At 74.9% G+C, this 115,343-nt stretch carries 93 protein-coding genes (2 of these 93 cut by a window edge); 56 read left to right on the top strand and 37 right to left on the bottom strand.

The genetic code is table 11. From position 1 onward, the window contains the following. From ACFZBX_RS15370 to ACFZBX_RS15335, 8 genes are all read left to right on the top strand, one after another. On the top strand, positions 1-478 hold the 3' end of the coding sequence (locus tag ACFZBX_RS15370; protein ID WP_391534243.1) for a bifunctional 3,4-dihydroxy-2-butanone-4-phosphate synthase/GTP cyclohydrolase II. It extends 779 nt beyond the left edge of the window; 478 of the gene's 1,257 nt are visible here — the last part of the coding sequence; the start codon falls outside the window, past its left edge; its stop codon occupies positions 476-478. A gap of 87 nt (positions 479-565) precedes the next feature. Further along, on the top strand, positions 566-1,036 hold the full coding sequence (gene ribH, locus ACFZBX_RS15365; RefSeq protein ID WP_380758378.1) for a 6,7-dimethyl-8-ribityllumazine synthase: 471 nt from the start codon (positions 566-568) through the stop codon (positions 1,034-1,036). A gap of 106 nt (positions 1,037-1,142) precedes the next feature. Continuing rightward, positions 1,143-1,415, top strand: coding sequence for a phosphoribosyl-ATP diphosphatase (locus ACFZBX_RS15360; protein WP_030306151.1), 273 nt, complete (start codon positions 1,143-1,145; stop codon positions 1,413-1,415). Between the two features lie 56 nt (positions 1,416-1,471). Next, positions 1,472-2,320, top strand: coding sequence for an ATP phosphoribosyltransferase (gene hisG / locus ACFZBX_RS15355; RefSeq protein WP_391534242.1), 849 nt, complete (start codon positions 1,472-1,474; stop codon positions 2,318-2,320). A gap of 102 nt (positions 2,321-2,422) precedes the next feature. Beyond that, positions 2,423-2,857 carry a PH domain-containing protein gene (locus ACFZBX_RS15350; protein ID WP_391534241.1) on the top strand — a complete coding sequence of 145 codons (435 nt, stop codon included), beginning with the start codon at positions 2,423-2,425 and terminating at the stop codon, positions 2,855-2,857. 204 nt (positions 2,858-3,061) lie between these two features. After that, positions 3,062-4,408: a hemolysin family protein gene (locus ACFZBX_RS15345; protein ID WP_391534240.1), complete on the top strand. Its 1,347-nt coding sequence runs from the start codon at positions 3,062-3,064 to the stop codon at positions 4,406-4,408. Continuing rightward, positions 4,405-5,451 (top strand): hemolysin family protein, encoded by a 1,047-nt coding sequence (locus ACFZBX_RS15340; protein ID WP_391534239.1) that lies wholly within the window; start codon positions 4,405-4,407, stop codon positions 5,449-5,451. The genes ACFZBX_RS15345 and ACFZBX_RS15340 overlap by 4 nt, the downstream gene beginning before the upstream one ends. Positions 5,452-5,538: 87 nt before the next feature. Then, positions 5,539-6,522, top strand: a complete 984-nt coding sequence (locus ACFZBX_RS15335) for an NAD-dependent epimerase/dehydratase family protein (RefSeq protein WP_391534238.1) — start codon at positions 5,539-5,541, stop codon at positions 6,520-6,522. Between the two features lie 29 nt (positions 6,523-6,551). Here ACFZBX_RS15335 and ACFZBX_RS15330 read toward each other — a convergent pair whose 3' ends face one another. Further along, positions 6,552-8,657, bottom strand: a complete 2,106-nt coding sequence (locus ACFZBX_RS15330) for an AAA family ATPase (RefSeq protein WP_391534304.1) — start codon at positions 8,655-8,657, stop codon at positions 6,552-6,554. A gap of 369 nt (positions 8,658-9,026) precedes the next feature. After that, on the bottom strand, positions 9,027-9,674 hold the full coding sequence (locus ACFZBX_RS15325; RefSeq protein ID WP_391534237.1) for a uridine kinase: 648 nt from the start codon (positions 9,672-9,674) through the stop codon (positions 9,027-9,029). 242 nt (positions 9,675-9,916) lie between these two features. On the opposite strand from ACFZBX_RS15325, the gene ACFZBX_RS15320 reads away from it, so the two are divergent. Then, positions 9,917-11,080: an acyl-CoA dehydrogenase family protein gene (locus ACFZBX_RS15320; RefSeq protein WP_391534236.1), complete on the top strand. Its 1,164-nt coding sequence runs from the start codon at positions 9,917-9,919 to the stop codon at positions 11,078-11,080. Positions 11,081-11,224: 144 nt separating this feature from the next. Here ACFZBX_RS15320 and ACFZBX_RS15315 read toward each other — a convergent pair whose 3' ends face one another. Then, complete coding sequence (locus ACFZBX_RS15315; RefSeq protein ID WP_391534235.1) at positions 11,225-11,677, bottom strand: hypothetical protein; 453 nt, start codon at positions 11,675-11,677, stop codon at positions 11,225-11,227. Positions 11,678-11,952: 275 nt separating this feature from the next. On the opposite strand from ACFZBX_RS15315, the gene ACFZBX_RS15310 reads away from it, so the two are divergent. From ACFZBX_RS15310 to fxsA, 5 genes are all read left to right on the top strand, one after another. After that, positions 11,953-12,393 (top strand): Lrp/AsnC family transcriptional regulator, encoded by a 441-nt coding sequence (locus tag ACFZBX_RS15310; protein WP_344335302.1) that lies wholly within the window; start codon positions 11,953-11,955, stop codon positions 12,391-12,393. Between the two features lie 31 nt (positions 12,394-12,424). Further along, positions 12,425-14,047 carry an amidohydrolase gene (locus ACFZBX_RS15305; protein WP_391534234.1) on the top strand — a complete coding sequence of 541 codons (1,623 nt, stop codon included), beginning with the start codon at positions 12,425-12,427 and terminating at the stop codon, positions 14,045-14,047. Between the two features lie 49 nt (positions 14,048-14,096). Next, positions 14,097-14,555, top strand: coding sequence for an N-acetyltransferase (locus tag ACFZBX_RS15300; protein WP_391534233.1), 459 nt, complete (start codon positions 14,097-14,099; stop codon positions 14,553-14,555). A 127-nt stretch (positions 14,556-14,682) separates the two neighbouring features. After that, entirely contained in the window at positions 14,683-16,317 is a 1,635-nt protein-coding gene (gene lnt, locus ACFZBX_RS15295) for an apolipoprotein N-acyltransferase (RefSeq protein ID WP_391534232.1), read from the top strand. Between the two features lie 55 nt (positions 16,318-16,372). Continuing rightward, complete coding sequence (gene fxsA, locus ACFZBX_RS15290; protein ID WP_391534231.1) at positions 16,373-16,954, top strand: FxsA family membrane protein; 582 nt, start codon at positions 16,373-16,375, stop codon at positions 16,952-16,954. A 122-nt stretch (positions 16,955-17,076) separates the two neighbouring features. Here fxsA and ACFZBX_RS15285 read toward each other — a convergent pair whose 3' ends face one another. From ACFZBX_RS15285 to ACFZBX_RS15275, 3 genes are all read right to left on the bottom strand, one after another. Beyond that, positions 17,077-17,451 (bottom strand): RNA polymerase-binding protein RbpA, encoded by a 375-nt coding sequence (locus tag ACFZBX_RS15285; RefSeq protein WP_030306127.1) that lies wholly within the window; start codon positions 17,449-17,451, stop codon positions 17,077-17,079. A gap of 299 nt (positions 17,452-17,750) precedes the next feature. Beyond that, complete coding sequence (locus tag ACFZBX_RS15280; protein WP_391534230.1) at positions 17,751-19,382, bottom strand: hypothetical protein; 1,632 nt, start codon at positions 19,380-19,382, stop codon at positions 17,751-17,753. A 125-nt stretch (positions 19,383-19,507) separates the two neighbouring features. Next, complete coding sequence (locus ACFZBX_RS15275; protein WP_350541028.1) at positions 19,508-19,702, bottom strand: hypothetical protein; 195 nt, start codon at positions 19,700-19,702, stop codon at positions 19,508-19,510. A 248-nt stretch (positions 19,703-19,950) separates the two neighbouring features. Between ACFZBX_RS15275 and ACFZBX_RS15270 the strand changes: the two genes are divergently transcribed. From ACFZBX_RS15270 to ACFZBX_RS15260, 3 genes are all read left to right on the top strand, one after another. After that, on the top strand, positions 19,951-20,355 hold the full coding sequence (locus tag ACFZBX_RS15270) for an ankyrin repeat domain-containing protein (protein WP_391534229.1): 405 nt from the start codon (positions 19,951-19,953) through the stop codon (positions 20,353-20,355). A gap of 24 nt (positions 20,356-20,379) precedes the next feature. Next, positions 20,380-20,922 carry a GNAT family N-acetyltransferase gene (locus ACFZBX_RS15265; protein WP_391534228.1) on the top strand — a complete coding sequence of 181 codons (543 nt, stop codon included), beginning with the start codon at positions 20,380-20,382 and terminating at the stop codon, positions 20,920-20,922. Positions 20,923-21,001: 79 nt separating this feature from the next. After that, positions 21,002-22,072: a serine hydrolase domain-containing protein gene (locus ACFZBX_RS15260; protein WP_391534227.1), complete on the top strand. Its 1,071-nt coding sequence runs from the start codon at positions 21,002-21,004 to the stop codon at positions 22,070-22,072. Positions 22,073-22,087: 15 nt separating this feature from the next. On the opposite strand, the gene ACFZBX_RS15255 is transcribed toward ACFZBX_RS15260, so the two are convergent. From ACFZBX_RS15255 to ACFZBX_RS15245, 3 genes are all read right to left on the bottom strand, one after another. Beyond that, positions 22,088-22,741, bottom strand: a complete 654-nt coding sequence (locus tag ACFZBX_RS15255) for a vitamin K epoxide reductase family protein (RefSeq protein ID WP_391534226.1) — start codon at positions 22,739-22,741, stop codon at positions 22,088-22,090. 65 nt (positions 22,742-22,806) lie between these two features. After that, complete coding sequence (locus ACFZBX_RS15250) at positions 22,807-23,625, bottom strand: DsbA family protein (protein WP_391534225.1); 819 nt, start codon at positions 23,623-23,625, stop codon at positions 22,807-22,809. A gap of 163 nt (positions 23,626-23,788) precedes the next feature. Then, a complete protein-coding gene (locus ACFZBX_RS15245; RefSeq protein ID WP_391534224.1) occupies positions 23,789-24,466 on the bottom strand; it encodes a hypothetical protein in 678 nt (225 codons plus the stop codon). Between the two features lie 435 nt (positions 24,467-24,901). Between ACFZBX_RS15245 and ACFZBX_RS15240 the strand changes: the two genes are divergently transcribed. The 4 genes from ACFZBX_RS15240 (at position 24,902) to ACFZBX_RS15225 (ending at position 28,222) form a co-directional block, all read left to right on the top strand. Continuing rightward, entirely contained in the window at positions 24,902-25,324 is a 423-nt protein-coding gene (locus ACFZBX_RS15240) for a hypothetical protein (RefSeq protein ID WP_391534223.1), read from the top strand. Continuing rightward, positions 25,321-25,707 (top strand): hypothetical protein, encoded by a 387-nt coding sequence (locus ACFZBX_RS15235; protein WP_391534222.1) that lies wholly within the window; start codon positions 25,321-25,323, stop codon positions 25,705-25,707. Before ACFZBX_RS15240 ends, ACFZBX_RS15235 begins: the two co-directional genes overlap by 4 nt. A gap of 197 nt (positions 25,708-25,904) precedes the next feature. Next, positions 25,905-27,149, top strand: coding sequence for a cytochrome P450 (locus ACFZBX_RS15230; protein ID WP_391534303.1), 1,245 nt, complete (start codon positions 25,905-25,907; stop codon positions 27,147-27,149). A gap of 209 nt (positions 27,150-27,358) precedes the next feature. Next, on the top strand, positions 27,359-28,222 hold the full coding sequence (locus ACFZBX_RS15225; RefSeq protein WP_391534221.1) for a CHAD domain-containing protein: 864 nt from the start codon (positions 27,359-27,361) through the stop codon (positions 28,220-28,222). Positions 28,223-28,231: 9 nt separating this feature from the next. Here the strand turns inward: ACFZBX_RS15225 and ACFZBX_RS15220 are convergent, their stop codons facing one another. Further along, on the bottom strand, positions 28,232-29,044 hold the full coding sequence (locus tag ACFZBX_RS15220; RefSeq protein ID WP_391534220.1) for a uracil-DNA glycosylase: 813 nt from the start codon (positions 29,042-29,044) through the stop codon (positions 28,232-28,234). A 258-nt stretch (positions 29,045-29,302) separates the two neighbouring features. Between ACFZBX_RS15220 and ACFZBX_RS15215 the strand changes: the two genes are divergently transcribed. Together ACFZBX_RS15215 and ACFZBX_RS15210 are read left to right on the top strand one after the other, a co-directional pair. Then, on the top strand, positions 29,303-30,268 hold the full coding sequence (locus ACFZBX_RS15215; protein ID WP_391534219.1) for a slipin family protein: 966 nt from the start codon (positions 29,303-29,305) through the stop codon (positions 30,266-30,268). A 76-nt stretch (positions 30,269-30,344) separates the two neighbouring features. Continuing rightward, entirely contained in the window at positions 30,345-30,812 is a 468-nt protein-coding gene (locus ACFZBX_RS15210; RefSeq protein WP_391534218.1) for a CBS domain-containing protein, read from the top strand. A 25-nt stretch (positions 30,813-30,837) separates the two neighbouring features. Here the strand turns inward: ACFZBX_RS15210 and ACFZBX_RS15205 are convergent, their stop codons facing one another. Continuing rightward, positions 30,838-31,251, bottom strand: coding sequence for a PaaI family thioesterase (locus tag ACFZBX_RS15205; RefSeq protein WP_391534217.1), 414 nt, complete (start codon positions 31,249-31,251; stop codon positions 30,838-30,840). Between the two features lie 40 nt (positions 31,252-31,291). Then, entirely contained in the window at positions 31,292-34,264 is a 2,973-nt protein-coding gene (locus ACFZBX_RS15200) for an FAD-binding and (Fe-S)-binding domain-containing protein (RefSeq protein WP_391534216.1), read from the bottom strand. Between the two features lie 73 nt (positions 34,265-34,337). Here ACFZBX_RS15200 and ACFZBX_RS15195 point away from each other — a divergent pair, with 73 nt between their 5' ends. Further along, positions 34,338-34,964 (top strand): hypothetical protein, encoded by a 627-nt coding sequence (locus ACFZBX_RS15195; protein WP_391534215.1) that lies wholly within the window; start codon positions 34,338-34,340, stop codon positions 34,962-34,964. A gap of 169 nt (positions 34,965-35,133) precedes the next feature. After that, complete coding sequence (locus ACFZBX_RS15190; protein WP_391534214.1) at positions 35,134-36,375, top strand: threonine/serine exporter family protein; 1,242 nt, start codon at positions 35,134-35,136, stop codon at positions 36,373-36,375. Between the two features lie 7 nt (positions 36,376-36,382). On the opposite strand, the gene ACFZBX_RS15185 is transcribed toward ACFZBX_RS15190, so the two are convergent. Then, entirely contained in the window at positions 36,383-36,949 is a 567-nt protein-coding gene (locus ACFZBX_RS15185; protein ID WP_391534213.1) for a GNAT family N-acetyltransferase, read from the bottom strand. Between the two features lie 140 nt (positions 36,950-37,089). Between ACFZBX_RS15185 and ACFZBX_RS15180 the strand changes: the two genes are divergently transcribed. Beyond that, on the top strand, positions 37,090-37,482 hold the full coding sequence (locus ACFZBX_RS15180; protein WP_391534212.1) for a VOC family protein: 393 nt from the start codon (positions 37,090-37,092) through the stop codon (positions 37,480-37,482). A gap of 57 nt (positions 37,483-37,539) precedes the next feature. Here the strand turns inward: ACFZBX_RS15180 and ACFZBX_RS15175 are convergent, their stop codons facing one another. The 3 genes from ACFZBX_RS15175 to ACFZBX_RS15165 all read right to left on the bottom strand — a co-directional run bounded on the left by ACFZBX_RS15175 (position 37,540) and on the right by ACFZBX_RS15165 (position 41,339). After that, positions 37,540-38,232, bottom strand: a complete 693-nt coding sequence (locus ACFZBX_RS15175) for a lytic transglycosylase domain-containing protein (protein WP_391534211.1) — start codon at positions 38,230-38,232, stop codon at positions 37,540-37,542. Positions 38,233-38,830: 598 nt separating this feature from the next. After that, positions 38,831-39,724 carry an EI24 domain-containing protein gene (locus ACFZBX_RS15170; RefSeq protein ID WP_391534210.1) on the bottom strand — a complete coding sequence of 298 codons (894 nt, stop codon included), beginning with the start codon at positions 39,722-39,724 and terminating at the stop codon, positions 38,831-38,833. 166 nt (positions 39,725-39,890) lie between these two features. Next, positions 39,891-41,339, bottom strand: a complete 1,449-nt coding sequence (locus tag ACFZBX_RS15165; RefSeq protein WP_391534209.1) for an amino acid permease — start codon at positions 41,337-41,339, stop codon at positions 39,891-39,893. 267 nt (positions 41,340-41,606) lie between these two features. On the opposite strand from ACFZBX_RS15165, the gene ACFZBX_RS15160 reads away from it, so the two are divergent. Beyond that, positions 41,607-42,902, top strand: a complete 1,296-nt coding sequence (locus tag ACFZBX_RS15160; RefSeq protein ID WP_391534302.1) for a metallophosphoesterase — start codon at positions 41,607-41,609, stop codon at positions 42,900-42,902. Positions 42,903-42,939: 37 nt separating this feature from the next. Here ACFZBX_RS15160 and ACFZBX_RS15155 read toward each other — a convergent pair whose 3' ends face one another. Next, positions 42,940-43,155, bottom strand: coding sequence for a hypothetical protein (locus tag ACFZBX_RS15155; protein WP_391534208.1), 216 nt, complete (start codon positions 43,153-43,155; stop codon positions 42,940-42,942). 194 nt (positions 43,156-43,349) lie between these two features. Between ACFZBX_RS15155 and ACFZBX_RS15150 the strand changes: the two genes are divergently transcribed. Together ACFZBX_RS15150 and ACFZBX_RS15145 are read left to right on the top strand one after the other, a co-directional pair. Next, positions 43,350-44,330 carry a Ku protein gene (locus ACFZBX_RS15150; RefSeq protein WP_391534207.1) on the top strand — a complete coding sequence of 327 codons (981 nt, stop codon included), beginning with the start codon at positions 43,350-43,352 and terminating at the stop codon, positions 44,328-44,330. Between the two features lie 47 nt (positions 44,331-44,377). Then, on the top strand, positions 44,378-44,659 hold the full coding sequence (locus ACFZBX_RS15145) for a hypothetical protein (RefSeq protein WP_391534206.1): 282 nt from the start codon (positions 44,378-44,380) through the stop codon (positions 44,657-44,659). A 62-nt stretch (positions 44,660-44,721) separates the two neighbouring features. On the opposite strand, the gene ACFZBX_RS15140 is transcribed toward ACFZBX_RS15145, so the two are convergent. From ACFZBX_RS15140 to ACFZBX_RS15120, 5 genes are all read right to left on the bottom strand, one after another. Then, positions 44,722-46,425, bottom strand: a complete 1,704-nt coding sequence (locus ACFZBX_RS15140) for a DUF2079 domain-containing protein (RefSeq protein WP_391534205.1) — start codon at positions 46,423-46,425, stop codon at positions 44,722-44,724. Positions 46,426-46,474: 49 nt separating this feature from the next. Further along, positions 46,475-47,896 carry a DUF2079 domain-containing protein gene (locus ACFZBX_RS15135; protein WP_391534204.1) on the bottom strand — a complete coding sequence of 474 codons (1,422 nt, stop codon included), beginning with the start codon at positions 47,894-47,896 and terminating at the stop codon, positions 46,475-46,477. Between the two features lie 366 nt (positions 47,897-48,262). Continuing rightward, a complete protein-coding gene (locus ACFZBX_RS15130; protein ID WP_391534203.1) occupies positions 48,263-48,718 on the bottom strand; it encodes an RICIN domain-containing protein in 456 nt (151 codons plus the stop codon). A gap of 518 nt (positions 48,719-49,236) precedes the next feature. After that, positions 49,237-50,640 (bottom strand): NADP-dependent succinic semialdehyde dehydrogenase, encoded by a 1,404-nt coding sequence (locus ACFZBX_RS15125; protein WP_391534202.1) that lies wholly within the window; start codon positions 50,638-50,640, stop codon positions 49,237-49,239. A 123-nt stretch (positions 50,641-50,763) separates the two neighbouring features. Beyond that, positions 50,764-51,045, bottom strand: a complete 282-nt coding sequence (locus ACFZBX_RS15120; RefSeq protein WP_380755607.1) for a DUF6158 family protein — start codon at positions 51,043-51,045, stop codon at positions 50,764-50,766. Between the two features lie 152 nt (positions 51,046-51,197). Between ACFZBX_RS15120 and ACFZBX_RS15115 the strand changes: the two genes are divergently transcribed. The 3 genes from ACFZBX_RS15115 to ACFZBX_RS15105 are packed head-to-tail and all read left to right on the top strand — an operon-like array spanning position 51,198 to position 54,144. Beyond that, complete coding sequence (locus ACFZBX_RS15115; protein WP_391534201.1) at positions 51,198-51,812, top strand: ArsR/SmtB family transcription factor; 615 nt, start codon at positions 51,198-51,200, stop codon at positions 51,810-51,812. Beyond that, positions 51,809-53,089 carry an MFS transporter gene (locus tag ACFZBX_RS15110; protein ID WP_391534200.1) on the top strand — a complete coding sequence of 427 codons (1,281 nt, stop codon included), beginning with the start codon at positions 51,809-51,811 and terminating at the stop codon, positions 53,087-53,089. Before ACFZBX_RS15115 ends, ACFZBX_RS15110 begins: the two co-directional genes overlap by 4 nt. Before the next feature lie 44 nt (positions 53,090-53,133). Next, positions 53,134-54,144: an adenosine deaminase gene (locus tag ACFZBX_RS15105; RefSeq protein ID WP_391534199.1), complete on the top strand. Its 1,011-nt coding sequence runs from the start codon at positions 53,134-53,136 to the stop codon at positions 54,142-54,144. Here ACFZBX_RS15105 and ACFZBX_RS15100 read toward each other — a convergent pair. From ACFZBX_RS15100 to ACFZBX_RS15080, 5 genes are all read right to left on the bottom strand, one after another. After that, positions 54,108-54,686, bottom strand: a complete 579-nt coding sequence (locus ACFZBX_RS15100; RefSeq protein WP_391534198.1) for a dihydrofolate reductase family protein — start codon at positions 54,684-54,686, stop codon at positions 54,108-54,110. The genes ACFZBX_RS15105 and ACFZBX_RS15100 overlap by 37 nt on opposite strands. A gap of 68 nt (positions 54,687-54,754) precedes the next feature. After that, positions 54,755-55,369 carry a vitamin K epoxide reductase family protein gene (locus tag ACFZBX_RS15095; RefSeq protein WP_391534197.1) on the bottom strand — a complete coding sequence of 205 codons (615 nt, stop codon included), beginning with the start codon at positions 55,367-55,369 and terminating at the stop codon, positions 54,755-54,757. Continuing rightward, on the bottom strand, positions 55,366-56,190 hold the full coding sequence (locus tag ACFZBX_RS15090) for a DsbA family protein (protein WP_391534196.1): 825 nt from the start codon (positions 56,188-56,190) through the stop codon (positions 55,366-55,368). Before ACFZBX_RS15090 ends, ACFZBX_RS15095 begins: the two co-directional genes overlap by 4 nt. 83 nt (positions 56,191-56,273) lie before the next feature. After that, a complete protein-coding gene (locus tag ACFZBX_RS15085; protein ID WP_391534195.1) occupies positions 56,274-56,933 on the bottom strand; it encodes a hypothetical protein in 660 nt (219 codons plus the stop codon). Between the two features lie 87 nt (positions 56,934-57,020). Further along, entirely contained in the window at positions 57,021-57,518 is a 498-nt protein-coding gene (locus ACFZBX_RS15080) for an SRPBCC family protein (RefSeq protein ID WP_391534194.1), read from the bottom strand. 113 nt (positions 57,519-57,631) lie between these two features. Here ACFZBX_RS15080 and ACFZBX_RS15075 point away from each other — a divergent pair, with 113 nt between their 5' ends. Then, positions 57,632-58,501: an Fpg/Nei family DNA glycosylase gene (locus tag ACFZBX_RS15075; protein ID WP_391534193.1), complete on the top strand. Its 870-nt coding sequence runs from the start codon at positions 57,632-57,634 to the stop codon at positions 58,499-58,501. 134 nt (positions 58,502-58,635) lie between these two features. On the opposite strand, the gene ACFZBX_RS15070 is transcribed toward ACFZBX_RS15075, so the two are convergent. Then, positions 58,636-59,490 carry an SAM-dependent methyltransferase gene (locus ACFZBX_RS15070; protein WP_391534192.1) on the bottom strand — a complete coding sequence of 285 codons (855 nt, stop codon included), beginning with the start codon at positions 59,488-59,490 and terminating at the stop codon, positions 58,636-58,638. A 174-nt stretch (positions 59,491-59,664) separates the two neighbouring features. On the opposite strand from ACFZBX_RS15070, the gene ACFZBX_RS15065 reads away from it, so the two are divergent. The 6 genes from ACFZBX_RS15065 (at position 59,665) to ACFZBX_RS15040 (ending at position 66,793) form a co-directional block, all read left to right on the top strand. Then, positions 59,665-60,573, top strand: a complete 909-nt coding sequence (locus ACFZBX_RS15065; protein ID WP_391534191.1) for a polysaccharide deacetylase family protein — start codon at positions 59,665-59,667, stop codon at positions 60,571-60,573. A gap of 167 nt (positions 60,574-60,740) precedes the next feature. Further along, complete coding sequence (locus ACFZBX_RS15060; protein WP_391534190.1) at positions 60,741-61,067, top strand: hypothetical protein; 327 nt, start codon at positions 60,741-60,743, stop codon at positions 61,065-61,067. A gap of 153 nt (positions 61,068-61,220) precedes the next feature. After that, positions 61,221-62,906 (top strand): beta-N-acetylhexosaminidase, encoded by a 1,686-nt coding sequence (locus ACFZBX_RS15055; protein WP_391534189.1) that lies wholly within the window; start codon positions 61,221-61,223, stop codon positions 62,904-62,906. A 93-nt stretch (positions 62,907-62,999) separates the two neighbouring features. Further along, positions 63,000-64,076 carry a class I SAM-dependent methyltransferase gene (locus ACFZBX_RS15050; RefSeq protein WP_391534188.1) on the top strand — a complete coding sequence of 359 codons (1,077 nt, stop codon included), beginning with the start codon at positions 63,000-63,002 and terminating at the stop codon, positions 64,074-64,076. Between the two features lie 84 nt (positions 64,077-64,160). After that, positions 64,161-65,033, top strand: a complete 873-nt coding sequence (locus ACFZBX_RS15045; RefSeq protein WP_391534187.1) for a sulfurtransferase — start codon at positions 64,161-64,163, stop codon at positions 65,031-65,033. A gap of 197 nt (positions 65,034-65,230) precedes the next feature. Then, a complete protein-coding gene (locus tag ACFZBX_RS15040; RefSeq protein WP_391534186.1) occupies positions 65,231-66,793 on the top strand; it encodes a M1 family metallopeptidase in 1,563 nt (520 codons plus the stop codon). A 63-nt stretch (positions 66,794-66,856) separates the two neighbouring features. Here the strand turns inward: ACFZBX_RS15040 and ACFZBX_RS15035 are convergent, their stop codons facing one another. Both ACFZBX_RS15035 and ACFZBX_RS15030 read right to left on the bottom strand, forming a co-directional pair. Next, the gene (locus tag ACFZBX_RS15035; protein WP_391534185.1) at positions 66,857-68,275 is read right to left on the bottom strand and encodes a condensation domain-containing protein; all 1,419 of its coding nucleotides are present in this window, start codon (positions 68,273-68,275) and stop codon (positions 66,857-66,859) included. Positions 68,276-68,415: 140 nt separating this feature from the next. Beyond that, a complete protein-coding gene (locus ACFZBX_RS15030) occupies positions 68,416-69,858 on the bottom strand; it encodes a GH1 family beta-glucosidase (RefSeq protein ID WP_391534184.1) in 1,443 nt (480 codons plus the stop codon). Between the two features lie 175 nt (positions 69,859-70,033). Between ACFZBX_RS15030 and ACFZBX_RS15025 the strand changes: the two genes are divergently transcribed. After that, positions 70,034-72,028: a flavin monoamine oxidase family protein gene (locus ACFZBX_RS15025; protein WP_391534183.1), complete on the top strand. Its 1,995-nt coding sequence runs from the start codon at positions 70,034-70,036 to the stop codon at positions 72,026-72,028. A 112-nt stretch (positions 72,029-72,140) separates the two neighbouring features. On the opposite strand, the gene ACFZBX_RS15020 is transcribed toward ACFZBX_RS15025, so the two are convergent. Continuing rightward, positions 72,141-72,953 (bottom strand): class I SAM-dependent methyltransferase, encoded by an 813-nt coding sequence (locus ACFZBX_RS15020; RefSeq protein WP_391534182.1) that lies wholly within the window; start codon positions 72,951-72,953, stop codon positions 72,141-72,143. Positions 72,954-73,387: 434 nt separating this feature from the next. On the opposite strand from ACFZBX_RS15020, the gene ACFZBX_RS15015 reads away from it, so the two are divergent. From ACFZBX_RS15015 to ACFZBX_RS15000, 4 genes are all read left to right on the top strand, one after another. After that, positions 73,388-73,906, top strand: coding sequence for a DinB family protein (locus ACFZBX_RS15015; RefSeq protein WP_391534181.1), 519 nt, complete (start codon positions 73,388-73,390; stop codon positions 73,904-73,906). Positions 73,907-73,930: 24 nt separating this feature from the next. Beyond that, positions 73,931-74,581 (top strand): Type 1 glutamine amidotransferase-like domain-containing protein, encoded by a 651-nt coding sequence (locus tag ACFZBX_RS15010; protein WP_391534180.1) that lies wholly within the window; start codon positions 73,931-73,933, stop codon positions 74,579-74,581. A 37-nt stretch (positions 74,582-74,618) separates the two neighbouring features. Beyond that, positions 74,619-76,202: a hypothetical protein gene (locus ACFZBX_RS15005; protein WP_391534179.1), complete on the top strand. Its 1,584-nt coding sequence runs from the start codon at positions 74,619-74,621 to the stop codon at positions 76,200-76,202. Between the two features lie 528 nt (positions 76,203-76,730). Then, positions 76,731-79,379, top strand: coding sequence for a BTAD domain-containing putative transcriptional regulator (locus ACFZBX_RS15000; RefSeq protein WP_391534178.1), 2,649 nt, complete (start codon positions 76,731-76,733; stop codon positions 79,377-79,379). 940 nt (positions 79,380-80,319) lie between these two features. On the opposite strand, the gene ACFZBX_RS14995 is transcribed toward ACFZBX_RS15000, so the two are convergent. Then, the gene (locus ACFZBX_RS14995; RefSeq protein WP_391534177.1) at positions 80,320-81,273 is read right to left on the bottom strand and encodes a DMT family transporter; all 954 of its coding nucleotides are present in this window, start codon (positions 81,271-81,273) and stop codon (positions 80,320-80,322) included. 270 nt (positions 81,274-81,543) lie between these two features. On the opposite strand from ACFZBX_RS14995, the gene ACFZBX_RS14990 reads away from it, so the two are divergent. Then, positions 81,544-82,026, top strand: a complete 483-nt coding sequence (locus ACFZBX_RS14990) for a hypothetical protein (protein WP_391534176.1) — start codon at positions 81,544-81,546, stop codon at positions 82,024-82,026. On the opposite strand, the gene ACFZBX_RS14985 is transcribed toward ACFZBX_RS14990, so the two are convergent. After that, a complete protein-coding gene (locus ACFZBX_RS14985; RefSeq protein ID WP_391534175.1) occupies positions 82,015-85,038 on the bottom strand; it encodes a BTAD domain-containing putative transcriptional regulator in 3,024 nt (1,007 codons plus the stop codon). The two genes, ACFZBX_RS14990 and ACFZBX_RS14985, sit on opposite strands and share 12 nt — an antisense overlap. A gap of 662 nt (positions 85,039-85,700) precedes the next feature. Between ACFZBX_RS14985 and ACFZBX_RS14980 the strand changes: the two genes are divergently transcribed. After that, complete coding sequence (locus ACFZBX_RS14980) at positions 85,701-86,312, top strand: hypothetical protein (protein WP_391534174.1); 612 nt, start codon at positions 85,701-85,703, stop codon at positions 86,310-86,312. Positions 86,313-86,324: 12 nt separating this feature from the next. Here the strand turns inward: ACFZBX_RS14980 and ACFZBX_RS14975 are convergent, their stop codons facing one another. Beyond that, on the bottom strand, positions 86,325-86,450 hold the full coding sequence (locus ACFZBX_RS14975) for a hypothetical protein (protein WP_391534173.1): 126 nt from the start codon (positions 86,448-86,450) through the stop codon (positions 86,325-86,327). A gap of 280 nt (positions 86,451-86,730) precedes the next feature. After that, positions 86,731-86,907, bottom strand: a complete 177-nt coding sequence (locus ACFZBX_RS14970) for a GNAT family N-acetyltransferase (protein WP_391534172.1) — start codon at positions 86,905-86,907, stop codon at positions 86,731-86,733. Positions 86,908-86,974: 67 nt separating this feature from the next. Here ACFZBX_RS14970 and ACFZBX_RS14965 point away from each other — a divergent pair, with 67 nt between their 5' ends. Then, the gene (locus tag ACFZBX_RS14965) at positions 86,975-87,499 is read left to right on the top strand and encodes an AAA family ATPase (RefSeq protein ID WP_391534171.1); all 525 of its coding nucleotides are present in this window, start codon (positions 86,975-86,977) and stop codon (positions 87,497-87,499) included. Between the two features lie 30 nt (positions 87,500-87,529). Here the strand turns inward: ACFZBX_RS14965 and ACFZBX_RS14960 are convergent, their stop codons facing one another. Together ACFZBX_RS14960 and eccCa are read right to left on the bottom strand one after the other, a co-directional pair. Continuing rightward, positions 87,530-90,325, bottom strand: a complete 2,796-nt coding sequence (locus ACFZBX_RS14960; protein WP_391534170.1) for a hypothetical protein — start codon at positions 90,323-90,325, stop codon at positions 87,530-87,532. Between the two features lie 56 nt (positions 90,326-90,381). Continuing rightward, positions 90,382-94,452: a type VII secretion protein EccCa gene (gene eccCa / locus ACFZBX_RS14955; protein ID WP_391534301.1), complete on the bottom strand. Its 4,071-nt coding sequence runs from the start codon at positions 94,450-94,452 to the stop codon at positions 90,382-90,384. 256 nt (positions 94,453-94,708) lie between these two features. On the opposite strand from eccCa, the gene eccD reads away from it, so the two are divergent. From eccD to ACFZBX_RS14910, 9 genes are all read left to right on the top strand, one after another. Then, positions 94,709-96,094 (top strand): type VII secretion integral membrane protein EccD, encoded by a 1,386-nt coding sequence (gene eccD, locus ACFZBX_RS14950; protein WP_391534168.1) that lies wholly within the window; start codon positions 94,709-94,711, stop codon positions 96,092-96,094. A gap of 68 nt (positions 96,095-96,162) precedes the next feature. Continuing rightward, complete coding sequence (eccB, locus tag ACFZBX_RS14945) at positions 96,163-97,629, top strand: type VII secretion protein EccB (protein ID WP_391534166.1); 1,467 nt, start codon at positions 96,163-96,165, stop codon at positions 97,627-97,629. 130 nt (positions 97,630-97,759) lie between these two features. Beyond that, positions 97,760-98,113 (top strand): hypothetical protein, encoded by a 354-nt coding sequence (locus ACFZBX_RS14940; protein WP_391534164.1) that lies wholly within the window; start codon positions 97,760-97,762, stop codon positions 98,111-98,113. Positions 98,114-98,159: 46 nt separating this feature from the next. Then, positions 98,160-98,465 (top strand): hypothetical protein, encoded by a 306-nt coding sequence (locus ACFZBX_RS14935; RefSeq protein WP_391534162.1) that lies wholly within the window; start codon positions 98,160-98,162, stop codon positions 98,463-98,465. Between the two features lie 5 nt (positions 98,466-98,470). Beyond that, positions 98,471-98,884 (top strand): hypothetical protein, encoded by a 414-nt coding sequence (locus tag ACFZBX_RS14930; RefSeq protein WP_391534160.1) that lies wholly within the window; start codon positions 98,471-98,473, stop codon positions 98,882-98,884. Between the two features lie 96 nt (positions 98,885-98,980). Continuing rightward, positions 98,981-101,242, top strand: coding sequence for a hypothetical protein (locus tag ACFZBX_RS14925; protein WP_391534159.1), 2,262 nt, complete (start codon positions 98,981-98,983; stop codon positions 101,240-101,242). Positions 101,243-101,273: 31 nt separating this feature from the next. Then, a complete protein-coding gene (locus ACFZBX_RS14920) occupies positions 101,274-101,717 on the top strand; it encodes a YbaB/EbfC family nucleoid-associated protein (RefSeq protein WP_391534158.1) in 444 nt (147 codons plus the stop codon). Next, entirely contained in the window at positions 101,710-102,024 is a 315-nt protein-coding gene (locus ACFZBX_RS14915; protein ID WP_380297861.1) for a hypothetical protein, read from the top strand. The genes ACFZBX_RS14920 and ACFZBX_RS14915 overlap by 8 nt, the downstream gene beginning before the upstream one ends. A gap of 58 nt (positions 102,025-102,082) precedes the next feature. Further along, positions 102,083-115,343, top strand: the 5' portion of a protein-coding gene (locus ACFZBX_RS14910; RefSeq protein ID WP_391534156.1) for an EndoU domain-containing protein. Its footprint extends 9,326 nt past the window's final position; the window shows 13,261 of its 22,587 coding nt (coding positions 1-13,261); it begins with the start codon at positions 102,083-102,085; the stop codon falls past the right edge of the window.

The raw sequence follows: 115,343 nt of genomic DNA, 5'->3' as shown, positions 1-115,343 counted from the left end.
GGGCGAGGACGTCCTGGTCCGGGTCCACTCCGAGTGCCTGACCGGCGACGTGCTCGGCTCGCTGCGCTGCGACTGCGGCCCGCAGCTCCAGGCTTCGCTGCGCCGGGTCGCCGAGGCCGGCCGGGGCGTGGTGCTCTACCTGCGCGGCCACGAGGGCCGGGGCATCGGCCTGGCGCACAAGCTGCGCGCCTACGAGCTCCAGGAGCGCGGCCGCGACACCGTCGACGCCAACCTCGACCTCGGCCTGCCCGCCGACGCCCGCGACTACAGCATCGGCGCCCAGATGCTCTGCGACCTCGGCGTGCGCTCGCTGACCCTGCTGACCAACAACCCGCAGAAGCTCACCGCGCTCACCGAGCACGGGCTCAAGGTCAAGGGCCGCGCGCCGGTGGAGATCCCGCCCGGCGAGCACAACGCGCGCTACCTGCGCACCAAGCGCGACCGGATGGGCCACGACCTGCCCGGCCTCGGCGCCTGACCCGCGAATCCCGCCCTGACCCGCGAACCCCGACCCGACCCGCGAACCCCACCCCGTCCGTCCCGAACCACCGAAAGGCACCCGCACATGAGCGGCCACGGAGCCCCCGAGCTGACCATCGACAACGCCGCCGGCCTCAAGGTCGCCGTGATCGCCGCCCAGTGGCACGAGCAGGTGATGAACGGCCTCCTCGACGGCGCCCACCGCGCCCTCAAGGAGCTGGGCGTCGCCGAGCCGACCGTCCTGCGCGTCCCCGGCACCTTCGAGCTGCCGGTGGCCGCCAAGCGCCTGGCCGAGCGCGGCTACGACGCCGTGATCGCCCTCGGCGTGGTGATCCGCGGCGGCACCCCGCACTTCGACTACGTCTGCCAGGCCGCCACCGCCGGCCTCACCCAGGTCGCCGTGGACACCGGCGTCCCGGTCGGCTTCGGCGTGCTGACCTGCGACAACGAGCAGCAGGCGCTCGACCGGGCGGGCCTGCCGGGCTCCGCCGAGGACAAGGGCCACGAGGCGGTCACCGCGGCCGTCGCCACCGCCGCCGCCCTGCGCGCGCTCTGATCCGGCCGGCCGGACCGGCACCCGGACCGTGGACGTCCACCGGACTGTCCACGGTCCGGAACCGTTTACCGCCCGTCCGTCCGCACGCCGTAAGGTGAGTCCCATCATGGCTTCGAAGACATTCGAGGAGCTCTTCACCGAGCTCCAGCAGAAGGCCGCCACCGGCGACCCCTCGTCCTCCCGCACCGCGCAGCTCGTCCAGCAGGGCGTCCATGCGATCGGCAAGAAGGTCGTCGAGGAGGCCGCCGAGGTCTGGATGGCCGCCGAGTTCCAGTCCGACGAGCAGACCGCCGAGGAGATCTCCCAGCTCCTCTACCACCTTCAGGTGATGATGGTCGCCCGCGGACTGACGCTCGACGACGTCTACAAGTACCTCTAGGCCCAGGCCCGCAAACCCCCCTACACCCACACCGAACAGGTAAGGAACTGACCTCCATGCTGCGCATCGCCGTCCCCAACAAGGGTTCGCTCTCGGGTCCTGCGGCGGAGATGCTCCATGAGGCCGGCTACCGGCAGCGCAAGGACGCCAAGGAGCTGGTCCTGGTCGACCCGGGCAACCAGGTCGAGTTCTTCTTCCTGCGCCCGCGCGACATCGCCGTGTACGTCGGCTCCGGCCGCCTCGACGTCGGCATCACCGGCCGCGACCTGCTGCTGGACTCGCACTCCAACGCCGAGGAGGTGCTCGCGCTCGGCTTCGCCGGCTCGACCTTCCGCTTCGCCCGCCCGGTCGGCGTGGACGTCGACGACGTCAAGGGCCTGGAGGGCCTGCGGATCGCCACCTCCTACACCGGCCTGGTCGAGCAGCACCTCGCCGACCACGGGGTGAAGGCCACCGTCACCAAGCTGGACGGCGCGGTGGAGACCGCGGTGCAGCTGGGCGTCGCCGATGTGATCGCCGACGTGGTGGAGACCGGCACCAGCCTGCGCAACGCCGGTCTTGAGGTGTTCGGCGACCCGATCCTGATCTCCGACGCCGTGGTGATCCGTCCCAAGGGCGCCGGCGAGGACGCGGGCGTCGAGCAGTTCCTGCGCCGGCTGCAGGGCGTGCTGGTGGCCCGCCGCTACGTGCTGATGGACTACGACATCCGCGCCGAGAACGTCGCCGCCGCCGTCGCGCTGACCCCCGGCCTGGAGTCGCCCACCGTCTCCCCGCTGCACACCGCGGGCTGGGTGGCGGTCCGCTCCATGGTGCTCCGCAAGGAGGCCCAGCAGATCATGGACGACCTGTGGGGCATCGGCGCCCGGGCCATCCTGGTGACCAACATCCACGCCTGCCGCCTCTGAGCGACCCCGCGGGCATAAGCACCGGTTGAATGGGGCGGGGCCGCCGTCCGGCGTCCCCGCCCCTTCCCGCACCACCCGAACCAGCACACCCGGAGCCCCCTCGTGTCCACCCCCGCCGAGTTCCCCGTCACCTGGGCCCCGCGCCGCACCCGCGCCGTGCTGCTGCCGGTCTGCGCGCTGCTGGTGGTGCTGTTCGCCGTGATGGCGATCGCCCTCCCGGCGAACTGGCAGCTCAATGACCGGATCATGATGGCCACCAGCGGCGTGCTGTTCGCCGGCGTCGGCCTGATGCTGGCCCGGCCGCGGGTCAGCGCCGACGCCCAGGGCGTGACCGTGGTCAACTTCGTCCGCAGCCGCCGGCTGGCCTGGGCGGAGATCGTCGGCGTGAACTTCCGCCAGGGCGACCCGTGGGCCACCCTCGACCTCGCCGACGGCACGTCGCTGGCCGCCGTCGGCATCCAGTCCGGGGTCGGCAAGGCCCAGGCCATCGCCGACGCCCGCGCGCTGCGCGACCTGGTCGCCCACCACAGCGCCTGAACGGGCCCGACACGGTACCGGCCGCCGGGCGGGTCCGAACGCGGATCCTACGGTCGCACGGGTATGGTCTACGCTGGTAAAAGCGGGGCAAAGGTATTGCCCTGCCCGAAATCGACCTGAGGAGTGACACTCCCCGTCCATGGACGATCCGTCCGGTAGTACCTGCGCCGCCCATCTTCCGGCCACCGGAAGGCAGGCGGCACTGTGATCACGGCCTGGCTGCTGCTCTTCGCGGCCCTCCTGCTCATCCTCGCCAACGGCCTCTTCGTGGCCGCCGAGTTCGCCTTCGTGACCGTGGAGCGCGGCGCCGTCGAGCGCGCCGCCGAGGCCGGGGACGCCAAGTCCGGCCGGGTCTCCCGGGCCCTGCGACACCTCTCCTTCGAACTCTCCGGCGCCCAACTCGGCATCACCGTCACCTCGCTGGTGGTCGGCATGCTCGCCGAGCCGGCGCTGTCGACCCTGCTGAAGCCGGTGTTCACCGGCATCGGCCTGCCCGCCGGGGCCGCCCGCGGCGCCGCCGTGGTGATCGGCATGCTGCTCGCCACCGTCGTCCAGATGGTGATCGGCGAGCTCGTCCCGAAGAACTGGGCGATCTCCCACCCGCTCCAGGTGGCCCGCGCGGTCGCCGCCCCGCACATGGCGTTCTCCCGGGTCTGCCGGCCGCTGATCAGCGTGCTGAACGGCTCCGCGGACCGCACCGTGCGCGCCTTCGGCATCGAGCCGCAGGAGGAGCTGGGCCACGCCCGCACCCCCGCCGAGCTGGTCTCGCTCGCCCGGCACTCCGCCAAGGCGGGCGCGATAGACGAGGAGTCGGCCACCCTGTTCGTGCGGACCCTCGGCCTCGGCGACCTCACCGCCGAGTCGGTGATGACCCCGCGCGTCGACGTGTCCGCCCTCCAGCGCGACGCCAGCGCCGCCGACGTCCTCAACCTCACCCGGGCCACCGGCCTGTCCCGCTTCCCGGTCTACGCCGACAGCCTGGACGAGGTCACCGGCACCGTCACGCTCAAGGACGCGCTGGCCGTCCCGGCCGCGCGGCGCGCCGCCGTGCGGGTCGGCGACCTCGCCGTCCCGCCGCTGCTGGTGCCCGAGACGCTCCCCGCCGAGCGGCTGCTTGACCAGCTGCGCCGGCTCCAGCCGATGGCCATCGTGGTCGACGAGTACGGCGGCACCGCCGGCGTGGTCACCGTCGAGGACATCGTCGAGGAGATCGTCGGCGCGGTGCAGGACGAGCACGACCCCGCCGACACCCCCGAACTGCTGCTGCTGCCGCCGGTCGACGGGCAGCCCGTCTGGGCGGCCGACGGCCGCGCCCGGCTCGACCAGCTGGAGGCCATCGGCCTGCATGCCCCGGAGGGCCCCTACGAGACGCTGGCCGGCCTGGTCGCCGACCTGCTGGGCAAGCTCCCCGACCCCGGTGAGCAGGCCGAACTGCCCGGCTGGCGGTTCACCGTCGAGGCCGTGGACCGGCACCGGACCAGCCGGGTCCGGGTGGAACGGACCGCCGGGCACCACCACTTCCTGGGCGACGACGAGGACGGGACCCGATGACCGCGCTCCAACTGGCCGTCGCGCTCCTGCTGCTGCTCGGCAACGCCTTCTTCGTCGGCGCCGAGTTCGCCGTCGTCTCGGTCCGGCGCAGCCAGATCGAACCGCTCGCCGAGGCCGGCAACAAGCGCGCCCGCACCGTGCTGCACGCGCTGTCCAACGTCTCCGCGATGCTCGCCGCCGCCCAGCTCGGCATCACTGTCTGCTCGCTGGGCCTGGGCGCGCTCGCCGAGCCGACCATCGCCCACCTGCTGGAGGGCCCGTTCCACGCGATCGGCATCCCCGCCGGCCTCCAGCACCCGCTGGCGTACGGCATCGCGCTGGCCGTCGTGGTCTACCTGCACATGGTGATGGGCGAGATGGTGCCGAAGAACATGGCACTGGCCGGTCCCGAGAAGGCCGCGCTCTGGCTCGGCCCGCCGCTGGACCGCCTGGCCCGCTGGCTGGCCCCGGTGATCGCCTTCCTCAACACCTTCGCCAACGGCGTGCTCAAGCTGTTCAAGGTGGAGAGCAAGGACGAGGTGGAGTCGGTGTTCACCACCGAGCAGCTGATGTACCTGCTCGCCGACTCCGGGGACGCCGGCCTGCTGGAGAAGGACCGCCAGGAGCGCCTGGAGGACGCCCTGGAGCTGGGCCGCCGCCCGCTCACCGACGTCCTGCTCACCCCCGAGCAGCTGGTCACCGTGGACACCAAGGTGACCGCCGCCCAGATCGAGGAGCTGTCGCTGCGCACCGGCTTCTCGCGCTTCCCGGTCACCGACGGCGACCCGGCCGGCCACGGCTACCTCGGATACCTGCACCTCAAGGACATCCTGGACGTCGAGGACCCGACGGTGCCCGTCCCGGCCCGCCTGTGGCGGCCGATCACCGTGCTGCGCGGCACCCTGCCGCTGGACGACGCGCTGGGCGCGATGCGCCGGGCCGCCTGCCACCTCGCGGCGGTCCTCGACCAGGACGGGCGCACGCTCGGCGTGGTGATGCTGGAGGACGTGCTGGAGGAGCTGGTCGGCGAGGTGCACGACCCGGACCACCGCTCGGCGGCGTGAGTTCCTGAAGCGGCTTCGCTCTCGGCGATTCCGCTCTGAGCGTTCGCCCGTTCCCATGCCGGCCACCCGATGTGCAGGGTGGTCGGCATGAGACTTCTCCTGTTGGGTGGTACGGAGTTCGTGGGGCGGGCCGTCGCCGAGGCGGCGCTGGAGCGGGGATGGGAGGTGACGGTCTTCCACCGGGGGACGCGCGCCGCGCCGCCCGGGACGCGGGTCCTGCGCGGGGACCGCACGGCCGGGGACGGGCTCGCCGCCCTGGCCGAGGGGGAGTGGGACGCGGTGGTGGACACCTGGTCGTCCGCCCCGTCGGTGGTGCGCGACAGCGCCCGCCTGCTGGCCGGCCGGGTCGGCCGCTACGCGTACGTGTCCAGCCGGTCGGTGTACGCCTACCCGACGCCGGCCGGCTCCGACGAGAGCGCCCCGGTGGTGGACGGCTCGCCGGACGACGGCGAGGTGCCTTACGCCGAGTCCAAGCGCGGCGGCGAACTCGCGGCGCTGGACGCGTTCGGCGACCGGGCGCTGCTGATCCGCGCCGGGCTGATCGTCGGACCGTACGAGAACATCGGCCGGCTGCCCTGGTGGCTGAACCGGATCGCCCGCGGCGGCCCGGTCCTCGCCCCCGGCCCGCGCGACCTCCCCCTCCAGTTCATCGACGTCCGCGACCTCGCCGCCTGGACCCTGGACGCGGTCGAGGCGGGCCTCGGCGGCCCGTACGACCTGGTCGGCCCGCGCGGGCACTGCACCACGGGCGAACTGCTGGAGGCCTGCGCGGCGGTCACCGGCGGGGACGCCGAGCTGCGCTGGACGGCCCCGGAGGCGATCGCCGCCGCCGGGATCGAGCCGTGGACGGAGCTTCCGTTCTGGACCCCGCCGGGCGAGCTGTACGACGCCGTGCACGGCACGGACGTCGGCAAGGCGCTGGCGGCCGGGCTGCGCTGCCGCCCGGCCGCCGAGACGGTCGCCGACACCTGGGCGTGGCTGCGCTCGATCGGCGGGGTCGCTCCGCAGCGCCCGGACCGGCCCGCGGTCGGCCTGGACCCGGTGAAGGAGGCCGGGGCGCTGGCCGGCTGACGCCCGCACTCGTCGGGGCCGGGGCGGCGCTACCCGCTCTGGCCCCGGCCGTCGATCAGCTCGCCGTAGGCCTGCACCAGGTCCGGCAACCGCAGGGTGGCGAGGTCCTCCCGGCCGGGCGGCTCGCGCAGCAGGGTGAGCCGCAGGTCCCGGTAGGCGCAGGACTTCTCGTACAGGGTGCGGATGAACCGGCCGTTGCCGAGGTCGTCGATCCAGCCCTCGCGGACCACATGGGTGCAGATCGAGGCCAGTTCCTCGGCGGCGTCCTCGTCCCAGCCGTCGCCGTCCTGGCCGGCGAGCGCGGCGCCGATCGCGGTCAGCTCGCCGGGCCGGTAGCTGGGGAAGTCGACCCGGGTGGTGAAGCGGGAGTTGAGGCCGGGGTTGGTGGCCAGCAGCCGGTTCATGCCCTCGGGGTAGCCGGCCAGGATCACCACCAGCCGGTCCCGGTTGTCCTCGGCGCGCTTGAGCAGCACCTGGAGCGCCTCGTCGCCGTACGCGTCGCCCTTGCTGTAGCCGGAGTTGGAGAGGCTGTAGGCCTCGTCGATGAACAGCACGCCGTCCAGCGCGGAGTCGATCAGCTCATTCGCCTTGACCGCCGTCTGGCCAAGGAACTCGCCCACCAGGTCGGCTCGTTGGGCCTCCACCAGATGGTCGCCGGAGAGCAGGCCGAGGGCGTGGAAGACCCGGCCGAGGATCCGCGCGACGGTGGTCTTGCCGGTGCCGGAGGGGCCGGAGAAGACGAAGTGGCGCTTGGGCGGCTGGACCGGCAGGCCCTGCTCGGCGCGCAGCCGGGCCATCCGCAGCTGCGCGGAGAGCGCTCTGACCTGCCGCTTGACCGGCTCCAGCCCGACCATCCGGGAGAGTTCGGCCAGCGCCGCGTCCAACTCGGCCTGGTCGCCCTCGCGTTCGAGCGCCGGGTAGGCGCTGGTGACGCGGGGGAGGACGGCCTCGCCGCGCGCCGGGGCGGGCGCCGCGGGGGAGACGGCGGCGGGCTGCGGGGCGGTGGACCCGGAGCGTCCGCCGGTGCTGAGCGGGGGCGGGGTGCCGGCGCCGCCGGAGCGGTTGTCGGTGCCCGCGCCGCCCGGTCCGGCGCCGCCCGGTCCGGCGGGGGTCGGGACGACCGGGTAGCAGTCGCCGTCCGGCGCGGTCCCGTCCGGCTCGGCGTCACCCGCCCCGCCCGCCGAGTCCGGTCCGCCGGGGAACGGCGCGTCCGCCATCGGCCCGTCGAGAACCGGCGCGTCGAGGAACGGCCCGTCGAGGACCGGTCCGCCGAAGGGGTCCGGCAGGCCGGGGGAGCCGGCCGCGGGGTCCGTGCCGAGCGGCTCGAAGTCCAGCAGCGCGGCGTCCAGCGCTTCGTCCTCCGGCCCGCCCACCCGCCCGGCCTCCCGGCCGCCGGCCCCGAGGGAGTCCAGCAGGGTGTCGGCGAGGGCGTCCTCGGCCGAGATCGCCGCGAGCCGCGCGGCGGTGTCCATGAACGACGGATCCGCCCGGTGCACCGCCCGGTAGAGCGGTAACGCGGCCGCGCTGCGCCCGGCGCCCTCGTAGGCGCGGCCCAGCCAGTAGCGCAGCTCCTTGCGCTGCGGCTGCTCGGAGCGGCAGCGGGCGAGCGAGGCGGCGAGCGGGGCCTGGGCCTGGGCGCACATGTCCAGCCGGACCCGCGCCATGCCGGCGAACAGGCCGGCCTCGATGCCGAGGAGCTGGTCGTCGAGCAGCCGGTCGGTGTCCTGGACCAACTGCTCCCAGTCCTTGAGCAGATAGGAGCGGCAGGCGTGCAGGAAGCGGGCCGAGGGGTCCTCGGCCGGGGTCGGGCACTGCCCCAACGCCTGGTCCAGCTCGGTGAGGTGACGGCCGTCCAGCCAGTGCGAGGCGTGCGCGAGGGCGAGGTCGCGGGGGGTCTCCAGCACCGGCTGCACCCACCAGCCGAGCCAGTACCAGGAGCTGAGCGGCCGGGCGTGCCGGCGGCGCTGCTCGCCGAAACGCTTGCGGTGGCGGTACATCGCGAGCAGCGCGCCGGAGGTGTCGCTGCGCAGCGCGTGCAGGCCGAGCCAGGCGTCGGCCATGCCGGGGTCGAGCCGCACGGCGGCGCGGAACTCCTCCTCGGCGCGGCTGTACGCCCCGGCCGTGTAGGCGTCCATGGCACGCAGCCAGGCGCGGTCGGCGAGCCGGTTCGGTGCCGGGCCGCCCGCGTTGTCGCTCTGGGAACTCTCCGTCGTCACTCACGCCCCCCGCGGTGTGGCTCGGGGCCCGGCCGGTGCGGTGGTGCGCGGACCCCGCCGGTGGTCGTCTGCCCCCGGGGCGCATATGCGCCTGCCTGGAATCGTACCGGCGCGGAGCTGATCCGGAAGGGTGCCGCGCGATGTCAAAAGCGATCGGGCGGGCGGCCGTTGACGGGTGGCCGGAGCGGGGGAGGGCGGACCGGGCGGTATCCCCGGCTCACGGGGGAACAAGCCGGGGATACCGGGTCCGAGGTTGCGGAATCAGTGGTTCCGGCAACGAATGAGAACTTATTTCGTGGCGAGACCGCAGGTCAAGGGGGTTGTTGAAGGTTCACCGACGGTGCCCGGCGCGATCCGCCCGGTCACCCCGTCGACCACCGTGCCGGCGAACGGGCGGCTCGGGTCGGCGGCGAAATGCGCCGATTCGGCGACGGCCCAGCCGGCCCAGAACTCCGCCAGCTCCGGTCCGTCGCGCTGCTCGCCGCGCCGCCGGGCCGCCGCCGCGTCGAGTTCCATCCACACCAGCCGGCTCAGCCAGGGCCGCACCGCGCGCCGCCCGGCGCCCACCCCCTCGACCAGCACCACCGGCGCGAGCGGCACCACGGCCGTCCCCTCGAAGCGGCGCAGCGTCCAGTCGTACACTCGGTGCGCCGCGTCCCGCCCCGCCGCCAGCGGCTCCAGGACCTCGGTGCGCAGCCGCTCCGTCCAGCCGAACGGCTCGGCGTGGGTCGCCAGGTCGTCCAGGTGCACCACCGGGGCGCCGCCGAGCGCGGCGGCCAGCCGGCCGGCGAAGGTCGTCTTGCCCGAGCCCGCGTGCCCGTCCACCGCGACCAGCCGCACCGGGCCGCAGGACGGCGGTAGCGCCCGCAGTCCGTCGGCGAGCGCGGCGAGCGCGTTCCGGGCGTCGCGGGCGTCGCCGGCGGTGCGGGGCCCCATTACCGGGGCGGCGGAGGTCTCGGAAGCAGCCACAACGTCAACCCTACGGGGGGCCGTGCGCCGATACGGACAGTGATCCGGTGCAGGTCGTGACGGCGGCGCCATGATCGGGCATACTCGCATCGCCGAGCATGTGAACGGCCGTTCACCGTGATCCGGTGCCGGCCGGGCCGAGCTGCCACACCCCGCGCGGGCCCGATCACACCCCGGGGCGCGCACGACCGAGGAGGCGACCAGCCACCATGACCACCTCCCCCGCGAAGGCCGTCGACCGCCAGCTCCCCAGCGAGGAGGCCCGCGAGCTCCTCGGCCTCACCCGCGATCTGGTCCAGCGCGAGCTGCTGCCGCGCGCCGCGCAGGACGAGGCCGCCGGCCGGTTCCCGCGCGAGGTCTTCCGCACGCTCGGCGAGGCCGGGCTGCTCTCGCTCCCCTACGAGGAGCGCCACGGCGGCGGCGACCAGCCCTACGAGGTCTACCTCCAGGTCCTGGAGGAGCTGGCGGCCGGCTGGCTGGCGGTGGGCCTCGGCGTCAGCGTGCACACCCTCTCCTGCCACGCCCTCGCCACCTTCGGCACCGACGAGCAGCGCGAGCGCTGGCTGCCCGGCATGCTCTCCGGCGAGCAGCTCGGCGCCTACTGTCTCTCCGAGCCGCAGTCCGGCTCCGACGCCGCCGCCCTGCGCACCCGCGCCGCCCTGGACGGCGACGAGTACGTGGTGAACGGCACCAAGGCCTGGATCACCCACGGCGGCCAGGCCGACTTCTACAGCGCGCTGGTGCGCACCGGCGAGGAGGGCGCCCGCGGCATCAGCTGCCTGCTGGTGCCCGGCGCCCAGCCCGGCCTCTCGGCCGCCCCGCCGGAGCAGAAGATGGGCATGAAGTCCTCGCCGACCGCCCAGCTGCACTTCGACGGCGTCCGGGTCCCGCGCGAGCGGCTGATCGGCACCGAGGGCCAGGGCTTCCAGATCGCGCTCGCCGCACTGGACTCCGGCCGGCTCGGCATCGCCGCCTGCGCGATCGGCGTCGCCCAGGCCGCGCTCGACCTCGCCGTCGACTACGCGCGCACCCGCCGCCAGTTCGGCCGCCCGATCGCCGACTTCCAGGGCCTGTCGTTCATGCTCGCCGACATGGCCACCCAGATCGAGGCCGGCCGCTCGCTCTACCTGTCCGCCGCCCGCCGCCGCGACGCCGGCCTGGCGTTCTCCAAGGAGGCGGCGATGGCCAAGCTGTTCTGCACCGACACCGCGATGCGGGTGGCCACCGACGCCGTCCAGGTGCTCGGCGGCTACGGCTACACCCAGGACTTCCCGGCCGAGCGCTTCATGCGCGAGGCCAAGGTGCTGCAGATCGTCGAGGGCACCAACCAGATCCAGCGCCTGGTGATCGGCCGCCACCTCACCAAGTCCTGACCCCCCCCGAACGGCCGGGTCCGGCTCTCGCGGGAGCCGGTCGGCCCGGCCCGGAAACGGCCCCCGGGCGTCACCCCAGGGTGCGGGGTGACGCCCGGGGGCCGTTCCTGTCCAACCGTCAGGGGCCGTACGGCGGGCGGGTGTTCAGCGCCGCGAGAAGCGGCCGCGCTGCTCCGGGATGGCCGGTGCGGGGACCGAGCGGACCGGGCGGTGCACCATCGCGTGCGAGAACGGCTGGGTGCGCCAGTCGAGCCCGCCCGGCAGCGTCAGCAGCGCGTCCAGGCCGGCCGACCCGGCCTCCTCCGCGCTCTCCACCTCGACCAGGTCGTCCGTCGGCGCGCCCGAACCGGGGCAGAGCGCGGGCGAGAAGGGGTGCCAGGGGCGCGGCAGGACGGCGTGCTGCGGCAGCCGCTCCTCGTCGCCCACCAGCGCGATCGGGCGCCGGCAGGACGGGCAGTGCACCCGGGCGATCTCCCAGGTGTCGGCCTCGCCCGGATCCAGCCCCGGCGCGGTCTCGTCGGGGACCGCGAGATCCTCGCGGTCGGTCGTATCGTGGGCGTCGTCCGCGCCCGTCGGGCGCTGGTCGGTAACGCGCATGGTGATCCCCCTCGGATCGGGCCCGGCGTGGTCGCCCGGGGCCACAACCAGCACTTCCCGCCGAAACGGACTCATAACCCTGCGGTTCGGCGCACTGTGATGCACCGGGTGTGTCCTTCGCCACATTCGTCCGGCATGTGCCCGCGCGACACCCCAGGGCGCGCCGGGTGACGCGCCGCGCCCTCCTCCCGGCCCCGCGCACGCCCCCGAGGTCGGACGCCGTGCGCCCCCCGTGCCGCGATCCGCGCGCCCCCGAGGGGGTAGGTTTGCGCCTTGTGGAGGATCTCGACCAACGCATCGTCCAGCTGCTCCTCCAGGACGGCCGGATGAGCTACACGGACCTGGGCAAGGCCACCGGCCTGTCCACCTCGGCGGTGCACCAGCGGGTGCGCCGGCTCGAACAGCGCGGGGTGATCCGCGGCTACACCGCGATCGTCGACCCCGACGCCGTCGACCTGGCGCTGACCGCCTTCATCTCGGTCAAACCCTTCGACCCCAGCGCCCCGGACGACACGCCCGAACGCCTGGCCGACCTGCCCGAGATCGAGGCCTGCCACAGCGTCGCCGGCGAGGAGAACTACATCCTCAAGGTCCGCGTCGGCGCCCCCGGCGACCTGGAGGACCTGCTGGCCCGCATCCGCAGCGCCGCCGGCGTCTCCACCCGCACCACCGTCGTCCTGTCCACCCCCTACGAGGCCCGCCCCCCGAAGCTCTGAGCGGGCGCCGCGGGGGTGCAGACTAGGCCGCATGACCGAACGCAACTCCCGGACCGTCCTGCTGCGCGGCGGCGCCGTCTACAGCCCCGCCGACCCCTTCGCCACCGCCATGCTCGTCGAGGGCGAGCACGTCGCCTGGGTCGGCAGCGACGGCGCCGCCGAGGCGTACGCGCGGACCGCCGACGAGATCGTCGAGCTGGACGGCGCCCTGGTCACCCCCGCCTTCGTCGACGCCCATGTGCACGCCACCTCCGCCGGGCTCGCGCTCACCGGCCTCGACCTCACCGGCGCCCCCTCGCTGGCCGCCGCGCTGTCCGCGCTCACCGCCTTCGCCGCCGCCGGGGAGCGGCCCGGCGGCGTGCTGATCGGCCACGGCTGGGACGAGACCGGCTGGCCGGAGGGCCGCCCGCCGACCCTCGCCGAGCTGGACGCCGCCGCCGGGGGCGCCGCCGTCTACCTCTCCCGCACCGACGTGCACTCCGCGCTCGCCACCACGGCGCTTCGCGCCCTCACCGAGGGCCTCGCCGGGCAGCCCGGCTTCGACGCCGACGGCCCGCTCACCCGCGACGCCCACCACGCCGTGCGGCGCACCGCGCTCGCCCGGCTCACCGCCGAGCAGCGCCGCGCCGCCCAGCGCGCCACCCTGGCCCGCGCCGCCGAACTCGGCATCGGCGCCCTGCACGAGTGCGCCGGCCCCGACATCTCCTCCGAACAGGACCTCGCCGGCCTGCTGGAGCTGGCCGCCGGGGGCGAGGGCCCCGAGGTGTTCGGCTACTGGGGCGAGCTGAGCGAGCGCGGCGGCGTCGAGACCGCCCGCCGGCTCGGCGCCGTCGGCGCCGGCGGCGACCTCTTCGTCGACGGCGCGCTCGGCTCGCGCACCGCCTGCCTGCACCACGACTACCGCGACGCCGCGCACACCGGCACCGCCTACCTGACCGCCGCCCAGGTCGCCGACCACGTCGCCGCCTGCACCGAGGCCGGCCTCCAGGCCGGGTTCCACGCCATCGGCGACGCCGCGATCGCCGCCGTCGTGGAGGGCGTCCGGGCCGCCGGCGAGCGGGTCGGCGCCGACCGGGTCCGGGCGCAGCGCCACCGGGTCGAGCACGCCGAGGCGCTGGACGACAAGACCGTCGCCGCCTTCGCCGAGCTGGGCCTGACCGCCTCCGTGCAGCCCGCCTTCGACGCCGCCTGGGGCGGCCCGGACGGCATGTACGTGCAGCGCCTCGGCGCCGAGCGGGCCGCCGCGCTCAACCCGTTCGCCGCGCTGCTGCGCTCCGGCGTCCCGCTGGCCTTCGGCTCGGACGCCCCGGTCACCCCGCTCGACCCGTGGGGCACGGTGCGGGCCGCCGCCTTCCACCGCACGCCCGAGCACCGGATCTCGGTGCGGGCCGCGTTCACCGCCCACACCCGCGGCGGCTGGCGCGCGGTTGGCCGCGACCAGGACGGCGTGCTCGTCCCCGGCGCGGTCGCCAGCTTCGCCGTCTGGGCCGCCGGGGACCTCGTCGTCCAGGCCCCGGACGACCGGGTGGCCGGCTGGTCCACCGACCCGCGCTCCGGCACCCCGGGCCTGCCCGACCTCACCCCCGGCGAGCCGCTGCCCACCTGCCTGCGCACCGTGGTCCGCGGCCGCACCGTCCACCTGGCCGCGGCGTAGGGCGGTCAAGCGGATGATCATGGCGGGGGCGGGCCGTAGATTCTCCGGCATGACCGATCACCCGCTCGTACCCGCCGCCTTCACCGTCCCCCGCACCCTCATCGCCGAGGGGTTCCGCCTGGAACCCCTCGGCGAACAGCACAACGAGGCCGACCACGTCGCCTGGAGCGCCAGCATCGGCCACATCCGCGCCACCCCCGGCTGGGAACACGGCCACTGGCCCCCGGTCGAGGGCATGAGCCCGGAGCGCAACCTCGCCGACCTGCGCCGGCACGCCGCCGACTTCGAGGCCCGCCGGGGCTTCACCTACACCGTCCGGGAGACCCCCGGCGACGCCGTCGTCGGCTGTGTCTACCTCTACCCGGACGACGAGCGGCCGGGCGGCGCCAGGGTCAGCTCCTGGGTCCGCGCCGACCGCGCAGTCCTGGACGCCGCCGTGTACCGGGCGGTCCGCGCCTGGCTCGCCGCCGACTGGCCGCTCGCCGAGGTCCGGTACGCCCCCCGCTGAGCGACGGCGGAACGACCCTCAGCTCACGACGGGGTGTCGTTCCGGGGTACCTTCTTCGGACAGCGTCCGAACAGCCGCCCCGCGCCCTGCGCGGAGCGGCGTCGAGAGAGATGGTGCGACGGTGGCCATGCCCGTCACCCAGGAGCGGTCCGGGACCGCGCCCGAGACCCCCGACGAGGCACCCGGCCCGGGCCGGGTCGCCCGCGCCCTCGCCAGGATCCGGGCCGGCCTTCCCCGCACCGGGCTGGCCGCGCTCGCCGGACTGCTGCTCGCGCTGGCCTTCCCGCCCTTCGACCTCTGGCCGCTGTCGGTCCTCGGCGTCGCCGCGCTCTCCCTGCTCACCCGGGGCCGCACCGCCCGGCAGGCGGCCTGGACCGGCTTCGCCTTCGGCCTGCCGTTCTTCCTGATGCTGCTGAGCTGGCTGCGAGTGATCGGCTGGGACGCCACCATCGGCCTGTCGGTCGTCGAGGCGCTGTTCCTGGCCGCCCTCGGCTCCGGTCTCGCCGTCACCTCCCGGCTGCCCGGCTGGCCGCTCTGGGGCGCCTGCCTGTGGATCACCCAGGAGTGGGCCCGCGACCGGCTGCCGCTCGGCGGCTTCCCCTGGGGCCGGCTCGCCTTCGCCAACACGGCCACCCCGTACACCCCGCTGGCCGCGCTCGGCGGCGCCCCGCTGGTGACCTTCGCCGTCGCCCTCTCCGGCACCCTGCTGGCCTGGGCCGCCCTGCGGGTGGCCGGCCGGGGCGCCGCGCGCCGCCCGGTGCAGGCCGCGGCCGCCGGGCTCGGCGCCGTCGCCGCGATGCTCGCCGGCTACCTGGTGCCGGTGCCCACCGCGCCCGCCGACACCGTCAAGGTCGCCGTCATCCAGGGCAACGTGCCCAACCCCGGCATGGACTTCCTGGGCCGCCCGATGATGGTGCTCAACAACCACGCCGCCGCCACCGAGAAGCTCGCCGAGGACGTCAAGGCCGGCCGGGCCGAGAAGCCGGACATCGTGATCTGGCCGGAGAACTCCTCCGACCTCGACCCGTTCAGCGACCCGCTGGCCTACGCCCGGATCGACGAGGCGGTGCGCGCGATCGGCGTGCCCACCCTGGTCGGCACCCTGGTCGACGGCCCGGACGAGCAGCACGTGCAGAACGAGGGCATCGTCTGGGACCCGGTGACCGGCCCCGGCGCCTCCTACACCAAGCAGCACCCGGTGCCGTTCGGCGAGTACGTGCCGTTCCGCGACCAGCTGTCCAAGGTCATCACCCGGCTCCAGCGGGTCGCCCGGGACTTCTACCCCGGCGACCACAACGGCGTCATGCAGCTCGGCCCGGCCCGGATCGGCGACGTCATCTGCTTCGAGGTCGCCTACGACGAGATCGTCCGCGACACCGTCGACCAGGGCGCCCGGGTGCTCGTCGTGCAGACCAACAACGCCACCTACGCCAAGACCGGCCAGCCGGAGCAGCAGCTCGCGATGAGCCGGCTGCGCGCCGTCGAGCACGGCCGCGCGGTGCTGATCGCCGCGACCAGCGGCATCAGCGCGGTGATCGCCCCGGACGGCAGCGTCGTCCAGCGCACCGAGGAGCTGACCGCCGCCGAGCTGTCCGCGACCGTCCCGCTGCGCGACGGCACCACCGTCGCCGACCGGGTCGGCGCCGTGCCCGAGTGGACCCTCGCCGTGGCCGGACTGCTCGCCTGCGCGGGCGGGATCGTCCTGGCCAGGAGGCGTGGAACACAGACCGCCGGCCGGCCGTTGGACCAGGTGGTGCCGTAGCCGGCCCGGACCTCCCGTGCGGCGCGCAGAGCACCGCCTGGAGTGGATTCGTACCGTGACCCAGCAAGCTACCCCCGCCCGTCCGGCGCCGCGCTCGAAGCTGCGGCGGGTGCTGCCGTTGCTGCTGACCGCCTGGCTGGTGCTGGAGATCTGGCTGCTGGTCCAGGTCGGCTCGTGGCTGGGCGGCCTGACCGTGGTACTGCTGCTGATCGCCGGCGCGGTGCTCGGCGGCTCGCTGATCAAGCGGGCCGGCGCCCGGGCGCTGTCCGCGGCCCTGGCGCAGACCCGCGACCCGAAGTCGGAGCAGCCGCAGACCGGCACCAGCCTGACCGTGCTGGCCGGCCTGCTGCTGATCCTGCCGGGCTTCCTCTCGGACGTCCTGGCGCTGACCCTGCTGTTCCCGCCGACCCGCGCGCTGTGGCGGGCGGCCGGGCGCCGGTTCGCCGACAAGGCGCTGCGCTCCACGGTGGGCGCCGGGGCCGACCCGTTCGCGGACGCGATGCGGCTGCAGGAGCAGCTGCGCATCCACCGGCCGGACGGCAAGGTGATCCAGGGCGAGGTGGTCGAGCCGGGCGAGGGTCCGGCGGCCGGGCCGCAGGGGCCGGACACCACCTACCGGCCGCCGATCAACGGCTGACCGCCCGCGGCGGTGCACCGGTGCACCGCCGCACCGGCCAATGCGAGCACCGGCCCATGCGAAAGGGACCCTGGTGACCAGGGTCCCTTTTCGCGTGCCCCCGCCCGTCGGCGGGAGCGGGGTCAGGCGCTCTTGCGGGTGTCCCGCGGGTGCACCGCGAGGTTCATCCCACCGGAGCGGAGCACGGCCAGCCGCTCGGCCAGCACCTCCTCCAGCTCCTCGCGCGTCCGGCGCTCCATCAGCATGTCCCAATGGGTGCGCGTCGGCTTCACCTTCTTCTCCTCCGGCTCGTCGCCGTCGAGGAGCACCGCCTCCTGGCCACAGAAACGGCATTCCCAGGCCTGCGGAATCTCCGCCTCGACCGAGAAGGGAACCTCGAATCGGTGTCCGTTCTGACATGCGTACTCGACGGTCTGGCGGGGAGCCAGATCAATACCGCGGTCGGTCTCGTAGCTAGTGGCCCCGAGTCGCGTGCCGCGGAGAGCTCGCTCGCTCATGAATCGTGCCTCCCGGGCTTATGGCCCACAGGACTAGTGGTCGCTGTTCTTCGTCGTTCGGTCAACGCTCGGCTTCCGACGAAGATTCCCGTCCCGGGACATGCGTCGTCTGTCGTGCCGCCCCTGTTTGTACCCACCAGCGCCCGATTTGTCACATCTGGCCGGTGATATCACCCCAGGTGTCACCTATTTCACATCTGGCGATCGGTCGGCCGTTCCCGGACGAGCCTACCGGGAGGGGGGTCGGCGGCCCGCGCCGCCCCTCCCGTCCAGGGTGCCGGTCCGCCGGTCCGCCGGTGTCAGGCGAGCGGTCGGAAGCGTAGCGCGGCCGGGCCCTTGGCGAGGTCCACCCCGGTGTGCGCCTCGGGGTCGAGCTCCACCTGGACGGTCGGCGGGCCGTCCGGGAGCGGCTGGACGGGCTGTGCGGCCGGTGCGGGCGCCTCGGTGCGGGTGTCGCGGTGCGGCAGCAGGGCGATCACCGCGTCCCGCAGCGAGGCCGGGGCGTCCTCGTCCAGCGGGTCGACGGTGGCCGGCACCTGGAGGCGGACCGGGGCGCCGTTGCCGATCCGGGCGTAGCCGCGCCCGGCGGGGGTCCGGGTCGCGGGCACGATGTCCAGCGGCACGCCGAGCGCCGCGTGGCCCTCCTCCGGGCCGGTCGGGCCGAGCACCACCCGGGCCCGGGTGGTGGCCCGCAGGCTCGGGGAGATCCGGTCCCGGGCCTCGACGTCGTCGGCGACCACCACGGTGACCCGGGCGGCCCGGCCGTGCCGCAGCGGCAGCTCCAGCAGGTCCTGCGGGTCCGGGCGGCCCTCGGCGTGCGCCAGCTCGCTCAGCTCGGTCGGGTGGTCGAGCAGCAGCCACAGCGGCCGGGTGGCGTCCTCCGGCGGGGTGGTGCCGGAGTGCCGGGCGGCGTTCAGCACGGTGAGCCGGCGCCCGGTCTCCTGCGCCGCCCACTGGAGCGCGGCCAGCGCGCCGTGCAGGCTGGTCTCCACGGTGTGCACCCCGGGCCGGTTGACCAGGCAGGCGTGCTCGCCGGTCCCGGCGCCGTCGATCACCAGCAGGTCGGCGAACGGCAGGGCCTGGAGCGCCACCGAGCGGATCAGGCTGGAGGTGCCGTGGCCGCGGACGCCGAGCGCCAGCAGGTGCGGTTCGGCCGAGCGCGGGCCGGTGCGCCAGACCACCGGCGGCTGCTGGACGAGTGCCCCGCCCTGGTGCACCGGGATGGTGCGGGCGCTGCCGTCCTCGTCGGTGAAGCCGAGCACGATCTCGCCCGGCGCCGTCACGAACCGCTGGGCGGCGATGTCCGTGGGCAGCGGCGCCAGGGCGGCGATCCGCAGCCGGTTGGACTCCTCGTCCCAGTCGAAGCGGTACTCCCGGGCCCGCCCGGCCTTGCCCTGGACGACCTGCTCGATCCGGGCCCGGGCGGCCGGCTCGGTGTCGGTGAAGTACGCCGGGTAGGCGATCTCCAGCCGGACCAGCCGACCCTCGGCGTCGAACTCCCAGCCGGAGAAGACGTCCCGGTAGCCGCCCTCGTGGTGGTAGAGCGGGCCGAGCCCGTCCGGTCCGGCCAGGTACGGGGTGAGCGCGGCGTACAGGGCGGTGAGCTTGACGTCGGCGACGTCCGGCTCCGGCGGGGCGGGCGGAGCCTTGGGCGCGCGGCCCGCCCAGGCGGCGCTGGCCATCAGCGCGATCAGCGCGAACAGGAGTCCGTGCGGCAGCAGGTAGATCCCGGTCAGCATCGCGGCGGTCAGGAAGAGCGTCGGGCCGCGCCGGTCCTTCGGCGTGGCCTGCCAGCGGTCCTTGGCCCAGGCGGCGTGGTGGCGCAGCCCGCGGCCGATGACGGTGAGCGGCGCGAACATGTCGGAGGCGTGGTCGCCGGCCGTGCGGACGAGGTCGCGGCCCTTGCTGAGGTGGTTGCGGTTGAGCGGCATAGCTGGCTCCCCGGGCGAGTGGGACGGTCGGTGGGAGGCGGGCTGCAAACGGCCGGGCCCGGGGCGGTGGGATCCGCGTCCGGGCCCGTGCGGGGGAGTGGGGGGCGGTTGGGCTCCTGCACGACCTAGAACTTGATGCCGCCCAGCAGGCTGGCGAGGCTGGCGCCGCCGGCGGTGATGCTCGGCGCGATCGAGGAGCCGGCGACGTAGAAGCCGAAGAGGGCGCAGACGAGGGCATGGGAGACCTTCAGTCCGTCCCTGCGGAAGAAGAGGAAGGCGATGGTGCCGAACAGGACGATGCCGGAAATCGAGAGGATCACGGTCTGCTCCTCGGGGAGGGGACGGGACGGTGCCACGGAAAGTGCCACAATCGTGACAAAAGGTAATAGCTGATGGAACGGGGCAAATGGGTGGTTTCCGGGTGTTGCCGCTCCGTGCCGGAAAGTTCGCCCGAACGGTCGCGCGACCCCCGCGCCCGCGCGTGGTGCGCTAGCGTGCGTCCGGCGCGACCACCGACAACACCCGGACGGCCCCCGCGCGGGGCGCGTCCCCGGAGAAAGGCCGAGACATGACCGACACCCCCGACGCCGACGTGATCGCCCTGGCCGGCAGGCTGTTCGACGCCGCCCGGGCCGGTGACACCGACACCCTCGCCGCGTACGTCGACGCCGGCGCCCCGGCCGACCTCACCAACGACCGCGGCGACACCCTGCTGATGCTCGCCGCCTACCACGGCCACGCCGCCGCCGTGACCGCCCTGCTGGAGCGCGGCGCCGACCCGAACCGCGCCAACGACCGCGGTCAGACCCCGCTCGCCGGCGCCGTCTTCAAGGGCAGCGACGACGTCCTCGACGTGCTGCTGGCCGGTGGCGCCGACCCGGCGGCCGGCACCCCGTCCGCCGTCGACACCGCCCGGATGTTCGGCAAGGAGGCGCTGGTCGCCCGCTTCGAGGGGCGGCCCGAGGCGGGCTGAGCCGGGGCCTTAGGCTTGACGACCATGGAGAGCACTACCACCGGCGGACCCTTCGTGCACGACACCAGGGACGGCGGCACAGAGATCCGGATCACCGGCTTCGGTCACCCCGACGCCCAGGTGCTCGCGGCCGAGGTGCAGCAGGAGTACGTCCGCCGCTACGGCGCGGCCGATCTCACCGAGCTGCACCCCGAGCACTTCGAGCCGCCCGCCGGGCTCTTCCTGGTCGCCTATCTGGACGGCGAGCCGGTCGCCTGCGGCGGCTGGCGCGCCAAGCGGGCCGAGCCGTTCGGCATCCGCGCCACCGACGCCGAGCTGAAGCGGATGTTCGTCCGCCCCCGGGCGCGCGGCCGGGGCCTGGCCCGGGTGGTGCTGCGCCACCTGGAGCGGACCGCCGCCGAGGCCGGCCGCACCCGGTTCATCCTGGAGACCGGCACCGAGCAGCCGGAGGCCGTCGCGCTGTACGCCTCCGAGGGCTACACGGCGATCGAGAAGTTCGGCCTCTACCGCGAGCACGAGCAGAGCATCTGCCTCGGCAAGGAGTTCGACGGCGCGTCCGCCGTCTGACCCGCGCTGCGGCCGGGTAGCCTCCCGGGCGGGCCCGCGGGGTCCGGCCGGGAGGCCACTGCGCGAACGGGGGGTACGGATGGCCGGATCGCTCGCCGAACTCGCCGCGCCCGGCGGGCCGTTGGAGCGGCTGGTGACCACCGGCCTGCGTGCCGCCGGGACCGGCGGCGTCTGGTCGGTCGGCGACGCGGACGGCGTCCGTGGCCGCGGCCGCTGCGGTGTGCTCGGCCAGGGTCCGTACGGCGCGCGGCCGATGGGCCATGACACGCTCTTCGACCTGGCCAGCGTCACCAAGATCATCGCGCTCTGGCCCTGCGCCGGAGCGCTCTGGCAGGCCGGCCGCCTACCGCTCGACCGGCCGCTGCACGACTACTGGCCGTCGGCCGAGGGCCGCCCGGTCGGTGTGGTGACGGCCCGTCAACTACTTACCCATACCGCCGGAATGCCGCTGCGCACCCGGTTCGCCGAGCTCTACGGGGACGACCCGGCGGCGATCCGGGCCGGGGTGCTCGCCGCGCCGCTGCACCGCCCGCCCGGCGTCGCCGTCGAGTACACCGACCGGGCCGCCGTCCTGCTCGGCCACCTGGTGGAGTCCCTGGCGGGCGCGCCGCTCGACGAACTCGCCGCCCGGCAGACCTGGCGCCCGCTCGGCATGACCGACACCCGCTACGGCCCGCTCGGCCCCGGGCCCGCCGAGCGCACCGCCCCCACCGAGGACGAACCGTCGGCCGGCGGCCCGCTGTGCGGCGTCGTGCACGACCCCTCCGCCCGGCTGCTCGGCGGCGTCTCCGGCAACGCCGGCGCCTTCTCCACCGCCCGCGACCTGGAACGCTTCCTCACCGCCCTGCTCGCCCCGCCCGCCGGGTCCGCCGGGTCCGCGCCGCCCTGGGGCGAGCCGTGGACCGCCGAGTCGCTGCGGGTGCAGACCGGCGGACTGGCGCCCGCCCGCGGCCTGTCCTGGCTCTGCGCCGCCGGCACCGACCCGGCCGAGGGCACCTTCGTCCACTACGGCTTCACCGGCACCGGCATCTGGGTCTCCCGCCGCCGCGGCCGCTGGGCGCTGCTGCTCACCAACAAGGTCCACTACGACCGCGACTTCCAGCCGCTCACCGCCCTGCGCAACGCGTTCCGCCGGGCGGTGTTCGGCTGAGGGGGTGGTGGGACCTCAGAGCAGGGTGGACCAGTAGAACCAGAACCGGTTGAGGATCAGCAGCGCGATCACCGCCGCCCAGAGCACCGGCAGCGCCCAGTGGTAGCGGGCCGCCTCCCGGACCACCGGCCGCAGCCTCGGGCCGACCGGGATCACGCCGGAGCGCAGGTTGTGCAGCGTCGTGTACCAGAACAGCGGCACCACCGCCGCCCAGACCACCATGCAGTACGGGCAGAGCGCGCCGATGTCGTACAGCGCCTGGTCGATCAGCCAGTGCACGAAGCCCACCCCGAGCAGCGTCCCCGCCTGGAGGCCGAGCCAGAACCAGCGGCGGTACGCGGCCCCCGCCAGCAGCCCGGCGCCGACCGCCGCCAGCGCGCCGAACGCGGCCAGGCCCAGCAGCGGGTTGGGGAAGCCGAACACCTCGGCCTGGTCGGTGCGCATCACCGAGCCGCAGCTGATCACCGGGTTGAGGTTGCAGCTGGGGATGTAGGAGGGGTCCTCCAGGATCCGGAGCTTGTCGAAGGTCAGCACGGCCGAGGCGGCCAGCCCGATCAGGGCCGTGAACAGGACGAACAGCGAGAACCCGCGGCCCGCGCCGATCGGCGCCGAGGCGGGCGCGGGGGCGGGCAGGGAGGGGGAGCCGGGCAGAGCGGTCGATGCGGTCATGGCAGAGCACTCCGTGGGTGGGGAAGGGGCCGGCCCGGCCGGGAAGTCGGCCGGGCCGGTGGTGCTCACTGCAAGCCCGCGGCCTGCTTCACCTGGGCGGTGAACTGCTCCGGCGTCGCCGGGCGGTTGCCGGGGAACAGCGTCAGCGGCTTGCCGTCCACCTTCACCGTCGGCGTCCCGGTCACCCCGCTCGCGTTGAAGGCGTCCGCGACCTTCTTCGCCCACGGCGCGTACGTCCGCTCGGTGACCGCCTTGACGAACGCGTCCGTCTTCAGCCCCGGCACCTGGTCGGCCAGCTCCAGCAGGTGGTTGACGTCGCCGAAGGCGTCCTCGCGCTCCTCCGGCTGGTTGGCGTACAGCACGTCGTGGTACGCCTTGAACTTGTCCACGCCCTCGTTCACCGCGGCGCCCATCGCGGCCAGCGCGGTGCGCGAGCCCTTCCCGCCGAGGTTCTTGTCCAGGAACGCGGCCAGGTGGTACTCGACCTTGACGGTGCCGTCGTCCGCCAGCTTCTTGATGGTGTCGCCGTTGGCGGCCTCGAAGGTCTTGCAGACCGGGCAGCGGAAGTCCTCGAACACCTGGAGGGTGTGCGCGGCGTCCGGCTTGCCGTAGGTGATCACGGTGCCGTCCGGGCCGGAGGTGTTCGCCGGGACGACCAGCGCGGTCGGCTCGGCCGCCGAGGAGGACTTGTCGTCGCCGCCCTTGCTGATCGCGAGAGCGGTGCCGCCGGCCAGGGCGAGCACGGCGACGATCGAGACGCCGCCGACGATCAGCTTGCGGCGCTTGGCGGCCAGCTTCTCCTGGCGCTGCGCCTCCTGGATGCGCTCGCGGGCGCTGGTCTTCTGGGCCTGCTTGCGGGAGGGCTTCTGGTTGGGGTGAGCCATGCTCGGTCAACTCCGTGATGGGGGCGCGCCGCGGGGCGCGCGGGGCTGTCCCGCTCCGGGGGCGCGTCGCACGGCGTGCTGGGCACGGGCGCGCGCGGGCCGGAGGGGGACCGGACGGGAAGCGGAGTCGTGCGCCGCCCGCCACGGGGCCTCGAAGGGCTCGTCAGCAGGCAGGCGCGAGCAGCGGCGGGCCGCGGCGCGGGGCCGGGCTCAGCACCACGTCCTCGCGGCGCGGGCGTCGGCGGTCCGACACCGGCAGCGGCACCCGCAGCACCGGCCGGGCCGGCGCCGGGACCAGCAGCAGGACCAGCGCCCGCAGCGGCGTCGCGACGGCCTGGCGCAGCGCGCGCAGCGCCCGCCCGAGGCCCGACAGCGCGGCGTCGCCGAGCCGCAGCCAGGCGGCGGCGGCCAGCGCGATCACCAGGTGCACCAGCAGGAGCAGCACCTGGGTGGCGGCGGGCGCGAGCCGCCCGGAATGCCCCAACTGGCCGTAGAGCAGCGACGATCCGTCCACCGAGCCGCCGCCACAGACCAGCAGGTTCATGCCGCGGGCGGGGAGGTCGCCGCCGAGGACCGGACCACAGGCGGTCTGGCCCAGGTTGAAGGTCGTGTTGAGCAGCAGCTCGACCGGGACCATCACGGCCGCGATCTGCGACAGCCGCCGCTCCCCGCCGGCCAGTACGGCCGAGACCAGGAACACGACGACGGTGGCCATCGCCACCAGGGACAGCGGCAGTGGTCGGCCGGTGATGAGGACCTGGCCCAGCGCGGACAGCGGCACGGCGAGCGCGGTGAACACCGCGGCCCGCAGGGCCCTCGTCGCGTGGGTGGAGGTCGTCACGCTCCGGAGTATGCCACGACGTTTACATCGTGCACGAGGGTGCGTCCGGGGTTGCGGCCGGATCGGGGCACAGGTTGTCCCACATCGGTCGTTCGTTCGGGGAGCGGGGGCGGGGAGTTCACCGGCGCGATGGGTTTGGCGGGGCGGGGGCGGGTGAGGGGCCGTCAGGCGCTGACGGGGGCGGTGGGACGGTCCGACAATCGGGCGATGGACTTCGCCCCTGGCCCGGGGCCGGTCGGACCGGCGGCGCCGGCGGTGCCGACACCGTGGCATTGGCCGTGGCACTGCCCGTCGCCGTCGCCGTCGGCTTCTCCGCCTGCGCCCTCCCCGTCCGTGCCCGCGCCTTCGCCGACCTCCGTCGAGCCGTCATCGACCGCCTCCCCGGTTCCGACGCCGGCGCCCTCGCCGGTCCCCGTGCCGGTGCCGGTGCCGTCGGTGACATCGACCCCGGCCCCGGCCGCCTCGCCGCACGCGGCGCAGCCGGTTCCGGCCCCCGCCCCGACCCCGGCCGCCGTGCCGCCGCCGCGCGCCCCGATCACCGTGGAGGCGATGCCGCCGCCCGCGCCGCCGTCCGCCCGGCCGCCCGTGGCCACGCCCCCGCCGGCGCCCCTCCCGGCGCAGGCCTCGCCGAGCTGGATGGCCCAGCCCCCGCCGCCGCCCCCGGCCGCGCCCCCGCCGGCCCCGACTCCGACGGCCACCCTTGCGGTCGTCGCCGCGCCCCCGCCGACCGCCGCGCCGCCCGCCGCCGGCCTCGACCCGGTCGCCTGGACGGCCGTGCTCGTCCTCACCGTCCTCGTCCCGGCCGCGCTCGCCGCGGCCCTCGGCCACCACCACGCCACCAACCGGAGCCGCCGATGAACCCCGCCCCCCTGCTGAGCGCCGCCGCGTGCGTGGCGCTCGCCGTCGGCGCCCTCGCCGTCGCCCACCGCATCCGTCCGGCCGTCCCCGAGGGGGAACTCCCGCCCGAGCCCCACCCCGTGCTCGCCAGCATCGGCTCCGGCCTGCTGTCCGGCTTCATCCTGCTCACCGGCTTCCTGGTCGCCACCGGCTGGGCCGCGCGCACGACGGGTGCCGCCCCGCCCCGCGGCCTCTACCTCGCCGATCTCGCCGCCGGCACCGCCGTCCTCCTCTACCCCGCTCTGGCCGGCCTGCCCTTCACCGCCCGCTACACCACCGCCGTGGTCTTCTTCGCCGCCCTGGTCGGCTACACCATGTCGCTGGCCGTCGAACTCCGCCCCTGACGTCGGCATTCCGTCCCTCCGGGGGCGCGTTCGGGGCGCGCCGGGGCACATGGCGGGGAGGGGATGCGCACTCGACAGGCCGCGCGTGGACAGACCATTCTCGAACGTACGTTCGTGGTCTGTCGCCTCAACCCCCGCGTGAAGGAGACCTCGTGGAACGTCAGTCGGAGAACCCGCCTGCCCCCCTGAACAGCCCGCTGAAGTGCCCCGTCGACCACTCGGTGCTCGTCCTGGACCCCACCGGGCGAGCCCGCGACGCTGAGAGCGCCGAGCTGATCGCGCGCGGACCCGCCACCCCCGCCGAGGTCCTCGGGGTGCAGGCGTGGGCCGTGTCCGACCCCGACCTGCTGGCAGCCCTCCTCAAGGACCCGCGGATCGCCAAGAACGGCTCGCACCACTGGCCCGACTACGAGGCGGTGGCGGCCGGCTGGCCGCTCGCCCTGTGGGTGACGGCCCGCAACATGTCCACGACGGACGTCGAGCACCACCGCCGGCTGCGGCGCCTGGTGAGCGCGGCCTTCACCCCCCGCCAGATCGCCGCGCTGCGCGAGCGCATCGAGGGGATGACGGCCGGGCTGCTCGACACGATCGCCGCCACCGGGGCGGGCGGCGCCCCGGTGGACCTGCGGCAGCAGCTGGCCCGCGCACTGCCGATCCGGGTCATCGCCCACCTGCTGGGCCTGCCCGAGGAACTGCGCGACGGCTTCAGCCGGTACGTCGACGGGGTCTTCAGCACCACCCTCACCCCGGAGGAGTCCCAGGCCAACAACGCGGCCCTCTACACGGTGATCACGACGCTGATCGCGACCAAGCGCGAGCAGCCCGGCGACGACATGACCTCCCTGCTGATCACCGCCCGCGACATCGAGGGCGACGGCAGCGCCCTCACCGAGGAGGAGTTGCTCGACACCGTCATGCTGGTGGTCGCCGCGGGCTACGAGACCACCGTCAACCTGATCGACAACTCCATCTTCCTACTGCTCACCCACCCCGACCAGCTCGACCTGGTGCGGGCCGGAAAGGCGGGCTGGGAGGACGTGGTCGAGGAGTCGCTGCGCCGGGAGGCGCCCCTGTCGCACCTGCCGCTGCGCTTCGCCCTGGAGGACATCGAGCTCCCGGACGGGGGCACGATCCACCGGGGCGAGGCGGTCCTGGCCTCCTACGGCGCCGCGGGCCGCCACCCCGCGCGCCACGGCGACAGCGGCGCCGTCTTCGACATCACCCGGGAGGTCAAGGACCACCTCGCCTTCGGCCACGGTCCGCACTTCTGTCTCGGCGCCCCGCTGGCCCGCCTGGAGGCCCGCACGGCCCTGAGCGCCCTCTTCGACCGCTTCCCCAACCTGACCCTCGCCCCGGACGCCGACCTGGAACCCGTCGACTCCCTGATCTCCAACGGCCACCGCACCCTGCCCGTCCTCCTGAACACCCCCACCCACCCCTGACACCCGCCCCCGCCCCGGCGGGCCGGCCACCGGAGGGGAGAGTCGGCGGGGCCGGCCTTCCACTCCGCGCCGCCACCCCATTCGCGGGTCGTCGGTCGGAGTGGAAAGTCGGTGGGGTCGACTTTCCGCTCCGCGGCGGGGCGTGGTTGTCCGGGGGCGGACGGGCTTAGCCTGGAGGGGATCTGGTGGGCCCCGGGAGGGGGTTTGGCATGGTCACCGTGGGTGAGGTGGTGCTCGGGCGGGTCCGGGCGCAGGCCGAGGTGCTGGCCGGGCTGGACGAGGCGGTGCGGGCGGACCAGCCGGACGCGGTGCACCGGATGAGGGTCGCGTGCCGACGGCTGCGCAGTGCGTTCCGCACGTACCGGCGGCTGCTCGCGCCGGGGGCGACGGACGAACTGGTGGCCGAACTGCGGTGGTTGGCGGCGGCGCTGGGGAGGGCCAGGGACCGGGAGGTGCTGGGCGAGCGGCTGGTCGCGCGGGCGCGGGAACTGCCGGCGGAGTGCGGGCCCGAGCGGCTCGCGGCGGAGCTGGAGCGCTGGGGGCGGGCCGAGTACCGGCGGGTGTGGCCGGAGGTGTCGGCCGCGCTGGACAGCCCGCGCCGCCGCGCCCTGGCGGACGGCCTGGCGGCGCTGCTGGCCGACCCGCCGCTGCGCGGCCGGGCGGGACGGGCGGCCGGTCCGGAGCTGGCCCGGGTGGCCGCGCGGGAGCAGCGGCGGACGGCGGAGCGGGTGCGGGCGGCGCTCACGGCGGGCGGGGAGCGGGACACCGCCCTGCACGAGGCCCGCAAGGCGGCCAAGCGGGCCAGGTACGCGGGCGAGACGGCCGTACCGGTGGCGGGCCGGGCGGCGGAGCGGTACGTGGAGCGGATGAAGGCCGTCCAGGAGGTGCTGGGCGAGCACCAGGACGCCGTGGTGGCGGCGGCCGCGCTGCTCGGCCGGGCGGGCACCTCCGAGGAGCCGTTCGGCCACGGCGTGCTGTACGGGCGGCAGTTGGCGGAGGCGGAGCGGGCCCGGCTGGCGCTGCCGCAGGTGTGGGCGCGGGCGGAGCGGCCGAAGCTGGCGCGTTTCGGGTGAGCGGGCGGGTCAGTCCTCCGCCGGGCTGAGGCCGGCGGAGCGGGCGGCGGCGCGGAGCAGTTCGCGCAGCATGGCGGTGCTGAGCCGGCCGGTGTTGGTGTTGCGCGGGCTCACGTGGTAGCAGCCGTACAGCTCCAGCGGCGGGCCGCCGTCGCGGGCGGGCAGGGTGACGTGGGCGCCGTGGCCGAACAGGGGACGGGGGCGGGGGACCGTCCAGCCGGCCGCGTCCAGGGCGGGCAGCAGCGCCTGCCAGGCGAAGCCGCCGAGGGCGACGACGCTGCGCACGGTGGGGCGCAGCAGTTCGAGTTCGCGGGCGATCCAGGGGCGGCAGGTGTCGCGTTCGGCGGTGGTGGGCTTGTTGTCGGGCGGGGCGCAGCGGACCGGGTCGGTGATCCGCACGCCGTGCAGGGCGAGGCCGTCGCCGTGGCGGACGGATTCGGCGCGGTTGGCGAGGCCGAGGCGGTGCAGGGCGGCGTAGAGCAGGTCGCCGGAGGGGTCGCCGGTGAAGATCCGGCCGGTGCGGTTGGCGCCGTGCGCGGCGGGGGCGAGGCCGACCAGGACGAGCGGGGCGTCGGGCGGGCCGAAGCCGGGGATCGGGCGGGCCCAGTAGTCCCAGTCCAGGTAGGCGCGGCGCTTGACGCGGGCGGTCTCCTCGCGCCACTCGACCAGCCGGGGGCAGGCCCGGCAGCCGGTGACGACGCGGTCGAGGACGGTGAGGTCCGCGGCGCGGGCGGCGGCCTCGGCGGGGTGGCGCGGGTGGTCCGGGTCGTCGGCGGGGTCCGGCGGGCCGGCGGGGCCCGACGGGGCTGGGGACTGCGGCATGGCGACGATCGTAGGGCCCGTCTTCGAACCCCCGCCTGCCGGGAGGCGCCCCCACCTCCGCCTTGCGATGCACGCACCCGGACACCGCCAGGCCCGCCCTGCGGGCGGACGACGGGGGTTCGAAGACGGACCCTGGGGCGCGCACGGGGTTCGCCCGGGAGCGGCCGGGCAGGCGTAGCGTGGAATCGGTGGTTCCGGCGGGCGCCGGCCGGGCGGGTCGGCGACGGCCGGGGCTCGCTGCTGCGCGAGGAGGCCGTCATGGTCGTCGATGTGGTGCTCGGGGTCATTGTCGCGGTGCTGCTGGTGGCGGCCGTGGTGGGCGGGCTGAGCGTCCGGGTGGTGCAGCAGTTCCAGCGCGGTGTGGTGTTCCGGTTCGGGCGGGTGCGCGAGGAGGTGCGGCAGCCGGGCCTGGTCGCGCTGGTGCCGGTGGCGGACCGGCTGCGCCGGGTGAACGTGCAGATCGTGACGTTGCCGATCCCCGCGCAGGAGGGCATCACCCGGGACAACGTGACCGTCCGGGTGGACGCGGTCGTGTACTTCCGGGTGCTGGACCCGGTGAAGGCGATCGTCAATGTGCAGGACTACAACTTCGCGATCTCCCAGGTGGCGCAGACCTCGCTGCGCTCGATCATCGGCAAGAGCGAACTGGACGACCTGCTGGCCAACCGCGAACCGATCAACCAGGGGCTGGAGTTGATGATCGACAGTCCGGCGCTGAGCTGGGGGATCGAGATCGACCGGGTGGAGATCAAGGACGTCGCCCTGCCGGAGGCGATGAAGCGCTCGATGTCCCGGCAGGCGGAGGCCGAGCGCGAGCGGCGGGCGCGGATCATCACGGCGGACGGCGAGTACCAGGCGTCCGCGCGGCTGTCGGAGGCGGCCGCCGTGATGAGCTCGACCCCGGCGGCGCTCCAACTGCGGTTGCTGCAAACGGTGGTGGAGGTCGCGGCGGAGAAGAACTCGACGCTGGTGCTGCCGTTCCCGGTGGAGCTGCTGAGGTTCCTGGACAGCGCGGCGGAGACGCACCGGCGCGGCGTCGCAGAACGTGACGGCGCAGAGCGTGACGGCGCCACCCCCGGCGCGGGCGCGGTGGAGCCGGGAGCGGTGGAGGAACCGCCGCTGCCCGGTATGGAGCAGCTCGAACTGCCGCCGCTGGAGGAGGTGTTGGACCGCTCGCCGCTGAATTCCCCGAAACCGGGGCAGGGTGGCGGCGGTGCGGCGTAGCGGGCCCGGTGGCGGGGCTCCCGGCGCCGGACCACGATGGAGACGTGGGAGTGGCAGGCACGTCAGGAGGCCGATCATGACCAATGCGGGCGACATCATGCACCGGGGCGCCGAGTGCGTGCGCGAGCACGAGACACTCGCCGCCGCGGCCAGGATCATGAAGGATCGCGGTGTCGGCGCACTGCCGATCTGCGGGGAGCGGCAGAAGCTCCTGGGCATCCTCACCGACCGTGACATCGTGCTCAAGTGCGTGGCCGAGGGCCTCGATCCGCAGCAGGTGACGGCGGGCGACGTGGCCCAGGGGCGGCCGATGACGGTGGAGGCGGACGAGGACGTCGAGCAGGTGCTGCGGGTGATGGAGCAGTACCGGGTGCGCCGGCTGCCGGTGATCAACCACCCGGAGCACGAGCTGGTCGGCATGATCAGCGAGGCGGACATCGCGCGCGGCATGCCGCAGGCGCTGGTGGCGGAGTTCGTGACGGCGGTCTGCGCCGAGGACCCGCCGCGCTCGAAGGAGGTGCTGGAGACGCCGCAGGGCGCGTGACGCGCCGGAACGGACGCCGGACGGCTCAGGCCAGCGCGTAGACCGCGGTGGCGTGGGCCGCCGGGTTCTGCTCGCCCTCCGCGGTGAGGGTGATGTCCAGGAAGGCGATCCGCCGGCCCAGCCTGGTGACCCGGGCGTGCACCAGGACGTCCCGCCCGGTGACCGCGCGCTGGAAGCTGGTCGACTGCTGGACGGTGGTCATCGGGCCGAAGCCGCCCCGGGCCGCCGAGACCGCGATCACGCAGGCGGTGTCGGCGGCCGCCATCAGGGCCTGCCCGGAGAGCGCGCCGCCCTCCCGGGCCAGCTGCTCGGACCAGGGCAGCCGCAACACGGCGTGCTGCTCGCCGGTGTCGGTCACCGACAGGCCGAGCGCCAGCACCCAGGGGGCGAAGTTGTCGGCCAGGATCTTGTCCGCCTCGGCGGCGGTGAGGGTGGTCATGCCGTCATTGTGGCGGCCGGGCCGCACGGTGTCAGCGGCTTCACCCGCCCTCGGACGGCTGTGCCCGCAGTGCCCGCTGCATCAGCTCCGCCAGGTGCAGGGCCCGCCGGCCCTCGGCCAGCTGGGCGATCTGGGTGCGGCAGCTGAAGCCGTCGGCGAGGATCACGGTCCGCGGCCCGGCGGCGCGGACCTCCGGGAGCAGGACCCGCTCGGCGATCGCCACCGACACCTCGAAGTGGCCGCGCTCGAAGCCGAAGTTGCCCGCCAGGCCGCAGCACCCCGAGTCCAGCACCCGGTTGGTGACACCCATCCGCCGCTCCACCCGGCGGTCCGCCGCGCTGCCGAGCACGGCGTGCTGGTGGCAGTGGGTCTGGGTGACGGCCTCCACCGGCAGCTGCGGCAGCGGCGCGTCCGGCGCGAACTCGTCGATGAACTCGGCGAAGGTGCGGGTCCGTTCGGCCAGCGGGCGGCCCTCGGCGCCGAGCAGGCGCGGCACCTCCTCGCGCAGCGTCGCGGTGCAGCTCGGGTCGAGCCCGACGACCGGGGTGTCCGCGGGCAGGCCGGTGGCGGCGAGCGCGGCCAGGCTGCGCCGCATCACCCTCCGGGCGCCGGGGAGTTGGCCGGTGGAGTACCAGGTGAGACCGCAGCAGACCGGGCCGGCCGGCAGCCGGACGTCGAAGCCCAGGTGCTCCAGCACCTCGACGGCGGCGCGCAGCACCTCCGGTTGCAGGTGGTTGGCGAAGGTGTCCGGCCAGAGCAGGACGGGCGGCGCGCCCGCCGGGGCCGGGCCGGCGGTGGCGCGGTGGCGCCGGTACCAGCGGGTGAAGGGCTCCGGCGGCAGGACCGGCAGCACCCGGCGCGGATCGACCCCGGCGAGCCGCTTGAGCACGCCGGCGGCCGGTGAGCGGGCGAGGGTGTTGGCCAGGACGGGCGCCAGGCCGGGCGCGAGGGCCGTGCCGCGCAGCCAGAGCGGCAGCCGGCCCAGCGCGTAGTGGGCGGCGGGGCGCGGGCGGTGCCGGTAGTGCTGGTACAGGAACTCGGTCCGGTAGGCGGCCATGTCGACGTGGACCGGGCAGTCGCTCGCGCAGCCCTTGCAGCCGAGGCAGAGGTCCAGCGCCTCGCGGACCTCGGCCGAGCGCCAGCCGTCCGCGATCGCGCCCCCGGCCGGGCCGCCGCCGCGCAGCATCTCGGCGAGCAGCCGGGCGCGGCCCCGGGTGGAGTGCCGCTCCTCGCCGGTGACCATGTAACTGGGGCACATCACCCCGGTGTTGGGATCGACGCACTTGGCGACGCCGACGCAGCGGCGCACCGCCTTGGCGAGGCTGCCGCCGTCCTGCTCGTACGGCAGGGCGAGCGGCAGCGCGCGCACCGGGCCGGTGAACCGCAGATCGGCGTCGAGCGGGCGCGGATCGACCACCGTGCCCGGGTTGAGCAGCCGCTCGGGGTCCCAGATCCGCTTGAACTCCTTGAACAGGGCGATGACTTCGGGTGGGTACATGCGCGGCAGCAGCTCGGCGCGGGCCTGCCCGTCACCGTGCTCACCGGAGAGCGAACCGCCGTACGAGACCACCAGATCCGCCGCCTGCTCCATGAACTCCCGGAACACCAGCACCCCGTGGGGCTCGGCGAGCGGGAAGTCGATCCGCAGGTGGACGCAGCCCTCGCCGAAGTGCCCGTACGGCACACCGCGCAGGCTGTGCCGGCGCAGCAGCGCGCGCAACCCGCGCAGGTAGTCGCCGAGCCGTTCCGGCGGGACGGCGGAGTCCTCCCAGCCGGGCCAGGCCTCGCCGCCCCCGGGCAGCCGGGTGACGATGCCGGCGCCCGCCTCCCGCACGCCCCACAGCTGGCGCTGCTCGGCCGGGTCGGTGACCACGGCGGCGGTGGCGGTGCGCTCGCGCCGGACGGCGTCGGCGAGGCGGCGGGCCGCGTCCAGCGCCTCGGCGGGGGTGGCGCCGCCGGTCTCCAGGAACAGCCAGCAGGCGCCCTCGGGCAGCCGGTCCAGGGCGGGCGGGCGCGGGCCGGCGGCGAGCAGCGCGGCGATCAGGTCGGCGGCCATGCCCTCCACGGTGAGCGGGCCGAGCGGCAGCAGCGCGGGGACGGCGTCGGCGGCGGCCGTCTCGTCCGGGTAGCCGGCCAGTACCAGGGCGCGGGCGGGCGGTTCCTCGACCAGCCTGACGGTGGCGCCGAGCAGCAGCGCGCAGGTGCCCTCGGTGCCGGTGAGCGCGCGGGCCAGGTGGTGACCGCGTTCGGGCAGCAGCGCGTCCAGCGGGTAGCCGGAGACCCGGCGCGGCAACGCGGGCATGCCCTGGCGGAGCACGGCCAGGTTCCGGTCGGTGAACTCCTGGAGCCGGTGGTGGAGTTGGCCCACCCGACCGGGCAGGGCGGCGAGCGCGGCGCGCCCGGCGGCGTCCAGCGGGCCGCCGACGGTCAGCTCGGTGCCGTCGGCGAGCAGCAGGTCCAGCGACTCGACGTTGTCGGCGGTGCGGCCCCAGGCCACCGAGTGCGCGCCGCAGGAGTCGTTGCCGATCATGCCGCCGAGCGTGCAGCGGCTGTGCGTGGACGGGTCGGGCCCGAACCGCAGCCCGTACGGGGCGGCGGCGCGCTGGAGGTCGTCCAGGACGGTGCCCGGCTCGACCCGCGCGGTGCGGCGCTCCGGGTCGACGCCGAGGACGGCGCCGAGGTGGCGGCGGAAGTCGAGCACCACCGAGCCGGGGCCGATCGCCTGCCCGCCGATGCTCGTCCCGGCGCCGCGCGCCACCACCGGCACCTCGTAGCGGCGGCAGAGCGCGAGCGCGGTGCGCACGTCGTCCAGGTCGGCGGGCTTGACCACGCCGAGCGGCAGGTGGCGGTAGTTGGAGGCGTCGTGGCTGTAGACGGTCCGCTCGGCGGCGCCGAACCGCACCTCGCCGCGCAGCACGGCGGACAGGTCGCGGGCCAGGTCGGTGCCGGGGGTGGTGTCGGGGCGGCTCACGGGCGGGTCCTCCCGGGCGGTGGTACGGCTACCGCCGATCATCGCAGCACTGACCGGCGGGCGGTACCGGGAAAGGGCTGGCCGGGCGCCCGGCGGGTCTGGCACTGTCGTCGCCATGATCACAGAACCCGACGCCGACGCCCGCCGCTTCCTCGCCCACCTGCCGGTCGGCGAGCGCCTGCCGATCCCCGAGGACGCCGCGCCGTCCTGGTCGATCTTCCCGTACGAGCCGTCCGAGGGCGGCGCACTGCGGGTGCGACCGCTGGACGCCCCCGAGCTGCCCGAACCTCCCCGGCACGGCGAGGCGGGCCCGGCGGAGTGCAAGGAGTGCGGACGCCCGGACGAGGAGTACGTCTGGACCGACGAGCACTGGCGGCTGCGGGCCTTCGGCGAGCCGCACGGCCTGCCCGCCGTGCTGCTGCTCCACCCGCGCGGCCACCACGACCTGCTCGACCTCCCGCCGGCCCGGGCCGCCGAGCTCGGCCCGATGCTCCAGCGCGCGGAGAGGGCGGTCCTCGGCCTCGGCGGCGTCGGCCGGGTGCACGTGAACCGCTGGGGCGACGGCGGGGCCCATCTGCACCTGTGGCTGATCGCCCGCCCCGAGGGCCAGCGCCAGCTGCTCGGCTCCACCCTGCCGCTGTGGATGGACGTCCTGCCGCCCCTGCCGGACGACCTGCGCGCCGACACGCTGCACCGGATCGCCGCCGCCCTCGCCGCCGACGGCGGTACGGCGCACCTCTGACCGGCGCGCGGCCCGGTGCTGCCGGGGGCGTCCGCCGGAATGCGGGCACGCGCACGACGCCGCCCGCCGGCTGCCGGCCATGACGCCGGTCCGCGCCCGACGCGCGCCGTTCCCGGCCGGCGGGCAGGCTGGAGGCGTCACCACGGTGGGACGCGGACGGAGGCGGGCATTGGAGCAGCTGGCGCGGCCACCCCGGGTCGGCGAACTCACCGCCTTCCTGGCCCGGCTGACCACCGTGCTGCTGCGCAACAGCGGCGAGGGCGTCCAGGAGCTGGAACCGGCGGTGGCCGGGGCGGCCCGGGCGCTCGGCGGCTCGGCGCGGCTGCTGGTCGTCCCGGAGGGCGCGGTGCTCGACGTGACCTCCGGCGGCGGGACCGGCACGGTGACGGTCCGGGCGTTCCCCGAGGTGTTCCGCCTCGACCAGGTGGCCGCCGTCCGCGCCCTGCTCGCCGACCTGGAGGCGGGACGGCTCACCCTGGCCGCCGCGGCCGGACGGCTCGCCGCCCTCGACACCACCCCGCCGCCGTACCCCTGGTGGGCGAAGGCGCTCGGGATCGTGCTGTTCTCGCTCGGCTTCGCCCCGCTGATGCAGCCCACCTGGTGGGAGGTCGGCTCCACCGCCGTGCTCGCCTCGGCCGGCGCGGCCCTGGCGCTGGCGGCGGGCCACTGGCCCCGGCTGAACCCGGTGCTGCCGCTGGCGGCGGCCGTCGTGGTCTCGGTGATCGCGCTGCTGGTGTTCGCCCGCACCCCGGCGCACGGCGGACCGGTGCTGATCATGCTGCCCGCGCTGTTCTACTTCGTCCCCGGCGACTACCTGAGCGCCGCCACCGCCGAACTCGCCGCCGGCCACCTCACGCCGGGCGCGGTGCGGCTGGTCTACGCGGTGTTCCTGCTGCTCCAGCTGTACGTCGGGGTGCTGATCGGACTGGCCGTCACCGGCCGTGACCGGCACGCGCTGTTCGACGTGGCGGCCGCCCGGGACCTGCCGCGCTGGGCGCTGTTCACCGCGTGGATCGTCTTCACCGCGGGCACCGTGTTGGCCTTCGCGATCCCCGCCAGGCTCGGGCCGGTGCTGCTGCTCCTGGTCTACCTGACGGTGGCGGCGCAGACCCTGGCCACCTGGCTGGCCGGCGAGGTGGCCGGGACCTTCGCCGCCGCCGTCGTCCTCAGCGCCGTCGCGACCCGGCTCGCCGCCCGCCCGGGCGCGCCGCCGCGGCTGATCCTGCTGCTGCCCGGGTTCTTCACCCTGACCGTCGGCTCGCTCGGCCTGCGCGGCCTGACCGACCTGGCCGGCGGTCACCCGATCGGGGGGTTTCGGGACCTGGTGGAGCTGGTGACCCTGGTGACGGCGATCGCCATCGGGCTGCTGACGGGCGAGGTGGTGGCAGCGGTGCGCAGCCGCCGCCCCTGACGGCCGTTCAGCGCACGCCGACGACCGCCGCCGTCCGGGCCCTGGCCGGGCCGTCACCGACGGCCAGCTCGCGCACGTACCGGTCGAGCGGCGGCCCAGTCGGCTCCGCCACCCGCCCGGAGTACCGGAAGCCGGCCCGCCGGGCCACGGCCGCCGAGGCGTGGTTCTCCGGGTCGACCCTGATCACGCCCTCGCTCGCGCCCTCCCGCGCCGCGTACCCGCACACCAGGTGCACCGCCCGGGTCACCAGGCCCCGCCCGCGCCAGGCGGGGTAGAGGCCGTACGCGATGTTGACCTGTCCGGGGGCCAGGCACGGCATCGCGAACCGCAGGTCGATGGTGCCGGCCAGCACCGGCTCCGGCCCGGTGCGGATCCCGAACACCCGGGCCGGCCCCCGGTACACCCACTGCGCGGTGCACCGCTGTACGTACTCCTCCGTGCCGGCCCGGGTGCTCGGTCCGCCGTTCAGCCACCGCACCAGCAGCTCGTCCTCGCCGGCCAGGTGCGCGTCGATGTCCGCCGCCCGGAACGGTGTGAGCGTGACGACCCCGTCGGAGAGCCTCACTTGATCCATGGGTCCCACTCTCGCGCCCCGGACAGGCCCGGGACCACCGGGATTTCGGCCAGCTCGGACCCGAAACCGCACACGGCTTCCCGAGGGGCCGCCGGGAGTCGCGGACAGGATCCGTCCTAGATGATGGGCACACTGCCCGTATGACGAAGACGACGAATTTCCGGGGCCTGGCCACCGTCCGCTACCACGCCGAGGAGCTCGAAGCCGCCCGCGCCTGGTACACCGAGGTGCTGGGCGTCGAGCCCTACTTCGAGCGGCCCGACTACGTGGAGTTCCGGCTCGGCGACCACAGCCAGGAGCTGGGCATCTCCCGCACGCCGTCCGCCCCGGCCGGCGTCGTGGCGTACTGGCACGTGGACGACGTCGACGCGGTCATGGCGCGGCTGCTGGAGCTGGGCGCGGCGCCGCACGAGCCGCTGCGCGACTACGGGCCGTTCCGGGCGGGCGCGGTGCGCGACCCGTTCGGCAACGTCCTCGGCGTGATGTTCAACCCGCACTTCCTCGACGTGCTCGCCGGGGCCGGGCGCGATTGAGGAACGCCGCGAGCCCGCGGGCGGAGGGTCCGCGGGCTCGGAGGCGGAGGGGTCGGCTCAGTACCAGTGGTGGGACTGCCAGAACGCCCAGGCGCCGCACGGGCTGCCGTAGCGGGAGTTCATGTAGTTCAGGCCCCACTTGATCTGGGTGACCGGGTTGGTGCGCCAGTCGGCGCCGGCCGAGGCCATCTTGGAGCCGGGCAGCGCCTGGACCAGGCCGTAGGCGCCGGAGGAGGGGTTGGTGGCGGTCACGTTCCAGCTGCTCTCGCGGGACACGATGTTGTTGAAGCACTGGAGCTGGCCGGCCGGGACGATCTGGGCGGCGATCTGGCGCGGGCTGCCGGAGTAGGCCGGCTTGCTGTTCAGCGCCGAGCGCTCCTGCGAGCGGGAGGCGGCGGCCGCGGCGTCGGCCTTGGCCTTCGCCTCCGCTTCCGCCCGGGCCTTCGCCTCGGCCTCGGCCTGTGCCTGTGCCTGGGCGGCGGCCTGGGCCTGTGCGGCGGCGTCCGCCTCGGCCTGGGCCTGCGCGGCAGCGGCGGCGGCGGCCTGGGCGTCCGCCTGGGCCTGCGCCTGCGCCGCGGCCTGCGCGTCCGCCGAGGTGTCGCCGGTGGTGCCGACCACCGCGGCCGCGGGGGCCTCGGCGACGGCGGTCCCGCTGTCCGGGATGGCGAGGGCGGCGGTGGCCGCGCCCGCCACCACCAGGGTGGCGATGCCGGTGATCAGCGAGTTGCGGCGGGCATGGCTGAGCTGCATGGAGCGGGCGATCCTTTTCCGTCGGGGTGCCGTCAGGTGGCCGTCCGGGCGTGCCGGCCCCGGGCGGGGCGGCGGGCACGGGCGCCGGGCATCGCGCGGGGACCGCTCGGGGGAGGGGCCCGCGGTGGCGTACGGGACGGCCGTGGTGCGTACCCCGGTGCCTACGGCGCTGCGTACGGCGGGACGGGGCGGGACGGGATGCGCGGCGGGGGGACCGGCCGCGCTGCCTGGCGACGGGCCATTCTTGGCAGAGCCCGGTACGGGCGGCAAAGCCGACTGCTACGACGGGCGGTAGTGGAGCGGGCGGCCGCAACGACGAAGCGCCCGGCCGACGCCGGGCGCTTAGTGGTGATTTGTCCGTTTTTATGAATCGATGGATGGAACGCGGGCGTCGTCGTTGAACGAACGGCGCGAACCGGCCTGGCGCCTGCGTTCTTCCGGCCCTGCGCGGCCGGGCCGTCCATGCCGCCGCCCTCCGCGGATGTCCGGCGGGGCGCCGCCCGGCGTCCGACCACTATCGGCGGCAGTAGACCGCTCGGCGCGTGTGGGAGGCCTCACAGACGGGTGACGCCGGGCCGGACGCTGGGTGACCGGGTGCTCACACGCTCCGGTACGGGTTCTGCTCCAGCGGTCGCGGAGCGGCGGAGTACGGGTTGCCGTCCACGGGCCGCTGGGTGCCGTGGTCCGGCAGGTCGGGCACGGCCGGCGCGTCCGGCTCCTCGTCGTCCTCCGCCTCCGAGGACGGCGGCTCCTCCTCCACCGGTACCAGGTCGCGGGCCAGCAGGGTGGCACCGGCCACCGCGCCCGGCATGGCGACCACGGTCACCAGCGGTACCAGGAACCCCAGCACCAGCGGCACGCCGAACCCGAGGGCCAGCCCCATCCGCCCGCGCAGCAGCCGCAGCCGCTCGCGCTGCGGCACCCCGCGCCGCTGCAGGCCGACCGAGGTCAGCTCCAGGGTGAGGAAGAAGCCGGAGACCAGGAAGCCCAGCACCGGCACCACGGTCTGCCCGATCACCGGGATGAACCCGGCCGCGAACAGCAGCACGCCGAAGCCGCCGGCCCGCACCAGGACGAACAGGCTGTCCCGGGCCGCCACCACCAGCTCCCGCCAGAGCGGGACCTCCGGCGGGGTCGGCGCGCCGCCCTCGGTCTCGTCGACCTTCTCGCACAGCTCCTCGTAGAACGGCTGGCCGACCAGCAGCGTGACCGCCGTGAAGGTGAGAACCGACAGCAGCAGCCCGCCGACGAAGACCACCGCGGCGAGCGTGGTGCGCAGCAGGTCCTGCCAGAGAGAGGACCAGGAGTCGGCGAACGGGGTGGCCCACTCGGCGACGTCCCCGGCCCAGCCGCCGAGGAAGAACAGCGCCACCGCGTAGCCGGCGAGTGTGATCAGCGCCGGGATCATCCCGAACGCCCACCAGCGGCCGTGCCGCCCCACCCACTTCTGGCCCTTGGCCAGGTACCCCATCCCCGCTGCAAGATCTCGCATGAGGGAAAAGGGTAGGGGCCGGGACGTCGCCGGGTCATGTCCGCCCCGTCACGGAACGGCACCGGAAGAGCGGCACCGGACGAGCGGCACCGGAAACGGCGCCGGGCCCGGGAGCCTCCGCAACGGCTCCCGGGCCCGGTGTCCGCGGGCGGTACTGCGCGCCGGCTCAGGATGCCGGAGCCACCTCCGCGGCCCGCCGCCGACGGCCCACCACGGCCGACGCCGCCAGCACGATGGCCGCGGCGACCAGCGACAGGTACATCTGCTTCCGACCGTCGGCGTCGGTGAACATGTACGCCACCACGAACCCGATCATGCCGATCGCGGCCCAGGTGAGGTACGGGTACAGCCACATCCGCACGGTCAGCCGCTCCGGGCACTCGCGCTCGATGATCCGGCGCATCCGAAGCTGGGAGAAGCAGATCACGAGCCACACGAAGAGCGCCACCGCGCCGGACGAGTTCAGCAGGAAGGCGAAGACGGTGTCGGGCGAGGTGTAGTTGAAGAACACCGCCACGAAGCCGAACACCACCGAGGAGAGGATCGCCACCCGCGGCACGCCGCGCTTGGTCACCGTGGCGAAGGCCTTCGGCGCGTCGCCGCGCCGGCCGAGCGAGAAGGCCATCCGCGAGGCGGTGTACATGCCCGAGTTGAGGCAGGACAGCACGGCCGTCAGCACGATCACGTCCATCACCCGGCCGGCGCCCGGGATGCCCACGTGCTCCAGCACCGCGACGTACGGGCTGCCCTTGACGGCGGCGGAGTCCCACGGCAGCAGGGTCACCACGAGCAGGATGGAGCCGAGGTAGAAGATCCCGATCCGCCAGATGACGCTGTTGGTCGCCTTGCTGACCGCCTTCTCCGGGTCCTCGGACTCGCCGGCCGCCAGGGTGACGATCTCGCTGCCCATGAAGGCGAAGACGACGGTGAGCATGCCGGTGAACACCGCTCCCACCCCGTGCGGCAGGAAGCCGCCGTGGCCGGTCAGGTTCGCGGTGCCGACCGCGTCGGTGCCCGGCAGCAGGCCGAACACGGCCAGCGTGCCGACCACCAGGAAGGCGGCGATCGCGACCACCTTGATCCCGGCGAACCAGAACTCGAACTCACCGTAGGAGGCGACCGAGCCCAGGTTGGTGGCGGTCAGCACCGCCATCACGATCAGGGCGAAGCCCCACTGCGGAACGCCCGGCATCCAGCTGTTGAGGATCTTCGCGCCGGCGGTGGCCTCGACGGCCAGCACCACCACCCAGAAGAACCAGTACAGCCAGCCGATGGTGAACCCGGCCCAGCGGCCGAGAGCCCGGTCGGCGTACGCCGAGAAGGAGCCGCTCTGCGGGTCGGCCGCGGCCATCTCGCCGAGCATCCGCATGACCAGCACGACCAGCACACCGGCCAGCGCGTAGGAGAGCAGGATGCCGGGGCCGGTGGCGGCGATGCCCGCACCGGAGCCGACGAACAGGCCCGCGCCGATCACGCCGCCGATGGCGATCATCGACAGGTGGCGGTTCTTGAGCCCGGCCTTGAGGTGGCCGTCGCCGCCGGGGCCGTGTCCGTGGGAGATCGCGGAGGAGCCGGCCGGCGGGGATCCGGCCTGGGTGGTGGTGTCCGCACGCATCGTGAGGGTGCCCTGTGCCTTTCCAGCGCGGCCTGACCCTCGACTCGAACGCCGGAGGGTGGGGGACGGATCCGCGCATTGCGGTGCAACCTAGCCGCTACCTCCGGCTATCGGAACAAGGCGCCGGCAATTGTTCGTTGAGCGGACACAAAAGGCCTGGTCAGTGCAGGTGAAAAGACCTCGCGGAAAGCTCAAATCTGACGCAGCGACAGCAAGTTGGGCCCCTCCGGCGGGGTTTGTCAGGCGGCCGTCCATACTGGCCGCGTGATGATCGTGCTCGTGGTGCTCGGCGCCCTTCTCGTCCTCGCCCTGCTGACCCTCGTCCACTGGTACCTCTGGCGCCGGCTGGTGCGCGACGTATCGGCGCCCGGCGGCCTCTGGCGCCGGGCAGGTACGGTGCTCGCCGTCGTCCTCCCGGTCTTCTCGGTCGGCGCGCTGATCGGCAACCGGGCGTTCCCGATGTCGGTCCAGCGCTTCTTCGCCTGGCCGGGCTTCCTGTGGCTGGCGGTACTGCTGTACCTGATGCTGGCGCTCGGCGTCGGCGAGCTGCTGCGGCCGCTGCTGCTGCGCCTGCCGGCCCGGCGCGCCGAACCGGCCGCGGCGGTCCCGCAGGCCGTGGCGGTCCCGCAGGGGGCTGCGGCCAAGGAGGCTGACGCTCCGTCGGCCGGGGCCGCAGCGCCCTCCCCGGCCCCCGAGGCCGCGCCCTCCCGGACCGCGTCCTCCCTGACCGCGCCCTCGCCGGAGCGGCGGCTGTTCGTCGCCCGGGCGGTCGCGATCGGAGCCTCCGGTGCGGCGGCGGCCGTGGTCGGCAACGGCGCCTACGGGGTGCTGCGCGGGCCGAAGCTCAAGCAGGTCACCGTCCCGCTCGCCAAGCTGCCGGCCCGCGCCCACGGGTACCGGATAGCCGTGGTCAGCGACATCCACCTCGGCCCGATCCTCGGCCGCGCCCACACCCAGCGGATCGTGGACACCATCAACGGGGCCAAGCCGGACCTGATCACCATCGTCGGCGACCTGGTCGACGGCTCGGTGCCCGAACTCGGCCGCGACGCGGAGCCGTTGGCGCAGCTGCGGGCCCGCGACGGGGCGTTCTTCGTCACCGGCAACCACGAGTACTTCTCCGGTGCGGAGCCCTGGGTGGACTTCGTCCGCGAGCTGGGCGTCCACCCCCTGCAGAACGCCCGGGTGGAGCTCGGCGGCTTCGACCTGGCCGGGATCAACGACGTCGCCGGGGAGCGGAAGGGCGACGGCCCCGACTTCGGCAGGGCGCTCGGCGACCGCGACCCGGCCCGCACCGCCGTCCTGCTCTCGCACCAGCCGGTCACCATCCACGACGCGGTCCGGCACGGCGTCGACCTCCAGCTCTCCGGCCACACCCACGGCGGGCAGCTCTGGCCTGGCAACTTCATCGCCGAGCTGGCCAACCCCACGGTCGCCGGGCTGGAGCGCTACGGCGACACCCAGCTGTACGTGACGCGCGGCGCCGGGGCCTGGGGGCCGCCGGTCCGGGTCGGCGCGCCGTCCGACATCACCATCGTCACGCTGGCCTCGCTCCAGGCCTGAGCCGGTTCCGGGCCGTTCGTGGGCCGGTCCCGGGTGCTCAGGTCTCGGTCACGTCCAGCAGCACGATCCGCCGCGCGTCCGCCGGCCGCCCGGTGAGCCGGGCGGCCAGGATCGCCGGGATGTCGCCCTCCTGGGAGTAGCCCGGCAGCACGGTCACCTCGGCGTGCCGCACCCCCGCCTCGCCGGCCAGCGCGTACCGCACCCGGTACGTGGTCGCGGCCGGCGGCGGGGCCGGCCCGGTGCTCCGCCCCACGCGCCCACCTCCGTCCCGATGCCCCGCTCGTCCGGTCGTCCCGCTTGTCCTGCTTGTCCTGCCTGTCCATTGTCCGCCGGTCCGGCGGCATCCTGTGGCCGAACGGGGCAAATCCGGGCAGAGTGGAACCCCCGGGGCCGGGCTGCCCCGGCCCCGCGCGAACCACCGGGACGGCTCCGGGAAGGAGCGACCCCATGCAGACCACCTGGAAGGGGACGATCAGCTTCGGCCTGGTCTCCATCCCCGTCCACCTCTACTCCGCCACCAAGGAGCACGACGTCCCCCTGCACCAGGTGCACGCCAGGGACGGTGGCCGGGTGCGCATGAAGCGGTACTGCGAGCGGGAGGAGAAGGAGGTCCCGTACGCGGAGATCGCCAAGGGCTACGAGTCCCCGGACGGCCGCACCGTCACCCTCACGGACGAGGACCTCGCCGACCTCCCGCTGCCCAGCAAGAAGATCATCGACGTGCTGGCCTTCGTCGACGAGGGCGAGATCGACCCGCTGATGTTCTCCAAGGCCTACTACGTCGGCGTCGCCGACAAGGCCGCCGCCAAGCCCTACGCGCTGCTGCGCGACGCGCTGGTGGAGTCCGGGCAGATCGCCGTCACCAAGATCGCGCTGCGCACCCGGGAGTCCCCGGCGGTGCTGCGGGTGCACGACGGCACGCTGGTGCTCCAGACCTGCATCTGGCCCGACGAGGTCCGTCCGGCGGCCGGCATCGCGCCGGAGGAGAGCGTGACCGTGCGGCCGCAGGAGCTGAAGATGGCGCGCTCGCTGATGGAGACGCTCTCCGAGGACTTCGACCTCGGCCAACTGCACGACGACTACCAGCAGGCGCTCCAGCAGGTGATCGAGGCGCGGCTGCAGGGCGTCGAGGTGCCGCACGAGGAGGAGGCGGGGGCGGCGCCGGACAACGTCATCGACCTCATGGAGGCGCTGCGCAGCAGCCTGCGGCAGGCCAAGGACGCCCACCCGGGCCGCGCCGAGGCCGAGGCCGCCGGGGAGGAGGCAGGGGACGGGGAGGGGAGCGAGGAGAAGGCCGAGGAGAAGCCGGCCCCGCGCAAGCGCGCCGCCGCGAAGAAGACGTCGTCGGCGGCGGCCAGGAAGACCACCAAGTCCGCAGCGAAGAAGACCACGACCCGGAAGTCCGCCACTCCCCGGAAGGCCTCATGACCTCCCTGCCTGGTGACCTCCCCCGACACCCCCGGAGGCGATTCCCGATGGACCTCATCACCTACAAGGCCCTGGACACCGGCCCCGACGCGCCGGAGCACCCGAGCCGGGCGCACCGGGCGCTGCACTGGCTGTGCAGTCTCACCCCGACCGCCATCGTCTTCATGGTCGGCCTCTCGCTCGGCCTCGGCGCCGTCGCCTCCCAGGTGACCTGGCTCCCGATGCTGATCGTCTTCAGCGTCGTGTGGGGCGCCACCCTGCTGGCCCTGGCCGGCATGTTCGTCCGCTGGCGGACGTCGCTCCCGGCCCGCCACCGGATGGCCACCTGACCCCGGCCCGGCCAGGCCTGCCCGTGTCCCCGGTCCGCGCGGACCGGGGACACGGTGCGGCCTCAGCCCTTGAACAGGTTGTGGCCGACGTCCGTGGGGACGATCTCCTTCACCGGCGTGCTGTCGTCGTCGGGGACCCGGGCGCCGGGCACCGGCTCCTCGCCCTCGCGGTGCAGCAGCACCACCCCGTCCTCGGCCCAGAGCCGCCGGTAGCCGTGGGCGAGCAGCAGCCCGATCCGCTCGGCCTGCTCCTCCGCCCGCTGGAACGGGAAGGTCCGGGTGTCGGAGCGGATCAGGACGTAGTCGCGCCCGCGCGGCGTGGCGTCCACCAGAACCACGTCGGTGCGGCCGACCAGCCGGGGCACCACCTGGTTGTCGGCCTCCACCTGCGCGCCGTCCGGGATCAGCCCGGCCCCGCGGACCAGGGCGGCGTTGCTCGCCGACGGTCGCCAGAAGGCCGGGGTCAGCAGGCTGATCCCGCCCAGCAGCAGGCTGCACAGCAGTGAGCCCGCCACCACCGTCGCGCCCAGGCCGTGGGCGGCGCGCCGGTGCGTCCCGCCCCTGAGGTGCAGCCGGCCGAGCACCTCCAGGACGGCGGTGAGCAGCACCGGCCAGAGGAGGGCGTCGTAGTGGTGGGCGATCGACCAGTGGTTGGGGTTGTCGGAGAGCACCCGCTCGGCGAGCAGCGGCAGCAGGCAGAGCGTGGTCGCGGAGCGCAGCGGCAGCAGCAGCAGGGTGCCGAACAGCCAGAGCAGCAGCAGCGGCTTGACGGCGGCGTCGGTGGCGGCCCGGACGAGCAGCAGCGGGTCGGTGAGCAGGTTGGTGAACGCGCTCGCGGCGTCCGGGCCGATCTGGCCGTACACCCAGTAGTAGTCCGGCTGCCCGCCCATCGCGGGGATCAGCAGGACGATGGCGAGCGCCGAGGCCAGCGGGCCGCCGACGAGCAGGGCGGCGCCGTGGGTGAGGCCGCGCCGGTCCCCGGACCGCTCGCCCCGGCCCTCGCCGTACGGGCGGCAGCGCCAGAGCAGGACGAGGCCGTGGACGCCCACCAGCAGGCCGAGGTCCTCCTTGGTGGCGCAGAGCAGGGCGGCGGCCAGGGCGGCGGTGCCGTAGCGGCGGGCGAGGCCGCGTTCGAGCATCAGCAGGATCAGCGGGACGGCGAAGGCGACCTCGTGGAAGCCGCCGCGCCCGGCGGCCAGCAGTGGCCAGCCGAGGCCGTAGACCAGGCCGGCCAGGTCGGCGGCCCGGCCGACGGCCCGGGCCTGCGCCGCGTCGGCCGGAGCGGACCCGCCTGCGTCACCGGTGCCGTCGTCCGGCCGGGTGAAGCAGTGCACCGCGATCCGGCGGATCAGCGGCACCCCGGCGGCCAGCAGCAGCGCCTGGCCGAGGATCAGCGCGCGCGGGTCCTCCCAGACCCAGTACAGCGGGGCGAGCGCGGCCAGGACCGGCGAGAAGTGGTCGCCCAGCAGTGAGAAGCCGGGCGGGAACTCGTGGTGGTAGCTCTTGACCGGGGAGACCGGCAGGCCCAGGTGCGCGTACCCGGCCACGCCCTGGTGGAAGATGCCGAGGTCGAAGCCGCCGAGCAGGACCGCCGACCACTGCTGGAACCCGCAGGCCGCCGTGATCGTGAAGCAGAGCAGGGTGAGGACGGCGGTCCGGCGTCCGGCGAGCGGGCCCGCGCCGCCGGACGCGGACGGGCGGGCGGCGCCCGGCAGCGGCGGCCGGTTCGCGCGGGTGGACGGGCTGAGCCCGGTTTCGACTGGCACGGTATCCCTGAACTGGTCGGAGGCGAGGGCTGGTTCGGAGGCGGGCCGGTCAGCCGGCCGCGGGTGTGCCGGGCGCGGTCGCCTCGGGCGCCGACGCGGCGGCGGCGTCGGCCGAGCGCCGCAGCAGCGTGATCCCGTGGTCGCTGCGGACCAGCTGGTAGCCGCTGCTCCTGGCGGCGGCGACCTCCTGCCGCTCCTTGTCGGGCGACAGCGGCCAGCCCATCGGCTGCTCCTCGTCGACCACGATCCACTCGGCGGTCGACCACTGCTGCGGCCAGCCGAACGCGATGACCTCGCAGCGGTTGGTCAGCTGCGGCACCAGCCGGTTGGAGGCGGCGACCCGGGCGTGGTCCGGGACGGTGGCCAGCACCGACCGGGCGGCCTCGACCCGGGCCGGGGTGCGCCACAGGTCGGCGGTGAGCAACTGGCCGAAGGCGAACACGGGCAGCAGCGCGAGGGTGACCGCCACGCTGACCGGCGGCGCGGCCCGGACGGTCCACCGGGGCAGCGCGCCGCTCCGCGCCCGGGCCTTCACCAGGACGTCCACGAAGGCGGCGAAGACGATCGGCATCAGCACCGCGCTGTAGTGGTAGTTGGTGCCCCAGTAGGCCGGGTTGTTGGAGAGCAGCCGCCAGCCGAGGGTGGGCAGGGCGACGATCATCAGCGGCGAGCGGGCGGCCAGCAGCGCGGTCGGCGCGAGCAGCAGCAGGACGGTGACGACCTTCTCGCCGGGGGTGACCAGGTCGAGCGGCAGGGCGAGCAGGTTCCGCCCGCCCGAGCCGCCGCTCAGGTTGTCCCAGTAGGCGAAGCTGCCCCCGGGGCTCATCGCCGGGAGCAGCACCAGGAGTTCGAGCAGCGAGGCGCCGATGCCGAACAGCACGGTGGCCGCGCCCACCCGGCGGTCGCCGCGCCACAGGACGTAGCCGCCGACGGCGGCCACGGTGATGCCGAGGTCCTCCTTGACCAGTACCAGTGGCGCGGCCCAGAGGGCGGCGGCGGTCCAGCGCCGCTCGCCGAGGGCGCAGACCGAGAAGGCGATCAGCGGTACGGCGAAGGTGATCTCGTGGAAGTCGAAGCCGAGCGCGGAGGCGAGCCCCCAGGACAGCCCGTAGCCGAGGCCGGTGACCAGCGCGGTGGCCTGCCCGGCGGCGCGCAGCGCCCAGCGGCAGAGCGGCACGGCGGCGACGGCCACCAGGGCGGACTGGGCCAGCAGCAGCGTCTTCGCCGAGGGCCAGATCCAGTAGAGCGGCGCGAGGGTGGCGAGGGCGGGGGAGAAGTGGTCGCCGAGCAGATTGAAGCCGGGGCCCTTGAGTTCGACGATCGGGCCGCGGCCCTCGGCGTAGCCGCGCACGCCCTGCTCGAAGATTCCGAGGTCGTACCCGCTGGTGAACAGGAGTTCGTGGCGGCGGACGGTGAAGAACGCGTAGACCAGGAACAGGGTCAGGGCGACCGACCAGGGGACGAGCCGCACCCGGCGGCGGGCGGGGGACGACGCCGCCGATGGCGCGTCATCCTCCGTCCTGCGATGGAGTGCCGATGTGGGCGTGCTGATTGTCACTGGACGTCCCCGTCGGTCCGGGTGCGATGCGAGTGGTGGCGCGGCCGATGTGTTCGGCTGTTCGAAAGGGCGGTCGGGAGTTCGGTCGAATTGGCGAACGACGCCGTATTTTCGGGCCTCCGAGCGGGCACCGTAGCACGGGAAAGCCCTTCCCGGCGATGTGATTCCGGGAAGGGCGGATCATCAACGCCGAACGGATAATTCAGAGTTGATGAACAGTCATATCAGCGGATTCGTTGGAACCATTCGACGGTACGACGAACGGTCACCGGGGCGTGGTCACCGCCACTGCTGGTACGAGCCGCCGTTGCCGCCCAGCGCGTAGACGTCGCCGTTGCCGTTGCTGTCGAGGTACAGGCCGGTGGCCACGTTCTGGTAGGTGGAACCGTAGGTGGCGCGCCGCTTGACCCACTTCTGGTAGCTGCCGCCGTTGCAGCTGATCGCGTAGACGTCGCCGTTGCCGTTGGAGTCCAGGCAGAAGCCGGTGGCCTTGTTCTTCAGGGTGAAGGTGGAGCCGCCCAGGTCGGTGGCGTACCAGCGCTGGTACGAGCCGCCGTTGCCGGGAAGGGTGTAGACGTCGCCGTTGCCGTTGCTGTCGAGGTAGCGGCTGGTGGCGACGTTCTGGAGGGTGATCTCGGTGGCGGCGCTCGCGGGGCCGGCGGCCAGGACGGTCATCCCGCCGGCCAGCACGGCCGCCGAGGCGACGAGGGCGGCAGCACGCTTCAGGGGCTTCATCGCGTTTCCTTCCCGTGGTGGCCGACCCTCCGGCCGGCCGTCGTAGAACGTAGCCGGAAACGCGCTTCGGACGGGGTTGTTTTGTGCGCGATGCATCTGGGTTCGGCCACCGGGGAATGAAACAGCTCAGCTTTTCTGCAGATGAGCGGAGGAATTCGCGCCGGTTTGTCAACGAAGGGGTTTTGTGGAGGGCCTGTCCGGGCTCCGTGAAGGGTGATGGCATCCGTCCGAACCGGCGGGCCGGGGAACGTGCGCATTCGGAGTAATCGACTGTCCGGAAATGTGGCCGGATCCGGCCGGGGCGCACGGCCCCGGCCGGGGGCGCGAAGGGCGTGTTCAATCCGGCGGAGCGGGACTAGGGCGTGTCTTGCGGATCTTTGCCGGGTCCGCGGCGCCGGGGCACGCACCTCGCCGCGTTGTCGTCGGTCGCCAATGCTCCGCAGTGGCTCCCTCCTCCGCCTTGCGATGCACGCACCCCAACGCCGCGGCCTGATCCGACAAGATCCACAAGACGCGCCCTAGGCGACCCAGACCGTGGTGATGTTGCAGAATTCCCGGATGCCGTGGCCGGACAGTTCGCGGCCGAAGCCGGAGCGCTTGACGCCGCCGAACGGCAGGGCCGGGTGCGAGGCCGTCATCCCGTTGAAGAACACCCCGCCCGCCTGGATGTCCCGCACGAATCGGTCCTGCTCGGCCGGGTCCTCCGTCCAGACGTTGGAGCTGAGGCCGAAGGGGGTGTCGTTGGCCAGTGCGACCGCCTCGTCCAGGTCGGCCGCCCGGTAGACGGTGGCGACCGGGCCGAAGGTCTCCTCGTGGTGGATCCGCATCCCCGGGGTGATGCCGCTCAGTACGGTCGGCTCGTAGAACCACCCGCCGTCCAGGCCCTGCGCCTCCAGGTCCCCGGGCCGGCGCCCGCCGCACTCCACCGTCGCCCCGCGCTCCCGCGCGTCGTCGACCAGCTCCGCCAGGTCGTCGCGCCCCTGCCGGCTGGCCAGCGGGCCGACCTGGGTGGCCTCGTCCATCGGGTCGCCGACCTTCAGCGCCCGCATCGCCTCGGTGAACGCCTCGGTGAACCGGTCGTAGACGTCGGTGTGCACGATGAAGCGCTTGGCGGCGATGCAGGACTGCCCGTTGTTCTGCGCCCGCGCCGTGACGGCGGTGGCGACGGCGGCGTCCAGGTCCGCGCTCGGCAGGACCACGAACGGGTCGCTGCCGCCCAGCTCCAGGACCGCCTTCTTCACCACGTCGGCCGCCGTGGCCGCGACCGCCCGCCCGGCCGGCTCGCTGCCGGTGAGCGTCACGGCGGCCACCCGGGGGTCGCGGACCACTCCCTCCACAGCGCCCGAGCCGATCAGCAGGGTCTGGAAGCAGCCCTCCGGGAAACCGGCCCGCTGGAACAGCTCCTCCAGCGCCACCGCCGTGCGCGGCACGTTGGACGCGTGCTTGAGCAGACCGACGTTGCCGGCCATCAACGCCGGCGCGGCGAACCGCACCACCTGCCAGAACGGGAAGTTCCACGGCATCACCGCCAGGACCACGCCGATCGGCCGGTAGCGCACATACGCGCGGGCGGCGCCGGAATCGGCCACGTCGGCCGGCTCGGGGTGCTCGTCGGCGAGCAGCGCCTCGGCGTTCTCGGCGTACCAGCGCATCGCCTTGGCGCACTTGGCCGCCTCGGCGCGGGCGGCGGTGAGCGGCTTGCCCATCTCCTCGGTCATCGTCCGGGCGACGGTCTCGCGCTCCTGGTCGAGCAGGTCGGCGGCGCGGCGGAGCAGGCCGGCCCGCTGGGCGTAGGAGGTGGTGCGGTAGGTCCGGAAGGCCGCCTCGGCGCGGGCCAGCCGCTCTTCCAGGCCGGCCGCGTCCAGCGGTTCGAAGGTCTCCAGGGTCTTGCCGGTCGCGGGGTTCACGCTTGCGATGGGCATCGGGGCTCTCCCGGGGCTGCGCGGAGTGGAGGTGTCGGTCCTCCCACCCTCGCCCACCGACCCCGCCGGGGCACGCCGATCACGCCCGGCGTGTCCCGCCGGGCGTGATCCGCCGGAGCGGGCCTACTCGGGCAGCGCCTCGGCCCGGGCCGCCGCGGTGCGGGCACGGGCGCCGGCCCTGGTCCGGCCGGCGGTGACCAGGCGGTTGGGGAAGCGGTGCAGGTACTCCGCCTCCAGCTGCCCGGTGCGCAGGGTGTGCCGCTTCAGCGCCTCCTCGGAGCCGTACAGGAAGGTCTCGTGCCTGGTCCGGTGCAGCTGCTCCAGCTCGTGCACCAGGGTGTCGTTGTCCAGGGCGTGCGGGGAGATGCCCTCGGGCCTGGTGTGCGGGGCGTCGGGGTGCCGCATGGCCACTCCCTCCTCGGCGGGAACCGGAAACCCCCCGAGTACCCGGTGCCCCGCGGACCCCTCCCGTACACCTGGCCGACGCTCGCGGGAGCCGGCCGGGAACTTATCCACAAGGACTGTTGCACAAGAGTTCTTGTGGATAATCTCGCCGCATGACCGGACCCACCGAACCCCCCGAGTCCACCGGGCCCGACGCGCACGGCGTCCGCCAGATCGCCGACGCCCGCGTCCTGGCCGCCCTCACCCACCCCGTCCGGCGCCGCCTGCTGGACCTGCTCGCGGTGGACGGCCCCGCCACCGTCGGCCTGCTCGCCGAGCGCACCGGCCAGGCCGTCGGCAGCATCAGCCACCACCTCAGGACGCTGGCCGGCGCCGACCTCGTCGAGGAGGCGCCGGAGCTGGCCCGCGACCGCCGCGAGCGCTGGTGGCGCCCGACCGCCGGCACCCCGCGCTGGCGGCGCGCCGACTTCGCCGCCGACCCGGCCGCCGAGGCCGTCGCCGACGCCGCCGGATCGCTCCAGCTGGAGCGCCAGGCCGCCCTGGTGCGCGGCTGGTCCGCCGCCCGCCACGACTACCCCGAACCGTGGCGGGAGGGCTGCGCCGTGGCCACCGAGACCTGGCTGCGGCTCACCCCGGCGGAGGCCCGCGAGCTGGCCGGGGAGCTGGTCGGGCTGCTCGCCCGCTGGGCGGCGCGCCCGGTGCCCGAGGACGGCCGCGAACGGGAGTCCGTGTTCGCCTTCGCCCACAGCGTCCCGGCCCGGCCGTGACCGGCACCGGACTCCGGGACACGCCCCGGTTACCCGCCGGCCTCTTCGCCCACCGCGACTTCCGCCTGTTCTGGGCCGGCCAGACGATCAGCCGGCTGGGCTCCGCCGTCACCGCCGTCGTCCTGCCGCTGGTCGCGGTGGTCACCCTGGACGCCGGACCGCTCGCGGCCGGCCTGCTGAGCGCCGCCGTCTGGCTGCCCTGGCTGCTGGTCGGCCTGCCGGCCGGGGTCTGGATCGACCGCTGGGGCCGGCGCGCGGTACTGGTCCACGGCAACCTCGTCTCGGTGGTGCTGTACGCCTCGGTGCCGGCGGCCGCCTGGTGCGGCGCACTGACCTTCGCCCACCTGCTGCTGGTCGCCCTGCTCACGGGCACCGCCGCGGTCTTCCTCGGCGCCGCCCACCAGGCCTACCTGCCGGACCTGCTGCGCCCCGAGCAGCTCACCGAGGGCAACGCCAAGCTCCAGGGCGGCGCCTCGGCCGCCCAGGTCGCCGGGCCCGGCGTGGCCGGATTCACCGTGCAGGCCTTCGGCGCCGCCGCCGGGCTGCTGGTCGACGCGGTGAGCTTCCTGGCCGCGGTGGCCGCGCTGCTGCTGATCCGCGACCGGCGGACGACCGCCCCGGCGCCCGACCCGGCCCCGCTCGGCCGCCAGGTCCGCGAGGGACTGGCCTTCGTCCGCCGCGACCCGTACCTGGGCGCGCTGCTGCGCTACGGGGCCGCCGCCAACCTCGCGCTGGCCGGCTACCAGGCGGTGGCGGTGCTCTTCCTGATCGACGAACTCGGGGTGACCCCCTCCGGGGTCGGCTGGCTGGGCGCGGCCGGCGCGCTCGGCGGCGTGGCCGGGGCGGCGCTCGCCCGTCCGGTCACCCGGCGCTACGGCACCGCGCGCGGCGTCCTGCTGGCCCTGCTCGGCGTCACCCCCTTCGGCCTGCTGCTGCCGAGCGCCCGGCCCGGCGCGGGCCTGCTGCTGTACGCGGCCGGGCTGGTGGTGATGGTGGGCGGCGTGGTGCTGGCCAACGTCGTGCTCGGCAGTTTCCGGCAGCGCTACGTACCGGCCGCGCTGCTCAACCGGGTGGTGTCCGCCTCGATGACCGCCAACCAGGCGACCAACCCGATCGGCGCGGTGCTCGGCGGCCTGCTGGGGGAGGTGCTCGGTCTGCGGCCGACGATGTGGATCATGATCTCGCTGCTGGTGGCCTCGGCCGGCCTGCTCATCGCCTCGCCGTACCGGCGGGTGCGTGACCTGCCCGATGCGTGGTCGGAGCCGGTGAAATCGTAGGATGACCACTTCGTATCCGCACCGCTATCCCCGGACAGGCACCGATGCCCCTCCCCAAGGCCGAACTGCACCTGCACATCGAAGGCACCCTGGAGCCCGAACTCGCCTTCGCGCTCGCCGCCCGCAACGGCATCACCCTGCCGTACGCGGACACCGAGGAGCTGCGGCGCGCCTACGCCTTCGATGACCTGCAGTCCTTCCTCGACCTCTACTACGCGCTGATGGCCGTGCTGCGGACCGAGGAGGACTTCGCCGAGCTGGCCGAGGCCTATCTGGCCCGGGCGGCGGACCAGGGGGTGCGGCACGCGGAGATCTTCTTCGACCCGCAGGCGCACACCGCCCGCGGCGTGCCGCTGGCCGTGGTGGTGGACGGCCTCGGGCGGGCGCTGGACCGCAGCGAGGAGCGGCACGGCATCAGCACCCGGCTGATCATGTGCTTCCTGCGCGACGAGTCCGCCGAGTCCGCGCTGGAGACCTTCGAGGCCGCCCGCCCCTGGTTCGGCGGCCGGATCACCGGCATCGGGCTGGACTCCGCCGAGGTCGGCCACCCGCCGGCCAAGTTCCGCGAGGTCTACCGGCGCGCCGCCGAGGCCGGCCTGCACCGGGTCGCCCACGCCGGCGAGGAGGGCCCGGCCGCGTACATCACCGAGGCGCTGGACGTGCTCGGCGTCGAGCGGATCGACCACGGGCTGCGCTGCCTGGAGGACCCGGCACTGGTCGAGCGGCTGGTCCGGGAGCGGATCCCGCTCACCCTCTGCCCGCTCTCCAACGTCCGGCTGCGCTGCGTCGACACCCTCGCCGACCACCCGCTGCCCGCCATCCTGGACGCCGGGCTGCTGGCCACCGTCAACTCCGACGACCCGGCCTACTTCGGCGGCTACGTCGGGGACAACTTCGACGCCCTCGCCGAGGCGCTCGGACTGGACGAGGAGACCCTGCGGCTGCTGGCCGCCAACTCCTTCCGGGCCTCGTTCCTGACCGAGGAGCGCCGCGCCGCCCTGCTGGCCGAGGTCGCCGCCTACGAGTTCGCGCCCGGGGCCGCCGTCCGGGCGTAGCGCAGCAGGACCACGCCGTTGCCGAAGGCGCGGGTGGTCAGCAGTTCCAGGTCCTCGGGGCGGCCGTCCGCGAACAGCGGGCGGCCGCGCCCGAGCAGGACGGGGTTGACCAGCAGGTGGTACTCGTCGACCAGGCCGTGGGCGCGCAGGGAGGCGGCCAGATCGGCGCCGCCGAGGGCGAGGTCCCCGGTGGTGGCCGCCTTGAGCGCGGCGACCGCCTCCGGGGTGGCCTCGGGGAGCACGGTGGTGTTCCAGCCGGCCTCCCGCAGCGTGCGGGAGAAGACCGTCTTCGGCATCTCCCGCCAGATCCGGGCGAACTCGACGATCGTGGCGGGGGCGGCCGGGTCGTCGGCGGCGGTGGGCCAGTAGTCGGCCATCAGCTCATGGGTGATCCGGCCGGAGACGAAGCCGCCCATCCGGCCCAGCTCCTCGTTGAGGTAGCCGTGCACGGCCTCGTCGACGCGGTGCCAGGAGATGTCCCGGTCCGGTCCTTCGAAGTAGCCGTCCAGCGAGACGGACATGAAAAGAACGATCTTCGACATCGCGGCCTCGCCCGGGATCGCGGGGGCGTCCGTCCCCGGACCTGCGCGGCCCGGGGACGGACGGGTGATCAGATCAGCGTGGACCAGTAGTACCAGAATCGCTTGAGGATCAGCAGCACGACGACCGCGTACCAGAGCGCCGGGACCACCCAGTGGTAGCGCGCCGCCTCCCGCACCACCGGGCGCAGGCCGCGCGGCACCGGGATGACACCCGAACGCAGGTTGTGCAGCGTGGTGTACCAGAACAGCGGGATCATCGCCGCCCAGACCACCATGCAGTACGGGCAGAGCGCCCCGATCCGGTACAGCGCCTGGTACATCAGCCAGGTCACGAAGCCGACCCCGAACACCGTCCCGGCCTGGAGGCCAAGCCAGAACCAGCGCCGGTACGCGGCGCCCGCCAGCAGCCCGGCGCCGATCGCGATCACCACCGCGAAGCCCGCGAGGCCGATCAGCGAGTTGGGGAAGCCGAAGGCCTCGGCCTGGTCGCTGCGCATGATCGAGCCGCAGCTGATGATCGGATTGATATTGCAGTTGGGAACGTACGACGGGTCCTTCAGCAGCCGGATCTTGTCCAGCGTGAGGACCGCCGAGGCGAACAGCCCCAGCGCGCCGCCGATCACCAGCAGCAGGGCGAACGGGCGGCTCGCGCCGTAGGTGCGGCGGGCGGCGGGGGCGGTCATCCGGTGACCTGCTGGACCATCGCGGTGAACTTCTCCGGCGAGGCGGGCGCCCCGCCCGCGAAGACGTCGAGCTTCTGGCCGTCCAGGCGGACGGTCGGGGTGCCGGTGACGCCGCTCTTGTCGAAGGCCTTGTTCACCTGGTTGGCCCAGGGCAGGTAGGTGCCCTCCTGGACCGCCTTCACGAAGCCGTCGGTCTTCAGGCCCGGCACCTGGCCGGCCAGGTCGAGCAGGTGGTTGACGTCGGCGAAGGCGTCCTCGCGCTCGTCCGGCTGGTTGGCGTAGAGCACGTCGTGGAACTGCTTGAACTTGTCCACGCCCTCGTTCAGCGCGGCTCCGGCGGCGGCCAGCGCGGTGCGCGAGCCCTTTCCGCCGAGGCCTTGGTCGAGGAAGGTCGCCAGACGGTACTCGATCTTGTAGGTGCCGGCGTCGGCGAGCTGCTGGATCGCCGGTCCCGTGGTGGTCTCCAGCTGCTCGCAGTACGGGCAGCGGAAGTCCTCGTAGACCTCCAGTGTGTGCGGGGCGTCGGCCTTGCCGTAGGTGATCACGGTGCCGTCCGCGCCGCCCGCGTTGGCCGGCACCACCAGCGGGCCGGAGGCCGCGGCGTCGTCGGAGCCGGAGGAGCCGCCGACGGCGAAGGCCACGCCCGCCACCAGGGCGAGCACGGCGGCGGAGGCGGCGCCGACCACGACGCGGCGGCGGATCCGGGCGGAACGGTCGGCGCGCTCGCGCTCCTCGCGCATCCGCTCGGTGGCGGCCCGGCGGGCGGCCTTGCGGTCGGCGGCCGCGGTGGTCTTCGGGGACTTCTTGGGGGAGGTGCTCATGGGAGAGGTCGTCCTGGTGCTCGTGGAACGGCGTGCGGGCGCGGAGGCGGCACGGCCGGCCGAGGACCCCGCTCGGGGCTTCCTCAGCGGGCGTGCGCGAGCGCCGGCGGGCCGCGCCGGACGGCGGGGCGCAGCAGGACCGACTCGGCGGGCACCCGGACCCGGCTGGCGCGCGGGAACGGCACCCTGGCCACCGGGCGGGCCGGCAGCGGGGCGACGAGCAGCAGCAGGAGGCGGCGGGCCGCGGCGGGGAGGCGCTGGGCGACGTCGCCGAGCATCCGCACCGAGCGGGCCAGCGAGCGCAGCGCGGCGTCGGCGCCGCGCAGCCAGGCGGCGGCGGCCAGCGCCAGCGCGCCGTGCAGGAGCAGCAGCACCACCAGCCCGGCCGGCCGGGAGAGGCCGTGACCGAGCAGGAACCCGCCGAGCGAGCCGCCGCCGCAGAGCAGCGGTTCCAGGCCGCGCCCGGTGCCGGGCGGCAGCGAGGGGCAGGTCGACTGGGCGAGGTCGAACAGGGCGCTCAGGCCGAGCTCCAGCGGCAGGAAGACCGCCGCGACGGCCCGGTAGCCGCGTTCGCGCCCGGCCAGGGCGAAGGCCACCGCGAAGACGGCGGCGCCGGCCAGCGCCAGCGTGCCGAGCGGCAGCGGACGGCCGGTGACCAGCACCTGGCCGAGCCCCGCGAGCAGCACGAGCAGCGCGGCGAAGATCGCCGCGCGCAGCGTCCTGGGGAGCGGGGCCGTGCTCATGGCTCCCGAGTGTGCCACAGGAGGAGGGCCGGACGACGGGCCCGGCGGACTCCTGTGAAGATCCTCACCACCGCCCCTGAACTGCGCTTATATGCCGTTTACGTCCACGATCCCGGGTGCCGGGACGACCGGGGCGGGCGGCACGGCGGCGGCCGCCACCCGGGCCTCGACCAGTTCCCGGAACAGCGCCAGGTCGGTTCGCACGGTGCGCTCGATCGCCCCGGCCAGCGCGAAGCCGCCCGGCCCGCCGAACACCTCGTGCACCGCCTGCGGGTCGTACTCGACGCGGATCTGCACCCGGGTGTGCCCGCGGTCGAGCGGGCGCAGCGCGAAGGCGCCGTTCAGCGGCGGGCCGTCCAGGGTGCGCCAGGTCATCACCCGGCCGCGTCCCCGGTCGGTGATCTCGGTCTCGACGTCCCGTTCGGCGCCGGCGATCTCCACTTCGAGGTGGGCGAGGTTGCGGCCGTGCGGCTGGGCGCTGCGGACGCCGTCGACGAAACGCGGGTAGTCGTGGACCCGGTGCAGCTGCTCCCAGGCGGCCAGTACGGGTGCTTCGATGTCGATCTGTTCCTCAAGCGTGCACATGCGGGGCCGGACCTCCTCGGCTGGCGCGCGGTCCACCCCTCCAGACTGCGCCGCGGGCCGGTGGACGGCAAAGGCGGCGGGCGGGGAGCGGACGGCTGCGGGAGACTGGGCGCATGCCGGAGCTGCCCGAGGTCGAGGCCCTGACCGCCTACCTGTCGCAGCGGCTGACCGGGCGGGTGATCGCCGAGGTCCGGCCGGTCGCGATCAGCGCCCTCAAGACCTACGACCCGCCGGTGACGGCGCTGGCGGGCCGGACGGTCGGGCCGGTGGTGCGGCACGGCAAGTTCCTCGACATCGAGGCCGGCGGGCTGCACCTGGTGGTCCACCTGGCCAGGGCGGGCTGGCTGCGCTGGAAGGAGGGCCTGCCGGCGCTGCCGCCGCGGCCGGGCGGGCGCAATCCGCTGGCGCTGCGGGTCCGGCTGGAGGGCCCGGACGGGGACGGCTTCGACCTCACCGAGGCGGGCACCAGGAAGGGGCTCGCGGTGTACCTGGTGCGGGAGGCGGCGGAGGTCCCGGGGGTGGCCCGGCTCGGCCCGGACCCGCTGGACCCCGGCTTCGACCTGGAGCGCTTCCGGGCGCTGCTGAGCGGCGAGCGGCGCCGGATCAAGGGCGTGCTGCGGGACCAGGGCGTGCTCGCCGGCGTCGGCAACGCCTACTCGGACGAGGTGCTGCACGCGGCACGGATGTCCCCGTACAAGCTGGCGGCCGATCTGTCCGAGGAGGAGACGGCGCGGCTGTTCGAGGCGCTCGGCACGACGCTGCGCGAGGCGGTGGAGCGCTCACGGGGGCTGGCGGCGGGGGAGCTGAAGGCGGAGAAGAAGCTGGGGATGCGGGTGCACGGGCGGACCGGGCGGCCGTGCCCGGTGTGCGGGGACACCGTGCGGGAGGTGTCCTTCGCGGACTCCTCGCTGCAGTACTGCCCGACCTGCCAGACCGGCGGCAGGCCGCTCGCGGACCGGAGGCTCTCCCGGCTGCTGAAGTGAGGCCCGCCCGGTCTGTGCGGTGAGGTCGGTCCTGCGGGCCGGCCCCGCCCGGTGGGCGGGGCCGGTGGCGGCCACGGGCCAGGGCGTGTCTTGTGGATCTTTGCCGGGTCCGCGCAAGATCCACAAGACACACCCTAGATCTTGCGGGCGACGCCGCCCCAGTAGTACGCCGCGTACGGGTCCTCGGGCTGCTCGCCCTCCGGGTGCCAGGCCATCACCGGGGCGACGCCGGGCTCGATCAGCTCCCAGCCGTCGAAGAACCGGGTGACCTCCTCCTTGCTGCGCGGCACCAGGGTCATCCCGGCGGCGCGGGCGGAGGCGGTCACCTGGGCGACGGCGGCCTCGTTGAAGTCCTGGGTGGGGTGGGTGAGCGCGAGGTAGCTGCCGGAGGGCAGCGCGTCGCGCAGCGCGGCGACCTTGCCCCACGGGTCGTCCTCGTCGGCGATCAGCATCAGCACGGCGATCATCAGCAGGCCGACCGGCTGGGAGAGGTCCAGCGTCGAGGTGAGGGCCGGGTCGGCCAGCAGCTCGGCGGGCTTGCCCAGGTCGGCGTGGATGTAGGTGGTGCGGCTGGCCGGGGTGGAGACCATCAGCGCGCGGGCGTGGGCCAGCACGATCGGGTCGTTGTCCACGTAGACGACCCGGGTGCCGGGGCTGACCGCCGAGGCGATCTCATGGGTGTTCGGCGAGGTGGGGATGCCGGTGCCGAGGTCGAGGAACTGGCGGATGCCGTAGCGCTCGGCGAGGTGGCGCACGGCGCGCTTCTGGAAGCCGCGGTTCTCCTTGGCCTGCGCCTTCATGGTGGGCACGGCCTGCTCGATGGCCTGGCCCATCGCCCGGTCCGGCGGGAAGTTGGTCTTTCCGCCCAGCCAGTAGTCGTAGACGCGGGCGGAGTGCGGGGTGCTGGTGTCCACCCCGTACTTCTCCCACTGGCTCAGCTCGGCGTCGTCGTTGGCGGAGCGGTCGGCGGAATCCTGACTTCTCGTCATGGCCACGTCCTCTGAAGACAGATCATCACACTGGGAGAGGTCAGAGTAGCGGGCCTGACGGGAATCCGTTCACGGGGTGGGCGAACCGGTCATGACATGGGCCGTTGGGGTGGTGATCGAGCCCGTCGGGGTTGCCGCTGGGAGGCCGGTCGGTGAACGGGGGAGAGATGCGCCATGCTGTCTGATCGTCAGATTACTTCGCGAAGACTACTGCTGGTCGCGGCGGGGATGTCGCTGCTCGGGATGGCCGGCTGCGGCCGGGCGGAGGAGGTGGTGCGGGCCGCCCGGGCGGCGGGACCCCCGGGGCCGGACGCCGTGCCGGACTCCCCCTCCGCCACCGCGAGCCCGTCCGCCGCGCAGTCGGCGGCTCCCACCGCCGCCGCTCCCGCCGCCGCGGTGACGCCCTCGGCGGCGCCCACCCCCACGGCCGCCGCGCCCACGGCCCCCGCCTCGGCCGCGCCGACGCCCGCGCGGGCGCCGGCGGTGGGCGACGGCCGCCCGGTCTACGAGCTCAACGCCGAGCGGCGGGTGGTGGCGCTCACCATCGACGACGGCCCGGACCCCCGGCACACCCCGACCGTCCTGGCACTGCTGGAGCAGTACGGCATCCGGGCCACCTTCTTCCTGATCGGCGAGAACGCCGTCGAACACGCCGGCCTGGTCCGGGAGATCGCCGCCCGCGGCCACCACATCGCCAACCACACCTGGACCCACCCCGATCTGCGGAGCCTCTCCGAGGGCAGGGTCCGCGACGAACTGGAGCGCACCTCCGACCTGTTGCACCGGACCACCGGCAAGGTGCCGACCTGGTTCCGGGCGCCGGGCGGCGACTGGTCCTCGACGGCCCTGCGGGTCAGCGCCGAACTGGGCATGCGGCCGATGGCCTGGTCGGTCGACCCCCGGGACTGGGCCCGCCCCGGGACGGGCGTGATCACCGACCGGATCCTCAAGGACGTCCGCCCCGGGGCGATCGTGCTCAACCACGACGGCGGCGGGGACCGTTCGCAGACGGTGGCGGCGCTGAAGGCCTATCTGCCGGTGCTGATCGACTCCGGCTACCACTTCACCGCCCCGCCGGGATGAGCCCAGCCGGGATTGCGGGCGGGTGAACGGATAAGTCGCGGGAAACGCGTCTAAACCACCCGAAAGGATGGATGAGCAGAACCGTTTCCCCGCTTTTTGGGCCTCTAGGGTGATCTCGCACCAATTCCCCAGGTACCGCCGTGTACCGCCTGAAAGGGCCACCCGTCATGCGTCTGCGCAACGCCCTGCTCGCCGCCACCAGTGCCATCGCGCTCGTCCTCGCCGTCCCGGTCTCCGCCAATGCCGCCGGCGGAGAATTCCGCTACAAGTACGGCGCCGATTTCACGGGCGCGCTGATCGACCCGGAGAGCCGGACCTGCATCGACCTGCCGGAGGCCACCGACGCGGAGCCCGCGTTCGCGCCGTCCAACCGGACCCGCTCGACCGCCACCGTCTTCCTCGACTCCGGCTGCGCGGGCGAGACCTCCTACCTGCTGCGGCCCGGCGGGCGCGCCGGGGACCGGCTGCTGGTCCGCTCGGTGGTCTTCTCCTGACCACTCCCGCACGCCGGCGCGCCCACGCGTCGGCGCCGTCCTGCGAAGCGAATTCGTACGAACCGCGGGACAAGACGGCGATTGGTTGAGACCATTCCGGTGAACCGGCCGTGAACAGCGGCCGGTGGAGTGCCTGAGACACCGGGAGCGGCCGTGCCGATTCGAACAGCCGGGCGCTCCGCCCGGGCCCGCAGAGTGCTGGTCCTCGCCGTCGTCCTGTTGCTCGCCGCCGTCGGCTTCGGGGTGCGGCAGGCGATCGGCGGTGAGGACACCGACCGGGGCGGGGCGGGCGGGGCCGCCGCCGTTCCCGCGGGCCCGCGCACCGCCGACCGGATCGTCCCGGTGCCGCTCTCGGCCACCGCGGGCTCCGGCCCCGGCTACCGGCTGAGCGAGCGCACCGTGGTGCGGACCGTCGCCGGGAACGAGGCCGTCGAACGGCAGGCCGGGGAGGTCCGGCGGGTCGCCGAGCAGCTCGCCGAGGTGCTGCGCCGCCCGACCGGACTGCCGCTCCCGGTGACGGCCGAAGCCTCCGCGGCGGCCGGCGCCGAGGGCATCAGCCTGCTGCTCGACCCCGCGCTCCCCGAGGAGACCGGCACCGAGGGCTACCGGCTCGCGGCCGACGCCACCGGCGTGCGGATCACCGCCCGCACCCCCGAGGGCCTCTTCCGGGGCACCCAGACGCTGCGTCAGCTGCTGCCCCCGCAGATCGAGAGCCCGCGCCCGGTCACCGGCGCCCCGGAGTGGACGGTCGCGCCGGTCACCGTCGAGGACCGCCCGCGCTACGGCTACCGGGGCGCGATGCTCGACGTCACCCGCCACTTCTTCACCCCCGACGAGGTCAAGGGGTTCATCGACCGCCTCGCCCTCTACAAGCTCAACCACCTCCATCTGCACCTGAGCGACGACCAGGGCTGGCGGATCGAGGTCCCGTCGCGGCCCTCGCTGACCACGGTCGGCGCGGTCAGCGAGGTCGACGGCACCCCCGGCGGGTTCTACACCGCCGCCGACTACCAGGAGATCGTCCGCTACGCGCAGCAGCGGTACCTGACCGTCGTCCCCGAGATCGACCTGCCCGGCCACAGCAACGCGATCCTCGCCTCCTACCCCGAGCTGGACTGCACCAAGAGCGCCCGCCCCTGGCCGTACACCGGGATCGAGGTCGGCTTCTCCACGCTCTGCCCGACCGGTGACGCCGTCTTCTCCTTCACCCAGGACGTGATCACCGAGCTGGCCAGGATCACCCCGGGGCCCTACCTGCACATCGGCGGCGACGAGGTGAAGAACATCTCCCCGGCCGAGTACGCGGAGTTCGTGAAGCGGGTGAACGCCCAGGTGATCGCCGCCGGGAAGACCCCGGTCGGCTGGAACCAGACCGCGCCGGGCGGGGTCGGGGTGCTCCAGTTCTGGGACGGCCGGTCCGGGCGGGACGCGGAGCTGGTCGAGGCCGCCGACCGCGGCGCCAAGGTGATCATGTCCCCCTCCGGCCGCACCTACCTGGACATGAAGTACGAGCGCGGGTACCCGCTCGGTCTGGTCTGGGCCGGCACCATCGACGTCTGGACCGCCTACTCCTGGGACCCGGACACCCTGCTGCCGCTGCCCGACGGTTCCGTGCTCGGCGTCGAGGCGCCGCTGTGGACGGAGACCCTGGACACCCCGGAGGAGCTCGACCTCATGCTGCTGCCCCGGCTGCCCGCGCTCGCCGAACTGGGCTGGTCGTCCAAGGAGAGCCACTCCTGGGAGCGGTTCAAGAGCCGCCTGGCCGAGGAGGGCGCGCGCTGGGAGGCCGCCGGCTACCGCTACGAGAAGCGGGAGGAGGTCCCCTGGCCCGCGCGGTAGGAGCGCGGAAGAAGGGGTGGGGGATCGTCCGGTGACGGCGTAGCGTGACGAGGGGAGGGTTCGCGAAGGTCCCGAGACGGGGCAGGAGGAACCATGTCCGAACGGGAACCGGACCCGGCGGAACAGGAGGAGTTCGCGGGTCGCGTGCTGCAGGTGCTCAATGACGCCTGCCTGGGACTGATGACCAGCGTCGGCCACCGGACCGGCCTCTTCGACACCATGGCCGGGCTCGCGCCGTCGACCAGCGAGGAGGTCGCCCGCGCCGCCGGGCTGGACGAACGCTACGTCCGCGAGTGGCTGGGCGCCATGGTGGTCGGCGGATTCGTCGAGTACGAGCCGCAGCGGCGCAGCTACCGGCTGCCGCCCGAGCACGCGGCGTCACTGACCCGGGCCGCCGGGCCGGACAACCTGGCCGGGATGATGCCGTACCTGTCCCTGATGGGCGAGGTGGAGGAGCGGATCGTCGAGGCGTTCCGCAAGGGCGGCGGGCTGCCGTACTCCGCCTACCCGCGGTTCCAGGCGCTCCAGGGCGAGGAGACCGCCGCGCTGTACGACCTGGCGCTGGTGGACGCCGTGGTGCCGCTGGTGCCGGGGCTCACCGAACGGCTGCGCGAGGGCATCGACGCGGTCGACATCGGCACCGGGCAGGGCCACGCCGTCAACGTGCTGGCCAAGGCCTTCCCGGCCAGCCGCTTCACCGGCGTGGACATCTCCGAGCAGGGCATCGGCGCGGCCAAGGCGGAGGCCGCCGGGCACGGCCTGGACAACACCCGCTTCGAGCTCGCCGACTCGGCCGACCTCACCGGCGCCTACGACCTGGTCACCGCCTTCGACGTGATCCACGACCTGGCCCGCCCGGACCGCGCGCTGCGGGCCGTGGCGGCGGTGCTGCGGCCCGGCGGCGTCTTCCTGATGGGCGACATCGCGGCCAGCAGCCGGCTGGAGGAGAACATCGGCCACCCGCTGGCCCCGGCGCTGTACACCTTCTCGACCTTCTACTGCATGACGGTCTCGCTCGGCGAGGGCGGCGCCGGGCTCGGCACCGTCTGGGGCGAGCAGACCGCCCGCCGGATGCTGGCCGAGGCGGGCTTCGGCTCGGTGGAGGTCGAGCGGATCGAGGGCGACCCGCTCAACCAGTACTACGTGGCCCGGCTGTCCACGGCGGCGTGACGGCTCCCGCGCGGCGCACCGGGTGGCCGGGGCGGGGGGTGCGGACGTAGGTTCGAAGGGCACCCGCGTGAAGGGAGGGCGGCGATGACCGGCAACGGCTACGCACACCCCGAGGCGCTGGTCGGCACGGAGTGGCTGGCGCACCACCTGGACGACGGCACGCTCCGGGTCGTCGAGGTGGACGAGGACACCGAGGCCTACGCCCGGGGCCACCTGCCCGGCGCGGTCGGCTGGAACTGGACCACCGACCTGCACAGCCCGGTCGGCCGCGACTACGCGGACCGCGCGGGCGTCGAGCACCTGCTGCGCGCCGCCGGGGTCGAGGACGACACCACCGTGGTGCTGTACGGCGGCAACGACAACTGGTTCGCCGCCTGCGCCTACTGGCTGCTGCGGCTGCGCGGCTACGGCCCGGTGAGGCTGCTGGACGGCGGGCGCAAGAAGTGGGAGCTGGAGGGGCGCGAGCTGACCGAGGAGGTCATGGACTACCAGCACAGCCCCTACCGGCTGACCGGCCCCGAGCACCCCGAGGTGCGGGCGCTGCGCGACGAGGTGCTGGCCAAGGCGGAGGTGTTCGCCAAGCCGGGCTCCGACGCGGTGCTGGTGGACGTCCGCTCGCCTGCCGAGTACCGGGGCGAGGCGCTGGCCCCGCCGCACCTGCCGCAGGAGCAGGCGCAGGTGCCCGGACACATCCCCGGAGCGGTCAACATCCCCTGGTCGCGGGCGTCCAACGAGGACGGCACCTTCCGCTCGGCGGAGGAGTTGCGGGCGCTGTACGGCGGGCAGGGCGTGGAGCCGGAGCGCGAGGTGATCGCCTACTGCCGGATCGGGGAGCGCTCGGCGCACACCTGGTTCGCGCTGACCGAGCTGCTCGGGTACCCGCACGTGAAGAACTACGACGGCTCGTGGACCGAGTACGGCTCGCTGGTCCGGGCGCCGGTGGCGCTGGGGTCGTAGCCGCGCGGTGCGAACCCGCGGTCATACGGTGAATGAGGGACCAGCCGTGAGTTCATGACGTGCCGTCACCGGTCCGAGGCGGCGCGATGTCGGCCTGTATCTTCTGATGAACATCTCATTGTTCAGGCGTAGGTCAGGGGCCGTTGGGACAAGGATCGATCCGACCCGTTGTCCCAGTGACCCTGTGGAGGACCACCGTGCGAAAGAGGCTGATCGTCTCTGCCGCCGCCGGCGCGCTTGCCCTGATCCTGTCCGTCCCCGCCTCGGCCGCCCAGGCAGGACCGGGCGCCGCAGGCATCGGCGACCCCTACTTCCCGTACGCCGGCAACGGCGGATACGACGTCTCGCACTACGACATCCGGCTGAAGTACCAGCCCGCCACCGACGAGCTGGAGGGCACCACCACCATCCTGGCCACCGCCACCCAGGACCTCACCCGCTTCAACCTCGACTTCGTGCTCCAGGTCAAGGAGGTGCTGGTCAACGGCCGGCCCGCCCGGTTCGCCGCCTCCGGCGAGCAGGAACTGGAGATCACCCCCGCCCGGACGATCGCCAGGGGCAGCGCGGTCACCGTCGTCGTCCGCTACGCCGACAAGCCCGGCGAGGTCGAGCGCGGCGGCTACTCCGCCTGGATCCGCACCCCCGACGGAGGCGTGGCCGCCAACGAGCCCGAGGGCTCCGCCTGGTGGTACCCGAGCAACGACCACCCCACCGACAAGGCCACCTTCGACGTCTCGGTGCTGGTGCCCAACGGCACCCAGGCGATCAGCAACGGCACCTTGACCACCAGTCAGCGCCCGGGCTGGACGCGCTACAACTACCGGCAGGCCAAGCCGCAGGCCACCTACCTGGCCACGCTGGCGGTCGGGAAGTTCGACATCCGCCAGGACACCACCCCCGGCGGGCTGCCCGTCATCACCGCCTACAGCCGCGACCTCGGCGTCAACGCCGGTGCGGCGCAGGCCAGTGTCGAGCGCACGGGCGAGCTGACCGACTGGCTGAGCGGCGTCTTCGGGCCCTACCCGTTCGACTCGGTCGGCGGCTACGTGCCCAATGTGCCCACCGGACACGCGCTGGAGACCCAGAACCAGATCTTCTACAGCCCCGCCCAGTTCGCCCGGGGCTCCAACACCTCCGTCGTGGTCCACGAGTTGGCCCACCAGTGGTACGGCGACAGCGTCTCCGTGCAGCGCTGGAGCGAGATCTGGCTCAACGAGGGCTTCGCCCGCTACGCGCAGTGGCTCTGGTCGGAGCACGAGAACGAGGGCACCGGCCAGGAGCTGGCCGACTTCATCTACGACCTCTACCCGGCCGACGACCCGTTCTGGACGGTCAGGCCGGGCGACCCGGGGGCCAACCGGCTGTTTGCCGGCGCCGTCTACGACCGGGGCGCGATCGCCATCCAGGCGCTGCGCAACACCGTCGGTGACGAGAAGCTCTTCGCGATCCTCAAGGGCTGGCCGACCGAGCGCAAGTACGGCAACGCCACCATCCAGCAGTTCCAGGCGTACGCCGAGCGGGTCTCCGGCAAGCCGCTGGGCGAGCTCTTCAACACCTGGCTGTACACGCCGGGGAAGCCGGCGGCGGGCTCTTCGGGCATCGGGGGAGCTCCGGCCGCTCCGGCCTCGGCCTCGGCGGGCTCGGCGCCGGCGGGCTCGGCGGGTCTCGCGCCGGGCGGCGCTCCGGGGGCGCGGCAGGAGCCGAAGTCCTGGAAGAAGATCCAGGAGACCAACACGGTGCACGAGCACGAGCACCAGTAGGAGGTTCCCCGGTGCCGGGGCCCGGCCGTCCGGACGCGAGCGGACGGCCGGGCCCCGGCGCGGTCAGGCCTTCAGGGCGCTCTCCTCGGTGAGCACCAACTCCTCCATGCCGTAGAGGAAACGTTCCATCGCGGGTCGGGGGAGAAGAGCCGGGTCGGCGGTCATCGCGAGTTGCAGGGCGGAGGGGGTGCGCAGGGCGTCCAGGGCGTAGGTCAGCCCGGGGCGCGGGTCGAAGTCGACGGGCCAGACGAGGGTGGTCCGCCCGTCCTCGCCCCCGGCGGGCGCGTCCGGTCCGTCCGGTCCGTCCGGCGCGTCCGGTCCGTCCGGTCCGTCCGGGCCGGCCAGGCCGCTCGGGAGGAGTTCGCGGGTGTCGTTGAAGACGCAGGAGCGGTCGGCGAGCGGCACCCGCTCGGCGGTCAGGCGCTCGACCTCCGCGTCGAGCAGACGCCGGTCGAAGTAGGCGTGCCGGTAGGCGGCGATCGACGCGGCGTGGGTACGGCGAACCGCCGCGCCGAAGTCGCCGTCGGCGTCCTGGAGATGGAGCAGGGCGTCGCCGGCGACCACGCTGACGGCGTCGGTCAGGCCGGACAGGAAGCGGTTGTTGACCACGACCTGGAGCACCGCGTCGGAGCGGCCGGCCAGCCGGGCCGTCATCGCGGCGGCGGCCGCGACCAGGACGGCGGAGGTTCCGGTGCGGTGCGCGGCGGCCACCGTGTCGACCGCGCGCAGCAGCGCGGGCGAGGTGAGCACGGCGTTCGGGAACCGCGCGGTGGTGCCGGAAGCGGGTTCGTTCGGCGGGAAGAGCCGGGCCGGGGCCGCGCGCAGCTTGCGCAGGTTGTGCGCGCGGGCGTTGGCGTCGCGCTTCAGGCCGCGCTCCGAGGTCTGGAACGCGGCCTCCTCCAGCGGCTGTCGGGGCGAGCGGGCGGCCCGGATCGCGTCCGGGCCGGTGCCCATGGAGAGTTCGGAGAGGTCGCGGACCAGCAGGCCCATGCCGGTGCCGTCCACCGCCGTGTGGGACAGCACCAGCGAGATGTGCCGCACCAGGCCGTCGGCGACCACCAGTCCGGTCCGGATCGGCCACTCGGTGGCGCAGTCGAACGGCAGCCCGGCCAGTTCCTCGTGCAACGCGCCGCCGACGGCGGCGAGTTCGTCCGCCCCGGTGTCCGCAGCGCAGTCGCGGACGTGCACTGTCAGCCGGCCGTCCGGGTCGACGGTCTGGCGCAGCCCGGAGCCGTCCGGTTCGGGCAGCAGCCGGGTGTGCAGCGAGTCGTGCAGGTGGAGCAGGTGCCCGAGGGCCTCCAGGACCGCCGTCAGCGGCACTCCCGGGTCGAGCGGGGTCGCGGTGGCGATGTTGAAGCGGGGGCGGTCGGCCGGGGCGGCGCGGTTGACGACGTCCAGGATGGCCCGCTGGCCCCAGGTGGCGGGACCGCTGCCGGAGCGGCCGTCGGCGAAGGGGAGGTCCAGATGTCGGCTTGTGGTCACCGTGGGGGTTCTCCGATGCGCTCGTACGTACTCGGTGGGGGATGCGGGTGGTGCCGGTGGGCGCGGTGGGAGCCGTTCCGCAGAGTCTGCTGCACCGCCCCGACAACCGTCGAGCCCCCGGCCGACCGGCGAGACGCCGGCTACGCGGGACCCGGCCGGTGGAGGACGCCGGTCCGGGCGACCGCGGCGTACCAGCGGGCGCTGGACTTCGGGGTGCGGGCCAGGGTGCGGAGGTCGACGTGGACCAGGCCGAAGCGCTTGGCGTAGCCGTACGCCCACTCGAAGTTGTCCAGCAGCGACCAGAGGAAGTAGCCGCGCACATCGGCGCCGTCGGCGATCGCCCGGTGCACGGCCACGAGGTGCGCGTGCACGAAGGCGGCGCGGTCGGGGTCGTCGACGGCGCCGTCCGGGCCCGGCGCGTCCGGGTAGGCCGCGCCGTTCTCGGTGACCACCAGCGGCAGCTCCGGGTGGCTGCGGGCCAGCGCGGTGAGCAGCTCGTACAGCCCGGACGGGTCGACGGCCCAGCCCATCGCGGTGCGCCCGCCCGGGGCCTGGTGGAAGCCGACCCGGTCGGCGCCCGGCCAGGGCGAGGCGCTGCTCGCGCCGTGGCCGTCCGCGCGGACGGGGTCGGTGCCCTCGGGCGCGGTGGAGACCACGGTCGGGGTGTAGTAGTTGACGCCCAGCCAGTCCAGGCGCCGGCGGATCGCGGCCGGGTCCCCGGGGCGGACGAAGGACCAGTCGGTGAGGTGCGCGGTGTCCGCGAGCAGGTCCTCGGGGTAGCCGCCGTCCAGCATCGGGCCGAGGAAGACCCGGTTGCCGACCGCGTCGATCCGGCGCACGGCGTCCCGGTCGGCGGCCGACGGGGTGAGCGGGCGCAGCGCGTGCAGGTTGAGCGACACCGACACCCGGGCGTCGGCGGGCAGGACGGAGCGCAGCGCCGAGACGGCCAGGCCGTGGCCGAGGTTGAGGTGGTGGGCGGCGCGCAGGGCGGCCACCGGGTCGGTGCGCCCGGGGGCGTGCACGCCCGAGCCGTAGCCGAGGAAGGCGCTGCACCAGGGCTCGTTGAGGGTGGTCCACTCGGTGACGCGGTCGCCGAGCGCCTCGCCCGCGAGGGCCGCGTAGGCGGCGAAGTGCTCGGCGGTGCGGCGCTCGGGCCAGCCGCCGGCGTCCTCCAGCTCCTGGGGGAGGTCCCAGTGGTAGAGCGTGGCGACGGGGGTGATGCCGGCGGCGAGCAGGTCGTCGGCGAGGCGGCGGTAGAAGTCCAGGCCGCGCTGGGAGGCGGGGCCGCTTCCGGTGGGCCGGACCCTCGGCCAGGCGATCGAGAACCGGTAGGCGGTGAGGCCGAGTTCGGCCATCAGCCGGACGTCCTCGCGGGAGCGGCGGTAGTGGTCCACCGCCACGTCGCCGGTGTCGCCGCGGTGGACCTTGCCGGGCGTCCGGCAGAAGGTGTCCCAGATCGACCGGGTGCGGCCGTCCTCGGTGGCGGCGCCCTCGATCTGGTAGGCGGAGGTGGCGGCGCCCCAGTGGAAGCCGGGCGGGAAGCGCAGCGCGGTGGCGGCGGGATCGGGGTCGGGCGGGGTCATCGTGGTCCTCCGAGGGGAAGAAGGGGCGGGTCGTCCCGACTGATGGAGGCCGGTCGGGCGTCAATGAGGCGGGGGCGTCCAAATCCGATCGAGTGGTTGATGTTCCCGTCCGGGTGATACCGGTTCCGTCGCGTCGTGCGTGCGCCAAGAGTGGTGCGTCATGACCACTCCTGACATGAGCGTTCCCATCACGAAGGCCAGCACCACCACCGGTGAGGGGCCGCTGCCCGCCGGGCCCTCGCGGCGGTCCGTCGTCACGATCACCGGCGCCTCGGTGCTCGCCGCCGGGCTCACCGCCGCCTCCGCCGCGCCCGCGACCGCGCTCGCCCCCGCCGCCGTACCGGCCGTCGCACCGGCTGTCGCACCGGCCGCCGTTCCGCCGGGCACCGACGAGCAGGCCTTCACCACGGTGGCCCGCGCGATCGCCGTCTACGACGAGCACGACCGGCCACTCGTCCCCGGCTATCTGAAGATCGTCCGCGACGGCCTGCCGACCGGGCGGGCCCGGGCGACCAAGCGCGTCCTGGTCGTCGGCGCCGGCCCGGCCGGGCTGCTCGCCGCTGACCTGCTCAACCGGGCCGGCCACGACGTCGTCGTCATCGAGGCCAACGGCAACCGGGTCGGCGGCCGGATCAAGACCTTCCGCAGCGGCGGCCACGAGAACGGCCAGCAGCCCTTCGCCGACCCCAAGCAGTACGCCGAGGGCGGCGCGATGCGGCTGCCCGAGAGCCACCCGCTGGTCATGGCGCTGCTCGACAAGTACGACCTGCCGCGCCAGGAGTTCCTGCTGGTGGACGTGGAGGTGGAGAACCCCTCGAAGCGGGCCAACCGCACCTGGATCCACGTCAACGGCCTGCATGCGCGCCGGGCCGACTACGAGGCGGACCCGAGGGAGGTGAACGGGAGCTTCGGCGTCACCGGCCCCAACCTCGCCCGGCCCGCCGCCGTCATCTACACCGAGGCGCTCGAACCGGCGCTGGCGCTGGTGCGCGGCAAGGAGGGCGCGGCCCTGGTCGAGGGCTGGGCCACCGTCCTGCGGCGGTACGGGCACTGGTCGATGTACCGCTACCTCACCGAGGAGGCCGGGCTGGACACCAGGACCATCGACCTCATCGGCACCATCCAGAACGTGACCTCCCGGCTGCACCTCTCCTTCGTGCACAGCTTCCTGTCCGCCGCGCTGATCGACCCGAGGACCAAGTTCTGGGAGATCAAGGGCGGCACGGCCCGGCTGGTCGACGCCCTCTACGCGTCCGTGAAGGGCAAGGTGCGGTTCGACCGGCGGGCGGTGCGCATCGACCGGGAGGGCGCCAAGGTCCGGGTGCACACCGTCTCCGAGGACTGCCAGAGCGGCAGGGGCGGGATCACCGAGGTCTTCGAGGGCGACGAGGCGATCGTCACCGTCCCGTTCGCCGGGCTGCGGCACGTGGCCTTCGAACCGCCGCTCGCCTACGGCAAGCGGCGCGCGATCACCGAACTGCACTACGACGCCGCGACCAAGGTGCTGCTGGAGTTCTCCCGCCGCTGGTGGGAGTTCACCGAGGAGGAGTGGAAGGCCTCGCTGGACAGCATCGAGGCCGGGCTCTACGAGCGGTACCGGTCGGGCCGGGTCGACGACGGCCGGTACCTCGGCGCGCACGCGTCGGTGGGGCGGCTCGGGGTGAACGTCCCGGAGGAACTCAGGAAGTGCTTCGCGGACTTCCGCCCCCTGGGGGCCGACCCGGAGGCCGCCCATGTGCGCGGCGGCGGCTCGGTGAGCGACAACGCCAACCGGTTCGTCTACTTCGAGCACGCCCATCCGATGGAGGGCAGCGACGGCGGCGTGGTGCTCGCCTCCTACAGCTGGGCCGACGACGCGCTCAAGTGGGACTCGTACGCCGACGAGGAGCGCTATCTGCGGGCGCTCGCCGGGGTGCAGGCGATCTTCGGGCGGCGCTGCGAGGTGTTCTTCACCACCAAGGCCAAGACGCAGTCGTGGATGCGCGACCACTACGCCTACGGCGAGGCCTCGGTGCTGCTGCCCGGGCAGCACACCGAGCTGTTCCCGGACATCCCGGGCTCCGAGGGGCCGCTGCACTTCGCGGGGGACCACACCTCCACCAAGCCGGCCTGGGTCGAGGGCGCGCTCGAATCGGCCGTGCGGACGGCGCTGTTGGTCCACCAGGGCTGACCGGGCGGGGCTTGAGGCGGGGCCTTGGGCGGCGGGGCGATCCCCGTGGTGTGCGGGGATCGCTCCGGGGGCGGGGCGGCATCCCGGCCGTCCCGCGGTCCGGCGGCCCCGGTCAGCGGCGGGTGGCGGTCACCAGGTGGTAGTCCAGCAGGCCGTCGCGCCAGGTGTGGAGGAAGTTGCGGGTCCAGTGGCCGGGCGGGACGGTGCCCTCCAGGTAGCGGTCCAGCCCCGGCCACACGTCCGCGCCGATCGACTCGGTGGCGACGTCGGTGAAGCCGGCGGCCGCCAGGTCGGCGGTGAACCCGTCCAGCGGGTGGGCGACGTCCAGGCCGTTGGCGAAGCTGCCGAGCAGGATGCTCAGCCGCTCGGCGACGTCCGGCCCGGCGGCGCTGAAGAAGGTGGTGACCACCAGCCGCCCGCCCGGCCGCAGCACCCGGGCCGACTCGCGGGCGAACCCGGTCAGCTCGCGGAAGTGCTGCGCTGCCTCGACCGAGTACAGGCCGTCCAACGAGGCGTCCGCGAACGGCAGATCGTCCGCCGGGCCCAGCGAGTAGGCCAGCCGGTCCGGGAAGGTCGCCAGCGCCTTGGCGTTGACGGCGCGGGCGCGCTCGATCTGGTCCGGGTGGATGTCGACGCCCGTCACCGCCGCGAAGCGGAACTCGCAGAGCGCGAGCGCCGCACCGAGTCCGCGCCCGCAGCCCACCTCGCCCAGCCGCAGCGACTCCCGCGGCCCGGGGAAGGCGCGCAGCACCCGGCGGTAGAGGTCCTCCTGGCTGCGCACCCGGTCCTCGATGGTGGGCGCGGTGGTGCGGATGCCGCTCCAGTCACCGAAGTTGATGAATCCGCCGCCGAAGCTGGCGGCCCGTGACAGATCGTCGGCGCCGTAGGTCTGGCGTACCGGTCCGGGGATGCGGTCCTGGCTCATGGCTCGCTCGGGCTCCTCGTGTGTAGTGGCGGCGGCCGATGGGGGCGGCGACGGGCGGGAGGACCGGTGCTCCGGGGTCTCCCGCGGGCGCGCGCCGCTGTACGTACCCAAACATGCCTAGGACGGAACTACCCGAAGGAAGTGGTTTCGCGCGACAACGCGCAGGCCAATCGGGTTGTGAGTGATACGGGATGATGAGCATGCTTACGGTGGTGACTTCAGCTCCGTCGCTCCCGCACCCTATCGCCGTACGCGATGTGGAACGTACCGGCGACACCCGCGCGAGGCACACCGGCGGGCCGGGGAAAATGACCGGCGCGACGGCCGGCCGGGCTGCGAGACTGGGCGCCCCGGTCGTTCGGACACGGGGACACAGGTGCACATGTGCACAGGGACGCGGGTAACGCGGGTAACGCGGGGAGACGGGGAGCGTCATGGGGATGGACACGGGGGACGGGCGGGTCGCCCCGCCGCTGACCGGTGGTGAGCGGGAGACGCTGCGGGCGTTCCTGGACTTCCACCGCGGGACGCTGGCGATGAAGTGCGCCGGGTTGACGGACGAACAGTTGCGGCTGCGGTCCAGTCCGCCGTCGACGCTGACGCTCCTCGGCCTGGTGCGCCACATGGCGGAGGTCGAGCGGACCTGGTTCCGGCGGGTGATCGCCGGGGAGGACGTGCCGCTGTTCTGGTCGCCGGAGGGCGACTACCAGGCCGCGTACGACGCGACCGGCGCCGACCGGGCCGAGGCGTTCGAGGCCTGGGAGGCGGAGGTGGCGCACGCCCGGCGGATCGAGCGGGAGGCGGAGTCGCTGGAGGTCACCGGGTACCAGCCGCGCTGGAAGGCGGAGGTGTCGCTGCGGATGGTGATGCTCCACCTGATCCACGAGTACGCGCGGCACAACGGGCACGCCGACCTCCTGCGCGAGGCGATCGACGGGGAGGTCGGGGCCTAGCGTCGTAGCGTCCGGCCTCCGTCGATGCGCCTGTATCTCTCCTCCTTCCGTCTGGGCGACCACCCGGACCGGCTGCTCGCGCTGCTCGGCGGACCGGGCCCGGCCCGGATCGCGGTGATCGCCAACGCCATGGACGCCGAACCGGAGGCGGCCGGACTCGCCGGTGTGCGGCGCGAGTTCGACGCGCTCGGCGGGATCGGGCTGCGGCCCGTGGAGTTCGACCTGCGGGAGCACTTCGACCGCCCCGCCGCCGAGGTCGGGCGGGCACTCGCCCGCTTCCCGGCGGTCCGGCTCCGGGGCGGCAACGTGTTCATGCTGCGCTACGCCCTCGCCCGGTCCGGCGCGGACGCGGCGCTGCTCGACCTGCTGCGCCTCGACGCGCTGGTGTACGCCGGGTACAGCGCCGCCCCCTGCCTGCTCGCCCCGAGCCTGCGCGGCCTCGACCACTGCGACGACCCGCGCGTGGTCCCCGAGACCTACGGCGAGCCCGCGGTCTGGGAGGGCCTCGGCGTCCTCGACCACGCCGTGGTGCCGCACGTCGACTCGCCCGACCACCCCGGCACGGCGGCCCTCGGCCGGGTCGCCGCCGGCTACCGCGCCGACGGCACCCCGCACCTCGTGCTGCGCGACGGGCAGGTCCTGGTGATCGACGGTCAGGACGTGCGGGTGCACTGAGCGGTGGTTGTCAGTGGCCGCTGCGAGGATCGTCCGCATGAACGCCGAGAACGCCGAGAACGCCGCGAGCGCCGTCGCCTGGGTCGCCGACCTGCCCACCATTGTCGAGCTGGTCCGCACCCTGCACGACCTCGACGGCTGCTGGACCAGGGCGGACGTGGAGCGGCTGGTCGAGGCCCGGCCCGGCTGGAGGATCCGCCGGGACCTCCAGGACCTGCTGGTCGTCGGCCTCCAGGCCGATCTCCACTGGCCGCTCGGCGCGGAGCTCTTCTTCGGCGCCACCGCGCCGAAGTCCGACCGCTACCGGCGGGCCTGGGTCCCGCTGCTCGACTTCCGGCTGCCGACCCCCGAGCAGGAGCGGCGCACCGCGCTGCGCACCCTCTCCGAGGCGCTGCGCGGGATCGGCTCGCCCACCGCCGTGCCGACCGCCGCCGACGGCTTCGGGCTGCGCTGGCAGTCCGCCGGGCGCACCATGCTGCTCCAGGCCAACGACCGCCGCGCCTGGATCGCGATCCAGCCGCACGTCGTCGAGGTCCGGCACGCCCGCCCCGACCTGCCCGCGGTGGTGGCCGCGTTCGTCCCCGCGCTGCACGACGCGCCCGGCGGGTTCCTGCCGGTCGGGACGGTCCGCCGGATCGCCGCCGAACACCCCGGACTGCGGGTCGAATTCGGGGACGGCTACGCCGACATCCGGACCGGGGACCAGGTGTTCGCGCCGTCCTTCGCCACCCGGGTGTCCTTCGTGCGCCCCGGCCCCGAGGACACCTACGACGTCCTCGACCTGCACCGGTTCGACGATCTGCCACTGACGCTGGAGCACCGGCGGGCGGTGTTCGGCGAGGTCTTCCGGGCGGTCTGCGCCGTCCTCGGCGAGCCCACCCTGTTCGGCGGCGGCCCCGACGGCCCGGACGTCCGCTGGCGCGAGGCCGGCGAGGACGGCCGGGTGCTGCGGCTGCTCTGCGAGGGGCGGCGGATCCGCCTGGAGACCGAACCGGCCGCGGAGTTGGAGGAGGGCGAGCGCATCGCCTTCGAGTACGGCGGGCCGACCGGCTCCGACGGGCCCAGCGACTTCCCGCTGCTGCGGTACAGCTGGCAGCTGCACCTCCCTCACCAGGCGCCCGGCGGCACGGCGGACGTCCTGCCGGGCGGGCGGCTCGCGCTGACGCTGCCGCACCTGCGGGAGGGGCTGGAGTGCCTGCTGGCGGCGTGGATCGAGCAACTGCCGGTCCAGCGGCCGGGCGAGAACGTCACCTTCGCCATCGCCGCGCCCCAGATCAGCGGCGGCCTCTCGGTCGCCTACAGCACCGAGAAGGGCGTACTGCTGCGGGTCGGCCCGCGCCCCGGCGAGCCCGCCGAGGTCGCGGCGGCGATGGCGGCGGACGGGTGGCAGCCTTCGGGTAGCCGTTTCAAGGCCGAGTTCAGGAGTCCGACGCGGGCGACGGCCGGGGAGGTCGCCGGGTTGATCGCTGCCGAGTTGGCGGCGCGTGGGATCAGCGGTGACTCCGGTTACGGTCTCGGCCCGGGCCGGGTCACCGCCCGTCGCCTCGCCCTCGGTGCCTCGCGGCAGCTCGCCGGGCGCGGCTTCTTCCGTGCCACGGGGTTGGGGTTGGAGACGTCCTGACCTGGGGTGGCTTCGGGTGGTAGGCGGGGTGGGGCGGTGGGTGCCCTCGTCGGCGGCCGGGTCGGCCCGCGCCCCGGCGGGCCCGCCGAGGTTGCGGCGACGATGGTGGCGGACGGGTGGCGGTCTTCGGGTAGCCGTTTCAAGGCCGAGTTCAGGAGTCCGACGCGGGCGACGGCCGGGGAGGTCGCGGCTGCGTCGGTGGGCGCGTGGGACGAGTGGTGATTCCGCTTTCGGTCTCGGCCCGGGCCGGGTCACCGCCCGCCGCCTCGCTCTGGGCGCCTCGCCGGGCACGGGTTCCTCCGTGCCACGGGGTTGGGGTTGGAGACCTGCCGGCCCGGGCCTCCGGGACGGTGGCCGCGTCGTGGGCGGCACCAGTCGAGTGGCTGGCGTTTCCGACGGTTCGTCATGTTGCGTGAGGGGCGGCGCAGTTCGGGACAACGGGCGCTCACCAGGAAAGGTGTGGACCAATCCAGACATTCCCTATGCTCTCACCCTGATCGACTGATCGGAACGCGGTGGGGAGCGGCAGTGCGCATCAATCTGCTCGGACGGTTCGAGCTCCAGGACGACCGCGGCAGGGCCGTGCCGCAACCCGGACCGAAACGGCGCGCGCTGCTCGCCGCCCTCGCCCTCGACCTCGGCCGGACCGTCCCGGCCGAGCGGCTGACCGGCCTGCTCTGGGGTTCCTCCCCGCCCGCCGCCGCGCGCTCCGCGCTCCAGGGCCACGTCACCGCCGTGCGCCGGCTGCTCGCGGCCGCCGCCGAGGGTGCGTCCCCGGCCGGTTCCATACCCGAGGACCCGGACGGCCTCCACCTGGTCGGCCGGGGCTCCGGCTACGCCCTGCTCGGCCACCCGGACGCCGTCGACGCGCACCGCTTCGAGCGGCTCTGCGCCGCCGCCTACGGCGAAGCGGCCACCGATGCCGCCGGTCTGCTGCACACCGCGCTCGCCCTCTGGCGCGGGCCCGCCCTCGACAGGTGCGGCTCCGCCCGGCTCGCCGCCGAGGCCGGGCCGCGGCTGACCGTCGCCCGCTGGCGGGCCGTCGAGCGGCTGGCGGTCGAGACGCTCGCCCGGCGTGACGACCCTGATGGCCGAATGCCGGAGGTGGTGGCCCAGTTGAGGGCGCTGCTGGCCGCCGAACCGCGCCGGAGGACCACCGCCGCGCTGCTCGCCCGGTGCCTCGAACGGCCCGGGCCGTCGCGGGAATCGGGTGCGGAGGGCGAACTCGCCCGCGAATCGTTCTCGTTCATCGGCCGTGCCGGTGAACTCGCCCGCCTGGACGCGGCCGTGGCCACCGCCGACGGCCGCCCTCTGCTGCTCACCGGCCCCGCCGGCGTCGGCAAGACCCGCCTCGCCCACGCCTGGGCGGACCGCCGCGCCGACCGCTTCCCCGACGGCCGCCACACCGTCGATCTCCACGGAGACGGCCTGCATGGAGACGGCCTGCACGGAGACGGCCTCCACGGAGACGACACCGCCCCGCTCACCCCCTCCGCCGCCCTGGCCGCGCTGCTGCGCGCCCTCGGCGCGGCCGAGCTTCCGGGTGGCGACGCCGAACGTGCCGCCCTGCTGCGGGCGTTGACCGCCGGGCGTCGGATGCTGCTCCTGCTGGACGACGCCGGCTCCGCCGAGCAGGTCGAGGCGCTGCTGCCCGGCCATCCCGGGGTGCTGGTCCTGGTCACCGGCCGAGCCCGGCTCACCGCCGAGCTGGTGGCCCGCCAGGGCGCCGTCCCGCTGCCGCTCGGCGCCCTCGCCCCCGCCGAGGCGGTCGGCCTGCTCGCCGCCACGGCCGGGGCCGGGCGGATCGCGAGGGAACCGGAGGCCGCCGCCCGGCTGGTCGGGCTCTGCGACCAACTGCCGCTCGCCGTCGGCCTGGTGGGCGCCAGGATCGCGGCGGGCGGCGGGGGCGTCGCGGCGGTGGTGGCGGAACTGGCAGAGGAGCGGGGGAAGGGTTCCGACGGAGTGGCGGCCGCACTCCGGGTCGGGCGGAGGACGCTGCGCGGCGAGGCTGCGAGGGTCCTCGCGCTGACCGGGCTGCTCCCCGGCGCGGGCATCGACGAGCGGGACGTCGCCGCGCTCGGCGAGGTGCCGGCCTCCCGGGCGCGCGACCTGCTCGCGGGGCTCGCCGCCGCCCGGTTCGCCGAGTCGGACGGTCCGGGGCGGTACGGTCGGCCGGGCCCGGTGCGCCGGTACGCGGCCGAACTCGCCGCCGCGCTCCCGGCTGTCGAACGGGCCGCCGCGTTGGGCCGGTTGCTCGGCTGCTGGGCGGACAGCGCCGAGGCCGCCTCCGTCGCCGAGGGCCCCGACAGCACCTACGACACGGCGGACCAGGGGGACGCCGTGGCGTGGTTCCGTCGTGCGCGGCCCGCCCTGGCTGCCCTGGCCCGCGCCGGTGCCGCGCACGGCCTCGACGCCGAGGTCTGGCGGCTCGCCCACGGCTGCGGGCCGCTGCACTACCAGGACGGCGCCCACCTGGACGAGTGGGAGGAACTCGCCCGGGAAGGCCTGGCCGCGGCCGAACGGCTCGGGGACCGGGCCGCCCGGCTCCGGCTGCGGACCGACCTCGGCCTCGCCCTGGTCTCCCGCAAGCGCTTCACCGAGGCCGCGGCCGTCGCCGGACAGGCTGTCGCGGACGCCGCGGAGACTGCGGACACCGCCGTCCGCGACCGCTGCCTCACCGCGCTCGCAGGCACCCTCGCCGCGTCCGGCCGCGGCTACGAGGCGATCGCCGTACTGGAGCGCGTCGTCGCGTCCTGCGAGGCCGGCGGCGATGGCCCGTCGACCGCCCGCGCCCTGGACCACCTCGCCCACTGCCTGCACCGGGTGGGGGAGGCGGAGCGCGGTCTCGCCTACACCGACCGCGCCCTCGACCTCCTCCGCGACCACCCCGGCGACCCGCTCCACGGCACCCTCCGCTTCAGCCGCGCCGAGGCCCTCCGTGTCCTCGGCCGGGTCGAGGAGGCCCTCGGCGCGTCGTGCGAGGCCCTCGCCTTCGCCGAGAAGCACCACGACACCCGCCTCACCCTGCTCGCCCTCGACTTCAACGGCGCCCTCCTCGCCGAACTCGGCCGCCGCGACGAAGCCGCCGACCACTGGCGCCGAGCCCTCGCCCTGCACACCGCCGAGGGCCACCCCAACCCGGCGCTGGCCCGCCGCCTCGTCGCCCTGGATGAGTGAGGGGGCCTGGCCGCGGAGGTGAAAGGCGCGCGGTCGGCCCAGCCGGCCGGGTTCTCCCAGCCCCGGACGAACGATCGAGCGACCGGCGAAGAGGCTGCCCCGGACTGGCAGGCAGTCGGCGGATCCCACTTCTGAACCCCGCCCGCGAGCTGCCGGTGGCCGTTCATCCGCGTGCGGCGATGGAGTGGGAAGTCGGCGGGCTCGACTTTTGAATCCATGCTCGGTTCGCCGGGCCAATTCTATGCGCGTAGAAGGCTGGGGTGGTTCCGATTGAGCGGGGCCGGCCGCCTTGGTTGATCGTGGGTTGCGGTGGTTCCGGCGTGTGGCCGGAGTGGGAAGTCGGCAGGGCCGACTTTTGGATCCTGCCCGGGTTTGCCAGCCGGTTCTATGCGCGTAGACGCCCTTGGTGGTTCGAGGGTCGGCGGCCTGGTTGATTGCGGGGTGTGGTGGTTTCGGTATGGGGCTGGAGTGGGAAGTCGGCGGGGTCGACTTCTGGATCCCGCCCGGGCTTGCCAGGTGGAGTCTATGCGCGTAGATCGCTTGGTGTGGGAGGGTCGAGTGAGGGTCAGTCGGCCTGGTTGATCGTGGGTCGCGGTGGTTCCGGCGTATAGCTGGAGTGGGAAGTCGGCGGGGCCGACTTTTGGATCCTGCCTGGGCTCGCCGGGCCGATTCTATGCGCGTAGATGCCTTTGGTGGTTCGAGGGGTCGGCGGCCTGGTTGATTGCGGGGTGTGGTGGTTTTGGTGTGTGGCTGGAGTGGGAAGTCGATGGAGCCGACTTTTGGATCCCGCCCGCGAGTTGCCGGCTTCGGGCCATTTGCGCGTGGCGGTGGAGTGGGAAGTCGGCGGGGCCGACTTTTGGATCCCGACGTGGCGCACTGGAGGCAGTCTATGCGCGTAGATTCCCTTGGGTCGGCGCGGGGGTGGTGGTCGGTGGGGGGCTCAGCGGCGGTGGGGGGTGGTGAGGAGGGTCAGGGCGAGGGTGAGGATGGCGAGGCCGGTCCAGGAGGGGGTGGGGAGGCGTTCGTCGAGGGCTGCGACGCCGAGGGCGGCGGCGACCGCGGGTTCGGCCAGGGTGAGGGTGGTGGCCGTCTGGGCCGAGGTGTGGCGCAGGCCGCGGCCGAAGAGGCGGTAGGCGAGGAAGGTGGTGACCACGCCCAGGTGCAGCACCACGAGTGCGCCGCGCGGGGTGGCGAGCCAGTGGACGCCGCCGAGCAGGAGTACGGGCAGGACGAGTACGGCGCCCGCGCCGAACATCGCGCCCATCACCCCGGCGGACGGGTGGCCCTGGGCGATCAGCCGGCCGCCGACCAGCGAGTACACCGCGTAGGAGAGCCCGGCGAGGGCCGCCAGCAGGACGCCGGGGAGGTCCATCGGCGTGCCGCCGTCGCCGAGTTGCGGGCCGAGCACCAGCAGGGTGCAGCCGAGCACCGCGGTCGAGGTGGCGAACGTCCAGCGGGCGGTGGGCCGGGGGCCGCCGGTGAGCCAGGCCAGCAGGCCGGTGAAGACGGGCGCGCTGCCCAGCGCGATCACGGTGGCGACCGCCACGCCCGTACGGGCCACGGCGGGGTAGAAGGTGACCGGGTACCCGGCCACGGCGACGGCGCCCAGGAGCAGCAGCCGCCGGTCGCGGGGCGGGCACGTCCTGGGCAGCGAGCGGGCGGTGCGGTCGGACAGCAGGAGCAGCAGCCCGCCGAGGGCCAGTCCGGCGCAGCCGATGGCGGCGGCCGGGGTGCCGGCGGGGGCGAGCGAGCCGGCCGTGCCGGTGGTGCCCCAGAGCACGGCGGCGGCGAGGACGGGCAGCGGGCCGGCGAGGGCGCCGGGGCGCTCGGGGGCGGGGGCGGGCGCGGATGTGGCTGCGGGCGCGGATGCGGGCGTGGCGGTGCGGTTCGGCACAGTCGTGGACTTCCGTTGTCGAATTCCGGGATTCCGGCAGGCGGACTGGATTCGGAACGGGCGCACGACACGGAACCCCGGGGCCGCTGCGGGCCGGCCGGGGGCGCGGGATCAGGCGTGCCGGTGTGTGCGCCCGGTCAGGCGGACAGCGGTGGCAGCACGACGTGCCAGTACGAGGTCATGCGGCGATGCTACCCCCCGCGCCGCCGCCTTTGAGGCCGGCGGTGAACGCGGGGCGGGGCGACAGCCGTACTCGTCACCATGACGGTGATGACCACGAGGCGCGGGCCTGGCAAGCTGGCCGCCATGGCGGAGACGGCGGGCGAGGCGGGCATCCGGGAGCTGGTGGCGGGGTGGCTCGCCGCCGAGCGGCCCGGCGGTGACGGCGGTGTCGGCGATGACGGCGGCGAGGACGGCAACGACCTGCCGGGCGGGGGCTGGGCGGTGCCGCCGGCCGACGGGGCGGTGGTGGTCGCGGCCGCCCGGCGGCTGGCCGTCGACGGCCTGGGGCGGCGCGGGCCGCGGACGGCGGTCCCGGACGGGCTGCGGGCGATCGCCGAGGCGCTGGTCGTCGACGAGCACCCGTCGGCGGCGCGCTGGACGCCGTTGGAGCGGGCGCAGGCGGTGGAGTGGGTGGCGCTGCTGCTGCACCGTTTCGGCGAGGACGGCGTGGCGCTGCTGACGGCGGACCTGTCGGGCGGGCCCGGGGCGGGTGCGGGCGACCCGGACCCCGGGCGTCGCTCAGCCGGCTAGCGCTGCCAGCCGTTCGTCCAGTTCGCGGACGGTCGTGGTGTCGCCGAGCCGTCCGTACAGCCCGCGGGCGGCGTGCAGGGTGCCGACGGCCTCCGGGGCGCGGCCGGTGGCCAGCAGGAACTCGGCGAAGTGGCGTTCGGCGACCGCGTGCAGATGGACGGCGCCCGCGGAGCGGCAGCGCTCCGCCGTCTGCCGCCAGGCCTCCTCGGCCTCCGTCCAGCGGCCGAGCAGTTGGAGGGCGTGGGCCTCGTTGATCATCGCGGAGAGGTGGAAGACCGCTAACGGGTGCTCGGCGAGCAGCGCGCGGGCCTCCCGGGCGCGCTCCAGCGCGCGCGCCGGTTCACCGGCGAGGCCGTAGAGACCGGCGGTGTTGCTGAGCGCGTAGGGGGCGTGCTCGGCGTGGCCGTGCGCCTCCGCGAGGGCGATCGCCTGCTCGCCGAGCCGGACCGCCTCGGCCGGCCGGCCGCCGGCGGCCGTGGTGACGGCCAGCACGGTGAGTGCCTGCACCCGGACGGTGTCCGCGCTGCCCGAGGTGCGGTCGACCGCGCGGCGGGCCAGCCGGTGGGCCTCCGCCGCCCGGCCCCGGCCGCGCAGGGCGCTCAGGGCGCGGGCGGTCACGGCCTCCATCGCGGCGACGGCCGCCGGGTCGCCGGTGCGGTCGGCGGCGTCGAGCCCGGTCCGCAGGCAGGCCAGCCGGTCGGCGCGGCGGCCGACGCTGTAGTAGAGGCCGTCCGCGCGGTAGGCGAGCCGCCAGGCGCGGTCGGGGTCGCCGCCCTCGGAGGCGGCGGCGACCAGGCCGCGGACGGCGGGCTCCTCGGCCTGGAACCAGTCCAGGATCGAGCGGACGGAGGGGAAGCGCGGACGGCCCGCGCGGGGGGTGTCCCCGGCGGCGGGCTGGATCACGGCGGCGCCGTGGGCCACCGTCGTCAGGTAGTGGTCGGCCAGCGCGGCGGTCGCCGCGGTCCGCTCGGTCGTGGGCCGCCCGTCGAGGAGTTCGGCGCCGTACAGGCGGACCAGGTCGCAGCGGCGGTAGCGGCCCGGGGAGACCTCGGTGAGCAGGTGGTGCGCGGCGAGCACGGCGAGCGCGTCGCGGGCCTCGGCGGGGCCCGCGCCGAGCAGCGCGGCGGCCGCCGGGACGTCGGTCTCGGCGCCCGGGTGGACGGCCAGCAGGGCCAGCAGGTGCGTTGCGGTATCCGGGATGTGACGTAGCGTCAGATCGAAGGCGGCGCGCAGGCTGGTGGCCCCCCGGGTGTCCAGGGCGTGCAATCTGGTGCGCTCGTCGGCGAGTTCGGGCACCAGGTCGGCGATCGCCCAGCCCGGGCGGGTGGCGAGCCTGGCGGCGGCGATCCGCAGGGCGAGCGGCAGCCCGCCGCAGAGCTCGGCCAGCCGGTCGGTGGCCTCCGGTTCGGCGTCGACCCGGGTGCGGCCGAGCAGTTGCTCCAGCAGGCGGCGGGCGTCGGGGCCGGGGAGCGGGCCGAGGCGCAGCACGGCGGCGCCCTCGCTGACCACCAGGTCCTCCAGGGTGCGCCGGCTGGTGACCACCGTCGCGCAACCGGGGCCGGCCGGTAGCAGATCGGCGAGGCCGGCCGTGTCGCGGACGTCGTCCAGCACCACCAGGAGGCGGCGGTCACGGCTGAGCGACCGGTAGAGGGCGGCGCGGGCCGGCCGGTCCTCGGGCAGCTCGGCCGCCGGAACGCCGAGGGCGCGCAGGAACCGGCCGAGCACGGTGGCCGGGTCGGCGGGACCGCCGGGGCCGAAGCCGTTCAGGTCGGCGAAGAGCCGCCCGTCCGGATAGCCGGCGGCCGTGTCGTGCGCCCACTGGAGGGCGGTGGCGGTCTTGCCGCTGCCGGCCGGGCCGACCAGGACGGCGATGCCGGCGGAGCCGCCGGGGTGTGCGCTGCTCGGCAACCGGTCACCGAGCCAGCCGAGTTCGCGCGACCTGCCGACGAATCCGGCGGGCGAGCGCGGGAGCTGGTCGGGGATGGGCGCGGGGATGGGCATGGGCATGGGGCCGCGGGGGGAGCGCACCTCGGCGGCCACCGGGCGCGGCGCGTCCCCGTCCGTCCGGGCGGGCACCCGGGCGGCAACGGCGGAGGTGGCGGAGGCGGCGACGGCGGACGGGCGGGACGCCGCCGGGCGAGGGGTGGGCTTGCAGCTCGCGAACGGGAGCACCGCGGCGGGCCGGACGGCGGGCGCGACCGGTGCGGCGGGGCCCGGCCGGCCGATGAGGCCGCCGGGAACCACGGCGCGCGCCAGGGGGCGCCGCTGCGCCGGCTCGCCGGTGCGGACGCCGGACGCCGCCGACCGCAGCGCGCTGCCCGGACCGACCCCGAGCTCCGCGGCCAGCCGTCGCCGGGTGCGGTGGTAGGCGTCGACGGCGTCCCGGGGGCGCCCGGCCTGGGTCAGGCAGAGCACCAGTACGGCGGCCAGCTGCTCGTTCAACGGGTCGGACTCCAGCGCCCGGTCGAGACCGGCCACCGCCTCCGCACCCAGGCCGAGCCGCAGCAGCCGTTCCGCCCAGGCCTCCAGCGCCACGGCCCGGCCACGCCGCAGACGGTCCGCCAGCGCGTCCCTGAGGTCGGTGTCCGGCAGACCGGCCAGGGCGGTGGGACCGTTCCACAGGTCGAGCGCCCGGCCCAGCAGCGCCGCCGCCGCCCGGTCGCCGCCCGGGGAGTCCTCCGCCCCGGCGCGGGTCACCAGCTGTTCGAACAGCGACGCGTCGACCGCATCCGCCGGACCGTCCAGCCGGTAGCCCGGCGACCGGGTCGACAGGACGAGGCCGGAACCGGCGATCAGCTTCCGCAGCGCCGCTATGTGGCCCTGCAACGCGGCCCGCGCCTGCGCCGGAGGCTCGTCGCCCCACAGCAGTTCGAAGAACCGCTCGATCGGGACGGTGCGGCCGAGTTCGAGCGCCAGCAGGGCCAGCGTGGCGCGCCGCTTGGCGGCGGCGGGCTCGACGGACCGACCGTCGGCGGCCTGGAGCTCCACCGGGCCCAGCAGCCGAACGAACACGGATCCTCCCTGGTGAGAGCGGGTGGATGAGGGGCTCCACCCTGTGCGGGGCGCAGTCTAGCCAGGCCGAACGTGCGGTTTGTGACGTTCAGTGCACAGTTTCCGAGACCGTGTATGGAGCCGCCGGTCCGCGCGGTGGACGGGGGCGGTCCGCCGGCACGGCGGTGGCGGGCCCGACGGGCGCGTTCATCCGCCATGGACGGCGCCGGGCGCCGGCCGGTTGCGGCGCGGGGCGGCAGGGGCGCCGCCGGGTCGGTGTCTTCCGGGTGCAAACGAGGGCGCCGTTCGGGCCGGGCACCTCTTGTACGGCGGCCGGACGAGGTCTCGGGGTCTGCGGCACCGTCGGGCCCGGCGGTGCGGCCTGCTCGCGCGGGCGCCGCTCGCCCGGGCGGCGCGGATGGCCGGAGGCGCGGGAGGTGTGCGCGATCGGGAGTGCCGTCCTGCCCGAACAGACATCCGGCCGGAACCCGGAACACCTTGCCCGGCCGCCGCTCGGGCGACGACCGGGCACCTCCCACGGGTGGTCAACGGCCCGGACCCGGTGTTCGGTTCACCGGGCGGTCGCCGGTCGTACGGCGGTGAACCCGGACGCCGCGCCGCCCGTCGACCAGGATGCGGGGCCGTGTCGGTGCCGCGTGCTTCGACCGCCGGGAAGGGCGATCATGCTGCGAATGAACGGGCCGCTGCGGATCACGGTCCTCGACAAGGACGCCTACTACGAGCAGCGCGCGGTGGCGCGGACCCCGTACGGCACCCTCGTGCTGGAGGGCCGGATCGGAGCCTCGCTGGACGTCGGCGCGGACGAGTGGGAGCTGGAGCTCCAGCACTGCGCCCCCGGTGTCGGCTGGCGTCCCAACATCCGGGTGCTGCCCTACCCGTGGCAGACTTCGCCGGGCGGCCTGCGCAGCCGGATCGTGCGCAGCAAGGACTGCGACTGGCCGGGTGGCGACCCGACCGAACGCAACTTCATCCTCCGTCTGTCGGCCACCGTCGCCGAACGCCCGTCCGGCGCACCGTCCCCCGCGGAGGGCCTGGGCCCAGCCGTACGCGGCGGCCTGCGCACCACCTCCGGCACGGACCTCGGCGCACTCCGGCGGACTTCCGCAGTCCCTGCGGTCTCTGCGGTCCCTGCGGTCTCTGCGATCCCCGCCGTCCCGGCGACACGACCCGAGCCGGCCGCACCCCTCGTCCCGGCGGCCCGCACCCACCTTCCCACCGGCCGCGTACTCCCGGCCGAGGCGACCACCGCCGAGGCATGGGCGAGCGGCCGGTAGCCGAGCAGGAGGTCACCCCGCCTCCCCGGCGGGGCCGCCGACCGGCGTCCACTCGTGCTCCAGGATCGAGCAGGTGGTCGAGTCACGCCAGGCGCCGCGAACGAGGACGTGGTCGCGGATCCGGCCTTCCTCGGTCATGTGCGTGCACAGCAGCGTCCGCGCTGACGCCTCGTTGCGCGGCGACCGGGTGGCCCGGACGCAGTGGAGGCCGAGGACGTCGGAGCAGAGCGAGCACAGCAGACGGGCGGTCTCGGTGCCCAGGCCCTCTAGGGCCCAGGCCCCGCCCCCGTTCGCCCGGGTGGAGGGCGAACCCGACGGTGGCGGCCTGCTGTGGTTCGGTGGCCGGCCGGGCGAAGCCGATCGGCCCGTGCCCGCCGAGGCGGGTGACCGCCAGACAGTACTCGGCCCTCGGAACGGCCTACGCCGACGCGATGGACCGATCGACGACCGCCTCGACCTGCTCACGGCTGTGGGGCTCGAAGCCGAGGTGCCGGGTGGCCGCGGCGTCGCCGTAGACGGCCGGGAGGCCGTCCGCGTCCTCGGCTTCGACCTCGCGCACCGCCAGGCGGGGGCCGGTCAGCCGGGCTGGAGTCATGGCTGCGGAGCCTACCCGGGCATCAACAAGCTGGTCGTCCGTCCGGCTTCCCTGGCACGATCTGCGGGTGACCACGTTGTTCCTGATGGTCGGCCTGCCCGGGGCCGGGAAGACCACGAAGGCCGGGCAGCTCGCCGAGGAGCACGGCGCGCTGCGTCTGACGCCCGACGACTGGATGATCCCCCTGTTCGGGTCGGCCGAGGCGGACGGGAAACGCGACGTGCTGGAAGGGCGCATGCTCTGGCTCGCCCTGGAGGCGGTCAGGCTGGGGACGAACGTGGTGCTGGACTACGGCTGTTGGTCCCGGGACGAGCGGTCCGCGATCCGGTGGCTGGTCGAGTCCGAGGACGCGTGCTTCCGCATGGTCTATCTGCCGGTGGACGACGAGACCCAGCGCAGGCGGATCGCCCACCGCCGGGCGAACGCCCCGGCGGAGACGTTCCCGATGACCGAGGCCGACATCCTGCACGGGCGGGCCCACTTCGAGGAGCCCGACGCGGCGGAGCTGGGAGGCCGCGGGGGCACCGGCCCGCCCCCGGGCTGGGCGGACTGGCGGGAGTGGGCCGCCGACCGGTGGCCGTCGTTCATGTGACCGGTTCGGCCCACCCGGGAAGGCCGCCGGTCAGGCGGGGGCGGGGGCGGGGGTGTCGAAGGTGAGGCCCGGGGTGAGGTGGAAGTGGGTGGGGGTGTCGGTGCGGGGGCGTTCGGGGGCGGGGATGGCGGCGCGGCGTTCGAGCCAGGCGCGGAGGCGGGAGAGGGCGTTGCGGTTGCGTTCGGAGGGGTCGCCGCCGGACTCGCGGAGGAGGACGCAGGCCGGGCGGTCGTCGTCGGCGGGGACCACACCGACGACGGTGAACGCGGTGCCCGGGGGGAAGACGGCCTGGGCGGGGCCGTCGGTGGTGTCGAAGACGGAGGTGCGGCGGCCGGTGGCGGACCAGATCAGGAATTCCACGGAGGAGCCCGGGAGTTCGGAGCCCGGGGCGGTCAGGCCGGCCAGTGGTGCGGGTTCGCGGAACTGGCGGCCGGTGGGGTAGTGGGGCAGGACCGACTCCGGGGCCAGGGCGGGGTCGGCGGCGAGGAGGACGGCGCCGTGGTGGCTCGGGAGACGGCGCAGGCCGGCGCCGAGGCAGTGGAGGAAGGGCTGGAGGGCGGGGTCGGCGGAGCGGGCGGCGGCCACCAGGTCGGCGCGGGTGGTGGGGACGCCGGTGTCGGTGTGGTGGAGCAGGACGGCGGCGAGGTCGGGCTTGAAGTCGTCCTGGGAGGTGGAGCGCAGGCCCGGGAGCCGGGTGGCGAGCTGCTCCAGGCGACCGGTGCAGCGGTGGTAGTGGTCGCCGAGCAGGGCGCGGACGGCGTCGCGTTCGGCGGGGGCGGTCGCGGTCACCGGTGGCGGGCAGTCGTCGGGGCCGAAGGCGCGGGCGGTGGTGGAGGGCGGGGGAGGAGAGGCAGCGGAAGGGGGAGCGGGAGGGGAAGGGGAAGGGGGAGAGGGAGGAGTAGGGGAGGGCGGGGGCGGGAGGGGAGCGGCCGGTTCGGCGGGAGGGACGTCCGGGGTGCGGGCCGGTCGGGGGTCGCCACCGGCAGTGGCGGTGGCAGCGGTGGCAGCGGCAGCGGTGGCGACTGCAGGGGTGCGGCGGGGCGGGCTGGTGACGGTGGCGGTGGTGGGGTCGGCGGTGGCGCGGACGGGGGTGGGGAGGGGGACCGGCCGCGCCTCGGGCTCGGGCTCGGGTTCGGGGGCGGAGGCGGGTTCCAGGGCAGGGGCAGGGGCAGAGACAGGGACGGGGACCGGGGCCGGGAGTTCGGCGCGCGCGTCGGGACGCGGCGGGGCGGCCGTCGGGCGGCCGATGCCGTAGGACACCGGCGCCACGGAGGGCGGGCCGTTCAGCGGCTGCTCCGCGCCGAGCCACTCCAACTCGTGCATCCGCGCGACGAAGCGGCCGACGCGTTCGGCGGCGGGCTCCAGCAGGCCGTGGACCAGCAGGCCGAATCCCTCGGCGCCGGCGGCCGGGAGGCGGTCCAGGAGGGTGCCGAGTTCCTCGAAGGCGTCGGCCGGCACCGGGCGGTCGCGTTCCCCGACGATCAGCAGCGGGCGGGCCGCCTCGGGGCGCCGGAAGCGCGGGGTGAGGACGTGCGGGGGTTCGGGGCGCAGCCAGAGGCCGGCGGGGACGGCCTCCAGCGCCCAGTACGGGAACGCCCGGAAGACGGCGGGCCCGTCGGTGCGCCAGTCGGCGCCGCCGTTGCGCCAGGCGGCGGGACTGGTCGGGGCACCGGGGGCGGTGGCCAAGCGCAGCAGGAAGGGCTCCCAGCCGGCGCGGCCGTTGCGGTCCAGGATCCGGGAGGTGGGGCCGCCGGGGCCGAGCACGGGCAGGCCGATGGCGGCCTGCACCGGCCGGGCCGTGCGGGCGGCGAGTGCGCCGGTGAGGGCGGCGAGTTGGTCGGGGGCCGCCCAGGGGGCGCTGACCAGGGGGCGGTCGGCGCCGAGCGGCAGGGCGAGCACGGCCTCGGCGAAGTCCTCGGGGAGCAGGACGGGTCGGGCCGGGGTGCCGATGAGGACCACGGCGTTGCCGGGCGGCGCGGCGGCGAGCCGGACGTCGGGCAGCGGGGTGGTGGACGGGTCGGCCGGGTCGGAGAGCCAGAAGCCGGCGGGCAGCCGCAGGACGCGCACGGCGTCGGCCCGTCCCCGAACAGCGGCGGGGCCAGGCGCAGGCGCGGGGGCAGGCGCGGGGGCGGAGACGGTGGCGGCAGACGCGGCCACGGGCGTCGGAGCGGCGGATCCGATGGTGCTGTTCAGCCGGCGCGGCGCCTCGCCCGGCTCGCACCGCCACCACGCGGACGCCTCGACGGCGCCCGCCGGGTCGGTGACCTTGAGGTTGCCGGCCGGGGTGATCTCCACCAGGCCGTCCGGCGCGACGACCGGCACGCCCGCCCGCTCGGCGACGACCTCGGCGGGCCGGCGGCCGTTGGGGGCGAGGGCGGCCAGTCCGGAGGCGGCGAGCACCAGGTGGGCGGCGCCCCGGGCGCGGGCGATCACTCCGAGGTCGGCCATCCGGTCGCGCAGGACCTTGGCCGAGTCGGGGGCGGCGGCGACCACCACCACGGCGTCGGGGACGGGCCGCAGCGCGCCGATCGCGGCGTTCAGTTCGTCCTCGCGGGCGGTGGACGCGGCGATCACGAAGTGCGGCCCGACCGCGCGGAGCACCGACGGGCCCGGGACCGGTGCGGCGGCCGGTGCGGCGGCCGACACCGCGCGCGGGACGGTGGCCGGCAGAGCGGGGCGCACCGGCTCGGTTGCGGGCGCGGGCGCGGCGGTCGCGCCCCTGGCCGGCAGCGCGCGCTGCGGCCCGCGCCGGAATCCGAAACGGCGGCGGGGCTCGGCCGGGGGCGCGGGCTCGTCGGGGCGCGCACCGGTGCGGGAGAGGCTCATCGTTCAGGAGTACGGCCCCCGCCGCGCCCCCGGTTCACCGCCCGCCGGAGCGGCCGTCAGGCATCCGCCGAGCCGAGCGACTCCGAGCCCGACTCCGAGCCCGACTCCGGCTCGGGCTCGGGATCCGGCATCAGCCCGGTCTGCACCTGCACCGTCCGGCGCCGGGTGATGTGCAGGCCGCGCCCGGGCGGCAGCAGGCGCGGCTTGACGCTGCCGAACAGCGTGCCCTCGCTGGGCGGGCAGGAGAGCAGGGTGATCGGCGTGTTGACGTCCTGGAGCCGGCGCAGCACCTGGTCGCTGTAGGCCCGGCCGACGCCGTTCGCCGAGCGGGCGACGATCAGGTGCAGGCCGAGTTCGGTGCCCTGCGCCAGGTGTTCGAGCAGCGGGCCGAACGGTCCGGCGCCCATTGCGCCGGGGATGAGGTCGTAGTCGTCCACGACGACGAACAGCTCCGGCCCCGTCCACCAGTCGCGCAGCCGCATCCGGGCCGGGCTGATCTCCTCGCCGGGCAGCCGGGCCTCCATGGCGCGGGCCGCGCCCGTGACGACCTGCCGGAGCACGTCCACCGAGACGGCGTAGCCGAGCCGGTACTCCTCCGGGACGGCCTCGTAGAGCCCGCGCCGGAAGTCGACGAGCATGATCCGGGCCTCCGCGGGGGTGTAGGCGGAGGTGATCCCGTCGATCAGCAGGCGCAGCAGGTTGGTCTTGCCGCTCTCGCTGTCGCCGACCACCAGCAGGTGGGGCGACTCCTCGAAGTCGTGCCAGAGCGGCGCGATCGCGGTGTCCTCCAGGCCGATGGCGACCCGCAGCCGGCCCTCGGGTGCGGGCAGCGCGGTGGAGTCCAGCAGCAGCGGCAGCATCCGCACCTCGGGCGCGCGCGGGCCGCTCCAGTGCTCGTTGACGGCGTCGACGAGGTCGGCGATGCCGTCGGCGAGGTCGTCGGCGCCACCCTGGCCGTCGATCCGGGGGAGGGCGCCGAGGAAGTGCAGCCGCTCCTTGGTGAGGCCGCGGCCGGGGCTGTTGTGGGGGACGGTCTCGGCGGCCCGCATGTTGATCATGGAGTCGATGGGGTCGCCCAGGCGCAGCTCGAAGCGGGTGCCGAACTGGTCGCGCACGCCGGCGGTGATCTCGCCCCAGCGGGCCGCCGAGACGGCGAGGTGCACGCCGTAGTTGAGGCCGCGGGAGGCGATCGGGGCCAGCGCGGCCACCAGCTCCATGAACTCCTGGCGCAGGGTGCCCCAGCCGTCGATGACCAGGAAGACGTCGCCGTGGCGGTCGTCGGCGAGTTCCGGGTCGCCGGCGGCCTTGCGGCGCCGGAAGGTCGTCATCGAGTCGACGCCCAGCTGCGCGAAGCGCACCTCGCGGCGCGCGATGACGCCGTTGACCTCGGCGATGGTGCGGCCGATCCGCTCCGGGTCGTGGCGCCCGGTGACGCCGCCGACGTGCGGCAGCCCGCGCAGCGAGGAGAGCGTGCCGCCGCCGAAGTCCAGGCAGTAGAACTGGACCTCCTGCGGCGTGTGGGTGAGCGCCAGGGCGGTGATCAGGGTCCGCAGCAGGGTGCTCTTTCCGCTCTGCGGGCCGCCCGCGACGCCGACGTGACCGCCGGCGGCCGACAGGTCGGCGGTCAGCAGTTCGCGCATCTGCTGGAACGGGCGGTCCACCACGCCCACCGGGACGGTCAGCGTGCCGACCGCGGGGCGGCCGTCGGGCGCCAGGCCGTGCCGCGCGGTGGGGGTGAGCGGCGGCAGCAGCTCGTCCAGGGTGGGCGGGGTGTCCAGCGGCGGCAGCCAGACCTGGTGGGCCGGCGGGCCGGCGTCGAGCATCCGCGCCGCGGCCAGGTCCAGCAGGTTCGGGGCGTCCTCCTCGGCGGCCTCCCGGGCCTCCTCGGCGGCCAGCACCTCGGGGTCGGGGTCGCGCGGTGCGACGTACCCGGTGCCGTACGGCACGATCTGTCCGGCCACGGCGGCCTGCTGGACGGCGCCGCGCCGGCGGCGGTAGGGCCCGGAGACGTACGCGGCCTTGAACCGGGTGAGGGTGGCGATGTCGCTGCGCAGGATGCCGTTGCCGGGCTGGGAGGGCAGCTGGTAGGCGTCGGGCACGCCCAGCACGCCGCGGCTCTCCATGGCGGAGAAGGTGCGCAGGCCGACCCGGTAGGAGAGGTGGGACTCCAGGGCGTGCATCCGGCCCTCGTCCAGCCGCTGGGAGGCGAGCAGCAGGTGCACGCCCAGCGAGCGGCCGAGCCGGCCGATCATGATGAACAGGTCCATGAAGTCGCGGTGCGCGGACAGCAGTTCGCTGAACTCGTCGACCACGACGAAGAGCGTCGGCAGCGGGTCCAGCTGGACGCCGCCGGCCCGCGCGTTCTCGTAGTCCAGCAGCGAGCTGTAGTTGCCGGCCGAGCGCAGCAGCTCCTGGCGGCGGTTCAGCTCGCCGTGCAGGGCGTCGCGCATCCGGTCGACCAGGGCGGCCTCGTCGGCGAGGTTGGTGATCACCGCGGAGGTGTGCGGCAGCCGGTCCAGGCCGAGGAAGGTCGCGCCGCCCTTGAAGTCGACGAGGACGAAGTTGAGCGTCTCCGAGGAGTGGGTGAGCGCGAGCGCGAGCACCAGGGTGCGCAGCAGCTCGGACTTGCCGGAGCCGGTGGCGCCGATCAGCATGCCGTGCGGGCCCATGCCGCCCTGCGCCGACTCCTTGAGGTCGAGCTCCACCGGCTTGCCGTCCGCGCCGACGCCGATCGGCACCCGCAGCCGCCGGCCGCGCGGGCGCTCGGCCCAGCTGCGGGCGATGTCGTGCTGGTAGAGGTCGTTGACGCCCAGCAGCGAGGTGAGGTCGAAGTCGGTGCTGAGCGGTTCGGAGACGTCCATCGCGTCGCCCAGCCGGTACGGGGCGAGCGTGGTGGCGTAGCGGCGGGCGGCCGGGAGGCTCAGCGCGTCGGGACGGCCGAGCGTGGTGACCTCGTCGCGCCGGTTGCGGTCGGCGGCGACGAGGTCCAGCCGGTCGCCGGTGATCCGCAGCCGCAGCCGGAACGGCGCGTGCTGCCACTCCACCGCGCCGGAGACGTCCAGCAGCACGGCGTTGCGGTAGCCGGCCAGCAGGGCGCGGCTGCCGGCGGGCAGCTTCACCCCGTCCAGCACGATCAGGGTGAACGGCTCGTCCCGGCCGGGCTGGGTCTCCGGCTCGAACGGCGGCCGGTCGGCGAACTCCGGGCCCAGCAGCTGCTCCAGCTCCAGCAGGGAGTCGGCGACCAGCCGCACCGGGCCGGCCCCGTCCGTCTCGGTGGGGTGCAGCGCGTGCGGCAGCCACTTCAGCCAGGCCCACTCCGCGCGCAGCGCGGGGGAGACCGCGGCCGCGACGCGCAGCTCGTCCGGGGCGTGGAAGAACGCCAGTTGGGCGATCACCGCCCGGGCCAGCGCGCGGGCCGGGCCCGGGTCGGCGGCCTCGGCGGGCTCCGCCGGGGCGGGCGCGGGGGGCACGCCGTCTGGGTCCTCCACCGGGTCGGCGTCCTCGGCGGGGTGCTCGCAGCGCAGCAGCACATGGGCGTAGCCGCGGACGTGGACGGCGATCGGCTGGTCGGCGATCGAGCCGTAGGCGTGGATGAACCGGCGCAGCGCGTGCGCGCACAGCGGCTCCAGGTCCTCGACCGGCTGGGTGGCCAGCGGGGCCAGCTTGACGGCCAGGCGCTGGGAGCCGGTGGCGATCCGGACGTCGCCGAAGTCCGGGTGGGCCGCCCGCCGCTCCCACAGCCGCGAGGTGCGCACCAGCGAGCCGAGCGAGTCCGGCTCCGGGTGGCGCCAGGCGAGCGCCAGCCGCTGGTTGACGATGTGCCGGCGGACCTGGCGGCGCACCTGGGAGAGGTAGCGCAGGTAGTCGCGGCGCTCGCCGCGCAGTTGGCGCTTGCGGTCGCTGGAGCTGCGCAGCAGCTGGGCCACCAGCATGCCGACCGCCGACAGGCCCATCATGCCCATCGCCACATAGGTGAGCGGGCCGCCGCCGGACTGCGGGTTGAGGAAGATCATCACCATCGAGAGCGAGCTCAGTGCCATCGGCGCCATGGCGATCATGTTGGACATGCCGCTCTGCTCCTCCGGAAGCACCGGCGGCTCCTGCAACTGCAGCTCGCCCTCCGGCATCGCCGGTCCGGGGCGCCGGGGCGGACGATCGACCAGGACCACGCTCAACGGGGGCTCTCCTCTCACGGCGCCGCCGCCGGCGCCGGTGACGGCGGGCCCGACGGCTCGGGCCGCACCGCACTCGGGCCTACGGCCCGCGGGCGCCCGGCGGTTCACCGGACCCCGGCCGGGGCCGGGTGAACCGCCCGCCCGGCCCGGTCCGTACCTCTGTGTCGGGAGAGCGGGCAGGCCGGTTCCACGGGAGGACGCGACACAGGTGAGCACCACCACGAGCACCACCACGGCGGCGACAGGACTGGTCCGGCTGAGGTTCCGCGCCCCCGGCGCCGCCTTCGAACTCGCCCTGCCCGGCGACGTGGTCCTCGCCGACCTGCTGCCGGCCGTCCTCGGCTACGCCGGCCCCGATGTCGCCGAGAGCGGCACCGAGCACTCCGGCTGGGTCCTCCAGCGCCTCGGCGGCGCGCCCCTCGACGAGGAGCGGACCCTGGAGGAGCTCGGGCTGACCGACGGCGAGGAGCTGTTCCTGCGCCCGGGCGGGGCCGCGCTGCCCGAGGTGCACTTCGACGACCTGGTGGACGGCGTCCGCACCGGCACTGCCGCCCGCGGCGACTCCTGGCGGCCCGCCGCCACCCACCACCTCGCGCTGGTGCTCGCCGTGCTGACGCTGGCCGGCGGCTTGCTGCTGCTCGCCCTGCCCGGCCCCGAGGGCCCGCGCTGCGCCGCCGCCGCGGTGGTCGCGGTGCTGCTGCTGGCCGGCGGCGCCGCGGCGGCCCGGCTGATCGGCGACTCCCCGGCCGGGACGGCGCTGGCCGCCGCCGGGGCCTGCCACGCCGCGGCCGCCGCCGCGCTGGCCCCCGGGGTCACCGGCCCGGCCCGGCTGCTCGCGGGCGGCTCGGCGGCGGTCGGCGCCACCGTGGTGGCCCTGGCCCTGGTCGGCGCCGGGCCGTTCTTCGCCGGACTGCTGGTGGCGGCGGCCCTCGCCCTCGCCGCGGGCGCGCTCGCCGCGGGCGGCGTCGGGACCACCGAGACCGCCGCGGCGGTGGCGGCCGGGGCCGTGCTGTTCGGCGCCTTCGTCCCCGCGCTGGCGTTCAAGCTGGCCGGACTGCGACTGCCCGCGCTGCCCCGCAACGCCGACGAACTCCAGGAGGAGATCGAGCCGTTCCCGGCCGACGACGTGCTGGCCCGCAGCCTGGTCGCGGACGGCTATCTGGCCGGCTTCTTCGTCGCGGTCGGCTCGGCGTGCGCGATCGCGCTCACCGTGCTGGCGCTCGCCCGGGACGGCGGCTGGGGGACGACGGCGATGGCCGCCGACCTGTCGGTGCTGGTGCTGCTGCACGCCCGGGACATCGGCGGGCTGCGCCAGCGGCTCGCCATGCTGCTGCCCGGGGCCCTGGGGCTCGGACTGCTCGCCGTACGGATGGGCTGGGACGCCGCACCGGGCGGCCGGCTCGGCGTGTTCGCCGCGCTGACCGTCGCCGCGACCGGGCTCTGCGCCGCCGCCTGGACGGTGCCGGGGCGGCGGCTGCTGCCCTACTGGGGCCGGATCGGCGACATCCTGCACTCGCTCGCCGCGATCACCCTGCTGCCGCTCGCGCTCCAGGTCTTCGGCTTCTACGGGGCGATGCGCGGCCTGGCGGGCTGAACCGCACGACCGGACCCCACCCGACCCGGCCCCGACCCGGGGCACCCGCACCGAGGAGGCCACCCGCCATGCAGTCCCGACGCGACCAGGTGCAGGCCCACCTGTTCGTGATGAGCCGGGTCGCCGCCGGCGTCCTGCGCGCCGAGCCGGACGCCCCCGACACCCCCGTCGGCCGGACCAACCGGGGCGCCGCCATCGGCCTGGCCGTCGCCCTGCTGATCGGGGCCGGCGCCGGCGTCTACGGCCTGATCAAACCCGGCGGCGCCAGCCGCTGGAAGCAGCCCGGCACCCTGGTGGTGGTCAAGGAGACCGGCACCCGCTACGTCTACGCCGGCGGGCTGCTCCACCCCGTGCTCAACGAGGCCAGCGCGCGGCTGCTGGCGGGCGACCAGCTGAAGGTGAACCAGGTCTCGGCCCGCTCGCTGGAGGGCACCGGGCGCGGCACTCCGGTCGGCATCGTCGGCGCGCCCGACGGCCTGCCCGCCGCGAAGGCCGTCGCCGGCGCCGACTGGCTGCTCTGCACGGTACGGCCGTCGAGTGCCGGCGCCGGGGCCCCGGCGGCCCGCCCCGCCCCGCAGCTCTCGGTCGCGATCGGCACCCGGCAGACCGGCCGGGCGGCCGGCGACCAGGGCGTCCTGGTCGCCGGGCCGGACGGCGCCGTCCACCTGCTCTGGCACGGCCGCCGGTTCGCCCTGGACGCGGCGGGCGGCGCGGTGCGGGCGCTCGGCTACGCCGCCGTCACGCCCGTCCCGGTCACCGCCTCCTTCCTGGCCGCGTTCCCGGCCGGGCCGGAGCTGCGCGCCCCCGACGTGCCGGGGCGGGGCAAGGACGGTCCGGCGCTCTCCGGCCGCCCGACCCGGGTCGGCCAGCTGTTCACCGGCACCGGCGAGGAGCGCTACCTGCTGGCCGAGCAGGGCCTGGTCGCCGTCACCGCCACCCAGTTCGCCCTGTTGCAGGGCGATCCGCGCACCCAGCAGGAGGCGTACGGGAACGGCGCGGTGGCGCCCTCCCCGGTCGGCGCGGCCGACCTCGCCGCGCACACCGCGCCGCCCGCCGCCGCGGCGGCCTTCGCCCCGGAGGGACTGCCGGGCCGGCCCCCGGCGCCGCTGGCCCCCCGGGGCGAGCAGGCGCTCTGCGCGGCGCTGAAGCCCGGGACCGACGGCGGGGACCTGGACGTGTCCGTGCTGGACGCCACGCCCGTCCTCGGCCTGCCGCCGGTGCTCCAGCCCGGGGTACTGCCCAGCTGCACCCCGGCCGACCGGATCGCGGTGCGCCCCGGCGGCGGCGCCCTGGTCCGGGCGCTGTCCGGCGCGGGCTACGGCGGCACGCTGTACCTGGTCACCGACGCGGGCGTGAAGTACCCGCTGGCCTCGGCGGCGGTGGCCGAACGGCTCGGCTACCCGAAGACCGCGCCGACGGCGGTGCCGGGGCGGGTGCTGTCCCTGCTGCCGACCGGTCCCAGCCTCGACCCGGCCCCGCTGGCGGGCGGCGTCGTGCAGCCCGCGGTGACCGGCGAGGGGCGCTGCACGCGCTGAGCCGCGGCGGCTCCGCCGGGGGTGAACCACCCGGCGGAGCCGTCCCGTTCACCCTGGCGGGCCGGTCCGACCGGCCCGCGGCGAATCGCGCCGGCCGGAAGCGGCCGGCGGCACCGGAGGAGGTACTCACGTGGTCCAGCAGACGACGGTCAGCCAGCAGGCCCTTCAGGACGTCAAGACCCAGGTCGAGGCGAAGCACGAGGCGATGAAGGCCACCGCCATGTACATCGAGGACATCAACACGGCGATCCGGGACAGCTTCGAGGGCGCGGCCAGCACCACGTTCCAGAACAACATCAACGCCTGGCTGGAGCAGTACGCGGCGGTCAGCCGCGACTACGACGCCTTCCACGGCAAGTTCACCGACACCAGCCAGCTCTTCAACGCGACCGGCGACCACACCCTGAACGTCGCGACCAACAGCCTCGGCGACGGCGGCGGCGGCCCCGCGGCCTACGTCGAGGGCGTCCTGAACCCGAAGTAACCCTGCCGCCCGCCGAACCGACCACCTGAACCGAAGGGAACCCGCCATGTCCGGGCACATGTCACTGCACTACGCCGGCGTCGACGCTGCGATCAACGACCTCGACGCCCACTCCAAGACCATGCACGCCCAGATGGAGGACCTCAGGGAGTACCTCCGGAGCAAGATCGGCGTCGAGCTCATCGGTGCCTTCTCGGTCGCGGCGGGCACCCTCGCGACGACGCTGGAGGCCTCCGACAAGTCGATGACCATCAAGATCGAGAACGCCAAGACCGCGCTCACCGAGATCCGTGACGCGATCCACGACGCGGACATGCGGGCCAGCACCCACTTCGACCACGTCAAGGGCTGACCGGCGTGGCGGACGACGACGACAAGGGCGGCGGCGACGGCGGCACCGTCACGATCACCGACGACTTCCTGGCGAAGTTCCCGGAGAAGACCATCAAGGTCTTCCTCCAGGACGTCCTGACGTCGGTGCCGGTGCGGGAGTTGCGGGCCTTCGCCGACGGCACCGCGCCGTTCCTGGTCGGCAACAACTCCGGGAACTTCACGGCTCCGGGCACCCTGGCCACCGCGCTCAAGACGTACGACGACTCGATCGCCAAGATGCTGGCGACGATCATCGAGCAGTTCGACACCCTGATCGTCGACCTCTCGCTCGCCGACCGCTACCTGAACAACGCGCTGGACGAGTCCCTGGACTACGCGCAGTTCATGAAGGTGGCGAACCGGACCCTGACCTCGGGTTCCGGCACCGGCACGAAGTAATCCGGCGGGGATCACCGCCGCCATCGCGGAGCCGGTCCGGGCATCGGACCGGCCCCGCGCCACGCCAGGTCGGGCACGGCCGTGAGAGGGGATGCCATGGTGTACATCTGGGAGGACGCGCTCACCTTCCTGGGCTCGTCGGCGGACAAGGCGCCGACCAAGCGCGGGGACGTGGTCGACGACGAGAAGCCGTGGCTCAACACCGACGTGCGCCGGCAGATCGTCCACGCCGGCTGGCAGGGCGTCAAGGGCGACGGCACCGACGTGAAGCTCGACAGCTGGGTGGCCTGGTACTTCACCTACACCGAGGACAAGAGCACGACGGTGAAGCACGGCAGCTACGTCATCGGCACCAATGTGCAGTACCCGAACCTCGACGGCCCGGGCGCCAAGTTCGCGGGGTGGACGGCCAGCCGCAAGCCGCTGGAGCAGTTCTACGACGGCTCGGTCAAGGCCAACGACCGGCTCGACCCGGCCGTCTTCACCAGGGCGGCGGACACCCTCAAGAACTTCAACTCCTTCCTCGACGGCTGGATCACCAAGATCGGGACCGAGTGGGTCAAGGGCATCGGGGAGGAGGACGGCGACTGGCAGGGCAGCGCGGCGAACGCCCTGCGGACCCTGCTGCTGGCGTTCCGCAACGAGATGGACGCCGACAACCGGATGATCCGCCTGGCCGGTGTCGACACCCACCTGCGCCCGATGGACGAGGGCGTCAAAGTCCAGCTCAGGCAGCTGTGGACGGGCTTCAAGGGCTGGTGGGACTCGCCCCTGGCCTGGCCGACGAACGCGGTCACCGCGGCGCTGATGGAAGGGCTCAAGGGCGCGACGCTGAAGATCGCGAGGTCGACCGACCGGACCCCGACCTGGCACAGCAGGGAGGATCCGGCGAACGGGGCCTTCGACGCCTACGGCAAGATCGAGGGCGGAGGCGTGCTCGCCTCCCTGTCGATCACCGTGACCGGAGCGCCGTTCGGCGATCCCAAGTCGGTCGACTTCTGGAAGCAGGTCGACCAGCGGGCCCGGCAGATCTGGCTCGCCAACGTCGTGAAGTGGCTGGACGCCGAGGCCGACAGGGTGCTGACCGGGCTCACCCAGGCCTACTCGACCATCGGCAACGCCGCCCGGCCGCTGAAGCCGTTCCCGCTGATGATGCCCGACCCGAAGGCCCCCGAGGACCCGACCAAGGACCCCACCAAGGATCCCGGCAAGGGCGACCCCGACAACAAGACCATCGACGAGCTGAACAAGAAGATCAACGAGTTCGGCACCGGCAGCGGCGGGGGCGACAAGGACGGCGGCGGCCCCGGCATCAAGGACATCACCGGCGCCGGCGGCGGGAGCGGCGGCAGCGGGAACACGCCGAACCTCGGCCTGGGCAACGGCGGGAGCGGCAGCGGGAGCACGCCGAACCTGAACCTCGGCACCGGCGGGAGCGGGTCCGGCAGCGGCAGTACGCCGAACCTCAACCTGGGCACCGGCGGGAGCGGCAGCGGGAGCACGCCGAACCTCAACCTCGGCAGCGGCAGCGGGAACACGCCGAACCTGAACCTCGGCAGCGGCGGCAGCGGCTCCGGCAGCGGCCCCGACCTGATCGGCAACCCCTTCCCCGGCCTCAACAACGGCCCCCTGCCCGACAACCTCCTCCCCGGCAGTTCCGGGTCGAACCGGCCGGTGGTCGTGCCCCCGACCTCGGTGATCACCAAGGACGGCCGGATCGTCGACGAGAGCGGCAACCCCGTCCTGGACTCCGCCGGCAACCCGATGGTGGCCGGCCCGGGCTACACCATCGGCCCGGACGGCATCCTGCGCGACGGCCAGGGCAACACCGTCTCGCAGTACCGGCAGCTGCTCGCCGACCGCTACTCCGCGGCCGGCATCGGCGGTGACAGCGGCAGCGGCAGCGGCGACGACCTGCTGACGCCCAACGAGTTCGGCACCGGCGGCTTCTCCTACAACACGATGGGCCTCGGCTCCGCGGGCCCCGGCGGCGCGGGCTCGTTCGGCCTCGGCGGCAGCCCGATGATCACCGGCATGGGCGGCGGCCTCAGCAACCGCGCCCTGGCCGCCGGCGGCGACCCGTCCATCACCAAGGCCGCGGTCGACCAGGCCAACGCCGAGCGCGCCGCCGCGGAGCGGGCCGCCCGCGCCGCGGCCCAGGAGCAGGCCGCCCTGACGGGCCGGCAGACCCCCACCACCTCCGGCGGGATGCCGCCGATGATGCCGCCGGGCGCCGGCATGGGCGGCGCGGGAGGCGCGGGAGGCGACAAGGAACGCCGCCGCACCACCTGGCTGGCGGAGGACGAAGAGGTGTGGGGCACCGACTCCGGCGCCGTGGAAGGCGTCATCGGGCGCTGAGGGGCGCCGCGGCAGACGAAAGGACGAGCACATGAGCAACCCGTTCGCGGACCAGATCGCCCAGGCGATGGCGGACATGCAGACCGAGCTGGCCAGGGCCGAGGCCATGCAGCAGGAGATGAACGAGCTCACCGGCTCGGTCACCTCCAAGGACCGGATGGTCACCGTCAAGGTCGGCTCGCAGGGCCAGGTCGTCTCGATGACCTTCCACACCAACGCCTACCGCGAGATGGCGCCCGCCGAGCTCGCCAAGGTCCTCACCGACGTCCTCAACGAGGCCCGGGCCGACGTCGGCCGGCAGGTCGCCGAGCGGATCTCCCGGTTCGACGGGATCGGCGAGACGCTGCGGCTCTCGATGACCGGCGGCAGCGAGCTGGACGAGATCCTCGAACCGCTCTGGGCGATGCGTCCGGGCTACGAGGACGAGGAGAGGAAGAAGGCGAAGGCGGGGCGGCAGGAGGAGTTCCGTGGCTGACTCGGGGACCACCGCCAAGACGGCGATGCTCAAGAAGAGCTTCGCCGAGTTCTTCGAGCTCAAGGACTTCGTCACCCAGCTCAACACCGAGGCGACCCACATCAACGAGATCAACCTGCGGGTGGGCGGCAACGACGAGATCGGCAAGCAGTACCACGGCCAGGTCGACGACGGCACCAAGAACCTCTACGAGCTGATCGTCAGGATCGGCTCCACGCTCTCCTCGGTCGGCGAGAACGGAGAGCTCCTCGCCGACACCCTCGACAAGGCGGGCGACCACGCCCGCGACCTCGCCAACGGCTTCTGACCCCGCAGAAGCCGACGGCCCGACCCCGCGCACCGACCGGAAACGGCAGGCAGTTCCCGTGGCCCACTCCTCGATCGAGGTCAACGAATCGACCGCACGGTTCTTCACGATCATCACCGGCATGCCCTGGCCGGAGATCCGTGAGGGCGACCTGCGCGAGGTCCGGGACGCCTACGAGCAGCTGGCCAAGGAGATGCCCGAGCTGCGGGCGCTGATCGAGAAGGTGGCGGTCTCCTGCGCCCGGCAGTTCAAGGGCCAGGCCGCGACCTCCTTCGCGTACCAGATGAACTCGTTCATCGGCCGGACCGGCGGGGACGACTACGTCACGGCGGCCGGCAGGACCGCCAAGGCGCTGGCGGACTGCGCCGGGAACGTGGCCAACACGGTCGAGTACACCAAGTGGATGGCCATCGCCCAGTTGGTGCAGCTGCTGGTCGAGATCGCGCTGGCGATCTTCTGGGCGCCGTTCAGCTTCGGCGCCAGCCTCTCCGGGCTGGTGCTCAAGAAGCTGCTCACCAAGGCCGCGCTGACGGCCCTGATGAAGTACCTGCTCAAGACCATCGCGATGCACACCTTCTCGGGCATCGTGGGCGGTCTGCTGATGGACGGCATCATCCAGAACCTCCAGATCGGCCAGGGCAACCGCAAGGAGATCGACAAGGAGTACACCAAGCAGGCGGTGCTGTTCGGCGTCATCGGCGGTGTGCTCGGCGGCCCGCTCGAACTGTTCGGCCTGGGCCTGGGCAAGCTGCTGGGCCGCATGCTCGGCAGGAGCGGCGGGCGGCTGCTCGCGGACCAGCTCAGCGACTACCTGCTCAACGGCGAGCTGAAGAGCCTCAAGGGGACGCTGAAGACCGCCGCCGAGGCGGCCGCCAAGTCCGGCGAGAAGGGCTCGCTCGGCGTGGTCGGCAAGGAGACCTCCAAGGGCCTCGCCGACGAGGCCCTGAAGAAGTCGCAGGCCAGGGCCTTCGCCCGGGACCTCGGCAGCCTGATGGAGGCCTCCGCCGAGCAGTTGCAGGCGGGCTTCGGCAAGACCACCAAGGGCTCGCTCGGCGACACCTTCGTCTCCGGGATGGAGAAGACCTTCGTCAAGCACCTGGGCGAGCAGCTCGGGAAGAAGGAGGCCGGAGCGCTCGGCCGGGAGCTGGGCGAGAAGTTCGCCGAGAAGTGGGTGGGCAAGGCCCGGCAGACCGTCGAGCTCAGGGGAGCGGCCAGCGAGGGCCTCGCCGAGGCGCTGGACAACGTCCTCAAGCAGGACGCCGGGAAGGGCCTGACCGCCCACCAGATCAGCGCCCTGGGCAAGCACCTGCCCGACCTCGCCGACGGACTGACGCAGGGCAACAAGATGTTCCAGCTCGGCCTGGGGTTCGGCAACTACATCCAGTCCGGCGTCCAGAACGTGCTCAGCGAGGGCTTCTACAACCTCATCTTCGGCGAGAACCACGAGTTCACCGTCACCGCGGGCAGCTTCGTCGGCGGCATGATGACCGCGATGATGGGCCACGTCATGCACCTCGGCGCGGCGCCGCTGATGCACCGCTACGCCGACTGGGTGCAGCGGACCCAGTTCGAGACGGTCGCGGCCGGGGCGTCCAAGTACTTCCCGCTCCACCACCCGATCACCTTCGCCGCGCTGGCCAGTATGGCGTCCGGCAAGATCGTGCCCTTCCCGGTGCCGAGGATGGGCCACCCGGAGGCCTTCGAGTTCGCCCGGACCCACCGCATCGAATCGCTGGAGGACGTCGCGAAGGGCCTGTCGCAGGTCTCGGGCGTCAACATCAAGACCCCGCCGGCGGACCCCGAGGTCGCCGAGTGGATGCAGCAACTGCTGCCCTACGTCGACCTCCTGGCGCAGGAGCGCGCGCAGGAGGCGGCCACCCGGACCGTCGGCGGCACCGAGGACCGGCCGACGGTGGTGGTGCACGAGGATTCCGCCGGGGCGCCGGTGAAGGTCGAGTCGGACGAGGCGCCGATCGTCGTTCCGAAGCCGCCGACGCAGGAGTCCGAGCACCGGGTGCAGGAGCAGCGGCCCACTGAGCAGAGGGCCACCGAGCAGCGGCCCACCGAGCAGCGTGGCGCCGAGCAGAAGGCGCCGGACCAGAAGGCCTCGGAGGCGCCGAAGCGGAGCACCCCGGGCCGTACGGGCGCGGTGCCCCCCGTGTCGACCGAGTCCTCGGGCGACGCGCTGACCGCCCCCCGTCGGCGGGCCGCCACGACGGACGGCGCCACCGTCACCACCACGGAAGCCACCGCCACCGCAACCTCCTCCGCGCGGGTCCCCACCTCCTCCACCGGCCACACCGCCGACCGCACCACCCAGGACCTGCCGGCCGGCACCGACGGCACCGGCCGCCACACGGTGCAGGAGCCGGCGCCCCCGGCCCCGCGGCAGACCGCGAGCCTGGCCTCGACGCTGCTCGGCCAGGACACCGCCCCGAACCGCGCGACGGACCACACCGACCACCCCGAGCCGCCCGCCCCGCCCCGGACCGGCTCCGACGACCTCCCGGCGAGCCCCCGGACGCTCGGCGCCGACGAGACCGCCCCCGCCCCCGGCGACCGCGCCGACTCGCTCCCGAGGACGCCGCAGCCGCAGCCGGACGCCGCCGCCCCCGTGCCGCCGCCCGCCACCGCCGCCGACACCGCCGCGCCGCCGGTCCGGCCGGGCCCGGACAACCCCTGGCACCCCGCCGAACCGGACGGCACCCTCAGGGGCGCCCCGCGCCGCCCGCCCGCCCCCGGGAGCGGCCAGTGGCAGGAGGTGCTGCCCAACGGCACGGTCCGCGTCCACCGGACGGAGCTGGACGCCGCCGTCGAACCGGGCGCGCCGGCCTCGGCGTTCCCCTCGCGGTGGAGCCGCTCCGTGTTCGACCCCGGCGCCGTCTACTACCCGAAGGCCTGGACCGCGACCCAGCTCCGGCACCACGTCACCACCGCGCTCGCCGACCCGTTCCTCCACCGCGAGGCGAACGGCATCCAGTACCGGCTGGGCCGCTCGGGCGGCGTCTGGATCGAGGGCATGTACCTGCCGGACGGCAGCCTCCTGGGCCACCGCCCGGACCCGTACCAGTCGCTCCGGAACCCCCGCTACGACGCCCCCGGGACCCTGACGGCCTCCCGGGGCGAGGAACTCCGGCCGCCCGGCCTCGGACCGGTCCGGGTCCGCCGCGACCTCATGCACGACGGGGCGGAGACCCTCGAAGTCACCGCCCGGGTCAAGCTGGTGGGCGACCCGGACGTGACGCAGCAGCAACTGCTGCGCGCCCGGGCGAGGCTGGAGCGGGCCGCCGAGGAGTTCACGGCCGGACCCGGGGCGGACGGCCCCCGCGCGCGGCTGCGGCTGGAGTTCACCCAGGACGGCGACGCCGCCGAGGTCCGCATCGCCCCCGGCCAGGACCCGGCCCTCCAGCACGCCGTGCCGCGGCTGCACGAGCGGGCCGCCGCCGACGGACCGGCCGCCGCCCTGGCCGCGCTGAGGCAGCAGGCGCCCCCGCCCCCGGAGACCGTCACCGGCGCCGCGCGGATGCTCGCCGGTCGGCAGGCGCAGTTCGCGCCGTCGGCGTGGGACAACCCGACCCGGGGCCGCCACCTGCCGCGCGAGTGGACCGCCGACGAGGCCCGCTACGCCGCGAGCGTGGTCGCGGCCTCGGCCGACCGCGTCCCGGCCGGACCGGTGCCGCCCGGCGGCACCACCGCGCCCGAGCTGCGCCACGGCACCTTCGCCGGGGTCAAGCTCACGGTGCGGGTGGAGAACGGGCTGATCACCGACTTCTGGAGCCGGCCGGACCAGCGGATGCCGGACCAGCTGGCCAGGCCCGCGGCGGAGCAGCCCCAGGTGCTGGGCACCCACCGGGTCCGCCCGCCCAAGGACGCCCTCGAACGGACCATGGACGAGCGGGTCCTCCAGCGCTTCCTCGTGAGCCGGATCAGGCACGCCGACGGCGACACCGAGTCGCTGGTGACCGTCCGGGTGCACCTGGACACCAACGCGCTGGACCTGAAGGACCAGGACACCGCGAAGCGCTTCAAGGACCTGGTCAAGCGGGCCCGCACCGGGATCGCGGACGTCTACGACATCGGCCAGCGGCTGCCCAGCGGCGACCGGCTGCGGGTACGGGTCGAGTTCGTCGCCGATCCGGCCAAGGCGCACCACACCGTGCAGGTCCACGCCCAGCAGGACCGCGAGGACTACCGCAACTGGGGCCTGAACACCTCGGGCGTCGTCGCCGCCCACGAGCTCGGCCACATGCTGGGGCTGGCGGACGAGTACCGCGAGCGCTCCGACGGCGCCCCGCTCCGCGCGGTCTACCTCGACGGCGGGCTGCTGGGCTCCTACGTCCGCGACGGGTTCGACCGGACCGTCACCGACATGGACAACCTGCCCGGCGGCCCGGTCACCGCCCACCCGAAGCCGGTACTGCGCGCGCGCAACCTGCGGCAGCTGGGCGGCGTGATCGACCAGGTCTTCGGCGCCGACCGGGGGCCCGGTCCGGAGAGCACCCACCCGCCGCGGCCCCGGATGAACCCGGACGCCCTGCGCCTGGCGCTCCACGGCGGCCTGCACCGGGACAGCCTGCGGCTGCCGGGCGGCGGGCGCGACGGCGGGGGCCACCTGTTCCCGCCGCCCGGCTCCGGCGATCCCCGGCCGACCCGGATCGCGGGGTCGGAGAACCGCAACGGCACCTTCCGGGTCCTCGGCGGCCCGGCCGACGGCGTGGGCGCCGGCCTGCACCGGCTGGCGGGCGAACTGGACGTCTCGGCGGCGGTCCGGGCCCGCGGGCGCACCATGTTCCCCGAGCACTGGTCCGCCGACGACGCGGCCTACGCGGCGGAGCAGGCCTACCAGCACGCCCGCCGCCGGGGCGACGCGGCGTTCACGGAGTCCGGCCCGGACTCCTGGACGTGGACCGGCGAGTACGGCGGGGTGCGGATCGACGGCCGCATCCAGGTCCGCACCGAGCAGGGCCCGCGCGGCCCCGTCCAGGTGGCGGAGATCGTCGGCTTCCGGCCGTCCGACGACCAGGGCGGGCTCGGCCCCGCCCCGCACCTGCCGTGGCACCCGCACCCCGACACCTTCGACCAGCGCGGCGCCGACGTGCTGCGCTACGGCGACCGCACGACCCTGACCGGCGTGCACCACCAGCCGCCGAACCGGGCCGGGGACGCGGGGACGGCCTCCCCCGAGGGAAGGCTGGCCGGCGAGCGGATGGGCATCAGGATCGGCAACCGCTCACAGGTCAACCCCAACGGGACCTACCGCGCCACCGTCTGGTACCTCGACCCGGCCGTGAACCCGGCCGCCCCGATGGCGAAGTTCGACTCGCGCTGGTTCAAGCGCGCCGACCACCCGCTCAACATGTTCTACCCGGACCACTGGCGGCCCGCGCGGGTCCTCGAAGCCGTCAACGAGGCCCACACGACCCGCGACCGGGCGGGCGACCGCGTCGTCGACGGCGCCGTCCACTGGACCGGCACCGGCGGCGGCGTCCGGATCGAGGGCATCACCCGCGACGGCCGCCACGTGGTGCACCGTCCGACGGACGAGCAGCCCGGCGTCGTCCGCCCGGCCGGCGCCCCGCGCTCCGCCCCGCTCACCGAGCCCGGGCAGCCCGGCACCGGCAGGCGTCCGGCCGTCACCTCCGGCATGCCCCCCGGCACGGTGCCCGCCGACGTCTTCAGCCCGCACCTGAGCGCGGACGCAGGCCGCGGCCTGCCCGCGCCGTGGACGGCGCAGGAGCAGCGCTACGCCGTGCACAACGGCCGGAGGACCGGCGACGACACGGTGCTCGACGACGGCGGCACGAGCGGCCGGGTGGTCTTCGCCGGTGTCGCGATCACGGTGCTGCGGGACGCGGACGGCAAGGTCACCGACTTCTCGCTCGCGGAGGGCCACACCCCGCCCTCGCAACTCGACGTCCGGGTGCCCGAGCGCGGCACCCGGAAGCCGAAGGCCCCCGAGGGGGCGGACCCGCTGCCGAGGGCGCCGTTCCACCCGGACGAGGAGGACGGCTCCGACACCTCCTCGCGTCGCAGCGAGGACGAGGACGAGGACGCGGAGGGGGACGGGAACGAGGACGGGGGGTCCGACGGCGACATGTCCGAGGTGTCCTACGCGGACACGCTGGACCTCATCTCCGACGACGAGCCGATGGCCTGGAACGGCACCTTCGGCGACGGGAACCGGGCCGCCGGGGACATGGACCTCGACGAGCCCCTGCCGCAGCGCCCGCGCCCGGCCCACCAGGCGCCCGCGCCGGACCTGCGGTTCGCCGCGCTCGACGCGCCGGTCGAGGTCCGCGCGCCCGCCGACCCGGCGCGCCACACCAGCGACTCCACCCTGCTGCGCCGCTTCCAGGCCACCCGCGGCGTCCTGGTGGACGGCAGCCCCGCGGCCGAGGTCCTGGTCCGGCTGTTCCTCGACACCACCGCGGTGGCCGGCGTCCCGGACCGCGACCTGGCCGTCCGGAACCTCCGGGAGCGCGCCCGGCAGGGCATCGACCGCCACTACAACACCGGGCACCGGCTGCCGAACGGCGAGGTCCTGGTGGTGCGGGTCGAGTTCGTCGACGACCCCGGCCGGGCGCACCACCGGATCGAGGTCCTCGACGGCGTCGTCCGGGAGGCGCACGACGAGTGGGGCCTCGGCTCGACCGCGCGGACCCTGGCCCATGAGTTCGGCCACCTGCTCGGCCTGCCCGACGAGTACCGGGAGCGGCGCGTCCGGACCACGGCCGTGGACGCGTACGGCAACACCGTCGTCGTCGAGGACGCGATCCACCCCCGGCCGGTGACCGGGGACGCCGGTCTGATGGGCAGCAGCTCGCGGCACCGGGACCGGGTCAGGTTCGACCAGGACACGGCGCTCATGTCGGACCACACCGTCCTGCACTACGCGCTCGCGCCGCGGAACCTGCGGGAGCTGGGCCGGGCGATCGAGGACGCCCTCGGCACCGCCCCGGCCGCCCCGCCGGTCCACGGCCTGCCGCACCGGGCGGCGTTCGGCCAAGACGCCCTGCAGACCTCGACGTTCGGTGACACCCGCAACCCCGGCGGCCATCTGCTGCCGCCGGCGGGCTCCGACCGGACGGCGCCGGGGCGGGTGCTGCGGGTGGAGCGCAACGGCGTCGTGGTCGCGGACTTCTCGTCGGAGTCCGCCGCCACCCTGCCGCGGCCCCGGCGGCTGGACAGCGTCTCCGCGGCGGCCGACGACCTGCTGGTCCCCGGGACCGGGCGGCGGCGGATGTTCCCGCGCAACTGGACCAGCGAGGACGCGACGTACGCGGCCGAGCAGGCGTACCTGCACGCGCTGGCCACCAACGACGTCGTTCCGCTCGGCGGCAGCCGGTACCGGTGGACCGGTGAGTACGCCGGGGTGCGGATCGAGGGCGAGGTGCGCGCCGGGGAGTTCCTGTCGTTCCGCCCGTCGGACCGTCAGCCGGACGTCGACCCGCCGCTGAACGCCCCCCACCGCCCCGACCTCGACGGCCCGTTCGGGGCGTTCGGCCAGCGCGCCGAGGACATCGCCCGCTACGGCGACCGCCGGCACCTCACCGGCCTGCACCACGAACTGGACCTCGACCCGGCCAGTGCGGCGAGCGCGCTGCGGGCCCACGGCGCCCGGATCGTCGAGACCAGCGCGCCGATCCACAACGGGACGTACCGGGCCCGGGCGGCCTTCCTCGACCCGACCGTCGCACCGACCTCCCCGCTCGCCGACTTCCCGACCCGCTGGCGGTTCCGCGGCACCGGGACCGCGCGCACCATGTACCCGCGGACCTGGAGCGCCCAGGAACTGCTGCACGCCGTCGACGAGGCGCACGACGGCGTCCCGCACGAGCGGCGGGTGTACCGGGAGGACGGCCGCACCTACCACTGGGCGGGCGAGGCCTACGGCGTCCGGATCGAGGGGCTCTCCCGCGACGGCCTGCACCTGGCGCACCGCCCGTCCGAGATCCAGCCGATGACGCAGTGGCAGCCGAGGCGGGAGGTGGGCGGCTCCCCGGACACCCGGGTCTGGCTGGGCACCCGGCCGCTGTCGGTGGCCCGGGTGCTGTTCGACTCCGGGCAGGAGGGCCTGCGGATCACCGTGCCGGTACGCACGGTCGTCCAGGGCCCGGTGCCGCCCCACCTGCCCGGGCTCGCCCGGGCCGAGATGCAGCGCCGGGTGGACGACTTCGTGCAGCAGCGGATGCGGGAGGCCGTGGGGCCCGACGGGATGCCGCCGCGGCTGGTCACCGTCCGGCTGGACTTCGACCCCCCGCAGGCCGAGGTCTTCTCCTCGATGGTCCTGCGCCCGGACGGCCTGTCGGACGCCGAGTCCCTGCTGGGCCCGCTGGCCGTCGAGGACCGGCACTACGTGTTCGCCGCAATGACCGGCGAGCTGAGCGCCGTGGCCACCCCGGTCGAGCAGTTGCTCGCCGTGCACGGGGGGCCGCGCGTCCCCACCGACCTGCGCGAACCCGGCCCGCTGCGGGAGAACGAGCAGCCGCCCGCCGTCGTCCCCGGCTGGGACCAGCGGACCGTGGGGCTCCTGGCCAACCTGGACGTGCGGTTCAGCGAGGAGGCCGCGGCCGCCGACCCGCGCGACCTGCCGGCGGACCGGAGCCTGCCCCACGAGTGGAGCGCCCTGGACAGCCGCTGGGCCGCGCTGCGGGTCCTGGAGGACCACGAGAGCCGGCACGGCGCGACCGTGACCGAGATCGTCCGCGGCACCATCGGCGACGTCACGGTCGAGGTGCACGTGGAGGACGCCCAGATCGTCCGGGTCACCGGCGTCGGCGACCAGCGGGACCTGCCGCAGCTGCACGTCCCGCCGTTCGTCCCGGACCCCGGCACGCCGTACCACACCACCTCCGAGACGGCCCCCCGCCGCCCCGGCCCCTCCGCCTGGCAGTCCGCCGACCTGGACGGCACGGTGGCGGGCGCCCCGCGCCGGCCGCCCGCCCCGGCGGGCGACCAGCTGCGGACCACCCTGCCCGGCGGCGCGGTGCGGATCGCGGACGTGCACCTGGACCCGGCGGTCGGCCGGGGCGCCCCGGCCGCGCAGTTCCCCACCCGCTGGCACCGCTCCGCGCTCGACCCCGGCACGGTGTACTACCCGGAGCACTGGGGCGAGGCCGAACTCGCCGCGCACGTCACCGCCGCGCTCGACCACCCCGTCCTCACCCGCCACGAGGGCGACGGCTCGCGGGTGGTGCTCGGTGAGTCCGAGGGCCTGTGGATCGAGGGCCGGTTCGGGCCCGACGGCACCCTCTACTACCACCGCCCGGCCCCGTACCAGGGCTACGACAACCCGGACTACCACGGCCCCGCCGCGACGACGGCCCGCCGGGGCGAGGACGTGGAGCTGAACGGCCTCGGCCCGGTGCGGCTGCGCCGCGACCTCATGTTCGACGGCTCGGAGGTCCTGCGGGTCACCGCCCGGGTCCGGCTGGTGGGCGGCGAGGACACCACCGGAGCCGACCTGCGGAGGGCGGAGGCCGCGCTGCGGGCGTCCGCCGAGGAGTACCTGGAAGGCCATCAGGCAGGCGGCGCCACCCGCCTGGAGCTCCGGCTGGAGTTCACCCGGGACGCCGACGCCGCCGAGGTCCGGCTCGTCCCCGGGCAGGACCCGACCGTCGAGCAGGCCCTGCCCCGGCTGCACGAGGCCGCGGGCACCGACCGGCTGGCCGAGGTGCTCGCCTCCGAGCGGCAGCCGCAGGCGCCGGCCGCGCCGCGCACCGTGTCCGGCGAGGCGATGCTCGACGGCCGGCGGCGCTTCTTCGCGGCCGCCGTGTGGGACCACCCGGCCGAGGGCCGCAACCTGCCGCGCGAGTGGACCGCCGACGAGGCCCGCTACGCCGCGAGCGTGGTCGCGGGCTCGCCGCACCGCGTCCCGGCCGGACCGGTGCCGCCCGGCGGCACCACCGCGCCCGAGCTGCGCCACGGCACCTTCGCCGGGGTGCGGCTGACGGTGCGGATCGAGAACGGCCGGATCTCCGACTTCTGGGGCCAGCCGGACCAGCGCCTGCCGGACCAGCTGACCGGGCGCCGGCCCGAGCCGCACCAGGTGCTCGGGACCAGGGAGGTCCGTCCCCCGACGGACCCCTTCGACCACGCCCTGGACGCCCGCGAGCTCCAGCGGTTCGCGGTGAGCCGGATCAGGCTCGCCGACGGCGACACCGAGTCGGTGGTGACGCTCCGGGTGCACCTGGACGTCAGCCGGCTGGACCTGGCGGACCCGCACGCCGTGCGGCAGCTCGACGACCTGGTCGACCGGGCCCGCGCCGGGATGGCCGACATCCACAACGGCGACCAGCGGCTGCCCAGCGGCGACCGGCTGCGGGTGCGGGTGGAGTTCGTGCGCGACCCCGCCGACGCGCACCGCACCGTCGAGGTCCACCCGGAAGCGATCCGGGCGAACCATGACAAATGGGACCTCAAGACCCCGGCCGTGGTGCTGGTCCACGAGCTCGGCCACCACCTCGGGCTGGCGGACGAGTACCGGGAGAGCAACGCCCGCCTCGACCGCCGCCGCCCGATCTCCCTCGACGGCGGCCTGATGGGCTCCTACACCCGCGACCGCCGCAACCGGACCGCCGTCGACACCAACTACCGGGCGTCCGTCCCGGGCGTCCCCGACGCCCGGCCGGTGCTGCGCGCGCGCAACCTGTGGCAGCTGGGCTCCGTGATCGACACCGCCTTCGGCGCGGACCGCGGACCCGCCGGGGACGGCACCCGCCCGCCGCGGCCCCGGGTGAACGCGGAGGCCCGGCGCCTGGCGCTGTACGGCGACCTCAACGGCACCGGCCGGCGGACGTTCGGCGGCGGGCGCGACGGCGGCGGCCACCTGTACCCGCCGCCCGGCGCCGACCGGCCGCAGCCCACCCGGATCCCGGGCTCGGAGAACCGCAACGGCACCTTCCGGGTCTTCGGCGGACCGGCCGACGGCGTGGGCGCCGAGGCGGCCGGGCCGGCGGGCGAGCTGGACGTGTCGGCGGCGGCCCGGGCCCGCGGGCGCACCATGTTCCCGGAGCACTGGTCGGCCGACGACGCGGTCTACGCGGCCGAACAGGCCTACCAGCACGCGCTGCGCCGGGGCGACGAGGCGTTCACCGCGCGCGACTCGAACTCCTGGACGTGGACCGGCGAGTACGGCGGGGTGCGGATCGAGGGCCGGGTCGACCTGCGGGTCGAGCGCCGGGCGGGCGGACACCGGGTCGAGGCCCCGGAGATCGTCGCCTTCCGCCCGTCCGACGACCAGAGCGGACTGGGCGCGGCCTCGCACCTGCCGTGGCACCCCTTCCCGGACGGCTTCGGCCAGCGGGTCGCCGACCTGGTCCGCTACGGCGACCGGCAGACCCTCACCGGCGTCCACCACCAGCCGCCGGAGCGGTCCTGGGCGGGCGACGGCGACGTCTCCCGGGTCGACCAGGCCGGCCAGCGCCGCGGCATCCGGATCGGGGCCGCCTTCGCCGCCCACCCCAACGGGACCTACCGCGCCCAGGTCTGGTTCCTCGACCCGGTGGTCGCCCCGCGGGCCCAGGCGGAGGCGTTCCCGTCCCGCTGGCACGTGCGCGCTGACGGCCAGTCCAACATGTTCTACCCGCGGGAGTGGCACGCCGACCACGTGCTGGACGCCGTCGAGGAGGCCCACCACAACCGCGACCGGGCCACCGACCGCAGGGTGAACGGCGCCGTCCACTGGACCGGCGTCAGCAACGACGGCGTCCGGATCGAGGGCATCACCCGGGACGGCCGGCACCTGATCCACCGTCCGGCGGACGAGCAGCCCGGTGTCGTCCTGCCGCCGGACGCGCCGAGGTCCGCCCCGCTCGCCGAGCCGGCCGCCCCCGGGGCCGGCCGGCGCCCCGTCACCATCTCCGCGATGTCCCTCAACCCGGTGCCGGACGGCCACGTCAGCCCGGATCTGCGGGCCGACGCCGGCCGCGGCCTGCCACGGGAGTGGACGGCGGCGGAGCGGCTCTTCGCGGCCGCCAACGGCCGGCGGACCGGGGACGAGGAGCTGGTCGAGGGCGGGTTCCGGGTCCGGGTGCGGTTCGCCGGGACCGAGATCACGGTGCTGCGCGACGAGCAGTACCGGATCGTCGACTTCGCCCTCGTCGACGGCCACACCCCGCCGCCCCAGCTCACCGTCCGGCTGCCCGAGCGCGGCACCGGCGGGCCGGTCGTCCCCGGCCCCGCCGAGCGGCTGTTCGCGCCCGACCCGCCGGGCTCCGACGACGGCTCCCTGCCGCGGACCCCGGGCTACGACGGGGACATCTGGCCGACGACGCCGGGCGGCGACGAGGGCGCCTGGCCGGCCACGCCCGGTTCCGACGGCGCCTCCCTGCCGCGGACCCCCGGCCACGACGGGAACACCTGGCCCGTCACCCCGGGCCGCGACCAGGGCTCCGAGGACGAGGCCATGGACCTCTACCGGGGCTCCGAGGACGAGGAGATGGAGTACTACACCGACGACGACATGCGGTCGGTGGACGAAGGCCCGGACACCCGGTCCGACGACGGGTCCGACGACGGGTCCGACACCCGCTCCGTGGACATGGAATCGCTCCCCGACCCGGACCGGGACGGCGCGCCGGGGACGGTGCGGCCGGCGTACGAGGCGCCGGCGCCGAACCTGGCGATCGCCCGCGTCCTGCGGACCGTGGAGGTCCAGGCGCCCGCCGACCCGGCGCGGCACAGCAGCACCGCCACCCGCCTGCGGGGCTTCCAGGCCGGCCGCGCCGTCCTGGTGGACGGCACCCCGGCGGTCGAGGTCGTGGTGCGGATCCACCTCGACACCTCCGGCCTGCCGGCCGGCCAGGACCACGGCACCGCGCTGCGCGACCTGCGCGAGCGCACCCGGCAGGGCGTGGACGAGTACTACAACACCGGGCACCGCCTGCCCGACGGCGACGTCCTGGTGGTGCGGGTCGAGTTCGTCGACGACCCCGGCCGGGCGCACCACGAGGTCGAGGTCCGGGCCCCCGCACCGGGGGAGCGGATCCGCGAGCACTCCGGCCTCTGGGGCCTGGACACCGACCGGACCGTGCTGGCCCACGAGTTCGGCCACCTGCTCGGCCTGCCCGACGAGTACCGCGAGCGACGCGTCCGGGAGACCGCCACGGACGAGGACGGCGACGTCACGGTCGTCGCCCACGAGATCCGCCCCCGGCCCGTGTACCCGCACGGCGGACTGATGGGCGGCACCCACGCCGGCAACGACCGGGTCCGCTTCGACCAGGACGCCGGGATCGTCTCGGACGACACCGACATCCGGTTCACACTCGCCCCGCAGAACCTGCGCGAGCTGGGCGAGGCGATCGAACGCGCCCTCG

Origin of the sequence: Kitasatospora sp. NPDC008115 (genome assembly GCF_042957205.1) — a bacterium.
Classification (GTDB): domain Bacteria; phylum Actinomycetota; class Actinomycetes; order Streptomycetales; family Streptomycetaceae; genus Kitasatospora.
This window is presented reverse-complemented; position numbering and strand designations above follow the sequence as displayed.

Coding starts and splice junctions, on each gene's coding strand:
- ribH (WP_380758378.1), top strand. CDS start 566: ATGAGCGGCCACGGAGCCCCCGAGCTGACCATCGACAACGCCGCCGGC.
- ACFZBX_RS15360 (WP_030306151.1), top strand. CDS start 1,143: ATGGCTTCGAAGACATTCGAGGAGCTCTTCACCGAGCTCCAGCAGAAG.
- hisG (WP_391534242.1), top strand. CDS start 1,472: ATGCTGCGCATCGCCGTCCCCAACAAGGGTTCGCTCTCGGGTCCTGCG.
- ACFZBX_RS15340 (WP_391534239.1), top strand. CDS start 4,405: ATGACCGCGCTCCAACTGGCCGTCGCGCTCCTGCTGCTGCTCGGCAAC.
- ACFZBX_RS15335 (WP_391534238.1), top strand. CDS start 5,539: ATGAGACTTCTCCTGTTGGGTGGTACGGAGTTCGTGGGGCGGGCCGTC.
- ACFZBX_RS15330 (WP_391534304.1), bottom strand. CDS start 8,657: ATGGACGCCTACACGGCCGGGGCGTACAGCCGCGCCGAGGAGGAGTTC.
- ACFZBX_RS15325 (WP_391534237.1), bottom strand. CDS start 9,674: ATGGGGCCCCGCACCGCCGGCGACGCCCGCGACGCCCGGAACGCGCTC.
- ACFZBX_RS15320 (WP_391534236.1), top strand. CDS start 9,917: ATGACCACCTCCCCCGCGAAGGCCGTCGACCGCCAGCTCCCCAGCGAG.
- ACFZBX_RS15315 (WP_391534235.1), bottom strand. CDS start 11,677: ATGCGCGTTACCGACCAGCGCCCGACGGGCGCGGACGACGCCCACGAT.
- ACFZBX_RS15305 (WP_391534234.1), top strand. CDS start 12,425: ATGACCGAACGCAACTCCCGGACCGTCCTGCTGCGCGGCGGCGCCGTC.
- ACFZBX_RS15300 (WP_391534233.1), top strand. CDS start 14,097: ATGACCGATCACCCGCTCGTACCCGCCGCCTTCACCGTCCCCCGCACC.
- lnt (WP_391534232.1), top strand. CDS start 14,683: ATGCCCGTCACCCAGGAGCGGTCCGGGACCGCGCCCGAGACCCCCGAC.
- ACFZBX_RS15285 (WP_030306127.1), bottom strand. CDS start 17,451: ATGAGCGAGCGAGCTCTCCGCGGCACGCGACTCGGGGCCACTAGCTAC.
- ACFZBX_RS15280 (WP_391534230.1), bottom strand. CDS start 19,382: ATGCCGCTCAACCGCAACCACCTCAGCAAGGGCCGCGACCTCGTCCGC.
- ACFZBX_RS15270 (WP_391534229.1), top strand. CDS start 19,951: ATGACCGACACCCCCGACGCCGACGTGATCGCCCTGGCCGGCAGGCTG.
- ACFZBX_RS15265 (WP_391534228.1), top strand. CDS start 20,380: ATGGAGAGCACTACCACCGGCGGACCCTTCGTGCACGACACCAGGGAC.
- ACFZBX_RS15260 (WP_391534227.1), top strand. CDS start 21,002: ATGGCCGGATCGCTCGCCGAACTCGCCGCGCCCGGCGGGCCGTTGGAG.
- ACFZBX_RS15255 (WP_391534226.1), bottom strand. CDS start 22,741: ATGACCGCATCGACCGCTCTGCCCGGCTCCCCCTCCCTGCCCGCCCCC.
- ACFZBX_RS15250 (WP_391534225.1), bottom strand. CDS start 23,625: ATGGCTCACCCCAACCAGAAGCCCTCCCGCAAGCAGGCCCAGAAGACC.
- ACFZBX_RS15235 (WP_391534222.1), top strand. CDS start 25,321: ATGAACCCCGCCCCCCTGCTGAGCGCCGCCGCGTGCGTGGCGCTCGCC.
- ACFZBX_RS15225 (WP_391534221.1), top strand. CDS start 27,359: ATGGTCACCGTGGGTGAGGTGGTGCTCGGGCGGGTCCGGGCGCAGGCC.
- ACFZBX_RS15220 (WP_391534220.1), bottom strand. CDS start 29,044: ATGCCGCAGTCCCCAGCCCCGTCGGGCCCCGCCGGCCCGCCGGACCCC.
- ACFZBX_RS15215 (WP_391534219.1), top strand. CDS start 29,303: ATGGTCGTCGATGTGGTGCTCGGGGTCATTGTCGCGGTGCTGCTGGTG.
- ACFZBX_RS15210 (WP_391534218.1), top strand. CDS start 30,345: ATGACCAATGCGGGCGACATCATGCACCGGGGCGCCGAGTGCGTGCGC.
- ACFZBX_RS15205 (WP_391534217.1), bottom strand. CDS start 31,251: ATGACCACCCTCACCGCCGCCGAGGCGGACAAGATCCTGGCCGACAAC.
- ACFZBX_RS15200 (WP_391534216.1), bottom strand. CDS start 34,264: ATGATCGGCGGTAGCCGTACCACCGCCCGGGAGGACCCGCCCGTGAGC.
- ACFZBX_RS15195 (WP_391534215.1), top strand. CDS start 34,338: ATGATCACAGAACCCGACGCCGACGCCCGCCGCTTCCTCGCCCACCTG.
- ACFZBX_RS15185 (WP_391534213.1), bottom strand. CDS start 36,949: ATGGATCAAGTGAGGCTCTCCGACGGGGTCGTCACGCTCACACCGTTC.
- ACFZBX_RS15180 (WP_391534212.1), top strand. CDS start 37,090: ATGACGAAGACGACGAATTTCCGGGGCCTGGCCACCGTCCGCTACCAC.
- ACFZBX_RS15175 (WP_391534211.1), bottom strand. CDS start 38,232: ATGCAGCTCAGCCATGCCCGCCGCAACTCGCTGATCACCGGCATCGCC.
- ACFZBX_RS15170 (WP_391534210.1), bottom strand. CDS start 39,724: ATGCGAGATCTTGCAGCGGGGATGGGGTACCTGGCCAAGGGCCAGAAG.
- ACFZBX_RS15165 (WP_391534209.1), bottom strand. CDS start 41,339: ATGCGTGCGGACACCACCACCCAGGCCGGATCCCCGCCGGCCGGCTCC.
- ACFZBX_RS15160 (WP_391534302.1), top strand. CDS start 41,607: ATGATCGTGCTCGTGGTGCTCGGCGCCCTTCTCGTCCTCGCCCTGCTG.
- ACFZBX_RS15150 (WP_391534207.1), top strand. CDS start 43,350: ATGCAGACCACCTGGAAGGGGACGATCAGCTTCGGCCTGGTCTCCATC.
- ACFZBX_RS15145 (WP_391534206.1), top strand. CDS start 44,378: ATGGACCTCATCACCTACAAGGCCCTGGACACCGGCCCCGACGCGCCG.
- ACFZBX_RS15130 (WP_391534203.1), bottom strand. CDS start 48,718: ATGAAGCCCCTGAAGCGTGCTGCCGCCCTCGTCGCCTCGGCGGCCGTG.
- ACFZBX_RS15125 (WP_391534202.1), bottom strand. CDS start 50,640: ATGCCCATCGCAAGCGTGAACCCCGCGACCGGCAAGACCCTGGAGACC.
- ACFZBX_RS15120 (WP_380755607.1), bottom strand. CDS start 51,045: ATGCGGCACCCCGACGCCCCGCACACCAGGCCCGAGGGCATCTCCCCG.
- ACFZBX_RS15115 (WP_391534201.1), top strand. CDS start 51,198: ATGACCGGACCCACCGAACCCCCCGAGTCCACCGGGCCCGACGCGCAC.
- ACFZBX_RS15105 (WP_391534199.1), top strand. CDS start 53,134: ATGCCCCTCCCCAAGGCCGAACTGCACCTGCACATCGAAGGCACCCTG.
- ACFZBX_RS15100 (WP_391534198.1), bottom strand. CDS start 54,686: ATGTCGAAGATCGTTCTTTTCATGTCCGTCTCGCTGGACGGCTACTTC.
- ACFZBX_RS15095 (WP_391534197.1), bottom strand. CDS start 55,369: ATGACCGCCCCCGCCGCCCGCCGCACCTACGGCGCGAGCCGCCCGTTC.
- ACFZBX_RS15090 (WP_391534196.1), bottom strand. CDS start 56,190: ATGAGCACCTCCCCCAAGAAGTCCCCGAAGACCACCGCGGCCGCCGAC.
- ACFZBX_RS15085 (WP_391534195.1), bottom strand. CDS start 56,933: ATGAGCACGGCCCCGCTCCCCAGGACGCTGCGCGCGGCGATCTTCGCC.
- ACFZBX_RS15080 (WP_391534194.1), bottom strand. CDS start 57,518: ATGTGCACGCTTGAGGAACAGATCGACATCGAAGCACCCGTACTGGCC.
- ACFZBX_RS15075 (WP_391534193.1), top strand. CDS start 57,632: ATGCCGGAGCTGCCCGAGGTCGAGGCCCTGACCGCCTACCTGTCGCAG.
- ACFZBX_RS15070 (WP_391534192.1), bottom strand. CDS start 59,490: ATGACGAGAAGTCAGGATTCCGCCGACCGCTCCGCCAACGACGACGCC.
- ACFZBX_RS15065 (WP_391534191.1), top strand. CDS start 59,665: ATGCTGTCTGATCGTCAGATTACTTCGCGAAGACTACTGCTGGTCGCG.
- ACFZBX_RS15060 (WP_391534190.1), top strand. CDS start 60,741: ATGCGTCTGCGCAACGCCCTGCTCGCCGCCACCAGTGCCATCGCGCTC.
- ACFZBX_RS15050 (WP_391534188.1), top strand. CDS start 63,000: ATGTCCGAACGGGAACCGGACCCGGCGGAACAGGAGGAGTTCGCGGGT.
- ACFZBX_RS15045 (WP_391534187.1), top strand. CDS start 64,161: ATGACCGGCAACGGCTACGCACACCCCGAGGCGCTGGTCGGCACGGAG.
- ACFZBX_RS15030 (WP_391534184.1), bottom strand. CDS start 69,858: ATGACCCCGCCCGACCCCGATCCCGCCGCCACCGCGCTGCGCTTCCCG.
- ACFZBX_RS15025 (WP_391534183.1), top strand. CDS start 70,034: ATGAGCGTTCCCATCACGAAGGCCAGCACCACCACCGGTGAGGGGCCG.
- ACFZBX_RS15020 (WP_391534182.1), bottom strand. CDS start 72,953: ATGAGCCAGGACCGCATCCCCGGACCGGTACGCCAGACCTACGGCGCC.
- ACFZBX_RS15015 (WP_391534181.1), top strand. CDS start 73,388: ATGGGGATGGACACGGGGGACGGGCGGGTCGCCCCGCCGCTGACCGGT.
- ACFZBX_RS15010 (WP_391534180.1), top strand. CDS start 73,931: ATGCGCCTGTATCTCTCCTCCTTCCGTCTGGGCGACCACCCGGACCGG.
- ACFZBX_RS15005 (WP_391534179.1), top strand. CDS start 74,619: ATGAACGCCGAGAACGCCGAGAACGCCGCGAGCGCCGTCGCCTGGGTC.
- ACFZBX_RS14990 (WP_391534176.1), top strand. CDS start 81,544: ATGACCACGAGGCGCGGGCCTGGCAAGCTGGCCGCCATGGCGGAGACG.
- ACFZBX_RS14980 (WP_391534174.1), top strand. CDS start 85,701: ATGCTGCGAATGAACGGGCCGCTGCGGATCACGGTCCTCGACAAGGAC.
- ACFZBX_RS14975 (WP_391534173.1), bottom strand. CDS start 86,450: ATGACCGAGGAAGGCCGGATCCGCGACCACGTCCTCGTTCGCGGCGCC.
- ACFZBX_RS14970 (WP_391534172.1), bottom strand. CDS start 86,907: ATGACTCCAGCCCGGCTGACCGGCCCCCGCCTGGCGGTGCGCGAGGTC.
- ACFZBX_RS14960 (WP_391534170.1), bottom strand. CDS start 90,325: ATGAGCCTCTCCCGCACCGGTGCGCGCCCCGACGAGCCCGCGCCCCCG.
- eccCa (WP_391534301.1), bottom strand. CDS start 94,452: ATGCCGGAGGGCGAGCTGCAGTTGCAGGAGCCGCCGGTGCTTCCGGAG.
- eccB (WP_391534166.1), top strand. CDS start 96,163: ATGCAGTCCCGACGCGACCAGGTGCAGGCCCACCTGTTCGTGATGAGC.
- ACFZBX_RS14935 (WP_391534162.1), top strand. CDS start 98,160: ATGTCCGGGCACATGTCACTGCACTACGCCGGCGTCGACGCTGCGATC.
- ACFZBX_RS14925 (WP_391534159.1), top strand. CDS start 98,981: ATGGTGTACATCTGGGAGGACGCGCTCACCTTCCTGGGCTCGTCGGCG.
- ACFZBX_RS14920 (WP_391534158.1), top strand. CDS start 101,274: ATGAGCAACCCGTTCGCGGACCAGATCGCCCAGGCGATGGCGGACATG.